The organism is Streptomyces sp. NPDC043738, from assembly GCF_056436545.1.
The window spans coordinates 112,596-217,518 of record NZ_JBWKCJ010000009.1; the positions used below are offsets into that span (position 1 = coordinate 112,596).

Here is a 104,923-nt window from a genome sequence, read left to right on the forward strand (position 1 = left end):
TCAGGGACGTGGTCCTGCCCGCCGAAAGGGTCGTCTCCGCGCGGATCGGAACCACCCCCGAGGAACTGGAGCAGCTGGCCGCCGACTCCGGGTTCTCGCGCTTCCCGGTCCTCGACGACACCCGTCGCATCCTGGGCTATCTGCACGTCAAGGACGCCCTGGACGCCTCCCCGCGGCGACTGCCGTTCCCGGTCGCCGCGCTGCGCCCGATCGCCCGCGTCAAGGCCGCGACGCCGCTGGACGACGTGCTGACGGCGATGCGCGGATCGCGTACGCATCTGGCCGCGGTGATCGGCGACGACGGGCGGCTGGCCGGGCTGGTGACGATGGAGGACGTGCTCAGGGAGCTGGTGCTGCAGCGGCCCACCGGCTGACGGAAGAGGGCGGGCCGGGGCCGGTTCACGACGCGCCTGACCGATCGGTTAGATTGCTGACCGATCGGTTGGGCACGCGTCGAGGGGGCATGCACATGGACCGCACCACCTGCTGCATCGTGGGCGGGGGACCCGCCGGAATGATGCTGGGACTGCTGCTGGCCAGGGCCGGCGTGGCGGTGACCGTCCTGGAGAAGCACGGGGACTTCCTGCGCGACTTCCGCGGGGACACCATCCATCCGTCCACCCTGCGGCTGCTGGACGAGCTCGGCCTCGGGGAGGCGTTCGCGCGGCTGCCGTTCGCCAAGCTGGCGGAGATGCGGGCGCGGATCGGCGGCACGACGGTCGTGATGGGCGATCTGCGGCGCATACCGGGCCGGCACAAGTACATCGCCATGGTGCCGCAGTGGGACTTCCTCGATCTGCTCGCGGGCGCGGGCGCCGAGGAGCCGGGGTTCACCCTGCGGATGCGCACCGAGGTCACCGGGCTGCGCACCGACGGCCGCCGGGTGACCGGGGTGCGGTTCGTCGACGAGCACGGGACGCCCGGCGAGCTGGCCGCGGATCTGACCGTCGCCTGCGACGGGCGGGACTCGGTGGTGCGGCGGGCGGCCGGGCTGCGACAGCAGCTGTTCGAGGTGCCGATGGACGTCTGGCAGGTGCGCGTGGACGCCCCCGCCGACGAGCTGAAGGACGGCCGGGTCTTCGCCCGTTTCGGGGGCGGCCAGGCGGCCGTCACCATGGACCGCGGCACGTACTACCAGACCTCCTACCTGATCGGGAAGGGCCGGGACGCCGAGCTGCGCGCCCACGACATCCAGTGGCTGCGGGACCGGCTGGGCGCGCTGTTCGACTGGGACGAGGAGGTGACCGGCGCGATCCGCTCCTGGGACGACGTCAAGCTGCTGGAGGTGACGTTCGGCCGGCTGCGGCGCTGGCACCGGCCGGGACTGCTGTGCATCGGGGACGCCGCGCACACCATGTCGCCGGTCGGTGGCGTGGGGGTCAATCTCGCGCTGCAGGACGCGGTCGCCGCGGCTAGGATCCTGGCCGAACCGCTGCTCCGGGGCCGGGTCGGGGCGGCGGAGCTGGCCCGGGTGCAGCGGCGGCGGGAGCTGCCGACGGCGGTGGTGCAGAGGTCCCAGCGGGCCGAGCACGCCATGATCCGCTCCGCACTGGCCGGCACGCTCGACGGCGACCGCCTGCCGGTGCCGATGCGGCTGCTGCGGTGGGTGCCGCCACTGCGGACCGTGACCGGCTATCTGGGCGGAGTCGGCGTCCGCCCCGAGCGCGCGCCCGCCTTCGCGCGGCGGATCAGTCCCGCGGCTCGATCGCGCGGAGCGTGAACTCCACCAGTTCCGCCGCCGCGGCGTCCAGGTCGAGTTCCGGGTGGGCCAGCCAGTGGGCGATCACTCCGTCGATCGCCCCACCGATCGCCAGCGCGATGGTCGGGGCATGGAACTCCCGCAGCGCGCCCGCCTGCTGCCCCTCCGTCAGCAGGGCGGCAAGGGTCTGCCAGCGGTCGTGGGTGTCGTGCGAGCCCGGCGTCTTGAGCCGCGTGCCCCCCTCGTCGTCGAGCAGCATCTCGGTGATCACGCGGACATGGCGGCGGTTGGCCTGCTGGTAGCCGACCATCGCCCGCACATAGGCGATGACCGCATCGCGGGGGCCGGGCGCCTGCGCCAGCCGCTCGGTGACATAGGCGCTGAACTGCCCCATCACCTGCTCCAGCGCCGCCCGGGTCAGGTTGTCCTTGGAGGAGAAGTGGTAGAGCACCGCGGCCTTGGACAGCCCGGCCCGCTCGGCGATCGCCGACAGCGAGGTCGCGGGGTAGCCGCGGGTGGCGACCAGGTCGATGGTGGCCTCGATCAGCTGTTGGCGACGGGCCCGCTCGGTGAACGTCAGCGCGTCGGGGCCGTCGCCCCGGCGGGGAGTCATCGCGCGCCCACCTGTCCCTTTCCTGGCTGTTCGGAGCACCTCAGACCGTACACCGCGGTGGGCCCGGTACGGCCGGGGGAGCTGGCCGTACCGACCGGTATGGCGGACGGTAGGATCTCTCCGCCATGGAGACGAATGCCCGTTACACCAGTTTCGTCGCGGTCGGCGACAGCTTCACCGAGGGAATGTCGGACGGCCTGCCGGACGGCTCGTACCGCGGCTGGGCCGATCTGCTCGCCGCCCGGCTGGCGGCCCGCACCCCCGACTTCCGCTACGCCAACCTCGCGGTGCGCGGCAAGCTCATCGGGCAGATCGCCGACGAGCAGTGCGGGCCGGCCGCCTCGATGGGCGCGGACCTGGTGACCCTGGTCGGCGGCCTCAACGACGTGCTGCGGCCGCGCTGCGATGTGGCGGAGGTGTGCGCCACGCTGGAGAACGCGGCCGGGCTGCTGGCCAGGGGTGGCGGACAGCTGGTGCTGATGCGCAGCCCGGGCCGGCGGGGCCCGGTGCTGGAGCGCTTCCGGCCGCGGATGGAGCAGTTGTTCGCGCGGATCGACGAGGTGGCCGCGCGGCACGGCGCGGTGGTCGTGGACCTGTACGGGTCGCGGGCGCTGGCCGATCCGCGGCTGTGGGCGGACGACCGGCTCCATCTCAACGCCGAGGGGCACCGCCGGGTGGCGGAGGCCGTCTGGCAGGCGCTCGGCCTGCCGCCCGCGGCGGACTGGGACACCCCGCTGCCGGCCGCCGCACCGCCGGGCTGGCGCGCACGGCGTACGGCGGATCTGCGGTTCGCCCGGGAACATCTCGTGCCCTGGATAGGCCGTCGGCTGACCGGCCGGTCCTCTGGGGACGGCCGCACCGGCGCCCAGTTCGACGACGAGCGGGGCGAGGCCTTCTGGGTCACCCCCGCGGACCGCGCGGACCCCGGCCCGGTGTCGCGATGGCGAGGGGTGGGGGCGTAACCCGGAGCCACGCCCTGGGGCCGGCCCGGATGCCGGCCGTGGCCGTACCTGCGCGTGCGGCCGCGCAGCAGGGGCGCCCCCGGCTCTCCGCTTGGAGGAAAACACAGCCGGGACCGGGGCGCTGGCCTGCGCGAACCGCCAGTAGACTCTCACCACGTGACTGCTGTGTCTGCGAAGCCTCGCATCCCCAATGTCCTGGCCGGCCGCTATGCCTCCACGGAGCTGGCCGTGCTGTGGTCCCCCGAGTACAAGGTCAAGCTGGAGCGGAAGCTGTGGCTTGCCGTGCTGCGTGCGCAGAAGGACCTGGGGGTGGAGGTCCCCGAGCAGGCGCTGGCCGACTACGAGCGGGTCCTGGAGACCGTCGACCTGGCCTCGATCGCCGAGCGCGAGAAGGTCACCCGGCACGACGTCAAGGCCCGCATCGAGGAGTTCAACGCCCTCGCCGGCCATGAGCAGGTCCACAAGGGCATGACCTCCCGCGATCTCACGGAGAACGTCGAGCAGCTGCAGGTGCGGCTGTCGCTGGAGCTCATGCGGGACCGTACGGTCGCCGTGCTGGCGCGCCTGGGCTCGCTGGCGGCCCAGCACGCCGAGCTGGTGATGGCGGGCCGCTCGCACAACGTCGCCGCGCAGGCCACGACGCTGGGCAAGCGCTTCGCGACCGCGGCGGACGAGCTGCTGGTGGCCTACGCCCGGCTGGAGGACCTGCTCGCCCGCTACCCGCTGCGCGGTATCAAGGGCCCCGTCGGCACCGCCCAGGACATGCTCGACCTGCTGGGCGGCGACAGCGCCAAGCTCGCCGAACTGGAGCAGCGGATCGCCGCGCACCTCGGCTTCGGCCGGGCCTTCACCTCCGTCGGCCAGGTCTACCCGCGCTCCCTGGACTACGACGTGGTCACCGCGCTGGTGCAGCTGGCCGCCGCCCCGTCGTCGATCGCCAAGACCATCCGGCTGATGGCCGGCCACGAGCTGGTGACCGAGGGCTTCAAGCCCGGCCAGGTCGGTTCCTCGGCGATGCCGCACAAGATGAACACCCGCTCCTGCGAGCGCGTCAACGGCCTGATGGTGATCCTGCGCGGCTACGCCTCGATGGCCGGTGAGCTCTCCGGAGACCAGTGGAACGAGGGCGATGTCTCCTGCTCCGTGGTGCGCCGCGTCGCGCTGCCGGACTCCTTCTTCGCGCTGGACGGCCTGCTGGAGACCTTCCTGACCGTCCTCGACGAGTTCGGCGCCTTCCCCGCCGTCGTCGCCCGCGAGCTGGACCGCTATCTGCCCTTCCTCGCCACGACGAAGGTGCTGATGGGCGCCGTGCGCGCCGGTGTGGGCCGCGAGGAGGCACACGAGGCGATCAAGGAGAACGCGGTCGCCTCGGCGCTGGCCATGCGCGAGCAGGGCGCCGAGCGCAACGAGCTGCTGGACAAGCTGGCCGCGGACGCCCGGATCCCGCTGGACAAGGCGCAGCTGGACGCGCTGATGGCGGACAAGCTCTCCTTCACGGGTGCGGCGGCCGACCAGGTGGCGTCCGTCGTCGCCCGGATCGAGGAGATCGCCAAGCAGCACCCGGAAGCCGCGGCGTACGCGCCGGGCGCGATCCTCTGACGCGAACCGCCGTGCGCTTCACCCCCGAAGAGCTGGCAGCCGCTCGCGACCGCCTCGTCCCGGACGTGGCCGCGAGCGGCCTGCGCGTGCTCTTCTGCGGGATCAACCCCGGTCTGATGACGGCGGCGACCGGCCACCATTTCGCCCGGCCCGGCAACCGCTTCTGGCCGGTGCTGCACGCCTCCGGCTTCACGCCCCGCCGGTTCGAGCCCGCCGAGCAGGGCGAGCTGCTCGCGCACGGCCTCGGCATCACCAACGTCGTGGCCCGGGCGACCGCCAAGGCCGACGAGCTGACCGCGGCGGAGTACCGCGAGGGCGGCCGGCTGCTGGCCGAGAAGGTCGCCCGGCTGCGGCCGCGCTGGCTCGCCGTCGCCGGCGTCACGGCCTACCGCGTCGCCTTCGACGACAAGCACGCCGTGATCGGACCGCAGGAGCGCACCCTGGGCGGCACCCGTATCTGGGCGCTGCCCAACCCCAGCGGCCTGAACGCCCACTGGACGCTGCAGACGATGGCGGAGGAGTACAGCCGGCTGCGGGCGGCGGCCTTCGCACCGGACGACGCGGACGGCGACGAGCCGCCGGCCGGACGCTAGAGCCCGCCCGCTGTCTCCTCCCCCACCCCGACCAGCAGCTGGAACGGCAGCTCACGGTCTCCCTGTCCCACCCCCACACCGATCCAGCGGCCGCGTACCCGCCAGCCGTGCATCAGGGGAACGTATCCGCACAGCGTGTCCAGCGGCGGCGGGACCGGGAGCCCGCTCGCCGTCCGCTCCAGATGAGGGGTGAGATCGAGGGTTTCCGGCTCGCCCCACCGTAACGACAGCGCCTGCACCAGCGCCGTCAGCTCGGCCTCGAACTCCTCCTCGGCCTCCGCGACCTCGGTCAGGTCCGCATCCCAGAAGTCCTCGCTGACCCGCAGATCGGCTATGTGGAAGCCCGGACCGCTCTCGACCTGGCCGGAGCGGATCCGCTGCGCCGGGAACTCCCGCAGGCGCAACGCGTCGATCGTGGTCAGCTGCTCGTCAAGCGTCATGTCGTCAGTAAACCGCCCGGGTCTGACAATTGACGTTCCCTCGAGAGCGCTCAGACGTCCCGGCGCAGCAGCGACCACAGTCCGGCCGCCGCCGCGAGCGCCGCCCAGCCGGCCAGCACCGCGATGCCCGGCCACGGCCCGAGCGCTCCTTCGGGAACCAGGTGCAGGATCTGCTGCCCCGCCCGGTCGGGCAGGAACTGGCCCACCTCTCTGGTCGCCTTCAGTGAGCCGAGCATCGGGCCGAGGGAGAGGAAGAGCGGGACGAGGAGGCTCAGCGCGCCGACGGGGCTGCGCAGCAGCGCGCCGATCCCGGCGGAGAACACCGCCAGCAGCCCGAAGTAGATCCCGCAGCCGACGGCCGACCGCAGCACGCCGGGTGAGCCGAGGGACACTCCCGCGTCGCCGAGGAGTGCCTGTCCCCCGGCGACCGACGCGAATCCGGCGACCAGCCCGACGGCGAGCGCGAGTGAGCCCACGGTGACGAGCTTGCCCGCGTACAGCAGCCCGCGTCGCGGGACCGCGGTCAGCGAGACCCGGACGGAGCCGCTGGACCACTCCCCCGCGACCGTGAGCACTCCGCAGACGATGGCCCCGAACTGCCCGATGTTCAGCCCGAAGTAGGCGTTGAACACCGGGTCGAAGTGTGCGTCCCGGCCGTCGTAGCCGGAGCAGACGACGAAGCCGATCGCGACGGTCGCCACCAGGAGCACGGCGAGGCTGTACGACAGGGAGCGCAGCGAGCGGATCTTCGTCCACTCGGAGCGGAGGACGGCGGTGAACGGCATGGCTCAGACCTCCTGAGTCAGCGGGGCGGCGGAGACGAATTCGGTGGCTTCGGCGGTCAGCCGCAGGTAGGCGTCCTCCAACGAGGCGCTCTCTTCGGCGAGTTCGAGGACCGGGATGCCGTGCCGGGCGGCCAGCGCGCCGATGTCGGAGGGGTCGGCGCCCTCGACGAGCCAGCCGCCCGAGCCGTCCGGCGCCGCCTCCCAGCCGACCCGGGCCAGTTCGGCACGGAGCCGGGTGCCGTCGGTCGTCCGCACCCGCACCCGGCGTCCGGCGTGCTCACGCAGGAAGTCGCCCATGGCGGTGTCGGCGAGCAGCCGGCCGCGTCCCAGCACGATCAGGTGGTCGGCGGTGAGCGCGGTCTCGGTCATCAGATGGCTGGAGACCAGCACCGTACGGCCGTCGGCGGCCAGGCGCTTGAGGAGCTTGCGGATCCAGACGATCCCCTCCGTGTCGAGTCCGTTGGCGGGCTCGTCCAGCATCAGCACGGCGGGGTCGCCGAGCAGCGCGGCCGCGATGCCGAGCCGCTGCCGCATCCCCAGGGAGAAGGTCCGCACCCGCCTGCGCGCCGCGGCCGACAGTCCGGTCTCGCCCAGTACCTGCGCCACCCGCCGCGCGGGGATGCGGTTGCTGTGGGCGAGGGCGAGCAGGTGGTCACGGGCACGGCGGCCCCCATGGGCGGCGCCGGCGTCGAGCATCGCCCCCACGTGCCGCAGCGGGTCCGTCAGCTCCCGGAACGCCCGGCCGCCCACGGTGGCGGTCCCCGAGGAGGGGTGGTCCAGCCCGACGACCATCCTCATCGTGGTGGACTTGCCGGCCCCGTTGGGGCCCAGGAAGCCGGTGACCCGGCCCGGCTCCACCCGGAAGGTGAGGTCGTCTACGGCCCGCACGGCGCCGTAGACCTTCGTCAGCTGCTGCACTTCGATTGCGGTCATGACTCAAGGCTGGCGCCGCCTCGGGCTCCTGACCTCCCCCTCAGCCGGGGAACGCCTCCCCCGCCCGGGGGAGGCGGGGTGTCAGTGGCCGCTGGCACGATGACGGGGTGTCCTTCTCCCTCTCGGCCGTGCGCCACCCCGTGCTCAAGCCGCTCTTCCGGGCCGTCACCTACAGCCGTTGGCTGCATCTGCTGACCGGCTCGGTGGCCGGGGTCCTGACGGGGTTTCTGCGCGGCGGGACGTTCCGGCCGGGCCATGGCGGGCCGTGGCTGGTGTTCGCGACGATGCCCGTGCCGTTGCTTCTGCTGGCGGCGCTGCTGCCCGCGGTCCGACGCATCGAGGGCCTGCAGGCCCAGCTGCTGCTGATGCCCGGCCGGTTCGGCGCCGCCGCGCGCGGCTCCGCCCAGATCGCCACCTCACCGTCGGCCACCTGGCGCGACCGCGGCCGTACGGCCGTGTGGCTGTTGCTCCGGCTCGAAGCCGGTGTGGCGATGACGGCCCTGTCCCTCCAATTGCCCGCGCTGACCGTGGTGTGGGCCCGGGCCGCCACGGGACGCACCAGCCACGTCACCGGCTGGCCCTCGATCGACACGCCCCACTGGTGGTACGGCCTGCTCGCGCCGCTCCCCCTCGTGGTGCTGCTGGCCGTGGCCGTCGGGGCGGGCGCGCTGATGGCCGGTGCCGCACGGCTGCTGCTGGGCCCCTCGGCGGCCGAGCGGCTCGCCGCGCTCGAAGCCCGTACGGAACGCATCCTGGAACACAACCGGCTGGCCCAGGAGTTGCACGATTCGGTCGGCCACGCGCTGACCGTCACCGTGATACAGGCAGGCGCGGCCCGCGCCGCCGGCTCGCCAGAGTTCACCGACCGGGCGCTGGCCGCCATCGAGGACACCGGCCGCCAGGCGCTCGCCGACCTGGAGCAGGCACTGCGGCTGCTGCGCGAGGACGCCCCCAGGTCCACCGACCGGCCGGCGCTCACCGATGCCGACCGCCTGCTGGAGTCGGCGCGGGCGGCGGGGGCGGCGGTCCGCGCCGAGGTGACCGGCCCGCTGGAGGCCCTGCCCGGACCGGTGTCACGGGAGGGCTACCGCATGGTGCAGGAGGCGCTGACCAATGTGCTGCGGCACGCGGGCCCGGTGCCGGTGTCGGTGCGGATGGCGGCCGACGCCGACGCGCTGGAGCTGGAGATACGCAACGCCCTGCCCGCCGCGCCGGAGCCCCGCGGCGGCGGCCGCGGTCTGCGCGGTATCCGCGAACGGGCCGCGCTCCTCGGCGGCGAGGCCGAAACCGGGCCGGAAGGCGACGAGTGGCGGGTCCGCGTCCGCCTGCCGCTGACCCTAGGGTGATCCCGTGCCGATATCCGTCCTCCTCGTCGACGACGAACCGCTGGTCCGGGCCGGTCTGCGCGCCATCCTGGAGGCCCAGCCCGACATCGAGGTGGCCGGCGAGGCGGCCGACGGCGCCTCCGTGGTCCCGATGGTGCGTCAGCTGCGACCGGACGTGATCGCCATGGACGTACGGATGCCGCTGCTGGACGGTATCGAGGCGACCCGTGCGGTGCTCCGGTCGGTGGCCGAGCCGCCCCGGATCCTCGTCGTCACCACGTTCGAGGACGACGACTACGTCTACGAGGCCCTGCGCGCCGGCGCGGACGGCTTCCTGCTCAAGCGCGCCCGGCCCGCCGAGATCGTGCATGCGGTGCGGCTCGTCGCCGAGGGCGACTCGCTGCTGCTGCCGGCGACGCTGCGCACCATGGCGGCCGGCCGCGGCAACGCACGGGCCCGGGCGGACTTCGAGCGGGCCGCGCTCACCGAACGGGAGCGGCAGGTGCTGCGGCTGATGTCCCGGGGCCTGTCGAACGCGGAGATCGCCGGGGAGCTCGTCGTGGGCGCGGAGACCATCAAGACGCACGTCAGCGCGGTGCTGGGGAAGCTGGGGGCCCGGGACCGCACACAGGCGGTCATCGCCGCGTACGAATCGGGGTTCGTCGCGCCCGGCTGACCGCGGCGGGTGCCCCGTCCGGGGCTCGCCGCACACCCCCTGACCGGCTACGATCCGCCACACACGAACAGAGCGAGGGAGACGGACGTTGGGGCGGCTCACCGGCGGGGACCCCTCCCTGCTGCGACGGATCAACTCCGCGGTGGTGCTGCATGCGCTGCGCGCCGCGGACTCCGCCACGCTCACCCACCTCGTTCAGGTGACGGGTCTGTCCCGGCCGACGGTCGAGGGCGTGGTCGAGGGGCTCATCGAGACCGGGCTGGTGGCCGAGGCGCCCGCCGAGGAGGGCGAGGCCCGCCGCCAGGGGCGCCCGGCTCGCCGGTTCCGGTTCCGTACCGAGGCCGGGCATCTGCTGGGCGTCGAGATCGGCCCGCACCGTGTGTCGGCCCTGCTGTCCGATCTGGGCGGGCGGGTGCTGGACACCGCGCAGCGCCCGGTCCCGGAGACGGCACCGGCCGACGAGCGGCTGGAGCGGGTCCGCGCCGTGGTGGCCGATCTGCTGCGCCGCACGGGCGTGGCGCGCGGTTCGCTGCGGGCCGTCGGTGTGGCCACCCCCGGCATCGTGGAGGCGGACGGCACCGTACGGCTGGGCACCGCGCTGCCGGGCTGGACGGGACTGCCGCTGGGCGAGCGGCTGCGGCGGTCGTTCCGCTGCCCGGTGCTGGTCGAGAACGACGCCAACGCCGCCGCGGTCGCCGAGCACTGGCAGGGTGCGGCGGCCGGGTCGGACGACATCGTGTTCGTCCTGGCCGGGCTCAGCCCGGGCGCCGGCTCGCTGATCGGCGGCCGGCTGCACCGTGGGTTCGGCGGGGCCGCCGGGGAGATCGGCGCGCTGCATCTGCTGGGGCGCGAGGCGACGCCGGAGAAGCTGCTGTCGACGACCGGTGAGCCGCTGCATCCTCTGGACGAGGCGCAGGTCGCCGCGGTCTTCGCGGCGGCGCGGGACGGCGACGCGGGGGCCCGGGACGCCGTCGACCGCTTCATCCGGCGGCTGGTGCACGATGTCGCGGCGCTGGTGCTGGCGCTCGATCCGGAGCTGGTCGTGATCGGCGGCTGGGCGGCGGGCCTGGACGGTGTACTGGAGCCGCTGCGCGGGGAGTTGGCGCGTTACTGTCTGCGCCCTCCGCAGGTGGTGCTCTCCCTGCTGGGCGAGGCGGCGGTCGCCACGGGCGCGCTGCGGCTGGCCCTCGACCATGTGGAGGGCGAGCTCTTCGCGGTGGAGGGCACGGCGACCGCCCGCCGTTGAGCCCCCCGGGGCTCCGAAACGCGGTGGCCCGCACCGGATCCGAGCATCCGGCGCGGGCGCCTTGTGACCATGGGGCCGGCGGCTCAGCCCGCCAGCAGCGACACCTCGTCGCTCGCGCCGAAGGTCAGCCGGCAGGTGTCGGCGCGGTACGTCGACACCGCGACGGCGGTGGTCCGTCCTGCGGAGAGATAGCGGGTCGTCACGACGAGAACGGGGGCGCCGGGCAGCCGGTCCAGCTGCCGGGCGTCCTCCGCGCGGGCCGAGCCGAGCTCCACCGTGCGGTCCTGGCCCTCCAGCTCCAGTTCCTGCAGCTCGTGCAGCACGGCGCGGGCGCGGGCCGGGGCGCTGCGCGCGGGCCCCTCGGTGTGGCCGGGGACCGCGGCCGACGGCACGTACAGCAGCTCGGCGGCGACGGGCTGGCCGTTGGTGACCCGGGTGCGGCGCACGATGTGCACCTGCTCTCCGGGAGCGGTCTGCAGCAGACGGGCCACGGCGGCCGGGACGGTGTCGCTCTGGGTGGCGTCGACCGGCTGCCAGTCGTCGCCGGGGGCACCGGGCCAGGTGTGGCGGGCGGGGTCGACGGCGACGCCGACCCGCGGCGGTGCGACGGTGGTGCCCACACCGCGGCGGCGCTGCAGCCTGCCCTCCAGCTCCAGCTGTTCGAGCGCCTGTCGCAGCGTGGCCCGGGCGACGCCGAACCGCGCCGCCAGCTCACGCTCGTTGGGCAGAATCTCGCCGACCGCGAACTCCGAGTCCAGCGCGTCGCTGAGCACGGTCTTGAGGTGCCAGTACTTCGGCTCCGGCACCGTTTCGAGCTGCGTGGTCCCCACCCTGTCCTCCGCATTGGCCATTGCCCTCGCAGGGCAGCGCCCCCATGGAACCCGGACCCGCGCACGATGCCCCGGGGAAGCGGGCCCGCACGCGCTCCCGTTTATGAGCGCTTCTTTATTAAAGGTTGTTGCAGTATCCCGACGATATGACCGCCCCCACCCTTGGTCAAGACCAATCCCGGATGCGTTTCGCGGCCCACGGACCCGGTGTGCGACGCGTCGCAGCGGGGAGGGCCGCCTCACCGGGCGCCGAGGAAGTCCCGGCCTGGCGCTCCGTCATCTCCTGCGCACCGGGCTCCTCGCACCACCGGGCCCGGCAGGGGGCAGGCCGGTGCCGTCCGGCCCGCCAACCGGGCTGCGGGCGGTGGCTCAGCCCGCCGCCAGCGCCCCGAGCTTGTCCGGGTTGCGCACGATGTAGACCGTCTGGACCCGGCCGTCCCGGATGCCGAGCTGGATGACGGAGTCCGGCACGTCACCCTGGCGTACCAACAGCGCGATGCCGCCGTTGAGTTCGGTGAAGGTGTACTCCAGGCCCGCCGGTGCGGAACTGACGACCGCGGCGAGGAAGCGGGCAACCTTGTCCGCGGACTCGATGACCCGCAGCGGCGCCTTGGCCTTCCCCCCGCTGTCCCCGACCAGCCGGGCGTCCGCCGCCAGCATGCTGAGCAGCCCCTCCAGGTCGTCGCCGGCCGCCGCGGCCATGAACCGCTCGGTCAGATCGCGCTGGCGCACCGGGTCGACCTCGAAGCGGGGTTTGCCCTCCTCCACGTGCCGCCGGGCCCGGCCCGCCAGCTGGCGCACCGCGGCCTCACTGCGGTCCAGGGCTTCGGCGATCTCCGCGTACGGATAGCCGAAGGCCTCGCGCAGCACGAACACCGCGCGCTCCAACGGGGAGAGCGATTCCATGGTGACGAGCACGGCGAGGGTGACGGACTCGGCGAACACCGTGCGTTCCGCGCTGTCCGGTGCGGTGCCGCCGAAGTCGGTGGCCAGGGGTTCCGGCAGCCAGGGCCCCACATACGACTCGCGCCGAGACTGGACCTGCCGGAGCCGGTCGATGGCCAGCCGGGTGGTGATCCGTACGAGGAAGGCGCGCGGCTCGCGCACCGCCGCCCGGTCCGCGCCCGACCAGCGCAGCCAGGCGTCCTGGACCACGTCCTCGGCGTCGGCCACCCGGCCGAGCATGCGGTAGGCCACCCCGAACAGGACGGGGCGGTGTTCCTCGAAGACGTCGGTCGCGGATTCCTTCAGCACCCGTCCATCCCACCGGGCCGTCCCCGCGTTGTCCAGCGGAAACGGCGGAGTGCGACGGGCGCCACGATGTCGGCGGGCCGGCCCCGGATCGTCCGCCCAGGGGACGGGTCGGCGCCCCGTGAGGGACTGGGGTGGCTGGGTGGGTCCAGGTGTCGTAAACGTTTTGGTGGTGTCCTGGCGATCGGCCGGTGCTGTTGCGACGATGGGCCGGGCCCGCACGGGCCGGTGAACACCATGCTGTTCACCGCCCGTTCCGCTGCGGGGCACACGGCAGCGATACCAACGGGTCATCAGCAACTCGGTGACGGTATGGAGGTTTGAGATGGCGCAGGGATCCGGCGGCGGCTTCGGACGGCGGTCGCTGCTGCAGGGCACCGCGGCGGGTTCCGCGGCGCTGGCACTGCCCGTGCTCTCCTGTGCCGCGCCGTCGCAGGCCCGCGGCGGGCGGCCGAGCGCCGACTGGGGTGTGCAGGTGGGGGATGTGACCACGTCCTCGGGGCTGGTGTGGGTGCGGTCGAACCGGCCGGCCCGGATGGTGGTGCAGACCGCGGCTACCGAGTCGTTCCACAACGCCAGGACCTGGCGCGGCCCGGTGATCGGAGCGGGCACGGACTTCACCGGCGTCACCGCGCTGCACGGCCTGCCGCCGGGCGAGCAGGTCCACTACCGGGTGCTGCTCGCCGACCCGGACGACCCCCGGCGCACCGGCGAACCGGTCTCCGGCACCTTCCGCACGGCGCCCGCGCACCGCCGCGAGGACGTCCGCTTCCACTGGTCGGGGGACCTCGCCGGCCAGGGCTGGGGCATCAATCCGGACCGCGGCGGCTACCGCATCTACGAGGAGATGCGACGCCGGAACCCGGACTTCTTCCTGTGCAGCGGCGACAACATCTACGCGGACAACCCGATCACCGAGAAGGTGACCCTGCCGGACGGCCGGATCTGGCGGAACGTGACCACCGAGGAGAAGGCGAAGGTCGCCGAGACGCTCGCCGAGTTCCGGGGCGCGTTCCGCTACAACCTGCTGGACGACAATCTGCGCCGGTTCAACGCGCAGGTGCCGACGATCACCCAGTGGGACGACCACGAGGTGCACAACAACTGGTACCCGGGGCAGCTGCTCGACGACGCCCGCTACACGGAGAAGGACGCGGATGTGCTCTCCGCGCGGTCGCTGCGCGCCTTCAGCGAGTACTTCCCCATCCGTACGCTGCGGCCCGACCGGGGTGGCCGGGTCTACCGCGTGGTGCACCACGGGCCGCTGCTCGATGTGTTCGTGCTCGACATGCGCCGCTACCGCAACGCCAACTCGCCGGGCCGGCAGACCGACGACTCGCAGGGCATCCTGGGGGCCGAGCAGCTGCGCTGGCTCAAGCGGGAGCTGTCCCGCTCGCAGGCGGTGTGGAAGGTGATCGCCTCCGACATGCCGCTGGGCCTGGTCGTCCCGGACGGCAAGACCGACTTCGAGGCGGTGGCGCAGGGCGATCCCGGCGCTCCCCTGGGGCGCGAGCTGCAGCTGGCCGAGCTGCTGCGGCACATCAAGCACGCCCGGATCACCGGCACCGTGTGGCTGACGACGGACGTGCACTACACGTCGGCGCAGCACTACGCGCCGGAGCGGGCGGCGTTCAAGGACTTCGAGCCGTTCTGGGAGTTCGTGTCGGGGCCGCTGAACGCGGGCGGGTTCCAGGCGCTGAAGCTCGATGGAACTTTCGGCCCGACGCAGCCGTTCATCAAGGCGCCGGACCGTGCCAACACCTCCCCTGCGGAGACTCCGCAGAACTTCGGCGAGATCGACATCGACGGGGGGAGCGGGGAGCTGACGGTGCGGCTGCGTCAGGAGGGCGGCGAAGTGTTGTTCAGCAAGGTGCTCCAACCGGGACGGGTAGGACAGTAGAGGCCAATGCGCCGATTGCGTCTTTTACTCGTCGGACACAAGGTGTTGGCGATCAGGCAACACCGGTCGGCAAGGCTTGTGTGCATGACTGGAACATCCTCTGCCAATTCCTCCCGCCGCCATCACTGGCGTCGGGAGGTCGTCGAGCTGGCGGCCCTGTTCACGGCCGTCGCGGTGGCCGACGCCGTCGCCAACACCGTCGCCCACGGCCCTTCGGGCCCGGTGCTGCTGTGCGCCGCGGCGGTGGCCCTGGTCGCCACGGCCGGCTTCCACGTCTGGTGGACACGACGCCACGAAAGCGCCTCGCCACCGACCGATACCGGCGCCACGGCGCCGTCCCCCGCCGATCCGGCCTCCCGGGCCGGCGGTGAGGAGACGACGCTGTGGCGGATGCGGACCACGGTCCGTGACGAGCCGGGCAGCCTGGCCGCGCTGTGCACGGCCCTGGCCGCACGGCGGGTGGACATCCTCAGCCTGCAGACCCACCCGCTGTCCGCGGGCACGGTCGACGAGTTCCTGCTGCGCGCGCCCGCCTCACTGGCTCCCGGCGACCTGACCCGTACGGTGGCCGGCGCGGGCGGCGCCCACAGCTGGCTGGAGCGGGCCGATGCGCACGACCTCGTCGACGCCCCGACCCGGATGCTGGGCCTGGCGACCCGTACGGCCCTCGACTCCGCCGAACTTCCCCTGGCGCTCCGGCAGTTGCTGGGGCGCTGCACGATCCACTCGGTCCCCGCGCGCTCGCTGACCGGTCAGCCGCTCGCCGAGCAGGTGCCCGCGGAAGGCGTTCTGGAGGAGCACGTGATGAAGTTCCGCGACCCCTCCGGGGGTTCGCTCACCATCGAAAGGCCGCAGTTGCCGTTCACCCCCACCGAGTTCGCGCGGGTCCGTGCGCTGGTCGAGCTGGACACCAGACTCGGCCAGCGGGTGCCGCGGCGGCGCGATGTGCTGACCCTGCCGGAGGGCAACGAGATAACGGTCCGCCGTGCCGACACCTCCGATCTGGTCGCGGCGCGCGAGATGCACGACCGCTGCTCGACGCGGACGCTCGCGCTGCGCTACCACGGTCCGGTCGGTGACGCGGACCGCTACCTCGGGCATCTGCTGAGCCCGCGGTTCGGCCGCACCCTGGCCGTCGAGACCGCGTCCGGCCGGCTGGTGGCGCTGGGCCATCTGCTGTGGGACGGCGACGAGACCGAGGTCGCGCTGCTGGTCGAGGACGACTGGCAGCAGCGCGGGGTGGGCAGCGAGCTGCTGCGGCGACTGGTGGCGATGGCGGCCGAGACCGGCTGCGAGAGCGTCTACGCGATCACCCAGGCGTCCAACACCGGGATGGTGGCGGCGATGCGCGGCCTCGGGCTGCCGCTGGACTACCAGATCGAGGAGGGCACGCTGGTGATCACCGCCCGTCCGGCGGGAGTCCCGGCCCGGCGGGAGTCCCACGAGAGCGTCCGTGTCCAGGACGGCAGCGGCCGCCGCTGAGCGGACGGGGCCGTGATCCAGCGGCCGGCCGGGCGTGGCGGCGCCCGGCCGGCCGCGCCGTACGGCAAGGGCGCCGCAGGCCGTATGGCAATGGCGCCGTAAAGCGACAGGAACGTCCGGCCTATTGATGGTGACGGGGCGGGGTGATCCGTACGAGGATGGCCAGCATGTCCAACACCACTACTTCCGAGGGCGGGCCGCTGCCCCGCCAGGTCGCCGACGCCTATGTCGACGCCCTCGTCGACCTGGACCCGATCACCGGCACCTTCCTCGGGATCCCCGAGAGCTCCGGCAAGCTCCCCGACTTCTCGCCGACGGGCCAGGAAGCGGTGGCCCAGCTCGCCCGTACGACGCTGGAGAGGCTCACCGAGGCCGAGGCCCGGCCGGGCGCGGACAGCCCCGACGAGCGGATCTGCGCACGCCTGCTGCGCGAGCGGCTGACCGCCGAGCTGGCGGTGCACGAGGCGGGCGAGGGCCTGCGCACGGTCAGCAACCTCAGCTCGCCGCTGCACCACGTGCGGGAGGTCTTCACCCTCACCCCCACCGAGACCGAGGAGCACTGGGCGGCGATCGCGCAACGGCTGCGCGCCGTGCCCGCCGCGCTGGAGGGCTACCGCGCCGCCCTCGACGCCGGCCGCAAGCGCGACCTGCCCGCAGGCCCGCTCCAAGTCACCACGGTCATCGGCCAGTTGGACGAGTGGATCGGCACCGACCGCAGCTGGTTCGCGGAGTTCACCGACCCGGGACCGGACGCACTGCGGACCGAGCTGACCGAGGCCGCCGAGGTGGCCACCGGCGCCCTGGTGGAGCTGCGCGACTGGTTCCGGGACAGCTACGCCCCGGCCATCGCGGGCGCCCCGGACGTGGTGGGCCGCGAGCGCTACGCCCGCCTCGCCCGCTACTACAACGGCGCCGACCTCGACGCGGACGAGGCGTACGCGTACGGCTGGTCCGAATTCCACCGGCTGCTGGCCGAGATGGAGGCCGAGGCGGAGAAGGTGCTGCCCGGCGCGAAGACGCCGTGGGAGGCGCTGGCCTGGTGCGATGAGCACGGCGAGGCGATCGAGGGGGTCGAGGAGACCCGGCAGTGGCTGCAGTCGCTGATGGACGAGGCCATCGAGTCGCTGGACGGCACCCACTTCGAACTGGCCGAGCGGGTGCGCCGGGTGGAGTCGCGGATCGCCCCGCCCGGCAGTGCCGCCGCCCCCTACTACACCCAGCCGTCGCTGGACTTCTCCCGCCCCGGCCGTACGTGGCTGCCGACCATGGGTGAGACCCGCTTCCCGGCGTACGACCTGGTCTCGACCTGGTACCACGAGGGGGTGCCGGGCCATCACCTCCAGCTGGCGCAGTGGGTCCACGTCGCCGAGCGGCTCTCGCGCTACCAGACGACGGTGGGCATCGTCAGCGCCAACGCCGAGGGCTGGGCGCTGTACGCCGAGCGCCTCATGGACGAGCTGGGCTTCCTGACGAACGCCGAGCGGCGTCTGGGCTATCTGGACGCACAGATGATGCGCGCCGTCCGCGTCATCATCGACATCGGCATGCACCTGGAGTTGGAGATCCCGGCGGACTCCCCCTTCCATCCGGGCGAGCGCTGGACGCCGCAGCTGGCGCACGAATTCTTCGCGCGCCACTCCAGCCGCCCGGCCGACTTCGTCGAGAGCGAGATCATCCGCTACCAGGGCATGGCCGGCCAGGCCATCGGCTACAAGCTCGGCGAGCGGGTCTGGCTGCAGGGCCGGGAGGCGGCCCGTGCCCGGCACGGCGCGGACTTCGACCTCAAGGCCTGGCACATGGCCGCGCTGTCGCAGGGCTCGCTCGGCCTGGACGATCTGCTGAGCGAGCTGTCGGCGCTCTGACCAGGGCTCCTGGGACCGGTGGCCGGCCGGCGCCGCACGGTGTTGTGGCCGGCCGCCACCGTCCGTAGGGTCCGCTGACATGACAGTGGACCTCGCGGCGGACCGGCCGCTCCTGGTGTTCTCCGGCGATCCGCTGCGCCCGCGGCGCACCGATCCGCACTTCGCGGCCGAGGCCGCCGCGGCCCGGTCGGCCGGCGCGGCGATCACGGTGCTCGATCACGAGGCGCTGCTCGCCGGGGACACCGAAGCGGCGGTGTCGCGGGTGCCACGCGATGCCGGTCCGGTCTGGTACCGCGGCTGGATGCTGCCGGCCGACCGCTACGCCGAGTTGGCGGCGGCGCTCGCCGCCCGCGGCTGCCCCCTGCTGACCTCGCCCGCCGCCTACCGCACCGCCCATGAACTCCCCGGCTGGTACGGCACGTTCCGCGCGCTCACCCCGCACAGCGCCTGGCTCCCCTGCGCGCCCGGCAGCCCGCCGGAGCGCACGGCGCTGGCCGGGCTCGCCGAACCGTTCGCCGCGCCGGGCCGGCGCCGTCCGCTCGTCGTCAAGGACTGGGTCAAGTCCCGTAAGCACGAGTGGGAGGAGGCGGCCTATGTCCCGGACGCGGCCGACACCGAGCGGCTGGCGGCGGTCGTCGGCCGCTTCGTCGCGCTCCAGGAGGAGTTCCTGACCGGCGGCGTGGTGCTGCGGGCCTTCGAGGACTACGAACGGGAGGTGGGCGAGGCACGGGTGTGGTGGGTGGACGGCGAGCCGGTGCTGACCGGCCCGCACCCCGACACACCGGAGCTGCGCCCCGTGCCCGACCTCTCCCAGGTGGCCCCGGCCGTACGGGAGTTGGGCGTCCGCTTCGTCACCACGGACCTGGCGCTGCGCTCGGACGGCGTCTGGCGGGTGGTGGAGGTCGGCGACGGCCAGGTCAGCGGGCTGCCGACGGGCGCGGACCACCGTCCGCTGTTCGAGGCGCTGGTCACGGCCGGCGCCGGTTGCCCCCTGCGGCTCACGGCGGGCCGGGTGACGCTGCGCGCGCTGCTGCCGGCCACGGCGGCCCGGGTGGCGGACGGCGAACCGGCGGGCTTCGACTGGATCGACGGCGTTCCGCCCGCGACCACCTCGGGCGGCGCGCAGATCGCCGTACGGGCCGCCGCCTCCGGTGACCACCGTCCCGGCTGGGGCGTCTTCGTCCTCACCGACACGGCGAGCGGCACGGCGCTGGGCAGCATCGGCTTCCACGGACCGCCGGACGACACCGGCTTCGTGGAGATCGGCTACGACCTCTCCCCGTCCGCACGCGGCGTCGGATGGGCCACCGAAGCGGCGCGACTGCTGGCCGGCTGGGCGGCCGCCCGGCCCGAGGTGCGGACGGTGTGCGCCCTGACCGAGCCGGAGAACACCCCCTCGCAACGTGTCCTGGAGCGGGCCGGCTTCCGGTTCGTCGGGGAGCGGGAGGGACTGCGCGCCTACGAGATCGACGCCTCCGCCGAGGCCCCCCAGGCCGCGGTCGACGCCTGAAGCCGCCCTCGGTGTCGCGGGCCTCCGCGGTGGTCCGGGCCGCCTTCGGGGGAGGCGGCAGGGGCGCCGTCAGAGGCGGGGTGAGCTCAGCAGCCGCAGTCCTCCGCCCCGACCGGTGCCGTCAGCGGGTCGGCCGGACGGCGTTCCGGGCCCTGCCAGGTCTCGACCTCGTACCCCTCGCGGATCCAGTACTCGATGCCGCCGAGCATCTCCTTGACCTGGTAGCCGAGCCGGGCCAGCGCCAGCGCGGCGCGGGTGGCGCCGTCGCATCCGGGGCCCCAGCAGTACACGACGACCGGGACCGCCGGGTCCAGCAGCCGGCCCGCGTCCTCGGCGATCCGGGCGGTGGGCAGGTGTACCGCGCCGGGGACGTGCCCCTGGTCCCAGGCCGCGGTGCTGCGGGAGTCGACGACGGCGAAATCGGCCGAGCCGGCCCCGAGCGCGGCATGGACGTCGGCGACGTCGGTGTGGAAGGCGAGGCGGGCGGCGAAGTACGCGGCGGCCTCGGCGGGCGCGGCCGGCGGGGTGGCGAGTACGGCACTGGCGGGCTGCGGCTTCTGTGTGATCATGACCGATAATCTATGGTCCGCCGCGCTGGCCGAGAAGCGATGATCACCGGCAAAACTATTGATCTGCCGGTGATTCCACTGCTAGACAGCCCGGATGACCGGTTATTCCCCTGACGCCACCGACTGGCGCATCCTCGACGTCCTGCAGCACAACGGCCGCGCGGGCTACGCCGAGCTGGCCCGCGCCGTGAGCATGTCCGCCAGCGCGGTCACCGAACGGGTCCGCCGCCTGGAGGAGGCCGGGGTGATCTCGGGTTACGCGGCGGTGATCGACCCGGAGCGGATCGGGCTGCCGGTCCTGGCCTTCGTCCGGCTGCGGTATCCGAACGGCAACTACAAGCCGTTCCACGATCTGCTGGAGACCACGCCCGAGATCCTGGAGGCGCACCACGTCACGGGCGACGACTGCTTCGTCCTCAAGGTCGCCGCCCGCTCCATGCGCCACCTGGAGGAGGTGTCCGGCCGGATCGGGGCGCTCGGCTCGGTGACGACCAGCGTCGTCTACTCCTCACCGCTCCCCCGCCGCCCGGTCAGCCAGTAGCGGGCGGCCCGCCGCGATCCGGTACGGGCCTGCTCAGCCGGGCACCCGGTGCCGGACCGTGGAGCCCGACCGGGCCTTGACGACCTCCAGCTGGGCCGGGATGCGCGTCTTGAGGTCCGCGACGTGGCTGACGATGCCGACGCTGCGGTCGCGTTCACGCAGCGAGTCCAGGACGTCCAGCACCTCGTCGAGGGTCTGCTCGTCCAGGCTGCCGAAGCCCTCGTCGATGAAGAGGGTGTCCAGCCGGGTGCCGCCGGCCTCGTCGGTGACGACGTCGGCGAGGCCGAGGGCCAGGGCGAGCGAGGCGAAGAAGGTCTCGCCGCCGGAGAGGCTGGCGGTGTCGCGCTCATGGCCGGTCCAGGCGTCGATGACGTGCAGGCCGAGGCCGGAGCGCCGCGCCCCGCCGGCTCGTTCGTCGGAGTGGACGAGGGTGTAGCGGCCGGCCGACATCCGGTGCAGCCGCGCGCTGGCGGCGGCCGCGACCTGTTCGAGCCGTGCGGCCAGGACGTACGACTCCAGGCGCATCCGCCGTTCGTTCTCGGCGGAGGTGCCCGAGGCGAGCGCCGCGAGCCGGGCGATGCGGTCGTGGTCGGCGCGCAGTGGGGCCAGCCGGCGGGCGTCGGACTCGGCGCGGGCGGAGAGCCGGTCGAGTTCGGCGCAGCGTTCCCGGGCCGTTGCCAGGGCCGTCGAGGCGGTGCGCAGCCGCGCGGCGGCGTCCTGGTGCGCGGCGTGGGCGGCGTCCGGGTCGGCGGGCGGCAGCTCGGCGGCGGCGCGTGCCTCTGGGTCCGCCAGCTCGGCCTCCACGGCGGCCGCTTCGCGCTGCCAGTCGTCGAGCCGCTGCTGCAGCGTGCGCCACTCCTCGTCCCGCAGCAGCGCTTCGGCGGCGGCCCGCGGGGTGTCGAATCCGGCCCGGAAGGCGGCGTCCGACGCGCCGGCATCGGCCTCCTTGAGCCGCTCGGCGCAGGAGCGCGCCGTGCTGGACGCCTCCGCCGCGGCGGCGAGCAGGGCCACCTGCCGCTCCAGCCGCCGGGCCCGCTCGGTGACGCTCGCGCACTCGCCCCGCGCCCGGGTCAGCTCCGCGTCGAGGGCGGCCCGCTCGCGCTCCAGCGCCTCGCGGTGGGAGGTACGGGCGGCCGCCCGGCGCTCGGCCTGCTGCTGCTCGGCCCGGCGCCGCTCGTACTCCCGCTCGGCGCGTCCGAGCGCCTCGCGGGCGGCGTGCAGGTCGGCGCCGCGCGCATGGTCACGGGCGTGCTCGGCTCGCAGCTCCTCGGCGTGTGCGGCCAGTTCGGTGGTGGGGGTGTCGCCCGCCGCGGCGGTCGCGGCGGCCAGGGCCTCGTTGACGGACCGGCCGTGCTCCTCCGCCCGCTGCCGGGCGTCCTCGGCCCGGCGGTGGGCCGCCAGCGCGGCCTCCTCGGCCGCCCGGTCGACATGGCCGGCGCCGGCCCGGGCCGGTCGCGGGTGCTCGGTCGCGCCGCAGACCGCGCACGCCCGGCCCTCGCTCAGCTGCTCCGCGAGCTCGGCGGCGATTCCGCGCAGCCTCCGGTCCTTGAGGTCGAGCCAGTGCTCATGGGCGGCCGCGGACCGCTCTCTGGCGGCGAGCAGCTCCTTGTCCGCGGTGTCCGCTTCGTCGCGGAGCCGGTCGCGTCGACGGGCCGCGGCGAGTCGTTCGGCGGCCGGTTCGATCCGGGCGCCGAGCTGTTCGGCCCGGGTCGCGGCCTCCTGCGCGGTCTCGATGCGCTGCTGGTGGGCGCGCCGGGCACCGTCCCACGCGGCGAGCCACTCGGCGGCGTCCAGCAGCGTCTGCTCGTCGGCGCGCGCCTCACGGTCGAGGGCGGCCCGCTCCTGGGCGATGACCTCGGCCCGCCGCTCGGCCCGCCGGGCCGCCGCGAGGGCCCCCAGCTCCTCCCGCGAGGTCCGTTCCAGCGCGGCGAGTTGGTCGAAGCCGGCGTCCGCGAGGTCGGGCGGCAGCGGGGCCCGGCGCTCGCGCTCGGCGCGCTGTGCCGCGTCCAGCTCGCGCCAGGCGGCGTCGCGCAGGGCGAGCGCGGGCGCGACCTCGGCGGCCGCGCGGGCCCGTGCCAGCCGGTCGCGGGTGTGCCGGCGCTCGTCGGCGTACGCATCGAGCCGGGCGGACCGGTGCCGGGCATCGGCGTACCGCTGCTGGAGCCGGTCGCGCTCGCGGGCCTGAACCAGCCGCCCGGCCGCCGACTGCTCCGCGGCCTCGGCGGCGCCCGCCGCGGCCTGGGCGACGGCCAGCCGCTCCCGTGCGCCGACCCGGGCGACGGCGGCCCTGACCAGCACCGCGTCCGCGAATCCCGGGTCCCCGGGGCCGGGTGCGGCCGGCTCCTGCGCGGCCGCGGCGGTACGGGTCGCGGCGGCCGGCCGGCTGCGCCCGCCGCGCCGGGCGGCACCGGCCTGCCCTGGTACGGCCGCGGTCGCCGCCGGCGCCCGGCCCTGCGCCGGCACCGGCAGTACGGCCAGGTCGGCGAGCGCGGTCAGCTCGGTGAGGTCGGCGCTCTCCCCGGCCGCCTGCGCCATCCGGTGCGCCAGCGCCAGCAGCCGCTCGTCGCCGGCCGCGACCTGGTCGGCGGCGCTCTTGCGGCGGGCGTTGAGCTGGTCCTCCAGCGCGGCGAAGCGCCGGGTGTCGAAGAGCCGCCCCAGCAGCCGGGCCCGGGCCTCGGCGTCGGCCCGCAGGAAGCGCGCGAAGTCCCCCTGCGGCAGCAGCACGACCTGGCAGAACTGCTCCTTGCTCATGCCGAGTAGCTGCCCGATCTCCTCACCGATCTCCTGGTGCGAGCGGCTCAGCGCCTTCCACTGCCCCTCGGCCCCGGTGCCGGCCGGCACGAACTCCCGCAGCCTGCTCTGCGCCTTCTCCTTGGTCGTGCCGCTGCCCCGCTTCTTGGGGCGGGGCTGCTCGGGCAGCCGGGTGATCTCCAACCGCCGTTCGCCCACGGTCAGTTCGAGGGTGACCTCGGTGAGGGTCGGCGGGTCCGCCAGATCGCTGCGCAGCGCCTGGCCGCCCTGCCGCGCCCCGGGCACCGAGCCGTACAGCGCGAAGCACACCGCGTCCAGGACCGAGGTCTTGCCCGCGCCCGTCGGCCCGTGCAGCAGGAACAGGCCGTCCCGGGTGAGGCGGTCGAAGTCGACGGTCTGGGTGCCGCCGAACGGCCCGAAGGCGGTGACGGTGAGCCGGTGCAGCCTCATCGGGCCACCTCGGCCGCCATGTCGTCGACGCGCACCTCGTCGATCGCCGAGCGCAGTTCGGCCCGCTCGTGCTCGTCGGCGCCGCGGCCGGACCGTACGTGCTCCACGAAGTCCTCGGCGATCTCCTGGTCGCTGCGGCCGCGCAGCCGCTGCGCGTAGGACGCCAGCGAGCGGGCGGGCCCCTCGTCGGGGTCGAAGACGAGGCTGACGAGGTGCCCGAAGCGCTTGGCGAGACGGGCCATCGGCTCGTGCGGGCGGGCGGAGTCGGTGAGCGTGGCCTCCACCCAGGAGTCCTCGTGCCGGGCCAGCGCAGGATCGTCCAGCAGCTGCTCCAGCGGTCCGCGGATACGGGCCAGCGGGCGTGGGACCGGGGCGTCCACCCGCTCCGCGCGCACGGTGCCGTCCGCGTCGAGGTCGACGAGCCAGGACGACTTGCGGTGGTCGGCCTCGGAGAAGGAGTAGGCGAGCGGCGATCCGGAGTAGCGGACCCGTTCGGTGAGGGTCTGGCAGCCGTGCAGATGGCCGAGCGCGGCGTAGTCGACGCCGTCGAACACCGCCGCGGGCACGGAGGCGACCCCGCCGACGGTGATGTCGCGCTCGCTGTCGCTGACCGTGCCGCCGGTGACGAAGGCGTGCGCGAGGACCACGGAGCGGGTGCCGGCGGGCCGGTCCGCCAGATCGGCCCGGACCCGGTCCATGGCCGCGCCGAGCACCGCCGCGTGGTCGGCCCGCGGCGCTCCGAGGGCGTCGCGCACCATGGCGGGTTCGAGGTAGGGCAGCCCGTAGAGCGCCACCGGGCCGTGCGCGTCGGTGAGGACCACGGGCGTGCCGCAGCCCGCCGGGTCTGTCCGCAGATGGATGCCGGCCCGCTCCATCAGTCCGGCGCCGACGCCCAGGCGGCGGGCGGAGTCGTGGTTGCCGGAGATCATGACCGTGGGGACGCCGAGCTCCGCGAGCCGGTGCAGCGCCTCGTCGAAGAGCTCGACGGCGGCGAGCGGCGGCACGGCCCGGTCGTAGACATCGCCCGCGACCAGTACCGCTTCGATCTCCCGGGCCCGCACCGTCTCGACGAGGTGGTCGAGGAAGGTGCGCTGGGCGCCGAGCAGGTTCACACGGTGGAAGGACCGCCCCAGGTGCCAGTCGGAGGTGTGCAGAAGTCTCACGACGTCGCTCCGACCTGCATGTCGTGTTGTCCCTCTCCGTAGGCTTCGCATCAGCGCTGAGTCAGCACCGATTCTACGAGTCATCGCGCGTCACGTTGGTCGTGGCCGGCACCCCGGCCATCACGGACCTCATCCTCGCACCCGCGTCCGGAGTCAAGTGACCGTATGCCCCACCCCGATCTTCCGTCCTCGCACCGGCTGTTTCGCCGATCACCCTTCGCCTGGCGTTTTTGAAAAACGGCTACCACTGCACTCCTTGCGACTTCTTTTACGGGCATGAGCCAGCAGTCGTTGCCCAGGCAGCCAAATACCCCACCCCCTCCATACCCTTCAGGGAATTCCCGACGAGGGACCCCCTTACTACCTAAGAAAAGGGCATGGCGTATGGCGCCTTTACACAGGAGACGACCATTCCTTGCAGGTATGCGCACGGGCCGGCAGTTCGCCGCAGTCGTGGGTGTAGAGCCAGGCCGTGGCTTTCTCGTAGAAAAGGCGGACCGCCACCGGCATCCCCAGGTCGCGTAGCCGCCGCGCGAGCGGGCCGGACGTCTTGGCGTCGCGGTTGTCGGAGGCCGCCTTGACCATCTTGGCGACGCGGTCCGAGCGGGCGGCCTCGTACGCCGAGAGGGCGGCCGCCGCCGAGGGCACTGCGGCCAGCGACTGCGCCAGGACCAGTGCGTCCTCCAAGGCCATGGATGCGCCCTGCCCCGCACTGACCGGGTGTCCAGCGTCACCGAGCAGCACGATGCGGTCGTTGTGGCGGACCGGAATCGCGTCGAGCCCGTGCATGAGGGTGGGGCGATGCAGTTCGACGGTGGCCGCGAGGATCGCGGACGGCAGCTGTTCGTGCCGATAGGGCCCGGCCAGGCGGCGCAGCCATTCCTCGTCGGTGAGGCTGAGTTCCGGCTGCACCGGGCAGGAGACCTGGGCCGACCACCAGACCTTGCCACCAGGGACCCCGAGGTGGATGAAGGCGCCGTTGCGGGCGAAGGTCAGGTTGAAGATGCCGGGTTCGATTTCGATGCCGTCGGCGATACCCGAGATGCTGTAGAGGCCGGCGCACTCGGGGGCAGGTGCGTGCGGGTCGAACAGCGACCGGGTGGCCGACCAGATGCCATCCGCGCCGATGAGCAGCGACGCCTCCGCCGTACGGCCGCTCGCGAATAGCCCACCTACGCCCACTTCGCGGACAAGAACGCCCTGCTGCAGGATCTGAACGCGCAGGCCGACACGGAGATCGGCGCGGACGGCCACCCGACCGATCACGATCTGACAGACCCCGACCAGCTGCGTGAGCATCTGGCCGTCACCTGGCGCGTGATCCGCGACCACCTGCCGGTGGTCGTGGCCCTGATGCAGACGAACTTCGCCGGCCCGCCCGGCGAGGGCCGTGCATGGGCGAACCTGACCGAGGAGACGAGCACCCTCCGCGAGCACCTGGACTGGCTCCGCCGGCGCGGCCACCGGCTCCCGGGCGACCCGGCGCTGGTCGCCGCCGCGATGGGTGCGATGGTTTCGGTGCTCGGGTTCGCTGTCATCACCGCAGGGGAAGGCGGCCCGCAGGCCACCGACGAGGAGGTCGTCGAGACCCCCACCGCCCTCCTCCGGCACGGCCTGGCGGAACCCGCGTCCAGCACGAGTTGACCAAAGGCAGGGGATTCGCCCGGACTCGCACGGAGGCCGAGAGACGGCGCAGGCATCCGGACACCACCATCGGCGATGGCGAAGCAGGCACACTGCCAGTCCCCGCGCTGCGTAAAGCAGTTGGCGGAACTGGAGAAACACCCGCCGTACTCGGGTGCTCCCATGCCTCGAAGACGCCGCCCTCTATTTCTGCCCCCGGGCGCCCCGAGCTGACCACTGGGCGTGTATGCCCACCGTGGGCCACATGAGAGGGCACACCTGGTCAGCCGACTAACGCAAGACCGCTTAGGGGTGACCAGTGGGAAGGCCACCTCCCCCAGGCGGCGGATGCAGTCGCGCCCCTCGAAGGATGCCTGGGCGCGAAGCTTTGGCGACGATCGACGCGTCTGTCATCACACACCTGGTGAGGTCCACGAATGAAACTCCCGAACACCGCACACACCTCCCTGCCCTGGCGGATCCACGAGATCACATCCGACTTCCGCCTCTATGACGTGTGGGCGCTGCCGACACCGGGAGGCCCTCACGACTTCGGGCATCTGGTGCGGCAGACCACCGGAGGCGACACGTCGGACAACCCGTCCCGGGTCGCCCGCACACTCTTCGCGATCCGCTGGAAACTCGGGAAGCTGCTGGACTGGGACAACCCCGACTCCGGCGTCGACTCCCGGGTGCCGACGCTGCGCAACCGACTGCCGGCCGATCTGCGCGACGGCTCGTTCGGACCCGAGTTCGAGCGTCTGCCCTTCCGCTCGATCTACCTGACGGACAACGAATGGGCGTCGGAGATGAGCAACCGGACCATGCACGGAGTGATGCACATGAGCTGGGTCCCGGACGAAGCCGCCGGTCACCGTGGCCAGCTGGCCGTCCTGGTGAAGCCGAACGGCCTGTTCGGGAAGGCTTACATGGCCGCGATCGCACCGTTCCGGCACCTGCTCGTGTACCCGCCCCTGATGCGAGGCATCGCAGCCGAGTGGCGAGCCGACCCGCCCCAAGCACCCTCGCCCGCAGGCCACTGGACGTAGAGGGTGGGGTGCATCATGCGGCGGGGCGGGGGGGCGCGACGGAACGGTGACCGGTGTGCGTCTGCCCCGACCACCTCCCGGGCGGTCGGGGCAGCTGCGCAGGCGGGGTTGGGCCGTAGTTCTCGCGTGCTCGATGCCCACCAAGGATCATCGCACCCGCCTGTGGCATAACGCCCACTCTCCCACCGGCGGGTTCGCCAGCTTTTCCGTCAGCCCGGCACCTGCAGCGCGGCGCGTTCCCCGCCCTCCGACCGCGGCCGGGGCTTGAATCATTCGCCCGACGGTGAACCGGTTGGCCACGGCAATGGCAGGCGGCGAGACTGCCTCGATGACTTTACTGCTGACCAGTAGTCAGATCACCCGGTACCTCGACCTCGATGCCGCCCTGGCCGCCCTGCGTGCAGGTTTCGCCGCCGCGCCCGCCGGCCCCCGCCCGCTGCGCACCCACACCGCACTGCCCGGTCCCGGTACCGCGACGGCGCTGATCCCCGGCCTGATCGACGGCATCCCGGCCTACACGGTGAAGGTCAACGCCAAGTTCCCCGGCGCCACACCCGCCCTGCGCGGCGTGGTCTGCCTGCACGATCTGACGGACGGCGCGCTGCTGGCCGTACTGGACTCGGCCGCCGTGACCTCCTGGCGAACAGGCCTGGCCGCAGCGCTCGCCACCCATGTCCTGGCCCCAGAAGGCGCCGACAGGGTGAGCATCATCGGCGCGGGGGCACAGGCGCGGATGGTGCTGCGGGGGCTCGGCCGGCTCCGTGCGGTGAAACGGCTGACGGTCCATGACATCGATCCGGAGCGGGCAGCGGCCTTCGCCTCGGAGCATGGACAGCTGCTGGGGATTGCCGTGGATGTGGCCGCCGACCCCCCGTCGGCCGCCGCCGGTGGCGGGATCGTAGTCCTGGCGACCTGGTCCCGAACTCCCCTGCTCGAACTCGCCGATCTGCGCCCGGGCACGCACCTCACGAGCCTGGGCGTGGACGAGCCCGGTAAGGCCGAGCTGGCGGACGACTTGCTGAAGGAGGCCCGTATGGTGGTCGACGACCTCGAACTGGCACAGGCCGTCGGCGCCTCGCAGGGCCACGGGCCAATCGCCGACGCGACCTTCGGGGAGATACTGCGGGGCGAACGCCCAGGCCGCGAGGACGACACGCAGCTCACCGCATACACCCCGGTCGGCCTGCCCTGGCAGGACCTGGCCCTGGCCTGGCCCACATACCAGACAGCGTGCGCGGCCGGTGACGCTCCGAGCGTGGACTTCCTGGCATGACGGACCACAGCCGGGCTTGCAGCTCGATGTCGATCCGCTGCACGTGACGGCCTTCCCGAGATGCGATTGAACTCGCTGATCCGATATCGGCACTAAACGCATTTCGGAAACCCGCACCTGGGCAATGCGGCCGAATGGAATAGGAATAGGCTGCTGCACGTCACCTTGGCGCCCGAGGCCATGACGGCCGCCCCATCCCCACTGTGCGGGGCCGTCGACCCGCACCCGCGCTATACGCGCCGGGCGGCCCCCCGAATGCCCCAATGCCCCGCCCACAGCGTTCTGCCACACCCTTTAAAGAGCGCAACCAGCCGGGCCAGCAACCACTGGATCAGTGCTCCGCTGCGGGGACAGGACGCCACCCTGGAACGGCTCCGCGTTGACCGGCAGCTCGAGGAGGCCCTGACCCACGAGCCGGACCCACTGCATCTCGCCGAGGTCTTCGGGCTCGACGAGAAGACCGCGATGCGCTGCGCGGACTCCGCACGAGCCCTGCTGGAACAGGCCGCTGGAAAGCACCTTCGATGAAATCTGCTCGACCCGGACGCACCATGAAGGGAATCATGAACGAATGACGTCGACCGAAGCAGCAGCGATCGCTCTACAGGACCATGCCGCCCTCTGGAGCATGGGGGAAATCCGCGCGAGCGAGGTCGTCAATGCCGCCTGTGATGCGCTCGTCGCCGGACTCGACACCCCCGGCCTTCGGATCCTCGCCGCCTGCACGCGCGCCGAGGCGGACTACGACGTTCACGACCTGCTTCCCGCAGCACTCGCCGAACTCGGCCTCACCTTCTATCCGGTCGCTAGCGAGGCCGGTCAGGAAGCCGTCGCCCGAGCACTCGCACGCCGCATGCTCGCCGGAGAGCTCACGCCTCGGGAGTTCACCTTCCGGATTCACCAGCGCCACGGACATGAGCTGTCCCTGACCGAGCGCCTCGCTGAACTCGACGACGAGTACGGCATCCTCGAATACGGCGACCGAACCTTGGACCAGGTCGATGCCGAGGTCACGGCCGAAGCCCACCGACTCGCGAACCACCCCACGGTTCCCGCCGAACCCACGGATTCGCCCAGCTGATGCACACGGACCGACCCGTAAGTTCACGCTGAACAGACTTCGGTTTCCCTCAACCCACGGGCCTCTCCGGGTGTGAGTAGTTGAGGTACGAGAAATCCCGGTGAGAACGGTCTTGCTGGGGCTCGCCTACCTCGTGTGGACTTCGACCTGACGGGGGGCGGCGCTGACGCGCAGTTCGCGCAGGTCGGGGGTGTGGTTGTAGAGGGTGCCCGGGGAGATGCCGAGGAGCTTGGCGACGAGGTGATGGAGCGGCCCTGGTCGGGCAGCAGGTCGCGGGCGGCCTTGATGACTTCCTCGGTGGCGACGGTGGGACGTCCGCCGACTCGGACGCTGGCGCGGGCGGCGGCCAAGCTCTCGTTGGTGCCGATGACGATGAGTTCGCGGATGAACTCGGCGAGGGCGGCGAAGGCGTGGAAGACGAGCCGGCCGCCGGGGGGTGTCGAGGTTCTCGTGCAGCGATGTGAAGCCGATCCCTCGGTCGCGGAGTTCGGCGACCATGTTGATGAGGTCCTGCAGGCTGCGGCCGTAGCGGGCGAGGGAGGGGACCACGAGGGTGTCGCCGGGGTCGAGGAAGGCGTGGCACGCCTTCAGCTCCGGGCGGAGCGCGTTCTTGCCGGACTTCTTGTCCGCGAAGATCTTCCGGCATCCGGCGGCCGTGAGCGCGTCGGAGACGGGAGGGCCAGCCGGCTGCGGTGCGCACTGGTGAGCGATCGAGCTGGTCACACGTGTTCCTTGGTCGGGGCGAGGAGAAAGCGCAAAGGGTTGCGGCGGGTGATCAGGTCGATCATGTCGTCGTCGATGCCTGCCGCGCGTGCCTGGGGCAGGAAGGACCGGAAGAGGTGCCCGTAGCCGTGGCCTCCCTCGGCCTGCAGGTATCGGTGCCGCGAGATGTCACAGCTGAGCAGCGCCCGGTCGGCGTGTCCTGCTTCGAGGAGGGCGAGCAGGAGGCGCAGGCGGGTGGCGTCGTCGGTGTAGTTCGCTTTGCCCACCGTGTCGAACGCGACGTAGGCGCCTGCCGCGGCCAGTTCGCGATGGACGATGGGGTCGTGGAGCAGGTCCTGATGGCCGATGCTCACGCGGTGGGCGGGCAGTCCGGCACTGGTGAGCAGTTCCAGTTGGGCCGGGCCGCCCTGGCCGAGGTGCGCGTGGGTGGCGACGGACAGGCCGGTGGCGGCTGCCGCGCGGGCGGCGGCGGTCAGAACGCGTCGTTCGGCCTTGCTGGGCCGGGCCCCGTGGCTGCCGACCTCGCCGATGACGCCGGGGCGGATACCGGTGTGGGCGATGCCGTGCTCGATCTCGTCCCGGAGGCGCTGCGTGAGCAGGTCGGTGCCGGCGGCGGCGACCTCGGGCGGGTGGAAGGACTGGTGGTACCAGCCGGTGGCGGCGACCACCGCCACCCCCGATGCCCGGGAGATGCGCGTCAGCGCGTGCGGGTCCCGGCCCATGCCCCGGCAGGTCAGCTCGATGACCAGGGCCAGGCCGTACTCCTGGCGAAGGCGTGCCAGCTCGGCGGCGACCGGGGCCGCATGTGCGCCCGGTAGCAGCACGGCGTTGCGGTCGGTCTTCCGTCTGAGGTCCAGGGCCAGGTGTTCGTGGGCCAGCACCGGCCCCTGGACGCACGAGGCCGGAAGCGGGCCGTGGACGGTCTGCACAGGGCGCATGACCGGATCGATTCCCTCCCCCCGGCCTGTGAAGACCACAGGAGCGGATGCTCCACGCCGCCGGTGTGAAGGACACGCCCGCCGGTCGGTCCTGACCACCCAAACAGCTCGCCGGCCAGGGTCGGGGTGGGTAGATCTCCCGCTATGGCACTGAAGCCTCAGCAGATCCACCGCATCACGGCCACCATCACCGCCCGCGCGGTACACGACACGGCCCTGGTGGCGCTCGACGGCCGGGCGGGGTCCGGGAAGACGACACTGGCCACCATCCTGGCCGAACACCTGGGCGGCCCGGACAGGGCCACCGTCATCCACGGTGACGACTACCTACTGCCCAGGCCCCTCCCCGAACGCCTGGCCATGGACACCGTGGCAGGCTACGCCGGCTACTTCGACTGGCCGCGCCTGCGCGACCACGTGCTGGTGCCGCTGTCCGGCCGACCGCCGGCCGGCCGCGCATCCCGTCCCGTCACTGCGGGCACCATCCCACGCGGCAAGATTGTCATCGTCGAAGGTGTCCTGACCGTCCGCCCGGAACTGGCCGCCTACTACGACCTGCGCGTCCTCGTCGACACCTCCGCCGACCTGTGCCTGCGCCGCCTGCACGACCGAGGCCGCACCCCCGAACGCGAAGCCTGGATCACGCGCTGGCGCGCCGTCGAGGAGTACTACCTCACCACCACCCGACTGCACACCCGCGTCGATCTCACCGTCCGCGACGGGTACCCGACAGGCCCCACACCACCCCTTCGCGCCACATGACCGCAGCGCGGCCCTGGAAGCGACCGCACTCACGGCTGTCCATACAGAGCGGTCCAGTGACCTCAATTCACATCAATATTGATCACGCATGTTGACGGCAGGCGACTCCCGAGCCGACGTCGAAACGACATCCACGAGAAGCGACACAGCCAGACGGCCCCCGCCCAGGACACACCCGTCCCTCTACTCCTCGCACTCGCCCAGCTCCCGCAGGGGCCGCAGGGGCCGCAGGGCCCCGTCGCTGTGGAAGCGGATGATGGGGTGGCGGCCCTGGAAGTTGATGTGCTCGTGGACCAGCGGGGACAGGCGTGAGCGGATCTCGGGGGAGATCCTCACGCCCCCGGCCTCCAGTTTCTTGACCGCCGCGTCGATGTACAGCGTGTTCCACACCGTAGCCGGGGCAAATGGCTGAACAGTGGGCGTTCGCGCAGGTAGAACGTTCGCGGTCGTGTCCGATCGCGTGCCCGTCCCCCGCGGAGACGCCCCTGAGGGCCTGGCCGTGGCGGAGCGGGCCCTCACGGCTATCTGGTCAAGGCTCTCAGCCAATGTCTCGTGATGATCCGAGGCTCGGCCGGTTCACGCCTGGAATTCAGTGAGGTCGATGGTGTGAACGCGCAGCGGAAAGCCGTACACCGGGTGTGTCGTCTCGCGTTCCGGCACCATGCCGAGCTTGCGGATGACGTTCTCGGAGGCGTCGTCACCCACCCGGTTGATGCTGATGACACGGTCGAGGCCACGGTCCTGGAGCGCGAACTCCAGCGTGGCTTGGGCGGCTTCGGAAGCGTAACCCTGGCCCCAGAACTGCGAGCCGAGCCGCCAGCTGATCGCCACAGCGGGCATCACCTCTGGCAGGAACTCGGGCACCGACAGACCTGTGAAGCCGGCCAGCTCGCCCGAAGCGAGCAGCTCGACGGCGAATAGGCCGAAGCCCTCTTCGTCCCACTCCTCCTCCCACCGCTCGATCGCCTCCGCGGTGTGGTCCAAGTCGCGCACCGGGCCGTCGTCGACCCAGCGCATGACCCGTGGGTTCGCGTGAATGTCCGCCATCGGCGCAAGGTCGTCGTCATGCCAGCGGCGGAGGAGGAGGCGAGGCGTGCGGATCTCGGTCATGGCGCACATCCTGCCGAAGGCAAGGGCCGCATCGGTAATTGGCATTCGATGTTGCCCGGCCCGCCGGCGCGTGAGGCTGAGCAGATACCGGGTGGGGCGATGTCGGCCCCACCCGCCCCTACCCGGTCGTGCCGCCGTGCCCTACCTCTTGGCCAACCTGGCCTCGATGATGCCGATGGTGTTCCGGGCGCGGGCGCCTACTTCGCCATCGGACCTGGCATGGTCGCGGAGTACGGGCAGCGCCGGGTGAGCGGCGACGCCCATGAAGCCCAGGTTGTCCAGCGCCCCCTGCGGATCGTGCGGGATCTGCTCGACCAATGCACGCCACGCGCCGTCCGCGTCACCGGTGATCCGCCACAGCGCATAGGCCGCGGCCACCCTCACCTCGGCCGGCTCCGCCGCGCCGTCACGCAGACTACGGAGGGCAGCGGCGGCGAGGTGGGCCCGCGGGCCCAGCTGACCCAGCTGGTTGCAGGCGTTGACGTCGAAACGCAGGCCACGGCGGCTCGCGGTACGAAGGGTGTGGCCTCGCCGCGCGAGGACGTCCAGCAGCAGGCGCACCACTTCGTCGTCCGCCGACACGCCGACTCCCCTCAGCGCCCCGATGCCGGACAGCCGGAGCTCCGGGTCCGTTCCGGCGGTGATCCGCCGCAGGGCCGACCTCGCCGACTCCTCGGGCAGCCCGTACCGGCGCAGGAACAGGCAGGACTGGTGCGCCGCCTCCAGATCGTCGTATTCGGGAGGGCCGGTGGCTTCGATGCGTCTGCACAGCCGCTCCAGCGTGCCGATGACCTGAGGGACGGCCTGACCGCCGCCGTGCCATCCATAGGTTTCGGTCAGCAGCGAGCAGACCTCGGCGGACGAGATGTCCTCGGCGAGCCGCTCCTGGAGGTGCGGCCATACCTGGTCGGCCAGGCCCTTGGCCGACCGCAACAGCCCAGTGGGGAGGGTGCCCTGACGGATCCGTTGCCGTATCAACGGCAGACACCGGGGGTCGCCCATCCCCGTGAGAATCGCCAGCGCCTTCTCGAACACGACGGGGTCGGGGACGGGGGCACGCACAATCGTGGCCAAGGCATCGCGATAGCCGTCGTGCAGGCGCAGGCGGGTCGTTTTGAGGGCAGCGCATCGCACGTCGGGATCGGGATGGCCCAGCAGACCCGCGACCGCCGATGCATGACCCCCACAACCCTCGCCGTCCTTGGCGAACAGCCGGTCAGCAGCCTTGACGAGTACGGGGGCCGCGGAGGCCTCGATGCGGCCGTCCCACAGCCCGGGAAGCATGCGGGTCAGCCAGCGGGAGCGCAGCGCGGGGGTGGGGCGGAGCCAGGTGTCGACTCCGTGCACGGGGCCGCGCGGCGCCGGCCCGCTCCATTCCGGGTCGCACCATGCCAGCTCCGCCAGCGCAGCCCCGGCCTCATCGGCGCACCGGGCGAGCGCCTCGACCGCTTCGTCGATCACCGCGTCATCGGTTTCCGGGCTCGGCGGCAGAAGCAGGCCCAGCGCCGCCCCAAGCGCCTCGGCCGGGTCCCCTGCCAGGCAGTGGCGCAGATAATCGCGCACCTGCGGGGTATCCGCGTACCGCCCGAGCGCCAGCAGCAGCCCGAGTCTGACCGGCGCGTCGGGGTCGTGCTCGCTGTGCGCGCGGAGCTCGGGGACGATGTCGTCGGGGAGGGCGTCGGTGTAGGCCAACACCACGGCAAGGATGCGACGCACCGCGGGGTCCGGGTGGGACAGCTGCCCGAGGAGTGCGGGCAGCCCCGCACTGACGGCCAGTGACAACTGCTCCGCCCAGTGGCCGACAAGGAAGAAGCCCTCGGCATCAGGGGCTGTTCCCAGCTCCGCGTTCAGCGCTTCCAGCGCCGCACGACTGCGGCTGCCCGGCTCGTCGAGTTCGACATCGAAGTCCCGGTAGACGACGGAGTGCCAGTCGAAGGCGACAGTGTCGGCACCCGATCCGTCACCTGCTCCCGGCTGGCCCGAGGCGTCAGTAGCCCCGGGGCCTGTCGTGTCAGGAGGCGCGGGGCCCGGCCCGTCGACTGATGAGTTCATGAGTTCATTACCGGACTCTAAGGAGGGAAGCCCCCCGTGAAGGCCTCCGAGGTCGCCGGTCGCAGCGACCCTGTGGAGCGAACGGTGCAGCCCGCTCCACAGGGCACGTCCCCTTCCCCGATGCGCCAGACACCGACGGCTTCGCCCAGCGCCACGTCGAGCAGCAGCGAGGTACAGCCGCCCCGAAAATGGCCCTGAGGCAGCTGTGTGATCATCTCGGGATGAGTGCGAGTGGCAGGACAGCAGTGCCCAGATACAGGCAGGAAGCAGCCAAGAGCCCCGCCTTCGTGGGGGACTTCGAGGTACATCTCACCGTCCGGGACGACGGGGACCACGGGGCGGCCGCAGCGCTGGCCGCATACGCGGCGGCCCACCACCTCAAGTGCACCCACATAGTCCTAGAACAGGGAGATGTACCCTCCCAGCCGATGCTGACGCTGCACCGGTCCGGGACGTATGAAGAGGTCCGGGCCGAAGCGGCCGCAAAAGCAGACGGGCTGCGCTCCGCGGGGTTCGACGTCGTGCGGACGAAGATCGAGGCGGCTCCGTGGACCACGGGCGTACCCAGCACGGACGAGGAAGCCGCAAGGCTCGGCCCCGGCTTCTACTTCGAGCATCACCTCAAGCTGCTGCTGGAGCACGCTGCTCCCCTCGACTCCCTGCGCGACCTCGTCGTCGGGCACGGTGCGCACCTCTCACGGAACGCGCGTCGGGTGCGGTCCGACGACAGGGTCGAGCGGTTCGTGACACAGCGGTGCCGGATGATGGGCCTGACCAGCGCCGGACAGCGGCTGGACGCCTTGTCGGGGCAACTGCGCGCCGCGGGCCAGCGCCTCACCGCCATCGAGCGGGAGTTCGTGGTGTACGACGGGAACCTGGCACTCGACGCCGGCTGGCTGGACGAGGAGTGCACAACGACGGGGGAAGGGATCGACTCGTGACGGGGACCGACGAAACGGGTGCAGCAGCACAGTGGCGGGCGTTCAGGTACGGACCTTGGGAGGACACAGCGGTCGTACCGCGGGTCAGGCCCGACGAGGTGACCCGGGCCGAGATGGATCTGCCCACTACCCTGCTTCCCGTACCGGATGACGGTGTCGTGCAGCGCCCGGTCTTCGACCCAGCGGCCACCCACCATGTCTTCGGGATGCGCCTGGGGGAGCCCGCATTCGCGGACACGGCGATCGGGGAGCGGTGGTACGAGGCGCGGCAGCAGGCCCTGCATCACGTACTGACCGCGCTCTCGCAGTCCCCATGGGCCGACCATCTCGTGCTCCGCGGCAGCATGCTACTCAAGGAGTGGTTCGGGGACGCGGCACGCGAGCCGGGAGACCTCGACTTCGTCGTGGTACCGGAGACCTGGCAGTTGTCGGACGACCGCACGGACCAGATGCTCGACGGCATTGCCACCGCGGCCGAGGCGCTGTCCCACCGCGGCGGGCCCGTACGCCTTGACGCACACGCTGCGATCAGCGACGAGATCTGGTCGTACGACCGAGTGCCGGGCCGGCGGCTGGTCATCCCGTGGACGGCCGAAGCCGACGGGGTCCCGGCGGGCAGCGTACAGCTCGACTTCGTGTTCAACGAGCACCTTCCAGCGCCCGCGGAGCCCACTGAGATCCTCGGGCCGCAGGGCGCCACCCCGGTGGTGGTTCACGCGGCGACCCGTGCGCTGTCGCTCGCCTGGAAGGTGCTCTGGCTGGTGAGCGACCGGCATCCCGAGGGAAAGGACCTCTACGACGCCGTCCTGCTCGCGGAGAGCACCGAGTTGCCGTTCGCCCTTCTGCGCGAGGTGTTCCGAGGCGTGGACGGCGGCTGCTACGACCGCTATCCGGTCCTGCTGCAGACCATCTCCGAAATCGAACGGGACTGGTCCGAGTTCCGCAAGGAGTACCCGCACCGTATCGAGACCATGACATCGGATCCGTACGTCGAGCACACCTACGTCCATCGCCTCGTGACGGCACTGGAGCCGACGTTTGCCTGCGATGACGGCAGTGGCGCCACCGCTGCGTACCAGCAGCGTGCCGCCTGGTTCGCATCGCTGACTTCGGAATGCGCGGCAGTTCTGGCTGAGCACGGCATGGACGCGGTGCAGGACCTGCTGCTGGAGCGGAACATCACGTTCGACAACGCGGTCGTCATCACACGGGAGCTGGCCGGTCGCGACGCATGTGACCTGCGGGATGCAGCCGCAATGGTGTCGGCCTTCCGCAGGGACCATCCGGCTGTCGGCCGGCGGACGTGGCTGCTCGCCGACCCGGATGAGGTGGTGCAGCAGCTGAGCGGCGGCGAGACCGGAACGCCGGCCTGAGCAGAGGGCTTCGCGCCGGCAAGGATTGCCTCACCGACACACCCACTCCGGCCGGCCCGACACCACGCGAACGTGACGTGCCGGTGACGGCCCGCCTTCTGCAGCTCGTCGACGTCCGACAGGGCAGGACGGGCTTCGCGCCGCGCTGATATCGGAGTGCGCAAAGGCCCGGGAGAGTGTCACAGTCACTGCCGTGACCTTGATGAACGTGCTCGTCGACTTCGCCCGAACCGGCCGGATCGGTCCGCTTCACTGCGGAATGCCCCTGGCTGAGGCTGCGGACCTCCTCGGCCCGGGGCGGCCGCACCCCGCCATCCTCATGAAGGGGCCCGACATTGACGGCTACCCGTACTCCTGGGACGGACTCAAGCTGGACGTCACCCAGGGGGCGGTCAGCGGCATCTGGCTCCACCTCTGGCCCGGTTCGACAGCGACACTCCCCGCTCTCGTCCTGCCCGAATCGGAGTCATTCGCGGCCGCCGTGCTCCGCGAGGAACTGGTCACGGCCCTGGACGCCGCAGACTGCGAGCATCACGTCAACGACACCCTCACCTTCGGCCAGCAGTCCAGCATCCTCACCCGGCCCGCTGACGTCTACGCGGTCTTCAGCCTCCCGGGCCGGGACAACCACGTGCCTCACCGAGATCGTCACTACCTCGACGTGATGCACAAGCACTCAGCTTGACATCGCTGATTCCAGCCCGTCACCCGTACACGGGCCGCCACGCCCCGCCCCGTCGCCCTACCAGCAGGCCAGCGCTCCCGGTGAAACCGCGGAGGAGGCCAACGCCGTCACCCTCGGCATCGGCCCCTACAGCGAGTTCGGCGACGACGGGGAAGTCGCGGCGCTGAAGCTGTTCACCCAGAAGCAAGATCCATCACGGAGACCTCCGAAGGCATACAAAAGGAGCCCCGGCGGCTGCCGGGGCTCCAGAAAACAGATACATGTGGGGTGAAGGGATAAAGGGCCCCCACCCGGGATGCTGACCACCCAGAAACCCGAGGGACGGCCGCGATATGACCACCGTGTGTGAAATTGCCCCGGCTGCCGGAGGAGGACCCTGCCGTGCCGGGGTTCCGCAGCACTGAGCGGGTGGGTCTCGGTCTTTGTGCCGCTGGGCGAGCGCCGAGGCGGTCTCGAAGGGGAACGGTGCCTCGATGCGGGTCACGGCGCCCGGAAGGCGTCATCGCCCCGAGGTACCGGCCGCCGTCCAGCTCGCTGCAGATCAGGCGCAGGGCCGGGTCGAACTCCAGGCGCCAGTAGTGCGGCGCGGTCTCCGCGTACAGCAGGGGCTTGAGCTTGCGGCTCATGGTGCTGTTGCCGGGCGAGACGAGCGCGACGACCAGTTGCGCCGCCTCGGCGTCGATGCTGACGCCGTCCTCGGCGGTCGCGCCCGCGTCGGCGACGACGATGTCCCGCACGACCAGCCCGGACGGCAGGATCACGTTGATGGCCTCCAGCACTTCGACCGGCGCGCTGGCGGCGCGGGCGGCCGAGTCCAGGGCGACGTGGAGTCGGAAGCCGGCGCGCTGACCGGCAGCAACGGCCTCAGCCGTTCCCACTCCTCATCCGTGAGATCACCCCGCCCCATGCCCGGACCAACCAACGAGACAGGCGATAGTCCTAGGTGTACTGATCACGAGCGTTGTTAACGGTCGCTGGGCTTGATCATGGCGAAGGCCTCCGGTGTGGTGGAGGTGTCCTCGTCCAGGCCTCGAGGAGCCCGGGACAGTGGCACTAGCAGGTGGTTGCTGACACGGGCACGAGTGACAACCGAGTGGGGGATGGCCGGTCTTCGCCCGTGAGGTGGCAGGGTCCAGCGGGCCGTTACGCCTCCAGCATGCCGGTGACCAGCAGCCGCAGGGACGCCGCAAGCCGTTGAGCCTCTCCCTGCCCCAGCAGGTGCACGATCGGTCCGTTCTGCAGAGCACCAAGCAGGATATGGGCCAGCAACTCGGCGTCCAGGTCGGGGCGTTCCTCGGTGATCAGCGCGCTGATGTGACCGTGCCAGAACCCGTAGACCGAGTGCTGTTCGCGTGAGTCCTCCTGTGTGTCGCGGGGGGCTGTCGCTGCCTGGCCGAGAGCGGCCAGCAGGCCCTTGTTGCGGCCGACTACGTCCACGACCGCGTCGAAGAAGGCCAGCAGCCGTTGCCTGGGCGGGGCTCCCGGGCCCAGCGGCGGGGGGCCGTCCCATGCGACGAATCCGCTACCACTCGTACGGGGGCCCCGAGGTCCTCACCCTGGAAGAAGTCCCCGTGCCCGTCCCAGAGGCAGGGCAGGTGTGCATACGGGCCGAGGCGATCGCCGCCAATTTCGTGGACACCCAGCTCCGGCGCGGAATGGCCCAGACCGAGCTCTATCCGAGGCCTTTACCCAGGCCCCTTACTGGCGACGTGGTGGGCACAGTCGAGGCGGTAGGGCCGGACGCGGATCCGGTCCTGATCGGGCAGCGGGTCGCCGTGGCCTCCGAAGACGCGTTCTGTGACCTCATCCTCGCGGACGCGCGATGGCTCGTCCCGGTACCTGACGGGCTCGACGCGGGCACGGCCAGCGCGCTGCCGATGGTGGCACCGGTGGCCCTGGGCGTGCTGCGCGCCGGGCGGCTGGCGCACGGCGAGACCGTACTGGTTCACTCCGCGGCGGGCGCCATCGGCCACCTCGCTGTGCAGCTCGCGAAGGTACTCGGTGCGGGTACGGTCATCGCCACGGCCAGTACGGCTGCCAAGCTGGACTTCGCTCGCGCCCACGGCGCCGACATCGGCGTCAACTACACCGATGATGACTGGCCGGAGCAGGTCCGCACGGCCGTACCGGGCGGCGTGGACGTCGTCCTCGACGCGGCCGGCGGCGACATCCTGAGCCGCAGCCTGGACGTACTGGCCCCGTACGGACGGCTGGTGACGTATGGAGCCGCAAGCGGCGAGCTCGGCAGCATCCCCGTCACCGGTCTGTTCGCCCTGAGATCCGTCATGGGGTACTCCCTCATAGCCGCGCATGCGGCTGACGCCGAGCGTGCCGGGACCTGGCTGAACTTACCGAGTACGCGGCCCAGGGGTTGCTACGTACAGCGGTCCACGCCCGGCTGCCGCTGACCGAGACGGCCGAGGTGCATCGGCTGCTGGAGAGCCGTGCACAGCTGGGCCGCATACTGGTCGTCCCGTAGGGCGGCCGGACCGGTACGAACGCTCATTGTCACGGCTGACAAACAGCGAGCACCAAGCGCAGCTACACGCCTGCATGCATCAGGGATGCATCCGCCACAGCAAGCGACAGAACAGGGGTTCAGACGCCGGCTCTGACACCTGCCGCTACTTACTACCGACGGCCCGCCCTGACGAGCGGCTGGCCGTCCCGCGTTTGTGGCCATGCCAGTGCCGTCATCTCTCATCGACATTCACGGGTCCATTGATCATCAGGTGACTCCGGAACCTGGCGACAAACGCTGTTCTTCGTCAGGCTCTGGTCCACTTCTTGTGGTGCGGTCACTCGCTGTCGGATCCGAAGCCGAGTTCCTGCGGCAGGTATTCCCAGGCGATCCCGGTGTGCAGCACGAACAGACGAGAAATACGCGGGTATCAGGATCAGCGACCGAGGAATGACCAGCGCCGTTTCCTACGCGGCGTAGGTTCCGGCTCGATCTCTCGCGGCGCGGGGCGATCCGGTCCGGCTTCAGCCCCACCTTGTCGGGGTGCACAGAAGCGGCCGGCGCGTTACTGCTGGTCGCCGCTAACCTGCTCGGTCTCGGCCTGGTCGGTGCCACCGTGGTCGAAGACGTCCAGGACCAGACCGTGACTGTGCCGGATACCGGGGCGGGCGACTGAACGAGCGGATACGGTTCCCCCATGACGAAAACTGCCCGGACCATGAAACGTACGGGAACCCTCGTCGCGGCAGCCGCCGTGACCGCGCTCGCCTTCCCCGCCCAGGCCCACGCCGCTGCCGTCGCCTGCGGCGGCGGGGTCTCGACGCAGAACATCGGCGCCCGGGGCTGTATTTCCGCCGAACGCTGGAAGGACGGGGGGATCTTCTGGCGCGACATCACCGCCCACGCCCTCATCACCAACTCCCGCTCCCACGCCTCATGGGTCGAGTACGAGGCGTACCTCCAGGCGGGCGGCGGCGACTGGGTGAAAATGGGCAGCGGCCGGACCATCGTGGAGCGGCGTTCCACGGTCGGCCCGATCGCCATCGCCTCCAAGTCCCGCATCTGTGACACGGTCAAAGCCACGATCCGCGTCCACGTGAGGCCGGCGGGGGGCGCCTGGTCGAACTGGTCCAGCGCGGCGACCTCGCAGTGCCAGACCTGACGCTGCCAGACCTCGCACACCGCAGCGCCCCCGCCTCCGCGACCAGGAGGACGGGGGCTCTCGTGTTTTCTGCGGGGGACTCATGCGGCCACGGGACGCCTGTGCAGTTCCTTCGCCGCCTTCGCGGTCTCCCGCTTCAGACGCGCCTCGAACTCCTCGCGTGTCTCTACCCGCAGCCGGTCCGGGTACCGCTTCATCGGAACCTCCTCCCCAACGCCGCGAACCGCGCAGCGATGGCGTCACGGTCCATGTCGACCTTCCCCGGCACCCGGGACAGGAACCAGTCGGCATACCAGCGGACCGGCGCCCGATGCAGCACCTCGTCCGCCCCCTTCTGATCGGTGGCAGCCGCGTTCGCCCGCGCCCGCGCATCCCTGCGCACTGCGCACACCTCGGCGACCGCCTCCGCGTCCTGCCCGATCCGCTGAGGCATCTGACGGTGGCGCCCCGCAGCGATGTCCCCCAGCCGCTGCTCCAGCCGTGCCGCATCAAAAAACCTTTGCCCCGCTGTAACGTGACGCGCGGTTCGGCTTCTGGTCCGGGGTTATGTGCGTGACCGCGGGCTCTGGCCCACTTCGTGCGGTCGTGTGACTCTCGGTCACGCCAGCAGGACTCGTTTGCGGAGGAGTTCAAATCCTGCGCGGCCGAACATCTGACGCTTAAGCATCTTGATCCGGCTGACGTGGCCTTCCACGACTCCGGAGTTCCAGGGAAGCGTGAGGCCGGCGATGACGGTGTCGAGGTCGCGTTCAAGGCGCTGGGCGAAGTGCCGGAGACTAGGCAGGTCGGCAGCAGAGGTGACCGCTTCGATCCAGGTCGGCAACTGGTCGCCCTGGAGGTGAGCGACCATATGGCCGAAGGAACGCACGTGCCCGGAGAGTGCGGTGAGTTCGTGGCAGTTGACCAGGACGGCTTTGAGCTGGATCCGGTCCTTCGGGCAGGGCGTCGGGGTGGGTGAGGAGCCGGCGTGTGACGGCGCGGGCCGAAGGCGGGCGAGGAACCACTGGTTGGGGCTTGCCGCGGAGATTCCTGCTGACGTAGTCGCGGACGCCTGCGTAGCCGCGGGGACAGCCCTGTTCCTTGATCTCCTCCCATAGTTTCCAGGCGTTGGTGCAGCCTTCCTGCCAGCGCTGACGTTCACATCCGCCGCGCCACAGGACGATCCGTTGAGGTGACATCCTTGCCGGATGCTCCTGCCCTCTACTTCCCCGCAGACCCAGCGACTTGAGTGCGTCCGCATCGAAGACCCCACGGGGTCCCACCAGTGGACCGGCGTTCCTGGAACGACCGCCGGAACGTGGCTAGGCAAGGAAGCTCTGGGGATCCTCGACCTCGTGGCCGATCTGCCGACGGGCGACGTCATGCGCTGCTTCATGCCCGGATACGGCATCCGAGCGCACAACGCCGATCAGGTCCTCTTCGAGATCGCCTTCTGCTTCCAGTGCCACAACGCACTCATCCTCCAGCCCGCCCCTTACAAGCGACGTGGCCTCGTCGGCTTCAACGCCGATAGCCGGCGTGCCCAAGACCTCCTGGCGCTGTTTAATGCCCTTTGATGCCCTTCGGCTGAGCAGCAGGACTCCCGTCGCCATCGCCAGGCCCAAGGGGAGGAGCCCGAGGTCCCGCTGGGACGCGCCCGGGAGCAGGGGGACAGGCACAGCACCACCGCGAAGATCCCGGAGAAGATCTTCACGAAGCCCATGGCGATCTGACGGCCGAACCAGGTCCGCAGCAGCACGGGGCAGGTTCCCCCTCAACTCGCCTGGGGTGAAGGCCGAGCCCCGCCCACGTTGTCGACGAGAGCAGCCACGTATTCGGGGTCTTCGTCAACCAGGAGATGACCGCTGCCAGCGGCCACGTGAAGGTCGATACCGAGTGTTCTGCGCACGGCGGGGCCGAGGCGTCGAGGTGGTAGGAAGGTGTCATGCTCACCCGCGACGGCGCAGCGGCGAGCAGTGGTTGGGGGCAGATCCGCGATCCCTGGGGATCCGCTTGAGCGGACGTGTCGGGCGATGAGCGTCATCCACTCAACCAACTCGGGACGTGGTTGGTGGCCGGGCGCATGCATGGCTCTCAGGAGCCGGGCACTGCGTTTCGGCGTCGGACGCAGGTACCACGCAGCAGAGGCGGCCATCACGCCGGCGGTGACCCGCAGCCTCGCCAGCCCGCCTGGGCACACCAGAACCTGTCGTTCGATGCACGGCGCAGCGCACGAGACGGTGACGGCGGCGCCGAAAGAATGGCCCAGGACTGTCACGGGACCGGCCGACAACTCCTTCAGCGTCTCGCCCAGCCAAGCGCCATACCAGGACAGTCCGCCACCAGAGGGCCCACGCTCTGCGGCACTGAGACCAGGCTGCCCCGGGACGTCCACGAGTAAGACCCGGTGGCCGGCAGTGACCAGGGCCGTCGCCAACGGCAAGGAAGAAGCAGCATTGAAATTGGTACCGGGGACGAACACCACCGTCGTCGAGCCGGAGCCCGCAGCCACTACGTGAGTGGGCGCCTCTTTGGCCGTCACCTTCATGCGCTCATGCGGAACCGTCCATCGATCAAGCTGATCGGCACACCAGCCCTGGATGGACTGCCGGCCCCTCTCACTGCGATAGATCGAGCCCATCCAGCGAGTATGCCCCTGCCCGGGGCAGCCCCTTGCACCAGGGCGCGCCGCACGGACCGCGCACACCGGACGAGCCGATGTGGCTGTCCGTCGATCAGCTCGAAGTCCTCACCAGCACCTCACTCCTGACGGACCCAGCCACCGTGGCTACGGCCGTCGTCGAGCGGTGCGGCCCCTATATCTGCATTCTCGACGCCGAGACCAGCCAGGTGCCGGTGTGGACCGAGGCCGGCACCTGGTGGACACCACTGCTGAGTCGAACGACCTGGGGGAACCGGTCGAAACCTTCGAGCAGCGCCAGGACGCCGGCGGCGTGGGCCGGCGGCGGCGCCGGCCCACCGGGCTCTTACTTCCCGAGGCTATGCCCGTGTGACTCCGAAGCGAGCCACACCTGCGGCGTCATCGGCTGGCGTGGTGTCGTACCGCTCGAAGCCGGCCTTCTCCAGAACGCGGACGGAGGCCGGGTTCGACGGTTCCACGCCGGCGGCCACGGTGTGGACGCCGGGTGCGGCGAGGGCGAAGGCGGTGAGCGCCCTCGTGGCCTCGGTGGCGTAGCCCCGGCCGCGTCGGGAGGCGACGATGCCGTACCCGAGTTCGAGGACCCCCTCGGCGGGCGGCCAGAACAGGCCGATCGACCCGATGACGAGACCGCTGTCCCGCTCGATGATCAGCCGGTGGCCGTACGCGCCGAGCCAGGCGGGGTGGTCGCCGAGGAGGCTCGCGATGACGCCGTCGCCTTCGGAGGGGAAGTCTTTGGCCCAGTCGGCCGGCCGGGTGCTGCTCTCGCATTCGAGGACGGCGAGGGCCTCGGCCGCAGTCCAGGTGCGGAGGACGAGCCGCTCGGTGGTCAGCTCGGTGAGGTCCTTGGAAAGGTGGGAAAGGGAGGAATGCACGTGTGACTCCTGGTCGTTGGAACGACCCGGACCGCGTCGCGTCGCTTCAGCGCGCGGACCGGAAAAGGGCATGCCGAGGAAGGCCGTTGACGGCCATATTCATCAACCTCCCTGGACCGGAGCCGTGTTCGCGTGCTTTCCGCGCCGAGGTGACCGTAACAGGTCGAGCGGAGAGCTTTGAGGTCAGGCTGGGTTGCGTCAGCCCTGGTCTTGGCACAAAGTCCATTGCCCTATCAGCGGGTGCCGAAGCGGTCCTGAGAGGCCAGGGCGACGTCCGCGTAGCGGGCGGCCCAGGTGCCCATCGCGCGGATGGGCACCAGCAGGGCCGTGCCGGCCTCGGTGAGGAGGTAGTCGACGCGCGGGGGCGCCTCGGCGTAACGGCGGCGCTCCACCAGGCCGTTGTACTCCAGCCGCCGCAGGGCGTCGTTGAGCACTTTGGGGCTGATCCCGCCGATCCGGTCCAGCAGGTCGCGCGGGCGCATCGGGCCGCCCTCGCCGAGGATGAAGACCACCACGCTGTCCCATCGGTTCGCCAGCACCTCGAAGGCGACCCGGGCCCGGCAGTCCGCCGCGAACCCGTCCCCCGCCAGCTCCTCATGCTCTCCCATACGCCCATCCTGCCCGGCCGATGCACACCGCGCGGTGTGCATCGGCCCGCCTAGCGTTCGGGTCATGACATCCCACGAGGCAAGAGCAAAGGGGAGCAGCACCATGCGCATCGGCATTCTCGGTACGGGCTCGATGGCCACCGCCCTGGGCGGTGCCTGGGTACGGGCCGGACACAAGGTCCTGGTGGGCGGGCGGAACGTAGCGGCCGCGGCCACGGCCGCGGCGAGGATCGAAGCCGCCGGGCACGGCGACCTGGCCGAGGCGGCTGCTTACGGCGAGGCCGTCCTGATGGCCGTACCAGCCGACCGCGCACCGCGGTTGGCCCGGGAGCTCGCCCCGGTTCTGGCCGGACGGACGGTGCTCGACTGCACGGTGCCGATGGAGCCCGGCCCGGACGGGCCCTCCCTGACCACCGCCGGCGGCACGGACTCCGTCGCCGCGCGCATCGCGGCCGCCGCGCCGGACGCCGGTGTCGCCAAGGTCTTCGGCATCTGCCACGAGAGCATCTGGACCCTGCCGCGACCCGTCTTCGAGGGCGCGCCCCTGGCGGTGCCGTTCTGTGCCGGCACGCCCACCGCGGCCGACCTCGCGGCAGAGTTGATCACGTCGATGGGCTGCTCCCCCCTGCCGTGCGGCGGCCTGTCCCGCGCGGGGCTGCTGGAGGCGGCCGCGGTCCTCGCCATCGGCGTGTGGTGGTCCGGCGGCGAGGCACGTCACGCCTTCCCCTCCCCCGCCCTGGCACCCGGCGCGGTCGACGACGAGCCCTAGCTCGGGCATCGGGCGTACGAGACTGGGGGCGTTCGACGAGGGGCAGGCCGCGGGCCGGCTGCCGGTGCCGCTGTCGGAGGCGAACTGCACGACAGCCGGCCACACCCGGGCCGACGTCCTCATCGGCGAAGCCCTCGCCCCGCCCTCGACCCACTGATGTTCCGTGGGGCAGGGAGCGTTCGGGAGTTCACGACGGTGACCCGGGTGCTGTAGGCGGCCCTGGCCCGCGATGGTCACGTTGCGACGGGTTCGGGCGTCTCGGCTCGGTGCTCGGCGGCCGCCAGTACCGGATAGTCGGTGTACCCGGTCTCACCGCCCGTGTACATCAGGCCCTGGTCTCGCACCGGGTTGAGCGGTGCGCCGATGCGCAGTCGTTCGACCAGGTCGGGGTTGGCAAGGAACGGCCGGCCGAGTGAGATCAGGTCGGCTCCCGCGGCGAGCAGCCGCTCGGCCTGGTGCTTTCCGCCGTCGGCCGGCAACGGCCTGCCCCACCCGAGGACCGGGTTGGCGATCAGGGTGCCCTGCCAGGTCTTCCGAATCTCCTGGAAGAGGGGCTGGTCCGGATCCGCGAAGACGACGTGCAGGTAGGCAAGACCGGCATCGGCCAGGGCAGCGATGAGCGCCGGGTAGATGTCCTCGGTGTCGCCCTCGTCGATGCCGTTGACGGTGAGTCCGGGCGCGATCCGCACACCTACCCGCTCCGGGCCGATCGCGTCGGCGACGGCCCGGACCACCTCGACCGTGAACCGAATGCGGCCGGCCACCGAGCCGCCGTAGGCGTCGGTACGGTGGTTGGTACCCCGCGCAAGGAACTGGTGCAGGAGGTAGCCGTTGGCGCTGTGCACCTCCACTCCGGCAAAGCCCGCGTCGATGGCGTTGCGGGCGGCGGCCACGAAGTCGGCCACGGTGGAGTGGATCTCGTCGATGGTCATCTCACGCGGCACGACGGAGGGCTGGTGCCCGCCGGGAGTGTAGATCGTCTCCGGAAGCGGGACCGGCGAGGGCGCGACCGGCGTCAGCCCGCTGTTGTCGGGGTGGCCGACCCGGCCACCGTGCTGCAACTGCAGGAACATCTGACCGCCCGCAGCGCGCACGGCGTCGGTGACGCGTCGCCATCCGGCCACGTGTGCCTCGTTGTAGATCGCGGTGATGTTGGGGTAGGTCTGTCCCACGGCGTTCGGCGTGGAGGCTTCGGCGATGATCAGTCCCGCGGAGGCGCGCTGGGCGTAGTAGGTGGCCATGATCGGTTGCGGGACACCGTCGGCCCCGGCGCGGTTGCGGGTCATCGGCGCCATCACCAGGCGGTTGGGCAGGCGCAGGGTGCCGAGGCGGGCGGGTTCGAAGAGGCGGGAGTCAACCGGTGTGTTCGTCATGCCGGTACGGTAGAACCTGACATCAGTGTCAGGTTCAAGTCCTGAGTCGGCATGCGGGGTGGGGAATGCGGATCGGTGAACTGGCTCGGCGCAGTGGGGTGAGCGAGCGTTCGCTGCGTTATTACGAGACGCAGGGGCTGCTGAGGGCCGAGCGTACTCCGGGCGGCCAACGGCACTATGGCGAGTGGGCGGTGGACCGGGTCATCCGCATCCAGGCACTCTACGCCGCGGGGCTGAACAGCAAGAAGATCGCGCAGCTGCTCCCTTGTATGCGTGACGCGGACGGTGCCCCGAGCGAGATCGCCACCCCACGGCTGGTCGACGAACTCACTGCGGAACGGGACCGCATCAATGGAATGATCACCGACCTGATCCGCTCCCGCGACGTCCTGAACGAAGTCATCGTGACGGCCTCGGCCGGAGTGCATACCCCCGCCGTCTCGCACGCCGACACGGCCGGGGCCGCCGGCGGATAGCGCGGGCACTGGGCCCGGCGCCGGCCTCGTTCTCGCACCCGTGGCTCAGGACGCCGCCGCGGTGAGGGCCTGCTCGGTCCACAGGACCTTTCCGCCGGTGGTGTAGCGGGTGCCCCAGCGCTCGGTGAACTGGGAGATCAGGAAGAGTCCGCGGCCGCCCTCGTCGGTCGTGCGGGGGTGGCGCAGGTACGGTGAGGTGCTGCTCCCGTCGGACACCTCGCAGATCAGCGACTGACTCAGGATCAGCCGCAGCTGGATCGGGCCGGTCGCGTAGCGGATCGCGTTGGTGACCAGCTCGCTGACCACCAGTTCCGTGGTGAAGGCCAACTCCTCCAGGCCCCACATTTCCAGCTGCCCGGCGGCGTCGGCACGGGCCTCGGCGACGATCGCGGGGTCGGCGGGCAGGTCCCAGGAGGCGCAGCGGTCCGCGTCCAGTGCGCGGGTTTCGGCCAGCAGCAGCGCCACGTCGTCCTGCGGCTGGGTGGAGACCAGCCCGTCGATGACGTGGGCGCAGAGCCGGTCGAGCGTCAGGCCCGGTGCGGCGAGGGCGCGTTGCAGGCGCTCCTTGCCGCTGTGCCCGCCGAGGCCGGAAGCGGAACCGGACAGCAGGCCGTCGGTGTACAGCGCGAGCACACTGCCCTCGGGCACCGCCAGCTCGAAGGATTCGAAGGGCAGGCCGCCGACGCCCAGTCGCGGGCCCACGGGCAGTTCGACGAAGGTGACGGTGCGGTCGGGGGCGACCACGGCGGGTGCGGGGTGCCCCGCGCTGGCCATGGTGCAGGTGCGGCCGACCGGGTCGTAGACGGCGTACAGGCAGCTGCTGCCGCGTGTCCCGGGGCCCGGCCGGCTGTCCTTCTCCTCCCGCACGACCCGGCCGACCACGTCGTCGAGGTGGGCCAGCAGCTCCTCGGGGCGCAGGTCGAGGGCGGCGAGCGTCTGGACGGCGGTGCGCAGCCGGCCCATGGTCGCGACGGCGTCGATGCCGTGGCCCGTCACATCGCCGACCACGAGAGCCACCCGGGCACCGGAGAGTGCGATGACATCGAACCAGTCGCCACCCACGTCGCCCAGCTCGTTCGCCGGACGGTAGGCGGAGGAAACGCGTACCGCGTCCTGCTCGGGGGAGCTCTGCGGCAGCAGGCTGCGCTGGAGGGCGAGCGCCGCCTCGCGCTCCCGGGTGTAGCGGCGGGCGTTGTCCATGCACACCGCGGCCCGCGCGACGAACTCCTCGGCCAGGCGCAGATCGTCCTCGGTGAAGGACTCGTCGCCCTGGCTGCGGAAGAAGGTGGCGACGCCCATGGTGATGCCGCGGGCGCGGATCGGGACCACCATCGAGGTGTGCAGCCCCAGCTCCGTACGGCCCGGATGACGTCCGCCCGGGGGCTCGGCCGCCCAGTGCGGAGCGAGCGGGTCCAGCCGCTCCGCCCGCCACGATCCGCCGCCGGCCAGACAGCGGACGGGCGGCGACCAGGCGTGGTAGCTGACCAGACCGCCGGTCTCGGGGGCGGCGCCGGGCGCGCCGTCGCGCAGCGACCGCAGCCCGCCCCGGCGCAGCGGCACCATGTCCGCGTCGCTGAGCGGTCCGGGCAGCGGTTCCTCACCCCTGACCACGGAGTCCAGCAGATCCACGGCGACGAGGTCGGCCAGCTCCGGCACCGCCACGTCCGCCAGGTCCTGCGCGGTCTGCAGGACGTCGAGAGTGCGCCCGATGTACTCGCCGGCCCGGTCCAGCAGGGCCATCTGCCGCCGTGAGCGGTAGCGCTCGGTGACGTCGATGACCGTGTAGCACACGCCCAGCGGCCGGCCCTCGGGGTCGTCCAGGCGGACGAAGGACATGGCCTGGGCGCGCTCGTGGTACGGGTCGGACACCACGCGGCCGCTGTGCTCGTAGCCGGTCACGGGGATGCCGCTGCGCAGCACGCGCCGCATCTGCGCCTCCAGCGCCTCCGCGTCCAGGCCCGGCTGGATCTCGCCCAGCCGCCGCCCGATGCGCTTGGGCGCGGGCCCGCCGCCGAACTGCTCCAGCGCCGTGTTGGACCAGACGTAGCGCAGATCGGTGTCCACGATGGCCATGCCCACCGGGGACTCCGCCACGATCCGCTCGAGCACCGGCCGGCTCCTCTCCCAGCCCGGCGCAGCAGGCGCGTCGGCCGCCAGGACCAGCCAGTGCCCGCGCCCGGCGCCGTCCGTCACCGGCACCACCTGCACCTGGACGGCGACGCGGTGGCCGCCGGTGCGCCGCGCCGACACCGGCCCGGACCAGCCGCCCCGTGTCCGGCAGTCCGCGGCGAGGGTGGGCAGCCGCGCCGCGTCGTCGGGGGCGAGCAGCTCGCCGACGGGGTGGCCGACGGTGTCGTCGGCACGGTGCCCGAGCAGTCGTTCGGCCGCCACGGGCCAGCTCTCGATCCTGCCGTGAGCGTCGAGCAGCAGCACGGCGGCGTCCGCAACGTCGAAGGCCGCCTGCCGTCCGGTAAGGCCGTCCGCCGGGCCGCCGGCCCTGTCCGCTGCCATGTCCGCTTCCGTCCCTGTCGGGTGTGATACGTAACGTATCGCTCGATTTCACGCGCTTCTGCCATTATTTGACCAATCAAGCGCAGTATGCGTCCGATAGCGCGCACTCGGTCGCACCCGGCCGTCCACCAGGTCGTCGAGGGGCGGCGCCCGGAAGCCCGCACGGGCCGAGGACGCTCTTCACGGGAAGGGGGACTGCTCCGCCCGGGCCGGGGAGCCGACTGCCGAACGGCCGGGCCACGAGGTGCCGTTGTCCGCCCGTGTCCGCCGATGTCCGCCGCCGCACCCGGGCGTGCGTGCGACGCGGCGGGGCCGGCGGTTCAGCCGGGCGTCCCGACCGTGCCCTCGGTGCCCGCGGCGGCTCCCCCGGCCCCCTCCCCGTGCGTCCGCTCGGCAGCCGGATGCGTGCCGTGCAGGTACTCCTCGGTGATCCGCTTCGGCCCGAACGGCCACTCCTTCTCGTGGCGGGCCCACAGCAGGAAGGCCACGACGCCCGCCGCGACCCATGCCAGGGACCATTCGATGGGGTGCCTGCCGGGCGAGTTCTCGTCCGCGTAGCCGTAGATCACCAGCCAGCCGACCAGCGCCACGACGCTCGGCAGCGGGTAGAGCCACATCCGGTACGGGCGGCGCAGCCCGGGCTGGCGGCGGCGCAGCACCGTGACCGCGGCGACCTGGGCCAGCGACTGCACGATCACCATGACGGTGGTCAGCAGCTGGATGACGGTGGCCAGGTCGGTGTGCCGCCCGATGAGGAACCCCGCCGCCATCAGGGCTCCCATGGTGAGCAGCCCCAGTACGGGGAAGCGGTGGCGCGGGTGGAGCCTGCCGTACGGGCGGAAGAAGACCCGGTCGCGGGCGGCGTCGCAGGGGACCCGGGAGCCGCCGAGGAGTCCGGTGACCACGGAGGCGACCGCGGTGATCAGGATGAGCACGGTGACCGTGTCGGCCGCTCCCCTGCCCCATGCCTTCTCCAGCACGGCCGAGGCCACGGACGACGACGCCGTGGAGTGCGGATCGAGCATGTCCCGCCAGTCGACGACACCCAGCGTGCCGATCTGCAGCAGCAGGTAGATCGTCATGATGCCGAGGATCGAGGTGATGACGGCGCGCGGGATGGTGCGGCCGGGCTGCCGGATCTCGGCGCCCATGTACGCGACGGTGTTGTAGCCGAGGTAGTCGTAGATGCCGATGGTCAACCCGGCCGCGAAGCCGACCCAGAAGTGACCGGCCGTCAGCTCGAAGGCGTGCGCGGGGTAGCCGAAGGCGCGCTCGGGGCTGAAGTGGGTGAAGGCCGCGACGACGACCAGGGTGACGGAGGCGATCATCACCGTCCACAGCACGACGGTGAGCCTGGCGACGTTCTCCACCCGCCGCCACAGCAGCGCGATGACGCCCGCCGTGACGACGAGGCCGACCAGGTCGCCCTGCCCCTGGCTCATGCCCGGCCACAGATAGCCGAGGTACTGCACGAAACCGATCACGCCCGTGGACATCCCGAGGGGGATGAACAGCATGGCCGTCCAGACGAACAGAAACGGCATCAGCTTGCCGGTGCGGTACTGGAACGCCTGCCGCAGGTAGACATAGCTGCCGCCCGCCCCGGGCAGCGAGGCGCCCAGCTCGGCCCAGACGAGCCCGTCCGCGAGCGCCAGCACCGCACCCGCGAGGAATCCGACGACGGCCTGCGGCCCCCCGAACGCGGCGACCATCAGCGGGATGGTCACGAAGGGGCCGATGCCGCACATCTGGCTCATGTTGATGGCGGTGGCCTGGAACAGGCCGATCCGACGGACGAATCCCACGCGCTCATCGAGGAGTTCAGGCACGGCCCGCCCCTTCTCGTGCCGGCCCGCACACCGGGCCGACGGCCCCTTGCCGCCGCGCCACAGGCTGGCACGAGCGCCGCGCCGGCGCACCGGTCCGGGCGGTACTTTCCGGGTCCGCCGGCGCACCGTCACTCCTGCGCGGCGTGCGGCAGGAGGGCGGACGGGCGGACCGGCCCGCAGCGAACCGGCTCGGCCCGGTCCGCCCGCGGGTCATACCTCCCCGTACGCCTCCCCGCCGAGCTCCAGCCGCGCCGTCCCGGCCGTCGTGTCCGCGAGCCAGGCGCGGAAGGCGTCCAGGTCGGACTCCGGGAGCCCGACCTCGATGCGCACCTCCGCTCCGTACGTCACCTCGCGCACCGCCCGGCCCGTCGTCCGCAGGTCGTTCTCGACCCGCCCCGCCCGTTGGTGGTCGACGGTGACGGTCACCAACCGGAAGCGCTGCCGGGTGACCGTGCCCAGCGCGTCCAGCGCCTCGCCGACGACGCCGCCGTAGGCACGGATCAGGCCGCCGGCGCCGAGCTTGACGCCGCCGAAGTAGCGGGTGACGACGGCGACGACGTAGCGCACCTCGCGGCGCACCAGCATCTGCAGCATCGGCACACCCGCGGTGCCGCCCGGCTCGCCGTCGTCACTGGCCTTCTGGACGCCGCCGTCGGCCCCGAGGACGTAGGCGAAGCAGTGGTGGCGGGCCGCCGGATGCTCCTTGCGGATGCGCGCGATGAAGTCCTGCGCCTCGGCCTCGGTCGCGACCGGCGCGAGCGCGCAGAGGAAGCGGGACTTGCTGATCTCGATCTCGTGGACGCCCTCGCGCGCGAGCGTGCGGTACTGCTCCTGCATCCGACCAGCCTATGCGGCCGCACCGACAGGCCGACGGCGGCCCGCGCCGCGCTGGGCTGTCCGCCGAACGGGCGCGGGTGCCCGCCGTACGGGCGCGGTCCGCACGGCCAGGCGGCGTACCCGCACCGTCCGCACGGTGCGTCGGGGCGACGTCGGCGCCGCCCGTGGGCACTGTGAGGCCAGTGCGAGAGCCTCGTGTTTCCGGGGCCCCGCTCGTAGACCAGGCAACGGCGGGTTGGCGGAGGGCTGCATGGAAGAGAGCACAGAGACGGAGACGACGGCGGGCGTTCCCGTGACGGGCGAGGAGATGCCCGAGCCCCCGCCGGAGGTCGTCGAGGCGGCACGCAACGCGCCCGACCACTGGCTGGCCATGGTGGATCTGACCTGGCAGGGCGAGGGGCAGCCGCCCCTGTGGGCCTTGATCGGACAGTGGCGGTCCGGCCCGACGGGCGAGATCGAGGAGTGGCGGGACAATCCGGACTACCGCCCGTCGCCGCAGATGCTGGACTGGCCGGAGCCGACCGACCCGGTCGACCACGCGCTGCAGCTGGCCGCGACCGGCTACGGTCCGGGGCACGAGGTCTCCGAGGCGCTGGCGCACGCGGAGGTCGCGGTCCTGGTCACCGCGACCGGCACCCCACTGGCCGCCGCCTCCCCCGAAGGAACCCCGGTCATCCCCGTCTACACCTCGGAGAGCTACGTCGAGTCCGTGGGCCGGCTGCTGTACGACCGGCGCCCGGTGAGCGAGCTGGTCGAGCAGCTGCCGCCGGGGCATGCGCTGTACCTCAACCCGACCGGGCCGGTGAGCATGCTGGTGGACACCGAGGAGCTGCGCGCGACGCTGGCCGGGGCGCAGGAGACAGCGGACGAGGCCCAGGACGCGGCCGGAGCCGGGGCGCTGCGCCCGGGTACCGGAGCCGGCGGGGCCGAGCCGGTGGGCGGCGGCCGCGCGATCGGCAAGCCGGCCCGCGCCGCCAACGGCAGCACCGTCGTCGGGGCCGGTCTGGCCGGCAGCGGAGTGGCCCACGGGACGAACTGACCCACCGGCCCATCGAGCCCGCCCCGCCCGCCTTCCCCTTCGGGCGGGGCGCCTGCCGTACGGGAATCTTCCGGCGACACCCGCCGTTGATGCGCACAGGACCCTTCCCAGCGCAGGAGGCAGTGCGTGTACGGCGATCCCCGAACCATCCGCAGGATCCTCAACGAGCTCGGTGACACCTGGGCGGTGGTGGGCCTGTCCGGCAACGAGCGGCGTGCGGCCCACGGCGTGGCGGCGGCGCTGCAGCGCTTCGGCAAGCGGATCGTGCCGGTGCATCCCAAGGCCGAGACGGTGCACGGCGAGCCGGGCTACCCCTCGCTCGACGCGATCCCCTTCCCGGTCGACGTGGTCGATGTCTTCGTCAACAGCGAGCTGGCGGGCGGCGTCGCCGACCAGGCCGTCGCGGTGGGAGCGAAGGCGGTGTGGTTCCAGCTCGGGGTGGTCGACGAGGCGGCCTGGGACCGGGTGCGCGACGCCGGTCTCGACATGGTGATGGACCGTTGTCCGGCGATCGAGATACCGCGTTTGGGCTGAGCGGCGGGTGCGTTAGCGTCCGTGCATGATCACGATACGGACCGCCGTTCCCCAGGATGCCGCCGAGCTCGTCCGGCTGCGCCGGCTGATGTTCCGCGCGATGAACGGGCGGGACGAACCGGGGAGTTGGGAGCGGGACGCGGAGGCGGCGGCGCGTCGGATGCTGGCCGGGCCGGATCCGCGGCTGGGCGCGTTCGTGGTGGCGGGTGACGAGCCCGGCGCACCGCATCTGGCCGCCTGCGCGGTCGGGACGGTCGAGGAGCGGCTGCCGGCGCCGGGCCACCCGTCGGGCCGCTTCGGCTTCGTCTTCAACGTCTGCACCGACCCCCGCTACCGAGGCCGCGGCTATGCGCGCGCCACGACCGAGGCGCTGCTCGACTGGTTCGCCGCACAGGGCGTGAGCCGGGTCGATCTGCACGCCACCGACGGCGCCGAACCGCTCTACCGCAGCCTGGGCTTCACCGAGCACTCCACGCCGCTCTCGCTGGACCTGCGCTCCCGTTCGTCCGCCCACTAGCGGGCCGGGCGGACGAACGGGCCGGGCCTAGGCGACCCCGAGCCCCTCCAGGACGACGGCGCCGGGGAGTTCGGCCAGCGCCTTGCCGGGGACGATGAGCTTGCCGCGGCGGCTGCCGCTGCCGATCAGCGCGTACGGGATATCGGCGACGGCGGCGTCCACGAGCAGCGGCCAGCCGGCCGGCAGCCCGATCGGGGTGATACCGCCGTACTCCATCCCGCTGTCGCCGACCGCCTGCTCCATCGACGCGAACGACGCCTTGCGGGCTCCGAGCTGACGGCGCACCACCCCGTTGACGTCGACGCGGGTGTGCGAGAGGACGACACAGGCGGCCAGGGTGCTCTCGCCGCCGCGCTTGCCGGCCACCACCACGCAGTTCGCCGACTGCTCCAGCAGCCAGGGGCCGTGGTGCGCGACGAGGGTGGCGGTGTCCGCGATGGCCGGGTCGGTGTCGACATAGCGCAGTTCCTGGACCGGTACGGATCCGCTCCAGGTGCGGATCGCGGCGGCCACGGGCCCGGTCAGCAGTTCCAGGCACTCGGCGGCGGGCCGGACATCGTCGAAAGCATCCATCGGCGCAGGCATATCCGCCAAGTTAACAGCCCCGCCCGGCCGTCGGCGGACCGTCTCAGCGGGCGAGCGGAATGATCACGGACATGGTCATCTCGACCGGTTCGCCGCCGTCGTTCCGGTAGCCGTGCGCGACCTTGGCCTCGAAGGTCGCCGAGGCGCCCGCCGGCACCTCGTGCGCCACATCGTCCACGACCAGCGTCAGCGTCCCGGCCCGGACGTGGATCAGCTCGACGGTGCCGGGCGGATGGGGGTCGGAGGCGCTGCTGTCGCCGGGCATCAGCCGCCAGTCCCACAGCTCGAACGGCCCCGGTGCCTCGGCGCCCACCAGGAGCACGGTGTGGCTGCCGGCCTCGGTGGACCACAGGCGGACCGCCTCGTCCGAGGGCACGATGCGTACCTGCGGTCCCTGCTCGTAGTCGAGAAGCGTGGTGATGCTGACGCCCAGCGCGTCGGCGATCTTGACGGTGGTCCCCACGCTCGGGTTCGTCCGGGCCTGCTCGATCTGGATGATCATGCCGCGGCTGACCCCGGCGCGGGCGGCCAGCGCATCGAGGGTGAAGCCGCGCTCGGCGCGCCAGTGCTTGAGGTTGCGGGCGAGCGACTGCGTGAGCTGGTCGAGATCCGTCACGGTCCGTCCACGTCGTAGGCCAATATATTCAATACCGCAGTTCATTCTGTTGCACTACGGTGTGGTGTACTCGATCGTCCGGTTCACTGTACTGCGAGGTTTCACCATGACTGCGGTCTTCGCCCTGGCCACCAGCCTCCTGTGGGGGCTCGCCGACTTCGGCGGCGGACTGCTCACCCGACGATTCCAGGCGCTGACCGTGGTGGTGGTCTCGCAGACCCTCGCCGCCCTGGTGCTGGGCGCCATCGTGGTGGCCACCGGCGGCTGGCGGGAGGCCGGACCGCAGCTGTGGTTCGCGGTCGGCGCGGGCGTCGTCGGGCCGGCGGCGATGCTCTGCTTCTACCGCGCCCTGGCGCTCGGCCCGATGGGCGTGGTCTCCCCGCTCGCCGCGCTCGGCACGGTCCTGGTACCGCTCGGCGTCGGCATCGTGGCGGGCGAACGGCCGGGCCTGCTGCAGGCCACCGGCATGGTGGTCGCCGTGGTCGGCGTGCTGCTGGCGGGCGGTCCCCGGATCAGCGGCGCGTCGGTGGCCCGCCAGACGGTCGTGCTGACGCTGGTCTCGGCACTCGGATTCGGCGCGGTGATGGCGCTGATCGCGGAGGCGTCCACCACCGTCACCGGTCTGTTCCTGGCGCTGTTCGTCCAGCGGCTGTGCAACATCGCCGTCGGCGGCGCCGCGCTGTACGCGTCGGTGCGGCGCGGCACCCCGGCGCTGCCCGAGGGCGGATTCCCGGCCCTGCGCGGCTCGTTGCCGATGCTCGCCTTCGTCGGTATAGCCGATGTCGCCGCCAACGGCACCTACGCCATCGCCGCCCAGCACGGCCCGGTGACCATGGCCGCGGTCCTCGCCTCGCTCTACCCCGTCGTCACCGCGCTCGCCGCGCTCGGCGTCCTCAAGGAGCGGATGCGGGCGATCCAGACCGCGGGCGCCTCCCTGGCGGTGGTCGGCTCGCTCCTGCTCGCCTCCGGCGGCTGACGGCCGGCGCGAGCGGTTCCGGGGCCGCGCGGCGGCCGGCCCCGGCTGACGGCGGCTCAGGAGGCCCCGAGGGCCCGTCCGCCCCTGACCCCGTCGAACGAGCGCCCCTACGCCTCCCCCGCCGCCGCCTCCTGCCACGCTTCGAGCGCGAGCAGGTCCTGCGGCGTGACCCCCTCGGGGATCGGCACCGGCGTGGGCGTACGCAGCGGCGGCTGCCAGCCCTGCCGCGGATCCCAGCGGCGCACGATCCTGGCGGGCGCACCGGCGACCACCGCGTGGTCGGGGACCTCGCCGCGTACCACGGCCCCGGCCGCGACCACCACGTTCCGGCCCAGTCGCGCGCCGGGAAGGATCACCGCCCCGGTGCCGATCCAGCCGCCGGGGCCGATGGTGACCGGCTCGCTGCGCGGCCACTGCTTGCCGACCGGCACTTCGGGGTCGTCATAACTGTGGTTGGTGGTGGTGACGTAGACACCGGGGCCGAAGAAGCAGTCGTCGCCGATCGTCAGCCGGACATCCGCGATCACATGGCTGCCGCGGCCCAGCACCACCCCGTTCCCCAGCGTGAGGATCGGCTCCGGGCCGAGGTCGAGGTCCGGCATCATGCCCGCCGTCAGCGTCACGTCCTGGGCGATGATGCAGTAGTCGCCGATCTCGATCCACGGATCGCCGAAGACCGTGCCCTGCGGAAAGGCGAGCCGGGTACCGGGGCCGATCCGGCGGAATCGGTAGGGGCCCGGACGCTCGGCCGTGACGGCCGCGGCCTCCCTCACCCAGCGCGCACCGCGATGGACCGCACGCGACACGGCCCGGCGCCGCCAGGCCGCGACGGATGAGAACACGTTCTGGTTTATCGGCACCCGCACACCGTAATCGGCTCCTCGGGCGACCACCCGCACGCCGGGCTGTGATCTTCGCCCCACCGGCTGCCGCACCCGCCCGGCGGTGCGGCCGTCGTCTACCGTGCTGGTGGCGCGGCCCAGAAGCGGCAAAGGAGATCCAGTGATGGCGGAACGGGCGTTGATTTCTCAGGTGGGCGGCAAGGAGCCGAGCATCGATCAGGCGGCGTTCACCGCCCCCACGTCCGTGGTGCTCGGCGAGGTCACGCTGGCCGCGGGCGCCAGCGTCTGGTACCACGCGGTGCTGCGAGCCGACTGCGGCCCGATCGTGCTCGGCGCCGACAGCAACATCCAGGACAACTGCACCGTGCATGTCGACCCCGGCTTCCCGGTGACCGTCGGCGAGCGGGTCTCCGTCGGGCACAACGCGGTGCTGCACGGCTGCACCGTCGAGGACGACGTGCTGATCGGCATGGGCGCCACGGTGCTCAACGGCGCCCACATCGGCGCCGGCTCGCTGATCGCCGCGCAGGCACTGGTCCCCCAGGGCATGCGGGTACCGCCCGGATCCCTGGTCGCCGGGGTGCCCGCGAAGGTCAAGCGGGAGCTGACCGACGAGGAGCGCGAGCTGATCAAGGTCAACGCCGCGATGTATCTGGAGCTGGCGGCCCAGCACCGGGAGGCGACCGGGAGCGGCCGGGACGGCGACTGAGCCGCGGCGCCTCGGCGTCGACGAGGCTGCGCACCGACGGCGGAGGCGCCGTCACACCGACGGCACGGGTCCCTGCATCTGCTCGCTGATCCAGTGCAGGGACTCGGCCATGCGCTGCATGTAGGTCTGCGCGCTGTGCACGCCGTCCGGTATTTCGAAGAGCGTGGCGTGGACCGGCCCACCGGTGTAGTCCCTGACGAAGGCCTTCACATCGGGTACCGCGGCCTCCAGGCTGCCCAGCTCGAACGCCAGGTACACCGGCGGGCCCTGGCGCTCGGCCAGCCGCCGGGCCAGGTGCCGCGGGTCGTTGGCGCGCATCTCGGCCGGGTGGTCCCGCCACAGCGGCGAATCCGGCGCCGTGTCCGGGCCGTTGACGATGGCCGCCTTGAATTTCTCCGGCTGCTTGAGCACGGCCTTCAGCGCGGCGAAGCCACCGGACGAGGACCCCATGAAGGCCCAGCCGTCGCGGCCTTCGTACGTACGGAAGTTGGCCCGCGCGAAGTCCGGTACGTCCTCGGTCAGCCAGGTGCCCATCTTCGGCTGCCCCGGGATGTCGCTGCCGTCGTAGTACTTCTTGGCGGGGTTGAGCACCGGCATCACCACGATGAACGGCAGCGTCTTGCCCTGCCGCGACCACTGCGCGATCCGCTCCTGCAGCGCGAACGACGCCCCGGCCCAGTAATTGGACGGATAGCCGTAGGCACCGGGCAGCGCGATCAGCACCGGGAAGCCGCTCTTGGCGTACCGCGCCTGGTGGTACTGCGGTGGCACCCAGGCCCATATGTCGCCGGTGAAACCGGACTTGCGGCCGTGCCACCGGGTCCGCACCACCTGGGTGCCGTCGTCCCCGGTCGTACGGAACGGGGCGAACGAGGAGCGCGGGCCACGGGGCTGGACCACTCGTGGCTTGCCGTTGACCGCGTCCGCGGGCTGCGCCCTGAGCCGCGGCACGCCCGACGCGTCGACGGTGTCCATGCCGGTGCCGCACCCGGCCAGCAGCCCCAGAGCCACCGCACTCACCGCGGCACCCCACCGCAGGCACTTCATCGGGACGTTCTCCTCGGATCCTTGGGCCGGTACCGCGGACGGCCACGGTGCCACCGCCATACCGGTCGAAAGACACCACTCTAAGTACGGCCGGAGCGCCCTCGACGCCGACCCCGGCCTTGTGACCTGCGGGTCCGTTCTCCGGCCGACGCGAAGACGGCCGTCGCGTCAAGCACACCGGCCGGGTTTTCCCTCGTTCGATGCGGCCTCCGCCTGTTTACCGGTAGGTCGGTTCTGGCATGGTTGGTTCCCCAATCGGAAGGGCGCGGCGCTGTGCCGCGGTTGGGGATGACCGATGACCGCGTGGGCCGATCGTGGGCCGCTGCCCGGCGTAGTGGGGCGGGCCGTTGAGCACGAGCAGGTGTCCGGCCTGCTGCGCAGCGCTCCGCTGGTGACAGTCACCGGAGCCGCCGGGGTGGGCAAGAGCGTCCTGGCCCGTGCCGTCCTGGAGGAGCACACCGCCCGGCAGGGCGGCACGGTGATCCGGGTCGCCTGCTGGGACGGCCTGACCGAGGGCGGTCTGACCGACGCGCTGCTGCGGGCGGCCGGGCTGCCGGACGCCGCCCGCCGGCACACCGCGCGGGCACTGGCCCGGCGGAGCGCGCATCCGTGCGTCGGCGGGCCGGCGCGCGGACCGGCGGGCGGCGGGGACTCCCCCGAGGACGATCCCTCAGCGGCCGGGGAGGGCCTCGCGGCGCTCACCGCGCACTGCCGGCGGCATCGCGCGACCGTGCTGCTGGACGACTGCGACCCGATGCTCGGCGAGTGCGCGCAGCTCGTACGGCGGTTGCTGCGGGCCGAACCGGGCTTGCGCATCGTGGCGACCGCGCGGCGCGCGCTGGGGCTCGCCGAGGAGCGGGTGGTCGGGCTCACGACGCTGCCGGTGACGCTGGGCGAGGGGATCGCCGGACCGGCCGTCGAGCTGCTGGCCGCGCGGACCGGACCCGCCGCCCCGGAGCTGCTGGTCGCGGTCTGCCAGGCGCTGGAGGGCTCGCCGCTGGCGATCGCGCTGGCCGCGCACCAGCTGGACCGGCTGTCGTTGCCCCAGCTCGCAGCCCAGGTGGGCGCGGAAGGCGCGCTGTTCTACTCGGGGCCGGCGGTGAGCGTGCGGCACACCTCGCTCTACGCCGCGCACGCCGCGGGCTACGCCCTCTGCTCGCCCGTCGACCGCCGGGTCTGGGCGAGGCTCTCGGTGCTGCCCGGCGATTTCGATCCATGGCTCGCCGGCTGCGTCTGCACCAGCAGTGACGTTCCTGCAGGCGCGGTCGACGGCGCGCTGGAGCGGCTCCGTACCGCCTCGGTCATCGAACGCGTAGGGGATGCCGGAGGCCCCCGGCACGGCACCGAGGTCACCCTGCCACCCCGCTACCGGCTCCCGCGCGCCGCCCGCGACTTCGGGCGGACGCAGCTGCGCGAGGCGGGCGAGGAGGCCGCGGCGCTGCGCCGGTTCCGGCAGGCCTGTGCGGCGCTCGCGGCCGAGGCGCAGATCGCCTGGCAGGGCCCGAACCAGCAGGTCGCGGTGCGGTTGGTGGAGGACGAACAGCACAACCTCGACGCCGCGCTGACCCACCCGCCGCAGGACGCCGACGATGCGCTCGGCGCGCTGGAGATCGCGGTCTCGCTGTGGTTCCACTGGGCGGCCTGCGGCTTCCGTCAGGAGGGGCGGGCGCATCTGGACCGGCTGCTGCTGCTCTCCCGGGAGGACACCGCGCTGCGGGCCCGGGCACTGTGGCTGGCCGGCTATCTGGCGGCGCAGGAGAACGCGCTCGGCACCGCGGAGCGGCTGCTCGACCAGGCGTGGACGGCGGCGGTGATGCATGCGGACGACGACGGACTGGCCCGGATCGCGCATGCGCACGGCGTGGTGGCGCTGTACCGCGAGGACACCGGGGCGGCCGTGGCCGCTCTGGAGGAGGCCACCGGGCACCGCTCCCGGGACCCGTGGTTCGGACCGGGTCCGGCGCACAGCTGGGCGCTGCTGGCCATCGCCCTCGCACCGATCGACGCGGACGGGGCGAGGGCGGCGGCCCGCAGCGCCTGGGCGGGCCGGCACTCCGACGGGGACTACTGGCTGTACTCGACGGTCCTGTACGCCGAGGCCATGACCGAGCGGGCCCACGGCGAGCCGGCGGCGGCCCTGCGGGCCTGCCGCAAGGCACTCGCGGCCAAGAAGGTCGTCGGCGACCCGCTGTTCATCGAGGGGGCCCGCAACCTGCTCGCCGGTCTGCGGCGCGCGGTACGCGGCGGCGCCCCGGTGCCGGACCTCGACGAGGACGCTCCCTGGTGGCAGCGCGGCCGCAGCGGCGCCACCAGGGGAGCGCCGTTCTTCTCCCGGCTCCGGGCGGGGTCCTGATCACGGGCGGCGGACGTACCCGGGGGCGGGCGGACGGCGCGAGGACGGGCTTCCTGCGCGGCCCCGGGCCGTGAACACGCCGGGTGACGCACCGACCGCGCTCGGGATGCGGGAGCAAGGGGGCGGTCCCATCCTGGGGCCATGAAGCGTGCCCCCGTGGTCGTGCATCCGCCGTGCACCGGCGGCCGCCGTGTCACGCTCCACGGACAGGATCTGGGCCGGGCGCTGCGCCCCGGTGACGTGGCCGCGATCCTGCGCCGGGCCGGTTTCTGCACCACGAAGTTCGTCTGGGACGACACCGGCGTCTTCGAGTGGCGGGACGGCGGACCGGACGTCTGGCAGATGCCGTGATCCGCCGACGGCGCGGCTCCGGGCCCGGTCAGTCGACCGTCGCGGCGACCGGAGCCTCGGCCGCCTCACGTGCGGCGGCGGCCGCCTTCTTCGCCCGGTGCTTCATGAGGAGGAACGAGCCGATGCCGAACAGCACGGCGGCGACCAGACCCCACGTCGAGAAGCGCTTGAGCCACGGCTCGGCGACGATGCCCACGCTGTAGATCAGCGCGGTCGTACCGCCGGCCCAGACGATGCCGCCGAGGACGTTGGCGATCAGGAACTTCCAGTACGGCATCTTCAGCACGCCGGCGAGCGGACCGGCGAAGATCCGCAGCAGCGCGATGAAGCGGCCGAAGAACACGGCCCACATGCCCCACTTGTCGAACTTCGACTCGGCCATGGCCACATGGTCGGGGCCGAAGTGCTTGGGGAACTTCCGCCCGGCCCACTGCAGCAGGGGCTGTCCGCCCTTGCGGCCGATCAGATAGCCGATGGAGTCACCGACGATCGCGCCGACGGACGCGCAGGCCCCCAGGACGAACGGATCGATGTGGTCCTGGGTCGCGGCCAGGATCGCCGCACTGACCAGGACGATCTCGCCGGGCAGCGGAATGCCCAGGCTCTCCAGGCCGATGACCACCCCCACCAGGAGGTAGACGCTCACGGCCGGTACGGTCTCGAGCCACTCCTGGATGTGCAACGCCGATTCCTCCGCTGGTCTAGGGCCCCCGTGGGCCGTCGCCCCGGCCGTCCGTGACGCCGGCGCCGGTCGTTCCCCTGACACGCCGCAGCGCGCCCGGGAAGCGTACTCGATCGCGCCGACCGAGAGCCGAATTCACGTGCGGTACGCGACATCCGGCCTCTCGGCGGAACGGTTCAGACCCCGACGGCCCCAGGGTGGCCCGCTCAGCGGCTCACTTGTTGGGGCGCAGGGTCCACACGATGCTCATCTCGCCGGTGACCGCGCCGTCCTCACGCGTGATGGCGATGTTCACCGGGAATTCGGGGCGCTCACCGGCGTCCAGCTCGGCGACCACGTCGGCCACCGGCCGGCCCAGCTCCGCGGTGGCGGTGACCGGTCCCATGGCGAGCTTCTTGTAGCCGATCTCGGCGCGCACGGCCAGCGGCACCGCGCGACCGAGCTGGTCGCCGAAGGCCGTCATCACGATCGCGCCGCTCGCGGACTCGGCGAGGGTGAACATCGCGCCGGCGTGCGGACCGCCGACGTGGTTGTGGAAGTCGGACTGGTCGGGCATGCGGACCACGGCGCGCTCGGCGGTGGTCTCGGTGAACTCCAGGTTCAGGGTGCGGACCATCGGCACGGATGCCGCCATCATTTCGCCGATCGACGGCAGGGTCTCAGAGGACATGGGGTGATGTTACCTAGCGGTAGCTTAGCTGTGAAGGGCCGGGCACTACGGCGGCAGCGGACGCCCGCGGCCGCCGGGCCACGGCGCCGTACCGGCCGTCCCGCCCCGCCGCTTATCGTTGACGCCCATGCGGTCAGGACAACAGCACACCGGCGACGACAGGGCAGCGGGCAACGGGCGAAGGCGGCTCGGCCCGGCTCGTCCGAGCTGGGCGGGGCGCAACTTCCTGCTGCTCACGGGCGCCACAGTGCTCTCCGGCCTCGGCAGCTCCGGCGCGCTGATCGCGACCGCTTTCGCCGTCCTCGCCACCGGCGGCTCCGCCACCGACGTCGGTCTGGTCGCCGCCGCCCGCACGATCCCGCTGGTCCTGTTCCTGCTCATCGGCGGCGCGGTCGCCGACCGGCTCCCCCGGCACCGCGTCATGGTCACCGCGAACGCCCTGAGCTGCGTCTCCCAGGCCCTGTTCGCCGTGCTCGTCCTGGCCGGGGAGCCGCGACTGTGGCAGATGGCGGTGCTGGCGGCGCTCGGCGGCACGGGGCAGGCGTTCTTCGCTCCGGCCTCCGAGGGGATGGTGCTCGCCAGCGTCTCCGGACCGCAGGCGGGGCGCGCCTTCGCCGTGTTCCGGATGGGCATGAACGGCGCGAACATCGGCGGCGCGGCGCTGGGCGGCGCGCTGGTCGCCGCGGTCGGCCCCGGCTGGGTGCTGGCCGTGGACGCGGTCGCCTTCGCCCTCGCGGGGACGCTGCGGGCGTTCCTCGACGTCAGCGCGGTCCCCGAGCGCGCGCCTGGCGGCGGCATGCTGCGCGATCTGCGGGACGGCTGGCGCGAGGTCGCCTCCCGGCCCTGGCTGTGGGCGGTGGTGGTGCAGTTCTCCATCGTCAACGCGGTGGTGTCGGCGGCCGAGGCGGTCTATGGACCACTGGTCGCCGAGCAGCAGCTGGGCGGCCCCGGCCCGTGGGGGCTGGCGCTGGCCGCCTTCGGCGCCGGCACGGCGGGCGGCGCTCTGTTGATGACCCGCCTCAAACCGCGCCGCATCCTGCTGACCGGGACCCTGTGCGTCTTCCCGCTGGCCCTGCCGTCCGCCGCGCTCGCCGTACCGCTGCCGGCCGCCGGACTCACCGTGCTGATGTTCGGCACCGGCATCGCCATCGAGGTCTTCGCGGTGACGTGGATGATGGCCCTGCACCAGGAGATACCGGAGGAGAAGTTCTCCCGGGTCTCCTCCTACGACTGGCTCGGGTCCCTGGCCATGGTGCCGGTGGCCACCGCCCTGGCCGGTCCCGTACAGGACCTCATCGGCCGGTCGGCCGCCCTGTGGGGCTGTTCGGCCCTGATCGCCCTGCTGACCGCGGCGGTCCTGTGCGTCCCTGACGTACGCCGCCTGACCCGGCGGGAGCCCGCCGCCAGGACCGGAGCGTCCACCCCGCCCCTCGGCGACCGCCCGGGCGACGCGCCTTCCAGCGGCTCGCTCTCCCCTTCGGCCGGCCCGCCCGCGCCTTGAGCCGGCCGGCTCCCGCCGGCCGCCACCTCGCCGTCGAGCGACTCGCCCCCGGGTTCGGATGTCCCACCCGTCAGCCCGTGCCGACTCGGCCCTCGGCTTCGTGCGGCCCTCCCGTCAGCCCACGCTGAACGCGCCGTCGGGCGGCACCGGAGAAGCCACCGCCTCGGTGTCCCGTACGGGTGCCGCGTCCGCGATCAGCCGCCGCAGCGCCGCACCGTGCTCGACCCGCGCCGGGAACGCGTCGGCGGCCGCCCGCCGGGTCAGCGCGGCGATCGGGAGTTCGGCGTGCGAGGCCAGCAGCACGGCGTTGCCGAAGCGTCGGCCGCGCAGCACCGAGGGCTCGGCGATCAGCGCGAGGTGCTCGAAGAGCGTGGCGAAATTGGCGAGTTGGCCGCGCAGAAAGGCGAAGGGCGCGCTGTCCGCGAGGTTCGCCGCGTAGCAGCCGTCCGGGCGCAGCACCCGGGCGACGGCCTGCGCGTACTCGACCGAGGTGAGCTGGGCCGGCACCCGTGAGCCGCCGAAGACATCGGCCACGATGACATCGGCGCCGCCCGTCGGCGCCGCCTCCAGTGCGGTACGGGCGTCCTGCGGATGCACCGTGATGCCGCAGGCGTCGGGCAACGGCAGTTGCTCGGCCACCAGGGCGAGCAGCCCACGGTCGGCCTCGACGACGTCCTGCCGGGACCGCGGGCGGGTGGCGGCGAGATAGCGCGGCAGCGTCAGCGCCCCGCCTCCCAGGTGCAGCGCGTCGAGCGGCTCTCCCGGGGCCGCCACCTCGTCCAGGACGTGGGCCAGGCGGCGCACATACTCGAATTCCAGATGCATGGGCTCGTCGAGGTCCACGTACGACTGAGGTGCGCCGTCCACCGTGAGCAGCCAGGCGCGGGGGCGGTCGACATCGGGCAGCAGCTTGGCGGTGCCGCAGTCGACGGGCCGGGTGACCGGTATGGGCTCCGGTGCCTCGGGTACGGGCTCGGGCGCCGCGGCTGTCGGTTCGGGCGCATCGGGCGCCGGCCCCGCCACGGCGGGTGTCGGCTCGGGGGGTTGTTCCACCGTCCCATTGTGCCGGTGGCGCCGTTGGGCGTGGACAGGTGAGTGGGCGGGGCGACGGGTGGGGATCAGTCCGTGCCCGACCAGACCCGGTGGATCTCCGCGACATGGGCGGCCGACTGCCGGTGCCCGGCGCGCGCCGCGGCCGCTCGCTTGGCGGGATCGAGCACATTGCGCCCGAACGCCGACCGGGAAGCGCGGTCGGGGGTGATCACACACACCCGGGCGCCCTGTCGCGCCAGCCGCTCGCCCTGTGCCCGGGGCCCCGCGATCGGCCCGCCGCTGACCGCCATCGGCGCGACGACCACCACGCGGGAGTACCCGGCGGCCAGATCCGCGTTGGCGCTGGAGTGCACCCCGCCGTCGATCCACCGCGTGCCGTCGATCGTCACCGGCGGGTAGACGCCGGGCACCGCGCAGCTCGCGCCCACCGCGTCGAGCAACGACACACCGCTGGTGTCGTCGAAGGCGGTCCGCCGCCCCGTCGCCGCGTCCACCGCCGTGATCATCAGCCGGCGGGCCGGCCAGTCGACCAGGCCGCCCAGGGTCCGGGCGATCGCCGCGCGCTGCTCCGCCTCCGGGGCGGTGCGGGCCGCGAGCGCCAGCTTGCCCATCCGGGCGCCGAACGAGACCGTGTCCCGGGAGCGCACCGCGATGGCCGCGAACCGGGCCAGCGCGGCGGGCCCCATGCGGGCGGCGGACCCGCCCCGGGGCAGGGCGAGCTGGTGCTCGTACAGCTCCTCCAGGGTGCGCTGCTCCGCGGTGAGATGGGCGGCGACGATCGATCCGGCGGAGGTGCCGATGACGACATCGGCGTCGGTGAGGTCGATACCCGCGGCCGCGAGACCGGCGAGCACGCCGACCTCCCAGCCGATCCCGGTGAGCCCGCCACCGCCCAGGACCAGCGCCGTACCCGCCATCAGAGGTCCTTCCCTCGTCGCGCCATGGCCGCTCCGACCGATCCGACCGCCGCGCGTCCTGCCTCCGACTCGCCCGCCGGTCGTTCGTCCGTCCGCGGCCCTTCGTCCACCGGCCCGTGCCGGGCGAGCAGTGTCGCACTCCTGGCGTCCGTACGACAGCACACGACCGCGCCCCGCACCTGCGAAAGGTACGGGGCGCGGCCGCATGTCCTGCGGTGCTCACTCCTCCACGGTGCGCACCGTGCCGGCGCCGACCGTGCGGCCGCCCTCGCGGATGGCGAAACCGAGGCCGGCCTCCAGCGGCACGTCCCGGCCCAGTTCGACCGACACCGTCACCGTCTCGCCGGGGCGGGCGACGCCTCGCTCGCCGAGGTCGAGGACGCCGACCACGTCCGCGGTGCGGATGTAGAACTGCGGGCGGTAGCCGGTGGACACCGGTGTCCGGCGGCCGCCCTCCTCGGTGGAGAGCACATACACCTCGGCGGTGAAACGGCGCCGCGGGGTGACGCTGCCGGGTGCGGCGACCACATGTCCGCGGCGCACCTGGTCCCGGTGCAGACCACGCAGCAGCAGCGCGACGTTGTCCCCGGCCTGCGCGGACTCCATGGGCTTGCCGAACGTCTCGAGCCCGGTGACGGTCGTCTCGGCCTCCGCGCCGAGCACCGCCACCCGGTCACCGATCCGCACGGTGCCGCGCTCGACGGCCCCGGTGACCACGGTGCCGCGCCCGGTGATGGTCAGCACGTTCTCCACCGGCAGCAGGAACGGCGCGTCCACATGGCGCCCGGGCATCGGGACGTAGGTGTCCACCGCGTCGAGCAGCGCCTCGATCGCCTCCGTCCAGCGCGGGTCGCCCTCCAGGGCGCGCAGCCCCGAGACCCGTACGACGGGTACGTGCTCCCCGTCGTAGCCGTGCGCGCTCAGCAACTCGCGCGCCTCCAGCTCGACCAGGTCGGTGAGCTCGGGGTCGCCGGCGTCGGCCTTGTTGAGGGCGACGACGATGTGCCGTACGCCCACTTGCTTGGCGAGCAGCACATGCTCGGCGGTCTGCGGCATGATCCCGTCGAGCGCGGAGACCACGAGGATCGCGCCGTCGAGCTGGGCCGCGCCGGTGACCATGTTCTTGATGAAGTCAGCGTGGCCGGGCATGTCGACATGGGCGTAGTGCCGGGTGCCGGTCTCGTACTCGACGTGCGAGATGTTGATGGTGATACCGCGGGCGGCCTCCTCCGGGGCCCGGTCGATCCGGTCGAACGGCACGAAGGTGCCGCTGCCCCGGTCGCTGAGGACCTTGGTGATGGCCGCGGTGAGGGTGGTCTTGCCGTGGTCGACGTGGCCCATGGTGCCGATGTTCAGATGCGGCTTGGTGCGTACGTATGCCGTCTTGGGCATGGTGTTCTTCCTCGCAACGATGCGGTGAGAACGGCGCGTTGGCGCCGTGGGGACCCCTGGGCCGGGCCGACCCTCCCCCTGCGGGGTCCGCCGGACGATCCGGAGAGGGTCAGCTTCGTGCGCCGTCGGTGGCTGCGGCGAGGGCCGCGAGGAAGTCGGCGGCAGCCTTCGGCGCGTCCGCGACTGCGGACGACAGCGAGAGGAAGGCGTACCGGAACATGCGTCATAGAGTGCCGCGCGGCGGTCCCCACGTCGAACGATTTATGCGACGGGCTCCCGCTTGCCGGCGCCGGGCAAGGGCAGGACGCCGTCCGCCCAGGCCCCTCGACCGAGGAGCCCCATTTCGTGACCATACGGGCGGAATGACGATTCTCGGCGATTCCCCGGCAGCCGGGTCGGTTACGCTCCCGGGATGCTCGACCCCGCCGCAACGCCCGACGGCCTCGCCGCGCGCTGCACGCGTGTGCTGTTCTCCCCCTGGGCCCGACTGGGCCTGCTGCTCACCCTGCTGGCCTGCGCCGCGGCGGCCATGCTGATGTGGCATCCGCAGCGGCTGCTGATCGGCGGCTGGCCCGCGCAGCTGTCCGGCCCGACGGCCTTGGCGGTCTTCGTGCTGGCCTACGGCGTGTGCGCCACCGCCTTCGTCCCGCGCTCGGTCCTCAGCTTCGGCGCGGGCGCGCTCTTCGGCAGCGTGGCGGGGCCGGTGGCCGCGCTCGCCGGCACGGTGCTGGGCGCGGCGCTCACCTTCGGACTGGGCCGACTGCTCGGCCAGGACGCGCTGCGCCCGTTGCTGCGGACCCGCTGGCTGACCGCCGCCGACCGGCAGTTGAGCGAGTACGGGTTCCGCTCGACGCTGATGCTCCGGCTCTTCCCCGGCCTGCCGTTCTGCGCCACGAACTACTGCGCGGCGGTCTCCCGTGTCGGATGGCTCCCCTATCTGCTCGCGACGGCGCTCGGGAGCATCCCCAACACCACGGCGTATGTGATCGCGGGCGCCCGGGCCTCGACGCCCACTTCGCCGGCCTTCCTCCTCTCCATGGCCTTCATCGTCCTCAGCGGGCTGGCCGCACTGGTGGTCGCCTGGTGCAAACGCAAGTCGCTGCGCGGAGACCGACCGGGCGCGGAAGAGGGCCGGGAGCGGACCGGTAACTGAGGGGGACGGGGGACGGGCCCGGGTGGGTCCGGATGGCGCGGGGCGGGGTCGGGCCGGGCCGGCCAGGAGAGGGCCGCCTGTCAGGGGCGGGACCGGGCGTCACTTTCACCGCTCCCCCGCCGGCCCGAGCCGGGCGGCCGGGCACTGTGACTCCTACCACAGCGGGCGAGCACGGTTCGTACAGGACCCCTTGGTCACCCGGACATCTTCGGACGTTACGCTGCCCCGGTCGGCAAAGACCCATGTCCCCCGCCGGCGTCCGCTGTCCCCGCTCGCGCAGGCAAGCGCTCGATCACCCTTGGATCGCTTAATTCCATGACTTGGTTTGAATCTTTCGTCCTCGGACTCGTCCAAGGGTTGACCGAGTTCCTGCCCATCTCCTCCAGCGCGCACCTCCGCCTGACCGCGGCGTTCGCCGGCTGGCAGGACCCCGGTGCGGCCTTCACCGCGATCACGCAGATCGGCACCGAGGCGGCCGTCATCATCTACTTCCGCAAGGACATCGGGCGGATCATCTCGACCTGGTGCCGCTCCCTGTTCAACCGGGAGCTGCGCCACGATCACGACGCCCAGATGGGCTGGCTGGTCATCGTCGGCTCGATCCCCATCGGTGTGCTGGGCATCACACTCAAGGACGCCATCGAGGGTCCGTTCCGTGATCTGCGGCTGATCGCGACCACCCTGATCGTGATGGGTGTGGTACTCGGCATCGCCGACCGACTGGCCGCCCGCGACGAGACCGGAGGCCGGCACCGCGCCATCAAACAGCGCAAGACCCTCACCGACCTCAGCGTCAAGGACGGTCTGCTGTACGGCGTTTGCCAGGCCATGGCACTGATCCCCGGCGTCTCCCGCTCCGGCGCCACCATCAGCGGCGGCCTGCTGATGGGATACACCCGCGAATCCGCGGCCCGCTACTCCTTCCTGCTCGCCATTCCCGCCGTACTGGCTTCCGGCGTCTTCGAGCTCAAGGACGCGGGCGAGGGCCATGTCTCCTGGGGCCCCACCATCTTCGCCACGATCATCGCCTTCGTCGTCGGCTACGCGGTGATCGCCTGGTTCATGAAGTTCATCTCCAACAAGTCCTTCATGCCCTTCGTGATCTACCGCATCCTCCTGGGCATAGCCCTGTTCGCCCTGGTCGCGGCAGGAGTCCTGGCGCCGAACGCGGGCGAGACGGCCGGCTGAGGGCGGCTCTCCACCGCGATTTCGAACTGCTCCGATGTAGCAATTCCGCGCGGATCCCGGCGGGTTTCGGGAGGCGATCTCCATGATCGTCTCCCATTCGTCTCCCACCGCGGCAGCAAATGCCGCCCCGTGGCGGAGTTACGCGTCGTGGCCGGCTTCCCGAGCCGAACGCTCCAGCCGGCTGCGATGGCTCTCCCACCAAGCCGAGTCGCCCGGCGCCATGCTGTCGTTGCCCTCGTTCATCCCGACGGCACCGTCTATCAGCTCCCGGACGATATCGGCGTGCCCGGCGTGGCGGTGCGTATCGGCGATCACGCGCACCACGGCATGGTGCAACGTCACCTCGTCCCTGTCATCGGGCCACCAGGGCACCCTGCCGATCGTGTCCAGCGCCAGCGCGTCGATCGTCGCGTCCGCGTGCGCCCACGCGCGGCGGTAGAGCTCCACGATGGACTCGCGTGACTCGTCGGCGGTGGCCCACATGTCCGCGTTCGGCTCGGCACCTTCTTCGTGCCAGGGCAACGGCTCGCCGGACGGCCGCCCGAAAGTATCGCCGAGGTAGCCCAGCTCCACGCCGGCCACGTGTTTCACCAGGCCCAGGAGGTTGGTGCCGGTCGGCGTCAGCGGGCGACGGACGTCGTACTCCGAGAGCCCTTCGAGCTTCCACAGCAGGGCATCGCGGGCGGACTGCAGGTAGAAGTGAAGGTCGGCCTTGGGATCCGGTGTGGTCATGCGGCCAGTCTGCCGATCCGGCGATCTTTGTCCACCGCCTTGTCGACGCTCGCGGCCGCCGCCCAGAGCTGCTGCCCGCATGAAGGCCCATCAGGGGCTCGTGGAGCGACCGACGGTTGCGTGACAGCCCTTGTGCGAAGGCCGTCACGCGGAGGCCACGACCTCCCCGGTCGTGATCTGGGGCGGGTTGGGAAGCAGTGTCGCGAGGTGGTCCCGCACGAAGTCCGCCGCTGTGGAGACCGAGTCCTCGGCGCCGGCCCGGTCGCGGAAGACGCTGGTCGAGACCATGACTCCGTTCCCGGCGTCGATCCAGTAGTACGCCACGAAGCCGGGGACCTGGCGCATGAGGGGTACGAATCCTTCGCTGACGCGGCGTCCTGCCTCGGCCGGATCGGTCACCCCTTCGTACCGTCGGACTGCTGCGTACATGGCCGATCTCCTCGTGCGGGTTCCGGGTCGTGATTGCGGGAACGCCGTACCCCCGTGGCGGCCGCCCGGCTCGTGAGGGGTCCGGAAATCACCTGAAGGGCCGTCTTCGGTGATCCGAACGGCGTGCCGGAAAGACGGCCGGGTCCCCGTCTGCGATCAGCGGCCGGCTGTCACCGGTCAGCGGTCAGCGCGCCGGCAGCGTCTCCTGGAGCCAGTCGAAGACGACGTCGCAGTGCTGCTGCGGAGCCATCGGCGAGCAGTGCAGCTGCGCGCCGGTGGCCGCGGTGAGTTTCACATAGTCCTTGGGGGACGTCAGCCTGTCGAACATCTGGCGCGGCTGTCCCGGATAGAACTGCTCGTCCTCGTAGTCGAGGACCAGGGTGGGCATCGTGATCCGGCCCACGACGTCCGTGATGGTCAGTGCCTCGACGCGCTTGGCGGGGGTGTAGAAGTCGGTGAAGAGCTTGCCCTGGCGGGCGGCGAGCATCGCCGGGACGGAGAAGGGTTCGAAACGCTTCTTCAGCGTCGCGGCGTCGGCAGCGGGCAGTTCGGGGGCGACCTCCTTGTTCCAGATGTCGTTGGTCTCGGCCTTGCTCGGGGTGAGGATCTTCCGGATCTCCGGCGGGAAGCCCAGCCAGGGCTCCAGGCATCCCGGCATCGCCACGAGGGCGGCGATCCGCTTGTCGAAGGCCGCGGCCCGTGGGGCCAGGTCGCCGGCCATGCTCAGCCCGGTCAGGGCGATCCGGTCGTCGTCCACGTCGGAACGGGCGAGCAGCCAGTCGACGAGCGGCGTGACCACCGTCTCCCAGCGCGGCGTGAAGACCACCCGGTTCACGAAGAGCAGCTGCCCCTGGCCCGGCCCGTCGTACACCAGGGCGTTCCAGCCGCGCTCCAGTGCGGCCGAGACGCCATAGGCCCACATGTCGACGTTCTGTCCGTCGCTGCCGTTCGTGAGGATCACGGTGGGGCGCCGGGTGCCGGAGTCGTCCGGGCGGAAGAACCACACCGGCAGCGGCGTCGCGCCGTACGGAACGTTCGCCGTCACCGGCGCCGGGTCGCACAGCCTGCAGAACGTGTCCCAGGCGCCGCGCCCGGCCCTGTAGAGCTGCTCCTCGCTGCCGGGGTCCTCGGAGCCGAGAACGAAGAACAGCGCCTGGGCGTAGTACTGGGCGGCCCGCAGCGCACGGAAGCGCCGGGTCTGCCGGTCGGGCGGGCTGCCCTGGGGGGCCTCCAAGAGCCGGTCGCCGAGCCTGTTGAAGGTCTCGACGTACGTCTGCGCGGACAGGCCGGCCTTGTTGATCGCGTTGACGGCGGTGAGCACCTCGCCCACCTCGCTTCCGCTGAACCCGGCCCCGCCGAGGGCCCAAAGGGCGCTGAAGTTGTACGCCGGGTTCTGAAAGAGCGTCATCACCCCGGGCGTGGCGCCGGCGGCCGACGCCGTGGGTCCGGCGGCGGGGCCCTGTGCGGAGCTGCTGTTCATGGGCATGCACCCGGCGGTCAGCGCGACCCCGGCTCCGCCGACGAGCCCGGTGAGCGCGGTGCGCCGGCTCAGGCCGGATGCGTCCTGCGATACCTGCGTCATACCGGCCGACGGTAGGAGCTGCGCCACCCGCGCCTTCCGGCACGACACAGCCGGTTCCCCCGAACGGGCAAGCCGGGGCGCGAACGGCCAGGTCGGTGAAAGTCCGGTCGGCGACCACGGCCGCGATCCGGTCAGCGACCACGTGCCGCGATCCGGTCGGCCAGCACGGCAAGGGGCACCGTGGCGGCCCAGCTGTAGATCGCGGCCAGGGGCGAGATTCGGGCGATCCCCACCGAGAGCAGGAACACGACGGCCTGGGCGGGGAGCGGGACACCGCGCCACGACACACCGGCCGAGCGGCTGGTACGCAGGTCGATCGCGTACACCACCAGCGCGGCCGTACCGATGACGGCCCCGTACAAGCCGGGCCCCAGGAACCGGTCTCCGTAGTTCTCCAGGACCTGGGTGGGGAACGGAATCAACGACACCAGCACCAGGAATGCCACATTGAGCCAGAAGAGGGCCGGGTCGAGCTCCCCCGCGTTCCGCAGCGCCGCGTGGTGGGCCCGCCAGAACAGCGCGATCACCACCGCGCTCAGCAGGAACGCGCCCGCCTGGGACTGCACCTCGTCCAGTGCCCGGCTCAGCTCGGCACCGCTCAGTCCCTCGGGCAGTTTGATGTCCAGTACGAGCAGGGTCATGGCGATGGCCATCACTCCGTCGGAGAGGGCAAGCATCCTGCCCTTCGGCACATGGTCCGCCTCGGGCGGGATGAAGCGTCGCCGCTCGCCTTCGTTCATGGCCCCGTCGTAGCACCCGCCCCACCCGGGGGCGGCAATCCGACACGTGTCGTCCGCGCCCTGGAGCCGGCGCCCTGACGTGCCCGGGCGGCTGGCCCAGGCGCTTGCCCAGGGCGGCGACCGCGGCCGATCATTCCCCCATGAGAACCGAAGTGCAGACGTTCATAGCCGACGGGCCGCTCCCCGACGGGGACGCGAGCGAAGAAGAGATCGACCGACGCGTCGACCAACTCGGTGCGATCTCCGAGCCGGTCACGGCGGAGGAGGCCAAGGCCCTGACGGCGTGCTTCGGTCCCGACGACTGCTACGGCGTCGCCTGGACGCTACTGCACCTCATCGAGACCGGTCCGAACCCCGTGCTGACCACCAAGCCGGCCGCGGACGCCAACGAGTGGCACCACCGGCTCTGGCAGCGGGAGGTGAACGCCGGCCTCGTGCAGGAGGGCTGAAGCTCGTGCACGAGGCCCGTCGTCATGCGGACGGCCTGTCGAGTCGGCGCGCCCGCGAGGTGTGTCAGTGACCGGAGGGCGGTTCGAAACAGCCGGTTTCCATGTACGGCCCGTTGACCTGGACCTGATAGTTGGTCTTCTGCACGAACGCGGTCACGCAGGCGTCCTTGTGGACGTGAAGGCCGATCTGGGCGCCTTCCGGTGTGACGTAGTGGTCGCCCTCGTAGCGGGCGTCCATGCTCCGCACTTCGAGCTTCCCGCCGAGCTGCTCCCCCTTGGGGCCGGTGCGCAGTTCCTCGTACCCGAGGGCCAGCAGAGCGGTGCGGACGCTCTTGGGGTCCCACTTCCGCTGCTTCCAGAGTCGTTTGAGTACGGGCTCGATGCGATCGGCTTCCCTCTGGGCGTCCTTCCCGCTGGCGGGCGACATGTCGCGAGGGCGGCGGTAGGCGTTGTTGTCGCCGTAGTGCGGGGCTCCGTCGTGGGCTCCGGGTTCCACGTAGGGGGACGCACCGGCACCGGAGGGGCTGGGAGGGGAACTGGCGGTGGAACTGGCGGTGGAACTGGGGGTGGAACTGGGTGTGGCACCGGGGGCAGTACTGGGGGACGTTCCCGGGGCGCCGGTCGCGACGCGCTGCTGGCCGCAGGCGGTCAGGGGCAGGGCGACGCTCACCAGCAGTAAGGCGGCAGCGAGGTGTCTTCGCCGTCGAGGCGTTGATATGAGCATGCGGGTTACTCTGCCACGGGCGGGCACCCCGGCATCGGCGGACGGTGCCTTCCGGGTGCGGGGAAGGGAGGCGCCCGTGGTGCCGTACATCATGCGCAGCGACGGTCCGGGAACGCTCAGAGCCCTGCAGGAGAGGGCGGCTCGGGCCCTTCCCGCCGAGTACGTCGAGGATGTCGAAGGGTGGCGGCTGCGCCATGCGCCCCGGTGTTCGTGGTGGGTGGGCACGGTGCTGCCACACGGCGACGCCGAGCGGGGCGAGTTGGCGCGCAGGATCGCCACGGCGGAGGAGTTCTATGCCGCCCGTGACGCGGACACGCGGTTCCAGATCAGCCCGGGGGCGTGTCCGCAAGCGCTCGACACGGTCCTGGCCGAGCGCGGCTACCGCCGTCAGAGCGTGATGTCGTTGCGGGCGGCGTCGACGGCGCGGGTCCTGGAGCAGGCGTCGGCCGGATCACCGAGGGTGCGACGGGACGAAGGCCCGACAGCCGCCTGGTTCGAGGTCTGGCACGCCGTGCACGGCCGGCATGGCGGGGACTCGCGGGCCGAGTGGGACCTGCTCGCCCGTGTGGAGGGGCCGAGTGTCTACGCCAGTGCGGTGGTCGGGGGCGATGTCGTCGCGGTCGGCCGTGCGGTCGCCGACACCGGGTGGGCGGGAGTGTTCGGTATGGCCACGCTGCCCGCGGCCCGCGGAAAGGGCGCGGCCCGCCAGGTGCTCGCCGCGCTGGCCGACTGGGCCGGCGCGCACGCGGCCGACCGCATGTATCTGCAGGTGGAGCGCGACAACGCCCCGGCACTGCGGCTGTACGGGCGGACGGGCTTCAGCGAGGTGTGCGGGTACCACTACCGCACCTCGGGATGAGCCGCGGCCGCGGCCTCCGTGGGGCCGGCCGCAGCGCCCTTGGCCGGAGTCCGGTCAGCGGTAGCCGGTGTCGTCGGCGGGCAGGCCGCGGGACTGGACCTCGGCGAGGTAGCGCCAGCAGTCCGGCCGCGTGCCGTCGGTGTCGGTGAAGCCGTAGAGGGGGGCGAGTTGGCCGCTGGAGACGACCTTGCCGTTCCAGCGGGCGACGTCCGGATCGGCGGCGAGTGCGGTCACCGCCCGCGCCACGTAGGCCGGGGACTCGGAGATGCAGAAGTGCGGCACGTCAGCGGTCGCGTCGCGCCAGTTGTCCTCGGTGACACCGAAGGCCTCCAGCATGTGCTCCGAGCGGAGCCAGCCGGGGGTCACCGCGACGGCGGTGGCCCGGTGCGGGGCGAGTTCATGGCTCTGGGCGAGGGGCATGCGCTGCACCGCGGCCTTGACCAGGTCGTAGTAGAAGCCCTCGTGGTGGCGGTAGGCGGCGTTGTACTCCGCGGTCCCGTCGGTCATTTCGACGACCAGACCACCGGGGCGGCGGATGAGCAGCGGCAGCGCGTGGTGACTGGTGATCGCGTGGGTGTCGATGCCCATGCGCAGTATGCGCAGCCCGCCGGCGAGGTCGTGCTCCCAGAGAGTGGTGCCGAACTGGGCGTATCTGTCGCCCCCGAAGATGTCGTTGACGAGGAGGTCGAGACGGCCGTGGTCGCGGTCGATGCGCCGGACGAGGTCGCCGACCTGGTCGCTGTCGAGGTGGTCCACCCGCAGGGCCGTACCGGTACCGCCGGCCGCGACGATCAGGTCACCGGTCTCCTCGATGGTCTCGGGCCGGTTGATCTCCGACCGTCCCGCGGTCCGGCTGCTGCGCCCGGTGGCGTAGACGAAGGCACCCGCGCGGGCGAGTTCCACCGCGATGGCGCGTCCGGCTCCCCGGGTGGCGCCGGCCACCAGCGCCACTCTCCCGTCCAGCGTGCCCGCCGGAGCTTCGTCGTTCGTCATGGGTCAAGAACTGAGGTGGTATTGGGTCCAGGGCTGATGCGCGGGTGCGGCCTCCTCGTGCGGGGGTGTGATGGAGCCCCAGGGGGCGAGGGCGTTGTCCCATTCGGAGGCAAGGGCGGTCACGTCGGGGACGCACTCGGTCGAGGGCATCGTGCCGGTGTGCCAGGCGGACGCCATCTGGTGTGCCGAGGGCGCGGCGTTCCAGGCGGCCGTCTGCTGTGCGGGAATGGTGTACTCGGCTTCATGAACATCTCCGGGACCGCGCCGGTGGCGTCCCGCATGGGATTCCGCCGGGCCTGGATAGAACCGCCCCTGGGCGGACAGCTGCTGGGCACGGGTAACCAGGCGCGTGAGGTCGATCCCGAATTCGGAGGCGAGTTCCCGCAGATCCACACCGGTCTGCCAACTGCCGATGAGGACCGCGTCCATCGCCGGGGACCAGTTCTGGTCGGACGTGCCCGTCATGCCGCTGCCGGTGGTGTCGCGGGACGAACCGGTGGATCGGGCTCCGGTGGACGGGTTCTGCAGGGGCGGTTCGGCCGAGGCATCGGGCGCGGGGGGCGCGTCGTCCGGCTCACTGGGCGGTGTGGCGGTCGGCGAGGCGGTGGCCAGCAGCTTCTCGGCGACGGCACGGGCATCGTCCTTGCCCACCGTGCGCCGGGCGATCCGCACTTCCCGCTCGTTCAAACCGAACAGACCGGCCACCGCGCCGGTACTGCCCACCGTCACCGCGAACGCCGCCAAAACCCGTGACCGGTCCGCCTGGGCCTCGTCGAGCCTGGCCTGCGCCTCCCGCACGCGCTCGTCACCCAAACAAAACGCTTCCGCCAGAACGGCATTGCGGTCCCACAAGTCTCTAGGATCCATACCCATTCAACGCCTCTTGCGCGGAGGTGTCCCGATCTTGCATAGCAAAGCACACCAAAGCACCCATCGAACCACCAGATGAAAATCACTCCGTGTGCCCGGACGAGGGGTGCCGCCGAGGCGGACGCATGATGAATCCGCAGGCCAGCGAGGTGGCGTGGATATTCGGCGGGGATTGTCAGTGCGGTGGGTTACCGTCTTGATCAGTCATATCTTCACAGTTTCAGGTGTCCGTGGGGGGACCGTGTCCGATCTTTCGCGTAACTCTTCTTCCGCCGGCCCGCGTTCAGGCGTGCCGCACTCCGGCGCCGCTCGGTCCGGTGCCTCTCGTTCCGGTGTCGCGGGCTCTTCGTCCGGCGTCTCGCGTCGCGGTGCCGGGCGCTCCCGCACGTCGGTCCGGACACTGGGGGCGCTGCTCGCGGGTGTGATGGTGTGCGGCGGTACGGCGGCGTGTACGGCATCGGGCGGCAAGTCCGCGGCCGGGCCCGGCGGGTCGCAGAGCATCAACGCGACGCCGGTCGCCGCGGTGCAGAAGGCGGTCAACAAGGGCGCCAAACTCAATTCGGTGTCCTATCGCCTCTCGGGCAAGGTCCCGGGCCAGGGGACCGTCGAGGGCAAGGTGTCGTTCAGTCTCCGCCCGCGGGCCATGGACATGCGGATGAAGGCGTCCGGGGGCCAGGAGGAGGGCGAGTTCTCGGTGCGGCTCGTCGACGGCTCGCTGTATCTGGGCTGTGGCAAGGACGCGGCGGCCGCGATGGGCGGCAAGCGCTGGATCAAGTTCCCCATGAAGCACAAGGACGCCGGCGGCAGCGCGGGCGGCTTCGGGGGAATGCGGCGGCAGGCCGACCAGGACCCGGCGGCGCAGGCGTCGTTGCTTCCCCAGTCCGACGACGTCAAGAAGGTCGGCGAGGAGACCGTCGACGGGGTACGCACCACGCACTACTCCGGCACGGTCGATGTGGCGGATCTGCTGACGAAGCGGCCCGCCAAGAGCGCGCTGGCCGTCGAGCGCCGCAAGAAGGTGGTCGAGCAGTACCGGCAGCTCGGGGTGAGCGAGCTGAAGCTCGACATGTGGGTCGGCCCCGATGACCGGATGGTGAAGTTCCGGGAGCGTGCGCGGGCAACGCAGGGCCCGCTCGACGTGACCATACGGTTCTTCGACATCAACAAGCCGGTCCGGGTCCAGGCCCCGCCCGCCTCCGAAACGATGGATCTGGAGCAGAAGTTGAAGGAGGCGGGCAGGCAGCGCGCCTAGGCTTTCCGGCCCCGGCCCACCGGACGGCCCTCGCCTTCCGGCCCCGGTTCATCGGACAGGGCTCAGGGAGCGGCGCCGGCGGTGGGCGGGGGCAGGGGGTCGTCGAGGTGCGGGAGCCCGATGGGGTTGGGGAAGGGCAGCACATCCGCGGCGAGGATGCGTCGGACGACGGGTTCCAGCGCGTGCAGCAGCGCCTGGATCTCCGCTTCCGGCAGGGAGTTCAGCAGCCGGGCGGCCAGCCGGTCGGTGGCCTGCTCGATGCGCTCGCGCTCCCGCAGGCCGTGTTCGGTGGCGCCGCCCCGTGCGTCGACGAGGCCGCGGGAGCGCAGCCGGTCCGCGGCGGCCGCCCACTCCTCCTCGCTCCAGCCCCGGTCCTGGCGGATGGTGTCCTCGGGTACGCGACCGGACGCGGCGGCCAGGACGAGGGCTTCGCAGCCGTCGAGGCCTTCGTCGGCGAGTACGGCGAGGTGCGCATCGCCCCTGAACTCGCGCAAGGTGGTGACCAGTTGCCACAGCCGCTCGACGGGGTCGGCCTGGTCGCACAGTGCCCGGTTGGCGGCGAAGAGGGGCCGCGCGAGGGCGGAGGCCTCGTCGACCATCTTCTGGAGCGGCGGCAGGAGTTCGGCGGCGCCGCGCTCCAGTTCGGGGCCGATCCTGCGCAGGGCGCGGGCGGCCCGGCCGCCGCGCTCGTCGAGGACGTGCGCCGGGCCGGCGATGCTCCAGGCTGCGGGCAGGGCACGGGCCACCATGTGCGGGGCGAACACCCCGAGTACGGCCGTGGCGGCCGCGGGTTCCACGGCTCCCAACGGAGCGGTGCGGGAGGCGAAATACCCCATCCAGAAGCCCTTGAGGCCGAGCGCCTTGCCCAGGCCGCGGCACTCCTCGTCGAAGTAGCAGACCGCGTGCAGCGGTTCGGTCACCAGCCAAAGCGATCGCGCATGCAGCTCCATGAAGATCACGCTACCGCCGCCGCACGTCCGGCGCAGCACACCCGGGCACACCCGACGACGCGAACCACCCGTACCGCCCCACCCACCGACCGGACCGGTTCGAGGCCCCGTAGGGATCGGCTGCCTCGACGTCCGGCGGATCAGGGCCGGTGGCCCGGCCGGGCGTCAGCCGTCGGTGCGGCCGCCGGCGCCGAAGCCCGACTGCCAGGCCCACAGGTGGGTGCAGTTGGGGCACTGCAGATGGAGCACGCTGCCTTTGTTCGACAGCAGGTAGCGCCAGTGTTCGTGGCAGGTACGGCCGTCGAGGCAGGTTCCGCAGCCCTCGTGGTCCTGACAGCGGGGGCACGGCACCCAGGCCCGGCGGCCGATGTCGGCGGTGGGGTCGAGGGGCAGCATGCTCAGCCCTGCCCGGAGGGCGGCAGCACGCCCGCGGCGACCAGCATGTCGTAGGTGGCCTGCTGGTCGGCGTCCAGGCCCGAGTAGAGCAGGCGGTTCGCCTCCGCCTCGCCCTCCATGACCGCGACGGGGTCCCAGGTGTCGCCCAGCGCCGCGAGGACCTCGGTCCGCCTGCGGGCCTCGTGATCGGCGAGGTCGAGCTCGAATATGTGGTGGTCCGAGGTGTTGCGGTCGTTCATGGTGCGCGTCCCATACCACGTGCGGATGATGCGGACGTGTCTATCAAGCGGGGCGGCACTGAGGAAGCGTCAGACGGGGAGCGCGGCTCCCCGGGACCGGGAGACGGGAGGAAGCAGTGGCGTGGAGTGATGAGACGTGGCGCAGAGTGAGGCACTTTATGTCGGGCGAAAGTGGATGATGTGGGGCATTTCGGTGTGCCGCTTGGGCGCCTAGGTGCACTTCGCCGAGGGGCGCATCCCCCCGGCGCCCGATATGCGAGGCATTTTCCGAGGTGACGTAATTCATCCTCCGTATTCGTCCTCCGCCACCCCGCACCGCACCGCGGCCGGGGCCTCACCTCACCCCGCGCACCACGGTCAGCCCCCTCTCACCCCGGCCGTTGCGCCGCCTCGCCGCGGAACGCCGCGATGAGCAGATCGAGCGCGGGCTCGACGGCCGAGCCCGCCATGACGGGGAGGTGCTCGCGTACGCGGTGCAGGCTGGGGAAGTCGTCCGCCGGCAGGCTGCCGTACGCGTCCTGCCACGCCTGCTCGTCCGCCGCGCGCTGGGCGGGTGCCAGCCGCAGCACGCCGGCGTCCAGAGCCGCATGGCCGAGGGCGGTGTCGACGAAGGCGTGGTAGTGGCGGACGGCGGTGGCGTCGTCGAAACCGGCCTGGAGCAGCAGCCCGACGCCGGTGTCGACGGCGCGCTGCTCGTGGGGGCGGCCCGTGACGCGAACGGTGCTGAACACCGCGATCTGTGGGTGGCGCAGCGCGGAACGGTAGGCGCGCATACCGAATTCGCGCAGGTCGGCTGCCCAGTCGCCGCTGGGCGCGAAGCCCGCCATGGACTCCCCGATCAGCCGGTCGGCGAGCGCCAGCAGCAGGTCCTCGGTGTTGCGGAAGTAGCGATAGACGGCGGACGGATCGGCGCCGAGGGCCGCGCCCAGCTTGCGCACGGTGAAGGCCTGCGCCCCTTGGGCGTCGATCAGCTCGCGCGCGGTGTCGACGATGAGGTCGGCCGACAGGACCACACCCGAACCGGTCGGCCGGCGCCGTTTGCGCTCGGCCGGGACGCGCTCGCTCGCCGCCACACCGCACCCCTCGCTTCGCCTTGGCGCCCGGGCCTGCCCGGTGCGCTCCCGCGCCGTGCCCGGGACGCGTCACGGCCCGGTCGGGCCAGTTAATCATCAGGTTACGTCAACACCGTTGACACAAGAATGCGCGGACTGTTTCATCGGCGGACACCCGGCCCATCGGGACCGGTCCGGCCCCCGTCCAAGGAGTCAGTGCCATGCCCTCCGCAGTGCAGCAGCAGGACCCCGGCCCGGCGAGAATGCGCCGCTCACTGGGGGTGAAGGACGGGGTGGCGATCGCCGCGTCGAGCACCGCAGCGACCACCAGCATCGGCATCGGGATGGGGTCGCTGGCCGCGTACGCCGGCCGGCAGACCCCCGCCCTGCTGTTGCTGGCCTTCCTGCCCATCCTCGGCATCGCGCTGTCGTACGCCCGGCTCAACCGCAGCGAGCCCAACTGCGGCAGCGGCTACACCTGGGTGGGCCGGTCCATCGGCCCCTGGCCCGGCTTTCTGACCGGCTGGGTGGTGCTGGTCGGCAATGTGATCTTCATGGCCTACACGGGCGCCGTCACCGGATCCGTCGTGCTCCAGTTCCTCAACAAGCTGGGCCTGTACAGCCTGTTGGGACTGCGCCTGGACCCGTCCGCCACCGGCATCAGCACGGCCGTCGGCCTGATCGCGCTGGTCGCCGTCACCCTCACCGCCATCACGGGCGTACGGGCCGCGACCCGGCTGCAACTGTGGCTGCTGCTCTTCGAGTACGCGGTCCTGCTGGTCTTCTGCGGCTACGCCCTGGTCATCGGCGACCAGCCGTTCTCGCTGTCCTGGCTGAACCCCTTCGACATCGCCTCACCCCAGGCGCTGGCCCAGGGCATGGTCATCGCGGTGTTCATCTACTGGGGCTGGGACGCGGCGTTCAGCGTCAACGAGGAGACCCGCAACGCCTCCGACGCGGCGCGCGGCGGACTGATCGCGCTGGTGGCGATGCTCGGTCTGTTCCTGGTCGGCGCGCTCGCCTTCCAGCGGGTGATGAACACCGACGAACTCATCCGCAACGGCCCGCAGGCGCTCACCTTCCTCGGCGGGAGACTGGCGCCCGAACCCTGGGCCTCCCTGCCGTTGGCCGCGCTGATGTGCTCGGCCTTCGCCTCCCTCCAGTCGAGCGTCATCCCCACCGCCCGCGGCGCGCTGGCGATGGCCCGTGACCGGACGCTGGGCCCCGTATGGCAGCGGGTGCACCCACGCTACGGCTCCCCCGCCGTGGGCACCCTCCTGATCATGGCCCTCGCCGCGCTGCTCGCCGTACTCGCCGTCGGCATCCCCCAGCTCAACGACATGATCCTCACTGCGGTCAACTCGATCGGCCTGACCGTGGCCCTCTATTACGGACTGACCGCCCTGGCCTGCGCGGTGCGCTTCCGCGGCAGCCTGCGCCAGGGGCCGGTCCGCGCGCTGCGGGATGTGGTCGTCCCCGCGGCGAGCGCGCTGGCGCTGTTCGGGCTCGGCGGCTACCTCGTCCGGTACTACGCGACGCTGAGCGACCTCTTCGAGCCGAGTCCGGACAACGGCTGGTTCATGCTGCTGCTCCCCTCGCTCTTCGTCCTGGTGGGCCTGGCGACCGCGGCATGGGCCAAGTGGGTACGCCGCGCGCCGTACTTCACGACCGGCCGGGGCACCGACGCCGACGCGATCACCTTGCCGATGGACGGCGAAGCGGCCCCGCTGGCCCGCCCTTCTCAGAGCTGACCGGCGCGGCGCGCCGGGTGCCGGACCGTGGCCCACCACGTCCCGCGCCACACCCCACAAGCCCTCCCGGACCGCGGCCGGTCGTCGCCTGCCGCACCCGCACCACCACACCCACACCCACACCACACACGACTGGAGCAACTGCCAGATGGACCTCAGCACCACCGTCGAGCCCGAGCCGACCCCGCACGCCACCGTCGACTCCGGCTCCCCGGCCGACCTCGTCTTCCTCTCCGGCCCCGTGCACACCGTCGACGCCGCGCGCAGCCGGGCGGGCGCGGTGGCGGTGCGCGGGGACCGTATCGTCGCCGTCGGACACGAGCCGGAGGTGCGTGACCTGATCGGGCCGGGTACCGAGGTGGTCGACCTGCGCGGTCGGCTGCTGATCCCCGGCTTCCAGGACGCGCATGTCCATCCGGTCGGCGGCGGCATGGAGTTGGCCCTGTGCGATCTGAGCGCGGCGGAGACGGCGGACGCCTACCGCGAGCTGATCGGCCGCTATGCCGCCACGCATCCGGACGCGCCGTGGATCACCGGCGGCGGCTGGTCGCTGGAGGCCTTCCCCGGCGGGATGCCGACCCGGGAGTTCCTGGACGCCCTGGTGCCCGACCGCCCGGTGTTCCTCGTCAACCGCGATCACCACGGCGGCTGGGCCAACTCCCGTGCGCTGGAGCTGGCCGGGCTCACGGTCCGTACGCCGGACCCGGCCGACGGGCGGATCGAGCGGGCCGCCGACGGCCGGCCCACCGGCATGCTGCAGGAGGGCGCCATGCGGCTGGTGGCCGACCTGATTCCGCAGCCGGGCCTCGACGAGCAGACCGCCGGCCTGCTCAGGGCGCAGCGGCTGCTCCACTCCTACGGAGTGACCGCCTGGCAGGACGCGATGCTGGGCGACGGGCCCGGCACGGTCGACGCCGTCCCCGCGTACCTTGCCGCCCGGCAGGACGGGAAGCTGACCGCGCGGGTGACGGGGGCGCTGTGGTGGGACCGGGCCCGGGGCGCCGAGCAGATTCCCGAACTCATCGCGAAGCGGGCCGAGTTGACCGGCGGGCGGCTGCGCGCGACCAGCGTGAAGATCATGCAGGACGGGATCGCCGAGAACCACACGGCCGCCATGCTCACCCCCTACCTCACCGCCTGCGGCTGCACGTCCGACAACAGCGGCATCTCCTTCATCGACCCCGAGGAGCTGCGGACCTACGTCACCCTGCTGGACGCGGAGGACTTCCAGGTGCATTTCCATGCGCTGGGCGACCGGGCCGTACGCGAGGCACTGGACGCGGTGGAGGCGGCCCGGCGGACGAACGGCCCCCGCGACACCCGGCCGCACCTGGCCCATCTCCAGGTCGTGCACCCCGATGACGTCCCGCGATTCCGCCGGCTGGGTGCGACGGCGAACATCCAGGCGCTGTGGGCGGCCCATGAACCGCAGATGGACGAGCTGACGATTCCCTTCCTGGGCGCCCAACGGGCGGCCCGGCAGTACCCGTTCGGCGATCTGCTGCGCTCGGGCGCCACCCTCGCGGCCGGCAGCGACTGGCCGGTCAGCTCCCCCGACCCGATCGCCGCGCTGCATGTCGCGGTCAACCGCCGTACGCCGGACGCCCCGTCCTCGGCGCCGGTCTTCCTGCCCGAGCAGCGCATCGATCTGGGCTCGGCGCTCGCCGCGTACACGGCCGGCAGCGCCTACGCCAACCACCTCGACGACGCCGGCACCATCCGGCCCGGAATGCTGGCCGATCTGGTCGTCCTGGACCGCGATCCCTTCGACGGCCCCGACGAGGAGATCGCCGAGACCCGTGTCCTGCAGACGTTCGTCGGGGGGCGGCGGGTCCACGCGGCCGACGACGCCTGAGGCCGGGCGCGGCCCGGACGTTCTTGGGCGTTCCTCCAGATGCGGTGGGCTTTCCGCGGCGTCGTTTCGGATGACGTGCGGATGGTCCGGAGGCCGGGGTCGCGGTTGTACTGGGGCGAGTTGCTCGTTCGGGGGGATGCGGTGTCTGCGGTGAGTGCTTTTCGTGCGGTGTTCTCCGTCGCGGGGGCCTGGCTGCCGGTGCTCTCGTTCCTGGCCCGGCTGCCCGCGGCGCTCTGCCCGATCGGCACGCTGATGATGCTGACGGAGCTGGACGGTGTCGGGCGGGCCGGGGTGGTCGCGGGGATGCTGTGGCTGGGTCAGGCGGTGGGCGGTCCGCCGATCGGGCGGCTGGCCGACCGGCGCGGGCACCGGCCGGTGATCCTGGCGGCCGCGCCGGCGAACGCGGTGGCCGTCGTGGCGCTGGTGGGGTCGGTGCTCGGCGGGCTGCCGGTGGCGGCGCAGGCGCTACTGGCGGGGTTGGCCGGGTTGACGATGCCGCAGGTGGGGCCGCTGTCACGGACGCGGTGGATCGCGCTGACCGCGTCCCGCCCCGAGGGGAAGGAACTGACCGCGCGTGCGCTGTCGTTGGACACCACGATCGACGAGATCAGCTTCATGGCGGGGCCGGCGCTGGCGGCCACGGTCGTGGTGGTGTGCCACCCCTCGGCGGCGCTGCTGCTCGCGGCCCTGCTCAGCGCCGTATGCGGGGTGCTGTTCGCGCTGCATCCGACGGCTCCGGGGCCGGTGCGGTCCGGGCCGGTGGCGGCGGCCGGGGTGCCGCTGGCGTCGCCCGCCCTGATCGTGCTGTGTGTGATGGCGCTGGCGCAGGGGATCATCTGGGGCGGCGCCAACGCCGGTGTCAGCGCGCTGTCCGAGCACCTGGGCGATGCGGGCACGGCCGGCTTCGTCTGGGGCTCGATGGCGGTGACCAGCGCGCTGGCGGGGCTGGTGGCGACGGCGCGGCCGGGGAAGCGGGATCTGACGGTCCGGCTCCGGCTCGCGATCGTGGCGCAGACGCTGCTGGTGCTGCCGCTGCTCGCGGTGTCCGGGTTCGCCGGAACGACGCTGGTCATCGCCGGGATCGGCGCGGCGGTGGCACCGCATCTGATCGCGGTGTTCGGGCTCGCCGAGCGGGTCGCGCCGGCCGCGCGGATGGGCGAGGCGATGACGCTGCTGGGGTCCGGGCTGATCGTCGGGCAGGGGGTGGCGGCGCTCGCGGCCGGCCCGCTGGCCCAGGCGTACGGGTTCCGGGCCGCGTTCGGGGTGAGCTGCGCGGCGGGCCTGGCCGCCTGTGCGGTGGCGCTGGCGCTGGTCCGGGGGCGGCGGTTCACCCCGGTGTCCGCCGGGTCCGGGCGTCCAGCACCGTCCGCCACCCAGGTGGCGCCGCCCGCTCCGGCGCCCGCGCCGGCCGCCGACCGCCGCGCTTGAGGAAGTCCGCCAGCGGCAGTGTCGCCGCGCCGACCGTGACGGCGTCCGGGCCGAGCAGGCCCAGGCCGATGGTGACGCGGCCGGCGGGGTGGGCGAGGGCGTAGGCGGTGGCGTGGGTGCGGACGGCGGGCAGGAGGTGCGGTCCGAGCCGGAGGCCGACCCAGCCGCCGATGAGCACCCGTTCCGGGCTGAAGAGGTTGATCAGGTCGGAGATCCCGGCCCCGAGGTATTCGGCGGTCTCGTCCAGGACGGCGCGGGCGATCGGGTCTGGGGTGCTGCCGTACGGGGGGAAGGCGGCGTCGGCCAGGGCGGTGATCGCCGTCTCCTCGTCGGCGTCCGCGGGCGGCCGGCCGCCGGCCTCCCGCCAGCGTCGCAGCAGCGCCCCGGATCCGGTGTACGCCTCCAGGCAGCCGCGGGCCCCGCAGCGGCACCGCCGGCCGCGGACCTGGACCGTCAGATGCCCCCATTCGCCGGCGCTGTCGCGGGCGCCGCCGTGGACGGCACCGCCGGTGACGATGCAGGCGCCGACGCCGGAGCCGAGGAGCACGATGACCGCGTCCCCGGCGCCACGTCCGCCACCGAACCACATCTCCGCCTGGCCGAGCGCCTTGGCGCCGTTGTTGATGAAGAGCGGTACGCCGGCGGGGAGTTCGACGGCATCGCGCAGCAGGCCCTCCAGTGGGACGGCGTCCCATCCGACGGTCTGGCCGTGGACGACCGCGCCGCCGGGGCCGGACCGGTCGACGATGCCGGGGACGCCGACACCGACACCGAGCAGGCGGGCCGGGTCCGTACCACTCTCCCCCAGCACGGTGGCGATCCCGTCGGCGATATGCCGGGTGACCGCTGCCACGTCGTAGTGGTGGTCGCTCAACGGAAGTTCCGCGCGGGCGAGTTCGCGCATCGAGAGATCGAAGAGCTCGACGCCGACCCTGGTCTCGCCGACGTCCACGCCGATGAGCCGGCCGGCCGCCGGGGCGATGCGCAGCAGGGTGCGCGGCCGGCCGCCGTCGGAGCCGACCACGCCGGCCTCCTCCAGCAGCCCGTCGTCGACGAGTTCGGCGACCACATTGCTGACGGAGCCTGAACTGAGGCCCGTTGCGGGGCCGAGTTCCTGCCGGCTCAAGGGGCCGTCGAAATGCAACCGTTGCAGAACCACGGAGCGATTGGCGCGGCGCAGGTCACGCACGGTCCGTTGGGTGTGCTCGGCCATCTGGTCCCCCTCCCGCCCGCAATCTACCGGGGTGCGGTCCCTTGACGCGCCCTTCTCTCGGGCTTTAACTCACACCCTAAGTTAAGCCATGAGGCCGTTCAGGAACTGAACATGGCCGACCTCGGACTCCTCAGAGAGAGGCGTATCCGTCATGCGCAGACTCCGAGCCGCGACCGTCACCGCCACCGTCACCGCGCTCGCCGCGGTGGCCTCCGGATGCGGCGGCGGAACGAGCCCCGGTGGCGGGAGCGGCAGCAACGACTCCCCCAGGACACTGACCTACTGGGCGTCCAACCAGGGTCCGAACGTCGAGGCGGACAAGCGGATCCTCGGCCCCGAGCTCAAGAAGTTCGAACGGCGCACCGGAATCAAGGTCGAGCTGGAGGTCATACCGTGGCCCGACCTGCTCAACCGGATCCTGGCCGCCACGACTTCGGGGCAGGGTCCCGACGTCCTGAACATCGGCAACACCTGGTCCGCCTCGCTCCAGGCCACCGGGGCGCTGCTCCCCTGGGACAAGCGGAACTTCGACGAGATCGGCGGGCGCGACCGGTTCGTGGCACCGGCGCTGGGCGCCACGGGGGCCGCGCACCAGGCCCCGGCCGCGGTACCGCTGTACTCGCTGACGTACGCGCTCTACTACAACAAGCGGATGTTCAAGGACGCCGGGATCGACCAACCCCCCGCCACCTGGGACGAGTTGGTCACGGCCGGCAGGCGGATCTCCAAGGACGGCAAGTGGGGACTGGGCGCCGAGGGCGGCCAGCTGGCCAACAACATCCACCAGGCCTTCGTCCTCGGCAAGCAGCACGGCGCCGACTTCTTCGACGCCGCCGGCAGGCCCACCTTCACCTCCGACGGCGCGGTCGCGGCGGTCAAGCAGTACGTCGACTTCATGGCCAAGGACAAGATCATCGCTCCGGGCAACGCCGAGTACGGGCAGAACCAGTCGCTCAGGGACTTCGCCAAGGGAAGGACCGCCATGGTGCTGTGGCAAGCCGCGGCCACCACCTTCGCGGCCGACGGGATGAAGCCCGAGGACTGGGGCGTGGTTCCGGTGCCCGTCGCGTCCGGCACCCCGGGCGGCGGCCGGCGGACCAACTCGATGCTCGCCGGCATCAACCTCGCCGTCTTCCGCAACACCGACAACCTCGACGGCGCCCGGAAGTTCGTGAAGTTCCTGACCAGCGACGCCGAGCAGCGGCTGCTCAACAAGGCCTACGGCTCCGTACCGCCGGTCAAGGCCGCCCAGCGGGACCCGGCGTTCAACCGGCCGGACACCAAGGTGCTGCGCGAGACGCTCACCAGGAGCGCGGCGCCGCTGCCCCAGGTCACCGACGAGGCGCAGTTCGAGACGTCCGTGGGGACGGCGATCAAGGATCTGTTCGCCGACGCGGCGGCCGGCCACCCCGTCACCACCGAATCGGTCAGGGCGCGGCTGACCAAGGCAGAACAGCAGATGGCGAAGTGAGGCGGCTGCCCGTCCGGCTGCGCCGCGCCGGACTGCCCTATCTGCTCCTGCTGCCCGCGCTGGTGCTGGAGCTGCTGGTGCACCTCGTGCCGATGGTCATCGGCATCGTGATGAGCTTCAAGGAGCTGACGCAGTTCCACATCGGCAACTGGGGCCTGGCTCCCTGGAAGGCGCTGGGCAACTACCGGGTCACCGTCGACCTCGACGCCCCGGTCGGCGCCGCTCTGCTGCACTCGTTCTGGATCACCGTCGCGTTCAGCGTGCTGTCGGTCGGGCTGTGCTGGCTCATCGGCACCACGGCGGCGATCATGCTGCAGGAGAACTTCCGGGGCCGCGGCCTGCTGCGCGCCGTCTTCCTCACTCCGTACGCACTGCCCGTCTACGCCGCGGTGATCACCTGGGCGTTCATGTTCCAAAGGGACAACGGCCTGGTCAATCACGTCCTGCACGACCAACTGCGGCTCACCGACGGGCGGCCCTTCTGGCTGCTGGGCGGCAACAGCTTCCTGGCGCTGCTGGTCGTCGCGGTCTGGAAGACCTGGCCGTTCGCGTTCCTGGTCGTGATGGCCGGGCTGCAGAACATCCCCAAGGACCTCTACGAGGCGGCGGCGCTCGACGGCGCGGGCGTGATCCGGCAGATCCGGCGGATCACCCTGCCCTCGCTGCGTCCGGTCAACCAGGTGCTGGTGCTGGTGCTGTTCCTGTGGACCTTCAACGACTTCAACACACCGTATGTGCTGTTCGGCAAGGCCGCTCCGGAGGCCGCGGACCTGCTGTCCATCCACATCTACCAGTCCTCCTTCGTCACCTGGAACTTCGGCACCGGAGCGGCGATGTCCGTCCTGCTGCTGCTCTTCCTGCTGGTGGTGACCGCCGGCTACCTGCTGGTCACCTCGCGCGGAAGGAGAACCGCCGATGGCTGACCGCTCCCCCGCGGCCCGCGAGCGCACCCGGACCCGGACCCGCCGCAGGCCAACCCCGACGGCACCGCCGCGCTGGTTCCGCTGTGCCCGAGGGATCTTCCTCACCGCGCTGACCGGCTTCGTCCTGCTCCCCGTCTACGTCATGCTCAGCAGCTCCCTCAAGCCGCTGGAGGATGTCTCGGGCACCTTCCACTGGCTGCCGAGCGAGCTGACGATCCGCCCGTATCTCGACATCTGGCGCACCGTCCCGCTGGCCCGCTACTTCACCAATTCGCTGATCGTGGCGGGCTCGGCCACCGTCTGCTCGGTGCTGATCGCGGTCTTCGCGGCGTATGCGGTCAGCCGCCACCGCTTCCGCGGCAAGCGGGTGTTCACCGTGACGGTGCTGTCGACGCAGATGTTCCCGGGCATCCTCTTCCTGCTGCCGCTGTTCCTGATCTACGTCAACATCGGCAACGCCACCGGCGTCGCCCTCTACGGCTCCCGCGGCGGGCTGGTCCTGACCTATCTGACGTTCTCGCTCCCGTTCTCCATCTGGATGCTGACCGGATACTTCGCCTCCGTGCCGCGGGAGCTGGACGAGGCCGCCTACGTGGACGGCTGCGGGCCGCTCGGCGCGCTCTTCCGGGTCGTCGTCCCGGCCGCGCTGCCCGGGATCGTCGCCGTCGCCGTGTACGCGTTCATGACCGCCTGGGGCGAGGTGCTGTTCGCCTCCGTCATGACCAACGACACCACCCGCACCCTGTCGGTCGGTCTGCAGGGCTACGCCACCCAGAACGACGTCTACTGGAATCAGGTCATGGCCGCGTCGCTGGTCGTCAGCGTCCCCGTGGTCGCCGGGTTCCTGCTGCTCCAGCGCTATCTGGTCGCCGGGCTCACCGCCGGGGCCGTCAAATGAACCGTGCCGAAAGGATCTTCGTGAGCGACCGGATCGACTTCGCCGCCCTGCCGGACGACTTCGCCTGGGGCGTGGCCACGTCGGCGTACCAGATCGAGGGGGCGGTCGCCGAGGGCGGCCGTGGGCCCTCCATCTGGGACACGTTCTCGCACACCCCGGGCCGGACCCACAACGGCGACACCGGCGACCGGGCCTGCGACCACTACCACCGCTGGCGCGAGGACATCGGCCTGCTGCGGCAACTGGGCGTCGGTGCCTACCGGTTCTCGATCGCCTGGCCGCGGATCGTGCCGGACGGCGACGGCCGGGTCAACGCCGAGGGCCTGGCCTTCTACGACCGGCTGGTCGACGGTCTGCTGGAGGCGGGCATCACCCCGTCCGTCACCCTCTACCACTGGGATCTGCCGCAGGCGCTCCAGGACCGCGGCGGCTGGAGCGCACGGGAGACCGCCGAGCACCTGGCGGCGTACGCCTCGGTCGTGGCCGGGAAGCTCGGCGACCGGGTCCGCCACTGGGCCACACTGAACGAACCGCTGTGCTCGGCCTGGATCGGTCATCTCGAAGGCCGGATGGCGCCGGGCCTGCGGGACCTCACCGCGGCGGTGCGCGCCTCGTACCATCTGCTGCTCGGGCACGGCCTGGCGACGGCGGCGATCCGCTCCGGGGCCACCGACCCCGAGGTCGGCATCGTCAACAACCTCAGCACGGTCGAGCCGGCCACCGGATCACCGGCCGATGCCGCCGCGGCACGGCGGATGGACGGGCACACCAACCGCTGGTGGCTCGACCCCGTCCACGGCCGCGGCTTCCCGGCGGACATGCGCGAGGTGTACGGGGTGGAGCTGCCGGAGCGCCCCGGTGACGCGGAGACCATCGCGCAGCCGCTGGACTGGCTGGGGCTGAACTACTACTTCCCGGCCGTGGTCGCCGCCGAGCCGGCCGGCCCGCCGCCGTTCGCCCGCCCGGTACGCCGGCCGCACGTGCCGCGTACGGGCATGGACTGGGAGGTCGACGCCGGCGGCATCGAGACCCTGCTGCTGCGGCTGACCCGGGAGTACGCGCCGCGCGAGATCTACGTCACCGAGAACGGCTCCGCCTACCCGGACGTGGTCACTCCCGACGGAACCGTCGAGGACCCCGAGCGCACCGATTATCTGCATCAGCACATCGCCGCGTGCGCCCGCGCGGCCCGCCAGGGCGCGCCGCTGGCCGGGTACTTCGCCTGGTCCCTGATGGACAACTTCGAGTGGGCCTACGGGTACGACAAGCGCTTCGGCCTGTTCCACGTCGACTACGCGACCCAGGCCCGCACCCTCAAGGACAGCGGCCGGCACTATGCCGGGCTGATCGGGAGCCGTCCGCGCCGCGGCACTCCGCGCGCGGCCTGACGGCCACCGCGCCGGCACGGCCTTCGGCCGGCCTCCGTGACGGGGCCGGCCGGAGGGCCGGCGGGCTACTCGATGACGAGCTCGACATCGATGTTGCCGCGGGTGGCCTTGGAGTACGGGCAGTACTCGTGGGTCGCCTCGACCAGGCGGCGCCCGGTCTCGCCCGCGAGGGCGTCCGGCAGCTCCACCCGCATGACGACGGCCAGGCCGAAGCCGGTGGCGTCCTTGCCGATCGAGACCTCGGCGGTGACCGAGACGTCCTTGGTGTCGAGCTTCATCTGGCGGCCGACATTGCCCATCGCGCTGGCGAAGCAGGCCGCGTATCCGGCGGCGAAGAGCTGCTCCGGGTTGGTGCCGGCGCCGTTGCCGCCGAGCTCCGGCGGCATGGCCAGCGCCAGGTCGATCTTGCCGTCGGAGCTGACGGCGCGGCCTTCCCGGCCGTTGGCGGTGGCGACAGCGGTGTACAGCGCGTCCATGAGGGTTCCCCTTCGATAGCGCGGCGGCCTTCCCGGCCGCCCGACGTCATCGACGATCGCACACTTTTAAATTGTCCGCAACTAAGTTGTGCACAACTAAGTCGTCCGCATGGCGCTACCCTGGATGCCATGACCACGACTCCCGTGCCCGACGCCGAACTGCTCCGCCTGGACCACCAGGTCTGCTTCTCCCTGCACGCCGCGTCGCGCGCGTTCGGCGGCGTCTACCGGGACGCCCTGAAGGACCTGGGTCTGACCTACCCCCAGTACCTGGCCATGCTGGTCCTGTGGGAGCACGGCCCCCAGCCGGTCAAGGCCATCGGCGAACGGCTCCGACTGGACTCCGGCACGCTCTCGCCGCTGCTCAAGCGACTGGAGGCGGCAGGCCTGGTCCGCCGCGAACGCAGCGCCGAAGACGAGCGCTCGGTCACCATCCATCTCACCCCCGACGGCGATGACCTGCGCGAACAGGCCCTGCCGGTCCCCCGCAGGATGCTCGCCGCCACCGGGTTGACCATCGAGGAACTCCGGACTCTGCGAACCCTGTTGGGGCGCGTGACCAGCGCACTCGACGAGGCCTGACCTCCGCGTCCGGCACGACTTCGACGCGGTTCCCGGCCGCGCCTCTCACCGGTTCACCGGATCAGGCCCGTAGGCTTCTCGCCGTCACCGCAACGCGGGGCGCGCCCCTCTGTCGCGCCCAGCCACGCCATCACCCCATTGAGCGACCAATGTTGGGGCGAAATAGGGACAAAGGCGTATAAAGGGTGGCTAAACCAGCCGGGGTCGTCGGCACACACCCGCCAGGACGCGGTTGGCAGCATCGCTTACGAACAACCGAGGAGCGCCACGTGAATGCGGCAGAAGTTGTCAACAGCCTGCTGGTCCAGCGATTCGGGATCCCCGCGGCCCGCCTCAACGCCGAGACCCCGCTGCGCAATCTGCGGATGGACTCGCTGGCCCTGGAAGAGCTCCGGGTCATGATCGAGGAACAGTTGGACATCGACCTCGACGACGTGGCGCTGACCCCGCGCAACACCGTGGGCCAGCTGGTGGCGGCCGTCGGCGGTGTCGCCGCGTGACGGCCCACCGGACGCCGTTCCACGCGGCGGTGACGGGGCTGGGGCTGGTGACCGCCGCGGGCGTGGGCGCGAAGGCCACCTGGCACACCGTCACCGAGGAGGTCGTGCCGAGCGAGGTACGACACCTTGCGGAACTCATCGATCTCCCCTGCGACTTCGCCTACACCGTCGCCGATCTGGACACCGCCGCGGTGCTGGGCGTCGCCACCCAGCGGCTGATGGACCGCTTCTCGCAGCTCGCGGTGATCGCCGCGCGCGAGGCCGTCGCCGACGCCGGGCTGGACACCGCCACCTGGGACGCCGCCCGCGTCGCCGTCGTCATCGGCTCCGCACACGGTGGACTGCCCTTCTACGACGAGCAGCACGAGGCCCTGGCAACACGCGGCCCGCGCCGCGTCTCCCCCAAATTCGCCCCGCTGACCACGGTCAACGGCGCCGCCAGCAGCGTCTGCCGGGACCTCGGCGCGCAGGGACCCAGCCTGGCGGTGACCACCGCCTGCTCCTCCGGCAGCGTCGCCGTGGGCACCGCGCACCAGCTGCTGCGCACCGGGGCGTGCGACATCGCCATCGCCGGCGGCGCCGAATCCGCCCTCACCCGTCTGCTGATCGCCAGCGTCTGCCAGTTGAAGATGGTCTCCACCCGCCGGGAGAACCCGTCCGCGGCGTGCCGCCCGTTCGACGCGGAGCGGGACGGCTTCGTCATGGGTGAGGGCTCCGGGCTCCTCGTCATGGAACGGCCGGAGCACGCCAGGGCCCGCGGGGCCACCGTCCGCGCCCATGTCTCCGGATACGGCGCGTCCAACGACGCCTACTCGGCCGTGGCACCGGACCCCGACGGCAACGGCATCGAGCAGGCGCTGCGCACCGCCATGGCGGACGCCGACGTGGCAGCCCGCGACGTCGGCCATGTCAACGCCCACGGCACCTCGACCGTGCTCAACGACGTCATCGAGGCCAGCATGCTGCACCGGGTGCTCGGCGACCATCCCCTGGTCACCTCCACCAAGGCGATGACCGGGCACACGCTGGGCGCGGCCGGTGGTATCGAGACCGCGCTCACCGTGCTCGCCCTCGAGCATCAGCTGGTGCCGCCGACCGCCAATCTCGACGTACCCGACCCTCGGCTCCCGATCGAGATCGTGCGCAACGAGGCCCGGCCGGGGAGGTTCGACTGCGCGGTCAAGATGGCGCTCGGCGTCGGCGGGCACAACGCCGCGCTCGTACTGACTCGCGGTTGAGCCGTCCCTCATGGATCAGCCCGGAATGACCCCCCGTTCACCCGCACACGCAGCCCGTTCCGCAGGTCTCCGCGAAAAGGAAACAGCCATGTCAGACGAATCGATCCGTTTGTTGTCGGTGAGCGCGGTGCCTTATTCCTATCGGGTGCTGCGGCAGCCGGACCGGGTCACCGAACCCGTCATGATCCTGGGCGGCGCTCTTCAGGGCATGCACGGCTGGCCGGCGATGGAGGATCATCTCGGGCCGGTGGCAGATGTGGTGACGGCCGACCTGCCCGGCATGGGGAGCGCGGGACCGCTGCCCCCGGGGCCGGTGGTCGCCCTCATGTGCAAGGCGGTCGAGGGCATCATCGACGACCTGGGCGTGCCGCAGATCAATCTCTTCGGCTACTCGTTCGGAGCCACCCTCGCCTTCGCCTGCGCCCAGCGCTTCCCCCAGCGCATCGCCCGGATCGCCCTCGGCGGCGTACCGGCCGAGCTCAGTGCCGAGCTGCTGACCGAATGCCATCAGGCCATCCGCTGCCTGGAGAACGGCGACTTCGAATCCTTCGCCACCATGGCCGCCAAGGCTCTGATGTGTCTTGACGAGGAACGGCATGTCGCCCGGCGGCGGCTCGCCTACCGTTACGTCCGGCGCTCGCTGCTGCACTCCGCGCAGCGCTCGCCGCACGCCGCCGCCGACTCCCTGCGCCGCGCGCTGTCGGAACACCCGGACTTCACCGGCGGCCTGACCGGCGTCCCGACGCTGATCTTCAGCGGTGAGCACGACACCGTCACCTCCGCCGCCCGGCATCGCGATTTCGCCGCCACCGTCCCGGGCAGCCGGGTCGTGACCATCCCCGACTCCGACCACTGGGTGATCCTCGAACGCGCCGAGGACGTCGCCGACTTGGTCGCCCGCTTCTTCACCGACGCGCCGCTGAAATCGGCTCCCTGCCTGGTGCCGGTCGCGCGCGAGGAGCTGTCGGTGGCGGGCCCGGCGTACGTATGACACTTGCACGCCTCGAAGCGTAGATCCCCTTGCGGTTATATAACCGGGGAGGCATGCTAAGGCCATGCCCATACCGTTCGACGTACTCGCAGAGCCGAGCCGGCGCAGGATCCTCGACCTGCTCCTGGAGCGCCCCCGGCTGGTCGGTGAGCTCACCGACCAGCTCGGGCTGAGCCAGCCCGGCACGTCCAAGCACCTGCGGGTGCTGCGCGAGGCCGGGCTGGTCCGGGTCCGGCAGGACGCCCAGCGCCGCTGGTACGAGCTGCGGCCCGAGCCGCTCGCCGAGCTGGATGCCTGGCTCGCGCACTACCGGCATCTGTGGGCCGGGAGCCTCGACGCTCTGGAACGGCATCTCGACGCCACAAAGGACGACCCGCGATGAACCCGCACTCCGACACCCTCACCTCGTCCGGCGGTCGCCATGCGCTGCGCATGGAGCGCAGGCTCGCCCATCCGCCCGCGAAGGTCTGGTCGGCGATCACCGACCCGGCGCAGCTCGGGCGGTGGTTCCCCTCCGAGGTCACGGTGGAGCTCCGGCCCGGCGGGGCGATGACCTTCACCATGCCCGGTGTGAGCGACGTCGCCATGACCGGTACGGTCACCGACGCCGAGGAGCCCCGCCTGTTCGCCTTCACCTGGGGCGAGGACCATCTGCGCTGGGAGATCACTCCGGACGGCGACGGCTCGCTGCTGACCTTGGTGCACACCTTCGGCGACCGGTTCGGCGGGGCCAGCTTCGCCTCCGGCTGGCATCTGTGCGTCACCGCGCTGTCACAGCTGCTCGACGGCGAGTCGACGGCCGTCGAGCCCGACACGGGCGAGCTGCACGAGGCGTATCTGGAGCAGTTCGACCTCGGGCACGGCACGGTCGAGGACACCGCCGACGGCCCGCGCATCCGCTTCGAGCGCCAGCTCGTGCGGCCGGCCGAGACCGTCTGGGCGGTGCTTGCCTCGGGGGACGAGCCCGTGGCGTGCGCACCCGCGCCGGCCGGCTTCACCACACAGAAGGTGCCGGGCGGGCCGGTCACCGAGGTACGGGCCCCGTCGGTGCTGGCCTACCGCTGGCATCCGGACGGCCAGGTCCGCTGGGAGCTGGGCAGCGGCACCGGCCATGGCGCCCGCCTCGTCCTCACCCAGACCGGCCCGCGGGGCTTCGACACGGACACCGCGCTGGACGCCTGGCACGACCGGATCGAGCATCTCGCGGCACGGCTGCTGGAGGACTGACTCCCGCACCGCATCGCCGTACACCGTGCCCCCCGCGGATTCCGTGGGGGGCACGGGCGCGTCCGGTGCCGCGCGGAAGCGCTCGCCGGCGGTGGTGCCGCGGCGTCCGCGACGCCGTTTCGCCGCTTCCGGGGTGTGAGCCAGGCAACTTCAGCGGGGCCGGAGAGGGGGCCCGGAAGCCCTCGCCAGGTGATGCGGGGCACGCGACCTACGTCACGTACGAACTCCGCTAGTCGACGCCCTTCCCGGCGCACACCGCGAAACAAGGCGTTTATAACGGGCATATCGCTCCAACTCACGAAGATGGGTAGTACAAGGCACCTTTGCCACCATCCAGGGCGCTCGCTAAACATGTTCCGGGTAGCACCGAGAACGAGCCGGAGACCTCAGCCAGAGCGGCGAGCGCGGCAATGACCCTCGGTTCTCACGCGCCGACCGAAGGCCGCTCCCCCCGCCACCAAAGCCCTGGAAGAGGTCACCTCGCATGCCCAGCTTCACCCTGCCCCGCCCTGCCCGCATCACCCGCACGCACAAGATCTCCGCGGCGCTGGTGGCATCCGCGAGCTGCGCCGCCGCCCTGGCGTTCACCGCCGCACCGAGCGATGCCGCGACCACGTCCAGCGCGTCGGCCGCCGTCAAGCCCGTGAGCGCCAACGGCCTGCCGCTGACCGCGAAGGACCGGGCCGACGACGGCGAGAAGAGCAAGCTGGTCGCCTCGTCCGTGACCGACCGCCTCAAGGTCACCGCGGTCGAGAAGCAGGGCCACACCGCCAAGGAGGCCGCCAGCCGTTCCATAGAGCGCAAGGCGATAGCCGCGCCGAAGGCCGCCCCCAAGAAGGCGCCGAAGGTCGCGCCCAAGCGCTACGCGAACAACCTGGACGGCTGGATCCGTGAGTCGCTCGACATCATGAAGGCCAAGGGCATCCCCGGCTCCTACGACGGCCTGCACCGCAACATCATGCGCGAGTCCAGCGGCAACCCCAACGCCGTCAACGACTGGGACATCAACGCCATCAACGGCATCCCCTCCAAGGGCCTGCTCCAGGTGATCCAGCCCACCTTCGACCGCTACCACGTCTCCGGCACCCCCCACAACCTCGTCGACCCCGTAGCCAACATCACCGCCGCCGCCAACTACGCGGCCGACCGCTACGGCTCCATCGACAACGTCAACTCGGCCTACTGAGCCGGGTACGACGACCTCCGGCACGGCCGGAGCGGACCCACGGAGTGCTGCGGCGCAACACTCCGACATGGCAACGGCACTGGCCCTGCCCGCACTTCGCGGGTGGGGCCAGTGCCGTTGCCGTTGCCCTTGCCGTATCGGCGTGGGCGTCAGAAGCCGGCGTTCCGCGCCGCGCTGCTGCCCAGCAGACGGTCGAGCACCGCGCCGGCGAGGCCGAATCCCTCCTGGTCCTGGGCGGTGAGGTTGCGGCTGTCATCGACGGACTTCGCCGGGGCGCGACGCTCCTCCTCGGCGGTGGTGGGCGCCGGGGCGCGACGCTCCTCCTCGGCGGTGGTGGGCGCGGGCGCGCGGCGGTCCTCCTCAGCGGTGGTGGGCGCCGGGGCGCGGCGGTCCTCCTCGGCAGCCGTCGGCGCCGGAGCGCGGTGCTCCTGCTCAGCGGCGGCAGGCGCCGGAGCGGGGTGGCGGTCGCGGTCCTCGCTGGCAGGCGCGGGGGCAGGGTGACGGTCCGCATCGACAGACGCCGCGGTGGCAGCGCCCGTCGCGAGGAAACCCGAGACGAGAAGACCGCTGAGAACAACGGCAGTACGACGGAACATGAGCACTTCCTTACGATGAGTGACTACTGCGTGCGATGTCACTTTCAGGGAGCCGGGGCCCGTAGTCATGCAACAGCCCCGGGCGCTGCTGCGAACGGACCAGCGACTACCGCCGTATCGACGTATCGGGGCGCTCCCAACGGCCCAGCCGGTGCCTCGCGCCGTACTGCGCGACGCCGCGCACCGACGGTTTCCCGCCCGTCGCCGCACAAGTGAATTGGGGCACAAATGCCGCCCTTATGGCCTCGTCAGAAGTGCCCTGCACCACATTCCGGGCAATCACCCGGGGCGCCCTCGGACAGCCGGGTGGATGAATCCCCTTCGATGCGCGTATGAAGTGGCTCTGCGGAGCGGTAATTCCGGTGTGAGCCAGACAACTTACGGGCCCCGGCAGCGGGGGCTTTACGGCCGCTATCAAGTGATGCGGGGCACGCGATGTACGTCACTTACGAAGGTGCTTAGTCGAATGTCCCGCAGTCATTACCAGCCCTCACGGAGAGAACCGCCCATTACCTCGGCGTCCAGGGTTTATCTCACGAAGACGAGTAGTACAGAGCCCCATTGCCTCGATTCCGGGCCGTCGCTAAACATGGATTCCGACGCACCGAGAGCGAGCTTGCGACTCACGCCCCCCACGGCGAACGCGGCAATGACCTCCGGTGAATCACGCGCCGCCCAAAAAGGCCGCCTCCCCGTCCCCGTACCTGGAAGAGGTCCCTCTGCATGCCCAGCTTCAACCTGTCCCGCGCTGTCCGTGTCACCCGCATTACCCGCACCCACAAGGTCGCCGTGGCCGTCCTGGCCGCCGCGGGTGCCACCTCGGGCCTGGCCATGGCCTCGGCCCCGGACACCGCACAGGCTGCTTCTGAGCACGCCCCGGCAGCGGTCAAGCCCGTCAACGCCAAGGGCATGCCGGCCAAGGCCGACGAGGCCGAGACCGCCCGCCCGGTGACCGCCTCGGTCGCCGACCACGTCAAGGTCACCGCGGTGGCCAAGCAGCACACCGCCCACCAGGCCGCCAACCGCTCCGCCGAGCGCAAGGCCGTCAAGGAGTACCCGAACAACCTGGACGGCTGGATCCGTGAGTCGCTGGACATCATGAAGGCCAAGGGCATCCCCGGCTCCTACGACGGCCTGCACCGCAACATCATGCGCGAGTCCAGCGGCAACCCCAACGCCGTCAACGACTGGGACATCAACGCCATCAACGGCATCCCCTCCAAGGGCCTGCTCCAGGTGATCCAGCCCACCTTCGACCGCTACCACGTCTCCGGCACCCCCCACAACCTCGTCGACCCCGTAGCCAACATCACCGCCGCCGCCAACTACGCGGCCGACCGCTACGGCTCCATCGACAACGTCAACTCGGCCTACTGAGCCGACGGCGTCCACGAGCCGTCGCGCCGGCGCACACGGGCCGGCCCCGGGTGAAGCCAGGGACATGACGGACACCACACACGAGCCGACGGGCTCGGCATGAGGCAGCTCGCGAAGCGGCGGAATGGCGCGTTCGCCGCTGCGCAGCGATGACGGAGCGGGTCCCGGCACTGCCGGGGCCCGCTCCGCTTTCGGTTCGGCGGGCACCGAGGGCCGGGCCGGGGCCGTGGTCACCCCGCCCGCGACCCCGAACCGGACCCGGGCCCGGGGTGACCACTTCTGACGGCCGGACGGGTGAGATGCGCAGCCGGTCGGCGGACTGACGGCCTGTTGGGTCATAGAGTCAGGCAGTTCTGCGTATAAGTCTTTTATCGGCAGAACTCTGCTCAAAAGCTGCCGAACGTGACTCAACCGAAGGCCTCGGAGGCATGCGATGCCCTTGCGCAGATCCGGTCCGGCCCGCCGCACAGTCTCCCTCGCGGCCGGAACGCTCTTTTCTCTTCTCTCCGTGCTCGCTCTGCCCCTCGCGCTGCCCGGCTTCGCCACGGCGTCGGATGCCGGAAAGAGACCCGCCCACCCCGAGCAGGACTGGATGGGTTCCACCATCGCCGCCCGCGAGGGCGTCGACCGGGCCGGCGGCGGCCTCGAACCACAGGCCACGCACAGCAAGGCGGTGGCCGGCGTCGACGTCTCCAGCCACAACCACCACGTCAGCTGGTCGGGGCTGCGCAAGTCCGGGGTGCGCTTCGCGTACGTCAAGGCCACCGAGGGGAACAGCTACACCAACCCGTACTTCGCCCACCAGTACCGGGGCTCCTACTCCGCCGGCATGATCCACGGCGCGTACCACTTCGCGCTGCCCGACCACTCCAGCGGCAGCACGCAGGCGCGCTACTTCGCCGACCACGGCGGCGACTGGTCCAGGGACGGCAGGACGCTGCCCGGGGCGCTCGACATGGAGTACAACCCCTACGGCGCGACCTGTTACGGCAAGAGCGCCAAGGCGATGGTCCACTGGATCCAGGACTTCGTGGAGACCTACCGGGAGGAGACCGGCCGCGACGCGGTCATCTACACCTCCACCAACTGGTGGAAGCGGTGCACGGGCAACTCCGGCAGGTTCGGCCGGAGCAACCCGCTGTGGATCCCGCGCTACGGCTCCTCGGTCGGTGCGCTGCCGGGCGGCTGGCGGTACCACAGCATCTGGCAGCACACCTCCTCCGGCCACCCGGTCGGCGACCACAACCGCTTCAACGGCAACTACGGCCGCCTGAAGGTCCTCGCCAACGGCCACTGAGCCCGCCCGAACCGACCCGCACACCCCACCCGGTCCCCGGCGCCGCAGCAGGCGCCGGGGACCGGGTGCATGCCGGCGCCCCCGCGCCGACGCCGTCTTCGACAACACGATTCGAACAATGGGGAATTCACGTCCGGGTACAACCATCCACCGTCGAGCGCGGTCCAACACTGCGATACGACCACGCGACGCACACCACCCGACGGGGGTATTCCCATGAAGCGTCCACGTGCCATCGCAGGAGCCGCCGCACTCGCCGTGGCCGGCCTCGCCACAATGGCGACGGCCACCACCGCCTCCGCCGCTCCGACCGCCGCCGCGTACAACGGAGCCTGCGGCAGCGGCTACAGCGTAGTGAATTCCGTACCGGTCACCGGAAAGGGGACCGTGTACCTGACGTACAGCGCAAGGACCGGAAAGAACTGCGTCGTGACGGTGCGGAACAGCCCCGGTAGCCCGGTGTACATGTACACCTATCTCACGGCCACCGACGGCAGTTCCGACTGGGTTTACGACAGCGGTGAATACACCTCCTACGCCGGCCCGGTCTACCTGCCCGCAAAGGGCCTTTGCGTGGACTGGGGCGGCACGATCGAATCGGTCAGCGTCAGCGTTTCCGGCTCCAACTGCGGCCGTATGGCAGCCGGGGTCGTCACGCACCACTGACCTCGCACCGACGGACCGCTGACCGACCGTCGCCCGCTGTACGGGGGGGGGGGGGGGGGGGGGGGGGGGGGGGGGGGGGGGGGGGGGGGGGGAGGGGGGTGGGGGGGGGGGGGGAGGGGAGGGGGGGGGGTAAGGTGGG

At 71.9% G+C, this 104,923-nt stretch carries 106 protein-coding genes (1 of these 106 running past the window's edge); 56 read left to right on the forward strand and 50 right to left on the reverse strand.

The features are described 5' to 3' along the window. Both AC0680_RS14980 and AC0680_RS14985 read left to right on the forward strand, forming a co-directional pair. Nucleotides 1-374, forward strand: partial view of a hemolysin family protein gene (locus AC0680_RS14980; RefSeq protein WP_478628321.1) — the final stretch only. It extends 646 nt beyond the left edge of the window; 374 of the gene's 1,020 nt are visible here — the last part of the coding sequence; its start codon lies beyond the left edge, outside the window; it ends in the stop codon at nt 372-374. Nucleotides 375-469: 95 nt separating this feature from the next. Next, nucleotides 470-1,720, forward strand: a complete 1,251-nt coding sequence (locus tag AC0680_RS14985) for an FAD-dependent oxidoreductase (protein ID WP_478628323.1) — start codon at nt 470-472, stop codon at nt 1,718-1,720. Here the strand turns inward: AC0680_RS14985 and AC0680_RS14990 are convergent. Continuing rightward, entirely contained in the window at nt 1,689-2,312 is a 624-nt protein-coding gene (locus tag AC0680_RS14990) for a TetR/AcrR family transcriptional regulator (RefSeq protein ID WP_478628326.1), read from the reverse strand. The two genes, AC0680_RS14985 and AC0680_RS14990, sit on opposite strands and share 32 nt — an antisense overlap. A gap of 125 nt (nt 2,313-2,437) precedes the next feature. Here AC0680_RS14990 and AC0680_RS14995 point away from each other — a divergent pair, with 125 nt between their 5' ends. From AC0680_RS14995 to mug, 3 genes are all read left to right on the forward strand, one after another. Next, the gene (locus AC0680_RS14995; protein ID WP_478628328.1) at nt 2,438-3,274 is read left to right on the forward strand and encodes an SGNH/GDSL hydrolase family protein; all 837 of its coding nucleotides are present in this window, start codon (nt 2,438-2,440) and stop codon (nt 3,272-3,274) included. A 165-nt stretch (nt 3,275-3,439) separates the two neighbouring features. Continuing rightward, the gene (gene purB, locus AC0680_RS15000) at nt 3,440-4,873 is read left to right on the forward strand and encodes an adenylosuccinate lyase (RefSeq protein ID WP_478628559.1); all 1,434 of its coding nucleotides are present in this window, start codon (nt 3,440-3,442) and stop codon (nt 4,871-4,873) included. Between the two features lie 11 nt (nt 4,874-4,884). After that, entirely contained in the window at nt 4,885-5,466 is a 582-nt protein-coding gene (gene mug / locus AC0680_RS15005; protein ID WP_478628330.1) for a G/U mismatch-specific DNA glycosylase, read from the forward strand. On the opposite strand, the gene AC0680_RS15010 is transcribed toward mug, so the two are convergent. From AC0680_RS15010 to AC0680_RS15020, 3 genes are read right to left on the reverse strand one after another with little or no spacing between them, the layout of a single operon-like run. After that, nucleotides 5,463-5,906 (reverse strand): hypothetical protein, encoded by a 444-nt coding sequence (locus tag AC0680_RS15010; protein WP_478628331.1) that lies wholly within the window; start codon nt 5,904-5,906, stop codon nt 5,463-5,465. The two genes, mug and AC0680_RS15010, sit on opposite strands and share 4 nt — an antisense overlap. A 50-nt stretch (nt 5,907-5,956) precedes the next feature. Next, complete coding sequence (locus tag AC0680_RS15015; protein ID WP_478628334.1) at nt 5,957-6,691, reverse strand: ABC-2 transporter permease; 735 nt, start codon at nt 6,689-6,691, stop codon at nt 5,957-5,959. A 3-nt stretch (nt 6,692-6,694) separates the two neighbouring features. Beyond that, entirely contained in the window at nt 6,695-7,624 is a 930-nt protein-coding gene (locus tag AC0680_RS15020) for an ATP-binding cassette domain-containing protein (RefSeq protein ID WP_478628337.1), read from the reverse strand. Between the two features lie 107 nt (nt 7,625-7,731). Here AC0680_RS15020 and AC0680_RS15025 point away from each other — a divergent pair, with 107 nt between their 5' ends. The 3 genes from AC0680_RS15025 to AC0680_RS15035 all read left to right on the forward strand — a co-directional run bounded on the left by AC0680_RS15025 (nt 7,732) and on the right by AC0680_RS15035 (nt 10,871). After that, nucleotides 7,732-8,970, forward strand: coding sequence for a sensor histidine kinase (locus AC0680_RS15025; protein ID WP_478628338.1), 1,239 nt, complete (start codon nt 7,732-7,734; stop codon nt 8,968-8,970). Between the two features lie 4 nt (nt 8,971-8,974). After that, nucleotides 8,975-9,625, forward strand: a complete 651-nt coding sequence (locus tag AC0680_RS15030) for a response regulator (protein WP_478628340.1) — start codon at nt 8,975-8,977, stop codon at nt 9,623-9,625. Between the two features lie 88 nt (nt 9,626-9,713). Then, nucleotides 9,714-10,871 carry an ROK family transcriptional regulator gene (locus AC0680_RS15035; RefSeq protein WP_478628342.1) on the forward strand — a complete coding sequence of 386 codons (1,158 nt, stop codon included), beginning with the start codon at nt 9,714-9,716 and terminating at the stop codon, nt 10,869-10,871. Nucleotides 10,872-10,954: 83 nt separating this feature from the next. Here AC0680_RS15035 and AC0680_RS15040 read toward each other — a convergent pair whose 3' ends face one another. After that, nucleotides 10,955-11,701, reverse strand: coding sequence for a GntR family transcriptional regulator (locus AC0680_RS15040; protein WP_478628344.1), 747 nt, complete (start codon nt 11,699-11,701; stop codon nt 10,955-10,957). Between the two features lie 369 nt (nt 11,702-12,070). Continuing rightward, entirely contained in the window at nt 12,071-12,955 is an 885-nt protein-coding gene (locus AC0680_RS15045; RefSeq protein ID WP_478628347.1) for an RNA polymerase sigma-70 factor, read from the reverse strand. 322 nt (nt 12,956-13,277) lie between these two features. Between AC0680_RS15045 and AC0680_RS15050 the strand changes: the two genes are divergently transcribed. The 4 genes from AC0680_RS15050 (at nt 13,278) to AC0680_RS15065 (ending at nt 19,706) form a co-directional block, all read left to right on the forward strand. Further along, nucleotides 13,278-14,852, forward strand: coding sequence for an alkaline phosphatase D family protein (locus AC0680_RS15050; protein ID WP_478628350.1), 1,575 nt, complete (start codon nt 13,278-13,280; stop codon nt 14,850-14,852). An 84-nt stretch (nt 14,853-14,936) separates the two neighbouring features. Further along, complete coding sequence (locus tag AC0680_RS15055) at nt 14,937-16,334, forward strand: N-acetyltransferase family protein (RefSeq protein WP_478628352.1); 1,398 nt, start codon at nt 14,937-14,939, stop codon at nt 16,332-16,334. A 167-nt stretch (nt 16,335-16,501) separates the two neighbouring features. Further along, nucleotides 16,502-18,196 carry a DUF885 domain-containing protein gene (locus tag AC0680_RS15060; RefSeq protein ID WP_478628353.1) on the forward strand — a complete coding sequence of 565 codons (1,695 nt, stop codon included), beginning with the start codon at nt 16,502-16,504 and terminating at the stop codon, nt 18,194-18,196. A 79-nt stretch (nt 18,197-18,275) separates the two neighbouring features. Continuing rightward, entirely contained in the window at nt 18,276-19,706 is a 1,431-nt protein-coding gene (locus AC0680_RS15065; RefSeq protein WP_478628355.1) for a GNAT family N-acetyltransferase, read from the forward strand. A gap of 86 nt (nt 19,707-19,792) precedes the next feature. Here the strand turns inward: AC0680_RS15065 and AC0680_RS15070 are convergent, their stop codons facing one another. Next, nucleotides 19,793-20,275, reverse strand: a complete 483-nt coding sequence (locus AC0680_RS15070; RefSeq protein ID WP_478628358.1) for a rhodanese-like domain-containing protein — start codon at nt 20,273-20,275, stop codon at nt 19,793-19,795. Between the two features lie 94 nt (nt 20,276-20,369). Here AC0680_RS15070 and AC0680_RS15075 point away from each other — a divergent pair, with 94 nt between their 5' ends. Beyond that, nucleotides 20,370-20,816 (forward strand): Lrp/AsnC family transcriptional regulator, encoded by a 447-nt coding sequence (locus AC0680_RS15075; RefSeq protein ID WP_384435717.1) that lies wholly within the window; start codon nt 20,370-20,372, stop codon nt 20,814-20,816. A gap of 33 nt (nt 20,817-20,849) precedes the next feature. Here AC0680_RS15075 and AC0680_RS15080 read toward each other — a convergent pair whose 3' ends face one another. The 3 genes from AC0680_RS15080 to AC0680_RS15090 all read right to left on the reverse strand — a co-directional run bounded on the left by AC0680_RS15080 (nt 20,850) and on the right by AC0680_RS15090 (nt 26,479). Continuing rightward, nucleotides 20,850-24,017, reverse strand: a complete 3,168-nt coding sequence (locus AC0680_RS15080) for an AAA family ATPase (RefSeq protein ID WP_478628361.1) — start codon at nt 24,015-24,017, stop codon at nt 20,850-20,852. Continuing rightward, nucleotides 24,014-25,180: an exonuclease SbcCD subunit D gene (locus tag AC0680_RS15085; RefSeq protein WP_478628363.1), complete on the reverse strand. Its 1,167-nt coding sequence runs from the start codon at nt 25,178-25,180 to the stop codon at nt 24,014-24,016. The genes AC0680_RS15080 and AC0680_RS15085 overlap by 4 nt, the downstream gene beginning before the upstream one ends. Before the next feature lie 393 nt (nt 25,181-25,573). Further along, a complete protein-coding gene (locus AC0680_RS15090; protein WP_478628364.1) occupies nt 25,574-26,479 on the reverse strand; it encodes an FAD-dependent monooxygenase in 906 nt (301 codons plus the stop codon). A gap of 18 nt (nt 26,480-26,497) precedes the next feature. On the opposite strand from AC0680_RS15090, the gene AC0680_RS15095 reads away from it, so the two are divergent. From AC0680_RS15095 to AC0680_RS15110, 4 genes are all read left to right on the forward strand, one after another. Continuing rightward, nucleotides 26,498-26,824 (forward strand): hypothetical protein, encoded by a 327-nt coding sequence (locus tag AC0680_RS15095; RefSeq protein WP_478628367.1) that lies wholly within the window; start codon nt 26,498-26,500, stop codon nt 26,822-26,824. A 416-nt stretch (nt 26,825-27,240) separates the two neighbouring features. Beyond that, entirely contained in the window at nt 27,241-27,852 is a 612-nt protein-coding gene (locus AC0680_RS15100) for a DUF2867 domain-containing protein (RefSeq protein ID WP_478628369.1), read from the forward strand. Nucleotides 27,853-28,180: 328 nt separating this feature from the next. Beyond that, nucleotides 28,181-29,125 carry an ornithine cyclodeaminase family protein gene (locus AC0680_RS15105; RefSeq protein WP_478628370.1) on the forward strand — a complete coding sequence of 315 codons (945 nt, stop codon included), beginning with the start codon at nt 28,181-28,183 and terminating at the stop codon, nt 29,123-29,125. 571 nt (nt 29,126-29,696) lie between these two features. Next, nucleotides 29,697-30,206 (forward strand): hypothetical protein, encoded by a 510-nt coding sequence (locus AC0680_RS15110; RefSeq protein ID WP_478628371.1) that lies wholly within the window; start codon nt 29,697-29,699, stop codon nt 30,204-30,206. A gap of 126 nt (nt 30,207-30,332) precedes the next feature. On the opposite strand, the gene AC0680_RS15115 is transcribed toward AC0680_RS15110, so the two are convergent. Then, nucleotides 30,333-30,929 carry a recombinase family protein gene (locus AC0680_RS15115; protein WP_478628373.1) on the reverse strand — a complete coding sequence of 199 codons (597 nt, stop codon included), beginning with the start codon at nt 30,927-30,929 and terminating at the stop codon, nt 30,333-30,335. After that, nucleotides 30,926-31,867, reverse strand: coding sequence for a phosphotriesterase family protein (locus AC0680_RS15120; protein WP_478628376.1), 942 nt, complete (start codon nt 31,865-31,867; stop codon nt 30,926-30,928). Before AC0680_RS15120 ends, AC0680_RS15115 begins: the two co-directional genes overlap by 4 nt. 144 nt (nt 31,868-32,011) lie before the next feature. Here AC0680_RS15120 and AC0680_RS15125 point away from each other — a divergent pair, with 144 nt between their 5' ends. Beyond that, nucleotides 32,012-32,629, forward strand: a complete 618-nt coding sequence (locus AC0680_RS15125) for a uridine kinase family protein (protein ID WP_478628378.1) — start codon at nt 32,012-32,014, stop codon at nt 32,627-32,629. Nucleotides 32,630-32,812: 183 nt separating this feature from the next. Here the strand turns inward: AC0680_RS15125 and AC0680_RS15130 are convergent, their stop codons facing one another. The 3 genes from AC0680_RS15130 to AC0680_RS15140 form a co-directional block, all read right to left on the reverse strand. Beyond that, on the reverse strand, nt 32,813-33,019 hold the full coding sequence (locus AC0680_RS15130; RefSeq protein ID WP_478628381.1) for a Tn3 family transposase: 207 nt from the start codon (nt 33,017-33,019) through the stop codon (nt 32,813-32,815). Between the two features lie 186 nt (nt 33,020-33,205). Then, nucleotides 33,206-33,739, reverse strand: coding sequence for a GNAT family N-acetyltransferase (locus AC0680_RS15135; protein WP_478628382.1), 534 nt, complete (start codon nt 33,737-33,739; stop codon nt 33,206-33,208). A 141-nt stretch (nt 33,740-33,880) separates the two neighbouring features. Beyond that, nucleotides 33,881-35,791: a HEAT repeat domain-containing protein gene (locus AC0680_RS15140; protein WP_478628384.1), complete on the reverse strand. Its 1,911-nt coding sequence runs from the start codon at nt 35,789-35,791 to the stop codon at nt 33,881-33,883. A 245-nt stretch (nt 35,792-36,036) separates the two neighbouring features. Here AC0680_RS15140 and AC0680_RS15145 point away from each other — a divergent pair, with 245 nt between their 5' ends. The 3 genes from AC0680_RS15145 (at nt 36,037) to AC0680_RS15155 (ending at nt 38,790) form a co-directional block, all read left to right on the forward strand. Then, entirely contained in the window at nt 36,037-36,732 is a 696-nt protein-coding gene (locus AC0680_RS15145) for a hypothetical protein (protein ID WP_478628386.1), read from the forward strand. 113 nt (nt 36,733-36,845) lie between these two features. Beyond that, complete coding sequence (locus AC0680_RS15150) at nt 36,846-38,105, forward strand: nucleotidyl transferase AbiEii/AbiGii toxin family protein (RefSeq protein WP_478628387.1); 1,260 nt, start codon at nt 36,846-36,848, stop codon at nt 38,103-38,105. Between the two features lie 193 nt (nt 38,106-38,298). Next, nucleotides 38,299-38,790 carry a hypothetical protein gene (locus AC0680_RS15155; protein ID WP_478628389.1) on the forward strand — a complete coding sequence of 164 codons (492 nt, stop codon included), beginning with the start codon at nt 38,299-38,301 and terminating at the stop codon, nt 38,788-38,790. Nucleotides 38,791-38,963: 173 nt separating this feature from the next. Here the strand turns inward: AC0680_RS15155 and AC0680_RS15160 are convergent, their stop codons facing one another. Then, nucleotides 38,964-39,668, reverse strand: coding sequence for a hypothetical protein (locus AC0680_RS15160; protein WP_478628391.1), 705 nt, complete (start codon nt 39,666-39,668; stop codon nt 38,964-38,966). Nucleotides 39,669-39,933: 265 nt separating this feature from the next. Beyond that, nucleotides 39,934-40,227, reverse strand: a complete 294-nt coding sequence (locus AC0680_RS15165; RefSeq protein WP_478628394.1) for a hypothetical protein — start codon at nt 40,225-40,227, stop codon at nt 39,934-39,936. Nucleotides 40,228-40,298: 71 nt separating this feature from the next. Here AC0680_RS15165 and AC0680_RS15170 point away from each other — a divergent pair, with 71 nt between their 5' ends. The 3 genes from AC0680_RS15170 to AC0680_RS15180 all read left to right on the forward strand — a co-directional run bounded on the left by AC0680_RS15170 (nt 40,299) and on the right by AC0680_RS15180 (nt 42,413). Beyond that, entirely contained in the window at nt 40,299-41,198 is a 900-nt protein-coding gene (locus AC0680_RS15170; RefSeq protein ID WP_478628396.1) for a quinone oxidoreductase family protein, read from the forward strand. Continuing rightward, the gene (locus AC0680_RS15175; RefSeq protein ID WP_478628398.1) at nt 41,162-41,269 is read left to right on the forward strand and encodes a hypothetical protein; all 108 of its coding nucleotides are present in this window, start codon (nt 41,162-41,164) and stop codon (nt 41,267-41,269) included. Before AC0680_RS15170 ends, AC0680_RS15175 begins: the two co-directional genes overlap by 37 nt. 679 nt (nt 41,270-41,948) lie before the next feature. Next, complete coding sequence (locus AC0680_RS15180; protein WP_478628400.1) at nt 41,949-42,413, forward strand: hypothetical protein; 465 nt, start codon at nt 41,949-41,951, stop codon at nt 42,411-42,413. Between the two features lie 193 nt (nt 42,414-42,606). Here AC0680_RS15180 and AC0680_RS15185 read toward each other — a convergent pair whose 3' ends face one another. The 6 genes from AC0680_RS15185 to AC0680_RS15210 all read right to left on the reverse strand — a co-directional run bounded on the left by AC0680_RS15185 (nt 42,607) and on the right by AC0680_RS15210 (nt 46,534). Further along, nucleotides 42,607-42,846: a hypothetical protein gene (locus AC0680_RS15185; RefSeq protein ID WP_478628402.1), complete on the reverse strand. Its 240-nt coding sequence runs from the start codon at nt 42,844-42,846 to the stop codon at nt 42,607-42,609. Between the two features lie 165 nt (nt 42,847-43,011). Next, on the reverse strand, nt 43,012-43,803 hold the full coding sequence (locus AC0680_RS15190) for a transposase (RefSeq protein ID WP_478628404.1): 792 nt from the start codon (nt 43,801-43,803) through the stop codon (nt 43,012-43,014). After that, on the reverse strand, nt 43,715-44,017 hold the full coding sequence (locus tag AC0680_RS15195) for a hypothetical protein (RefSeq protein ID WP_478628406.1): 303 nt from the start codon (nt 44,015-44,017) through the stop codon (nt 43,715-43,717). Before AC0680_RS15195 ends, AC0680_RS15190 begins: the two co-directional genes overlap by 89 nt. 149 nt (nt 44,018-44,166) lie before the next feature. After that, nucleotides 44,167-45,033, reverse strand: a complete 867-nt coding sequence (locus tag AC0680_RS15200) for an alpha/beta fold hydrolase (protein WP_478628407.1) — start codon at nt 45,031-45,033, stop codon at nt 44,167-44,169. A gap of 359 nt (nt 45,034-45,392) precedes the next feature. Continuing rightward, the gene (locus AC0680_RS15205) at nt 45,393-45,926 is read right to left on the reverse strand and encodes a GNAT family N-acetyltransferase (protein ID WP_478628409.1); all 534 of its coding nucleotides are present in this window, start codon (nt 45,924-45,926) and stop codon (nt 45,393-45,395) included. 233 nt (nt 45,927-46,159) lie between these two features. After that, the gene (locus AC0680_RS15210; protein ID WP_478628411.1) at nt 46,160-46,534 is read right to left on the reverse strand and encodes a winged helix-turn-helix transcriptional regulator; all 375 of its coding nucleotides are present in this window, start codon (nt 46,532-46,534) and stop codon (nt 46,160-46,162) included. 103 nt (nt 46,535-46,637) lie between these two features. Between AC0680_RS15210 and AC0680_RS15215 the strand changes: the two genes are divergently transcribed. Further along, nucleotides 46,638-47,303, forward strand: a complete 666-nt coding sequence (locus AC0680_RS15215; protein ID WP_478628412.1) for an NADPH-dependent F420 reductase — start codon at nt 46,638-46,640, stop codon at nt 47,301-47,303. A gap of 233 nt (nt 47,304-47,536) precedes the next feature. Here the strand turns inward: AC0680_RS15215 and AC0680_RS15220 are convergent, their stop codons facing one another. Further along, nucleotides 47,537-48,676, reverse strand: coding sequence for an alkene reductase (locus AC0680_RS15220; RefSeq protein ID WP_478628414.1), 1,140 nt, complete (start codon nt 48,674-48,676; stop codon nt 47,537-47,539). Nucleotides 48,677-48,741: 65 nt separating this feature from the next. Between AC0680_RS15220 and AC0680_RS15225 the strand changes: the two genes are divergently transcribed. Beyond that, complete coding sequence (locus tag AC0680_RS15225; RefSeq protein WP_478628416.1) at nt 48,742-49,152, forward strand: MerR family transcriptional regulator; 411 nt, start codon at nt 48,742-48,744, stop codon at nt 49,150-49,152. A 45-nt stretch (nt 49,153-49,197) separates the two neighbouring features. Here AC0680_RS15225 and AC0680_RS15230 read toward each other — a convergent pair whose 3' ends face one another. The 3 genes from AC0680_RS15230 to AC0680_RS15240 all read right to left on the reverse strand — a co-directional run bounded on the left by AC0680_RS15230 (nt 49,198) and on the right by AC0680_RS15240 (nt 54,329). Continuing rightward, nucleotides 49,198-51,663, reverse strand: a complete 2,466-nt coding sequence (locus tag AC0680_RS15230; RefSeq protein ID WP_478628417.1) for a SpoIIE family protein phosphatase — start codon at nt 51,661-51,663, stop codon at nt 49,198-49,200. Between the two features lie 320 nt (nt 51,664-51,983). Then, nucleotides 51,984-53,492 (reverse strand): APC family permease, encoded by a 1,509-nt coding sequence (locus tag AC0680_RS15235; protein ID WP_478628419.1) that lies wholly within the window; start codon nt 53,490-53,492, stop codon nt 51,984-51,986. 210 nt (nt 53,493-53,702) lie between these two features. Then, nucleotides 53,703-54,329 carry a YigZ family protein gene (locus AC0680_RS15240; protein WP_478628420.1) on the reverse strand — a complete coding sequence of 209 codons (627 nt, stop codon included), beginning with the start codon at nt 54,327-54,329 and terminating at the stop codon, nt 53,703-53,705. 250 nt (nt 54,330-54,579) lie between these two features. Here AC0680_RS15240 and AC0680_RS15245 point away from each other — a divergent pair, with 250 nt between their 5' ends. The 3 genes from AC0680_RS15245 to AC0680_RS15255 all read left to right on the forward strand — a co-directional run bounded on the left by AC0680_RS15245 (nt 54,580) and on the right by AC0680_RS15255 (nt 56,419). Next, entirely contained in the window at nt 54,580-55,368 is a 789-nt protein-coding gene (locus AC0680_RS15245) for a type VII secretion system-associated protein (RefSeq protein WP_478628422.1), read from the forward strand. Nucleotides 55,369-55,494: 126 nt separating this feature from the next. Continuing rightward, on the forward strand, nt 55,495-55,902 hold the full coding sequence (locus AC0680_RS15250) for a CoA-binding protein (RefSeq protein WP_384435696.1): 408 nt from the start codon (nt 55,495-55,497) through the stop codon (nt 55,900-55,902). Nucleotides 55,903-55,927: 25 nt separating this feature from the next. After that, nucleotides 55,928-56,419, forward strand: a complete 492-nt coding sequence (locus AC0680_RS15255) for a GNAT family N-acetyltransferase (RefSeq protein ID WP_478628426.1) — start codon at nt 55,928-55,930, stop codon at nt 56,417-56,419. A gap of 27 nt (nt 56,420-56,446) precedes the next feature. Here the strand turns inward: AC0680_RS15255 and AC0680_RS15260 are convergent, their stop codons facing one another. Both AC0680_RS15260 and AC0680_RS15265 read right to left on the reverse strand, forming a co-directional pair. Further along, nucleotides 56,447-57,004, reverse strand: a complete 558-nt coding sequence (locus AC0680_RS15260) for a YbaK/EbsC family protein (RefSeq protein ID WP_478628427.1) — start codon at nt 57,002-57,004, stop codon at nt 56,447-56,449. Nucleotides 57,005-57,047: 43 nt separating this feature from the next. Continuing rightward, on the reverse strand, nt 57,048-57,620 hold the full coding sequence (locus AC0680_RS15265; protein ID WP_478628429.1) for a helix-turn-helix domain-containing protein: 573 nt from the start codon (nt 57,618-57,620) through the stop codon (nt 57,048-57,050). A gap of 106 nt (nt 57,621-57,726) precedes the next feature. Between AC0680_RS15265 and AC0680_RS15270 the strand changes: the two genes are divergently transcribed. After that, entirely contained in the window at nt 57,727-58,596 is an 870-nt protein-coding gene (locus AC0680_RS15270) for an EamA family transporter (RefSeq protein WP_478628431.1), read from the forward strand. Between the two features lie 107 nt (nt 58,597-58,703). Here the strand turns inward: AC0680_RS15270 and AC0680_RS15275 are convergent, their stop codons facing one another. Further along, complete coding sequence (locus AC0680_RS15275) at nt 58,704-59,456, reverse strand: acyltransferase (RefSeq protein ID WP_478628433.1); 753 nt, start codon at nt 59,454-59,456, stop codon at nt 58,704-58,706. A 145-nt stretch (nt 59,457-59,601) separates the two neighbouring features. On the opposite strand from AC0680_RS15275, the gene AC0680_RS15280 reads away from it, so the two are divergent. Further along, nucleotides 59,602-60,147 (forward strand): gamma carbonic anhydrase family protein, encoded by a 546-nt coding sequence (locus tag AC0680_RS15280; RefSeq protein ID WP_478628434.1) that lies wholly within the window; start codon nt 59,602-59,604, stop codon nt 60,145-60,147. Between the two features lie 51 nt (nt 60,148-60,198). Here the strand turns inward: AC0680_RS15280 and AC0680_RS15285 are convergent, their stop codons facing one another. Then, nucleotides 60,199-61,194 carry an alpha/beta hydrolase gene (locus AC0680_RS15285; RefSeq protein ID WP_478628437.1) on the reverse strand — a complete coding sequence of 332 codons (996 nt, stop codon included), beginning with the start codon at nt 61,192-61,194 and terminating at the stop codon, nt 60,199-60,201. 295 nt (nt 61,195-61,489) lie between these two features. Between AC0680_RS15285 and AC0680_RS15290 the strand changes: the two genes are divergently transcribed. Further along, on the forward strand, nt 61,490-63,547 hold the full coding sequence (locus AC0680_RS15290; RefSeq protein WP_478628440.1) for an ATP-binding protein: 2,058 nt from the start codon (nt 61,490-61,492) through the stop codon (nt 63,545-63,547). A gap of 141 nt (nt 63,548-63,688) precedes the next feature. Continuing rightward, a complete protein-coding gene (locus AC0680_RS15295; protein ID WP_384435671.1) occupies nt 63,689-63,898 on the forward strand; it encodes a hypothetical protein in 210 nt (69 codons plus the stop codon). 28 nt (nt 63,899-63,926) lie between these two features. Here the strand turns inward: AC0680_RS15295 and AC0680_RS15300 are convergent, their stop codons facing one another. Then, nucleotides 63,927-64,580 carry a DedA family protein gene (locus AC0680_RS15300; RefSeq protein ID WP_478628443.1) on the reverse strand — a complete coding sequence of 218 codons (654 nt, stop codon included), beginning with the start codon at nt 64,578-64,580 and terminating at the stop codon, nt 63,927-63,929. 214 nt (nt 64,581-64,794) lie between these two features. Beyond that, nucleotides 64,795-65,250, reverse strand: coding sequence for a DUF4442 domain-containing protein (locus AC0680_RS15305; protein ID WP_478628446.1), 456 nt, complete (start codon nt 65,248-65,250; stop codon nt 64,795-64,797). 127 nt (nt 65,251-65,377) lie between these two features. On the opposite strand from AC0680_RS15305, the gene AC0680_RS15310 reads away from it, so the two are divergent. Beyond that, a complete protein-coding gene (locus AC0680_RS15310; RefSeq protein WP_478628449.1) occupies nt 65,378-66,751 on the forward strand; it encodes an MFS transporter in 1,374 nt (457 codons plus the stop codon). A 114-nt stretch (nt 66,752-66,865) separates the two neighbouring features. Here AC0680_RS15310 and AC0680_RS15315 read toward each other — a convergent pair whose 3' ends face one another. From AC0680_RS15315 to tuf, 3 genes are all read right to left on the reverse strand, one after another. Beyond that, complete coding sequence (locus tag AC0680_RS15315) at nt 66,866-67,699, reverse strand: spermidine synthase (protein ID WP_478628562.1); 834 nt, start codon at nt 67,697-67,699, stop codon at nt 66,866-66,868. Between the two features lie 170 nt (nt 67,700-67,869). Then, nucleotides 67,870-68,721, reverse strand: coding sequence for a patatin-like phospholipase family protein (locus AC0680_RS15320; protein ID WP_478628450.1), 852 nt, complete (start codon nt 68,719-68,721; stop codon nt 67,870-67,872). 219 nt (nt 68,722-68,940) lie between these two features. Continuing rightward, nucleotides 68,941-70,113, reverse strand: a complete 1,173-nt coding sequence (tuf, locus tag AC0680_RS15325) for an elongation factor Tu (protein ID WP_478628452.1) — start codon at nt 70,111-70,113, stop codon at nt 68,941-68,943. Nucleotides 70,114-70,525: 412 nt separating this feature from the next. Here tuf and AC0680_RS15330 point away from each other — a divergent pair, with 412 nt between their 5' ends. Next, on the forward strand, nt 70,526-71,266 hold the full coding sequence (locus AC0680_RS15330) for a TVP38/TMEM64 family protein (protein ID WP_478628453.1): 741 nt from the start codon (nt 70,526-70,528) through the stop codon (nt 71,264-71,266). Between the two features lie 315 nt (nt 71,267-71,581). Continuing rightward, entirely contained in the window at nt 71,582-72,454 is an 873-nt protein-coding gene (locus AC0680_RS15335; protein ID WP_478628454.1) for an undecaprenyl-diphosphate phosphatase, read from the forward strand. 138 nt (nt 72,455-72,592) lie between these two features. Here AC0680_RS15335 and AC0680_RS15340 read toward each other — a convergent pair whose 3' ends face one another. The 4 genes from AC0680_RS15340 to AC0680_RS15355 all read right to left on the reverse strand — a co-directional run bounded on the left by AC0680_RS15340 (nt 72,593) and on the right by AC0680_RS15355 (nt 75,937). Then, nucleotides 72,593-73,186, reverse strand: a complete 594-nt coding sequence (locus AC0680_RS15340; RefSeq protein WP_478628456.1) for a DinB family protein — start codon at nt 73,184-73,186, stop codon at nt 72,593-72,595. A 144-nt stretch (nt 73,187-73,330) separates the two neighbouring features. Beyond that, nucleotides 73,331-73,531 carry a hypothetical protein gene (locus AC0680_RS15345; RefSeq protein WP_478628458.1) on the reverse strand — a complete coding sequence of 67 codons (201 nt, stop codon included), beginning with the start codon at nt 73,529-73,531 and terminating at the stop codon, nt 73,331-73,333. 268 nt (nt 73,532-73,799) lie between these two features. Beyond that, nucleotides 73,800-75,197, reverse strand: a complete 1,398-nt coding sequence (locus AC0680_RS15350; protein ID WP_478628459.1) for an alpha/beta hydrolase family protein — start codon at nt 75,195-75,197, stop codon at nt 73,800-73,802. Nucleotides 75,198-75,328: 131 nt separating this feature from the next. Further along, nucleotides 75,329-75,937 (reverse strand): TMEM175 family protein, encoded by a 609-nt coding sequence (locus AC0680_RS15355; protein ID WP_478628461.1) that lies wholly within the window; start codon nt 75,935-75,937, stop codon nt 75,329-75,331. Nucleotides 75,938-76,077: 140 nt separating this feature from the next. Between AC0680_RS15355 and AC0680_RS15360 the strand changes: the two genes are divergently transcribed. Next, the gene (locus tag AC0680_RS15360; RefSeq protein WP_478628462.1) at nt 76,078-76,386 is read left to right on the forward strand and encodes a hypothetical protein; all 309 of its coding nucleotides are present in this window, start codon (nt 76,078-76,080) and stop codon (nt 76,384-76,386) included. A 64-nt stretch (nt 76,387-76,450) separates the two neighbouring features. Here the strand turns inward: AC0680_RS15360 and AC0680_RS15365 are convergent, their stop codons facing one another. Next, the gene (locus tag AC0680_RS15365; RefSeq protein WP_478628464.1) at nt 76,451-76,882 is read right to left on the reverse strand and encodes a hypothetical protein; all 432 of its coding nucleotides are present in this window, start codon (nt 76,880-76,882) and stop codon (nt 76,451-76,453) included. A gap of 304 nt (nt 76,883-77,186) precedes the next feature. Here AC0680_RS15365 and AC0680_RS15370 point away from each other — a divergent pair, with 304 nt between their 5' ends. After that, on the forward strand, nt 77,187-77,969 hold the full coding sequence (locus tag AC0680_RS15370) for a GNAT family N-acetyltransferase (protein ID WP_478628465.1): 783 nt from the start codon (nt 77,187-77,189) through the stop codon (nt 77,967-77,969). Between the two features lie 54 nt (nt 77,970-78,023). Here the strand turns inward: AC0680_RS15370 and AC0680_RS15375 are convergent, their stop codons facing one another. Continuing rightward, on the reverse strand, nt 78,024-78,962 hold the full coding sequence (locus AC0680_RS15375) for an SDR family oxidoreductase (protein ID WP_478628467.1): 939 nt from the start codon (nt 78,960-78,962) through the stop codon (nt 78,024-78,026). A gap of 3 nt (nt 78,963-78,965) precedes the next feature. Then, complete coding sequence (locus tag AC0680_RS15380; RefSeq protein WP_478628469.1) at nt 78,966-79,775, reverse strand: hypothetical protein; 810 nt, start codon at nt 79,773-79,775, stop codon at nt 78,966-78,968. Between the two features lie 457 nt (nt 79,776-80,232). Here AC0680_RS15380 and AC0680_RS15385 point away from each other — a divergent pair, with 457 nt between their 5' ends. Further along, entirely contained in the window at nt 80,233-81,084 is an 852-nt protein-coding gene (locus tag AC0680_RS15385; protein WP_478628565.1) for an SCO4651 family lipoprotein, read from the forward strand. Between the two features lie 62 nt (nt 81,085-81,146). On the opposite strand, the gene AC0680_RS15390 is transcribed toward AC0680_RS15385, so the two are convergent. The 4 genes from AC0680_RS15390 to AC0680_RS15405 form a co-directional block, all read right to left on the reverse strand. Next, nucleotides 81,147-82,034: an SCO6745 family protein gene (locus AC0680_RS15390; RefSeq protein ID WP_478628471.1), complete on the reverse strand. Its 888-nt coding sequence runs from the start codon at nt 82,032-82,034 to the stop codon at nt 81,147-81,149. Nucleotides 82,035-82,199: 165 nt separating this feature from the next. Further along, nucleotides 82,200-82,430 carry a hypothetical protein gene (locus AC0680_RS15395; RefSeq protein WP_478628473.1) on the reverse strand — a complete coding sequence of 77 codons (231 nt, stop codon included), beginning with the start codon at nt 82,428-82,430 and terminating at the stop codon, nt 82,200-82,202. Nucleotides 82,431-82,432: 2 nt separating this feature from the next. After that, on the reverse strand, nt 82,433-82,669 hold the full coding sequence (locus tag AC0680_RS15400) for a DUF6400 family protein (protein WP_478628475.1): 237 nt from the start codon (nt 82,667-82,669) through the stop codon (nt 82,433-82,435). 368 nt (nt 82,670-83,037) lie between these two features. Next, nucleotides 83,038-83,742, reverse strand: coding sequence for a TetR/AcrR family transcriptional regulator (locus tag AC0680_RS15405; protein ID WP_478628478.1), 705 nt, complete (start codon nt 83,740-83,742; stop codon nt 83,038-83,040). 200 nt (nt 83,743-83,942) lie between these two features. On the opposite strand from AC0680_RS15405, the gene AC0680_RS15410 reads away from it, so the two are divergent. From AC0680_RS15410 to AC0680_RS15420, 3 genes are all read left to right on the forward strand, one after another. Continuing rightward, nucleotides 83,943-85,472: an APC family permease gene (locus AC0680_RS15410; RefSeq protein WP_478628480.1), complete on the forward strand. Its 1,530-nt coding sequence runs from the start codon at nt 83,943-83,945 to the stop codon at nt 85,470-85,472. 148 nt (nt 85,473-85,620) lie between these two features. After that, entirely contained in the window at nt 85,621-87,327 is a 1,707-nt protein-coding gene (locus tag AC0680_RS15415; RefSeq protein WP_478628481.1) for an amidohydrolase, read from the forward strand. A 150-nt stretch (nt 87,328-87,477) separates the two neighbouring features. Then, nucleotides 87,478-88,755, forward strand: a complete 1,278-nt coding sequence (locus AC0680_RS15420) for an MFS transporter (RefSeq protein ID WP_478628483.1) — start codon at nt 87,478-87,480, stop codon at nt 88,753-88,755. On the opposite strand, the gene AC0680_RS15425 is transcribed toward AC0680_RS15420, so the two are convergent. Beyond that, on the reverse strand, nt 88,655-89,968 hold the full coding sequence (locus AC0680_RS15425) for an ROK family transcriptional regulator (RefSeq protein ID WP_478628484.1): 1,314 nt from the start codon (nt 89,966-89,968) through the stop codon (nt 88,655-88,657). The two genes, AC0680_RS15420 and AC0680_RS15425, sit on opposite strands and share 101 nt — an antisense overlap. Nucleotides 89,969-90,119: 151 nt before the next feature. Between AC0680_RS15425 and AC0680_RS15430 the strand changes: the two genes are divergently transcribed. From AC0680_RS15430 to AC0680_RS15445, 4 genes are read left to right on the forward strand one after another with little or no spacing between them, the layout of a single operon-like run. Continuing rightward, nucleotides 90,120-91,439, forward strand: coding sequence for an ABC transporter substrate-binding protein (locus tag AC0680_RS15430; protein WP_478628485.1), 1,320 nt, complete (start codon nt 90,120-90,122; stop codon nt 91,437-91,439). Beyond that, nucleotides 91,436-92,362, forward strand: coding sequence for a carbohydrate ABC transporter permease (locus AC0680_RS15435; RefSeq protein ID WP_478628487.1), 927 nt, complete (start codon nt 91,436-91,438; stop codon nt 92,360-92,362). Before AC0680_RS15430 ends, AC0680_RS15435 begins: the two co-directional genes overlap by 4 nt. Then, nucleotides 92,355-93,260, forward strand: coding sequence for a carbohydrate ABC transporter permease (locus AC0680_RS15440; RefSeq protein ID WP_478628490.1), 906 nt, complete (start codon nt 92,355-92,357; stop codon nt 93,258-93,260). The genes AC0680_RS15435 and AC0680_RS15440 overlap by 8 nt, the downstream gene beginning before the upstream one ends. Then, on the forward strand, nt 93,257-94,648 hold the full coding sequence (locus tag AC0680_RS15445) for a GH1 family beta-glucosidase (protein ID WP_478628492.1): 1,392 nt from the start codon (nt 93,257-93,259) through the stop codon (nt 94,646-94,648). Before AC0680_RS15440 ends, AC0680_RS15445 begins: the two co-directional genes overlap by 4 nt. A gap of 65 nt (nt 94,649-94,713) precedes the next feature. Here the strand turns inward: AC0680_RS15445 and AC0680_RS15450 are convergent, their stop codons facing one another. Beyond that, entirely contained in the window at nt 94,714-95,124 is a 411-nt protein-coding gene (locus tag AC0680_RS15450; RefSeq protein WP_384435588.1) for an organic hydroperoxide resistance protein, read from the reverse strand. Nucleotides 95,125-95,253: 129 nt separating this feature from the next. Between AC0680_RS15450 and AC0680_RS15455 the strand changes: the two genes are divergently transcribed. The 7 genes from AC0680_RS15455 to AC0680_RS15485 all read left to right on the forward strand — a co-directional run bounded on the left by AC0680_RS15455 (nt 95,254) and on the right by AC0680_RS15485 (nt 100,848). Continuing rightward, entirely contained in the window at nt 95,254-95,706 is a 453-nt protein-coding gene (locus AC0680_RS15455) for a MarR family winged helix-turn-helix transcriptional regulator (protein WP_478628494.1), read from the forward strand. A gap of 269 nt (nt 95,707-95,975) precedes the next feature. After that, nucleotides 95,976-96,206, forward strand: a complete 231-nt coding sequence (locus tag AC0680_RS15460; protein WP_384435582.1) for an acyl carrier protein — start codon at nt 95,976-95,978, stop codon at nt 96,204-96,206. After that, entirely contained in the window at nt 96,203-97,444 is a 1,242-nt protein-coding gene (locus AC0680_RS15465) for a beta-ketoacyl-[acyl-carrier-protein] synthase family protein (protein ID WP_478628497.1), read from the forward strand. The genes AC0680_RS15460 and AC0680_RS15465 overlap by 4 nt, the downstream gene beginning before the upstream one ends. A gap of 88 nt (nt 97,445-97,532) precedes the next feature. Further along, the gene (locus tag AC0680_RS15470; RefSeq protein ID WP_478628499.1) at nt 97,533-98,435 is read left to right on the forward strand and encodes an alpha/beta fold hydrolase; all 903 of its coding nucleotides are present in this window, start codon (nt 97,533-97,535) and stop codon (nt 98,433-98,435) included. Nucleotides 98,436-98,499: 64 nt separating this feature from the next. Further along, nucleotides 98,500-98,817 (forward strand): ArsR/SmtB family transcription factor, encoded by a 318-nt coding sequence (locus tag AC0680_RS15475; RefSeq protein ID WP_468984542.1) that lies wholly within the window; start codon nt 98,500-98,502, stop codon nt 98,815-98,817. Next, complete coding sequence (locus AC0680_RS15480) at nt 98,814-99,662, forward strand: SRPBCC family protein (protein ID WP_478628502.1); 849 nt, start codon at nt 98,814-98,816, stop codon at nt 99,660-99,662. Before AC0680_RS15475 ends, AC0680_RS15480 begins: the two co-directional genes overlap by 4 nt. Before the next feature lie 484 nt (nt 99,663-100,146). Continuing rightward, nucleotides 100,147-100,848, forward strand: coding sequence for a transglycosylase SLT domain-containing protein (locus AC0680_RS15485; RefSeq protein WP_478628504.1), 702 nt, complete (start codon nt 100,147-100,149; stop codon nt 100,846-100,848). A gap of 149 nt (nt 100,849-100,997) precedes the next feature. Here the strand turns inward: AC0680_RS15485 and AC0680_RS15490 are convergent, their stop codons facing one another. Beyond that, nucleotides 100,998-101,444: a hypothetical protein gene (locus AC0680_RS15490; RefSeq protein WP_478628506.1), complete on the reverse strand. Its 447-nt coding sequence runs from the start codon at nt 101,442-101,444 to the stop codon at nt 100,998-101,000. 723 nt (nt 101,445-102,167) lie between these two features. Between AC0680_RS15490 and AC0680_RS15495 the strand changes: the two genes are divergently transcribed. The 3 genes from AC0680_RS15495 to AC0680_RS15505 all read left to right on the forward strand — a co-directional run bounded on the left by AC0680_RS15495 (nt 102,168) and on the right by AC0680_RS15505 (nt 104,784). Continuing rightward, nucleotides 102,168-102,821, forward strand: coding sequence for a transglycosylase SLT domain-containing protein (locus AC0680_RS15495; protein WP_478628509.1), 654 nt, complete (start codon nt 102,168-102,170; stop codon nt 102,819-102,821). A 433-nt stretch (nt 102,822-103,254) separates the two neighbouring features. After that, the gene (locus tag AC0680_RS15500) at nt 103,255-104,118 is read left to right on the forward strand and encodes a lysozyme (RefSeq protein WP_478628510.1); all 864 of its coding nucleotides are present in this window, start codon (nt 103,255-103,257) and stop codon (nt 104,116-104,118) included. Between the two features lie 216 nt (nt 104,119-104,334). After that, the gene (locus AC0680_RS15505; protein ID WP_478628512.1) at nt 104,335-104,784 is read left to right on the forward strand and encodes a spore-associated protein A; all 450 of its coding nucleotides are present in this window, start codon (nt 104,335-104,337) and stop codon (nt 104,782-104,784) included. Nucleotides 104,785-104,923: the final 139 nt, after the last annotated feature.

Excerpts from the sequence above, each read along its gene's own strand:
- AC0680_RS15490 (WP_478628506.1), bottom strand. The coding sequence starts at position 101,444 with ATGTTCCGTCGTACTGCCGTTGTTCTCAGCGGTCTTCTCGTCTCGGGT.
- AC0680_RS15455 (WP_478628494.1), top strand. The coding sequence starts at position 95,254 with ATGACCACGACTCCCGTGCCCGACGCCGAACTGCTCCGCCTGGACCAC.
- AC0680_RS15225 (WP_478628416.1), top strand. The coding sequence starts at position 48,742 with ATGCGGATCGGTGAACTGGCTCGGCGCAGTGGGGTGAGCGAGCGTTCG.
- AC0680_RS15125 (WP_478628378.1), top strand. The coding sequence starts at position 32,012 with ATGGCACTGAAGCCTCAGCAGATCCACCGCATCACGGCCACCATCACC.
- AC0680_RS15090 (WP_478628364.1), bottom strand. The coding sequence starts at position 26,479 with ATGCTCACGCAGCTGGTCGGGGTCTGTCAGATCGTGATCGGTCGGGTG.
- AC0680_RS15360 (WP_478628462.1), top strand. The coding sequence starts at position 76,078 with ATGAGAACCGAAGTGCAGACGTTCATAGCCGACGGGCCGCTCCCCGAC.
- AC0680_RS15410 (WP_478628480.1), top strand. The coding sequence starts at position 83,943 with ATGCCCTCCGCAGTGCAGCAGCAGGACCCCGGCCCGGCGAGAATGCGC.
- AC0680_RS15350 (WP_478628459.1), bottom strand. The coding sequence starts at position 75,197 with ATGACGCAGGTATCGCAGGACGCATCCGGCCTGAGCCGGCGCACCGCG.
- AC0680_RS15210 (WP_478628411.1), bottom strand. The coding sequence starts at position 46,534 with ATGGGAGAGCATGAGGAGCTGGCGGGGGACGGGTTCGCGGCGGACTGC.
- AC0680_RS15150 (WP_478628387.1), top strand. The coding sequence starts at position 36,846 with ATGGATCTGCCCACTACCCTGCTTCCCGTACCGGATGACGGTGTCGTG.
- AC0680_RS15355 (WP_478628461.1), bottom strand. The coding sequence starts at position 75,937 with ATGAACGAAGGCGAGCGGCGACGCTTCATCCCGCCCGAGGCGGACCAT.
- AC0680_RS15110 (WP_478628371.1), top strand. The coding sequence starts at position 29,697 with ATGACGTCGACCGAAGCAGCAGCGATCGCTCTACAGGACCATGCCGCC.
- AC0680_RS15220 (WP_478628414.1), bottom strand. The coding sequence starts at position 48,676 with ATGACGAACACACCGGTTGACTCCCGCCTCTTCGAACCCGCCCGCCTC.
- AC0680_RS15260 (WP_478628427.1), bottom strand. The coding sequence starts at position 57,004 with ATGCCTGCGCCGATGGATGCTTTCGACGATGTCCGGCCCGCCGCCGAG.
- AC0680_RS15055 (WP_478628352.1), top strand. The coding sequence starts at position 14,937 with ATGACTGGAACATCCTCTGCCAATTCCTCCCGCCGCCATCACTGGCGT.
- AC0680_RS15395 (WP_478628473.1), bottom strand. The coding sequence starts at position 82,430 with ATGCTGCCCCTCGACCCCACCGCCGACATCGGCCGCCGGGCCTGGGTG.
- AC0680_RS15495 (WP_478628509.1), top strand. The coding sequence starts at position 102,168 with ATGCCCAGCTTCAACCTGTCCCGCGCTGTCCGTGTCACCCGCATTACC.
- AC0680_RS15440 (WP_478628490.1), top strand. The coding sequence starts at position 92,355 with ATGGCTGACCGCTCCCCCGCGGCCCGCGAGCGCACCCGGACCCGGACC.
- AC0680_RS15140 (WP_478628384.1), bottom strand. The coding sequence starts at position 35,791 with ATGAACTCATCAGTCGACGGGCCGGGCCCCGCGCCTCCTGACACGACA.
- AC0680_RS15485 (WP_478628504.1), top strand. The coding sequence starts at position 100,147 with ATGCCCAGCTTCACCCTGCCCCGCCCTGCCCGCATCACCCGCACGCAC.
- AC0680_RS15390 (WP_478628471.1), bottom strand. The coding sequence starts at position 82,034 with ATGGAGCTGCATGCGCGATCGCTTTGGCTGGTGACCGAACCGCTGCAC.
- AC0680_RS15415 (WP_478628481.1), top strand. The coding sequence starts at position 85,621 with ATGGACCTCAGCACCACCGTCGAGCCCGAGCCGACCCCGCACGCCACC.
- AC0680_RS15100 (WP_478628369.1), top strand. The coding sequence starts at position 27,241 with ATGAAACTCCCGAACACCGCACACACCTCCCTGCCCTGGCGGATCCAC.
- AC0680_RS15335 (WP_478628454.1), top strand. The coding sequence starts at position 71,582 with ATGACTTGGTTTGAATCTTTCGTCCTCGGACTCGTCCAAGGGTTGACC.
- AC0680_RS15255 (WP_478628426.1), top strand. The coding sequence starts at position 55,928 with ATGATCACGATACGGACCGCCGTTCCCCAGGATGCCGCCGAGCTCGTC.
- AC0680_RS15120 (WP_478628376.1), bottom strand. The coding sequence starts at position 31,867 with ATGCGCCCTGTGCAGACCGTCCACGGCCCGCTTCCGGCCTCGTGCGTC.
- AC0680_RS15330 (WP_478628453.1), top strand. The coding sequence starts at position 70,526 with ATGCTCGACCCCGCCGCAACGCCCGACGGCCTCGCCGCGCGCTGCACG.
- AC0680_RS15400 (WP_478628475.1), bottom strand. The coding sequence starts at position 82,669 with ATGAACGACCGCAACACCTCGGACCACCACATATTCGAGCTCGACCTC.
- AC0680_RS15480 (WP_478628502.1), top strand. The coding sequence starts at position 98,814 with ATGAACCCGCACTCCGACACCCTCACCTCGTCCGGCGGTCGCCATGCG.
- AC0680_RS15305 (WP_478628446.1), bottom strand. The coding sequence starts at position 65,250 with ATGTCCTCTGAGACCCTGCCGTCGATCGGCGAAATGATGGCGGCATCC.
- AC0680_RS14990 (WP_478628326.1), bottom strand. The coding sequence starts at position 2,312 with ATGACTCCCCGCCGGGGCGACGGCCCCGACGCGCTGACGTTCACCGAG.
- AC0680_RS15075 (WP_384435717.1), top strand. The coding sequence starts at position 20,370 with ATGACCGGTTATTCCCCTGACGCCACCGACTGGCGCATCCTCGACGTC.
- AC0680_RS15310 (WP_478628449.1), top strand. The coding sequence starts at position 65,378 with ATGCGGTCAGGACAACAGCACACCGGCGACGACAGGGCAGCGGGCAAC.
- AC0680_RS15375 (WP_478628467.1), bottom strand. The coding sequence starts at position 78,962 with ATGACGAACGACGAAGCTCCGGCGGGCACGCTGGACGGGAGAGTGGCG.
- AC0680_RS15345 (WP_478628458.1), bottom strand. The coding sequence starts at position 73,531 with ATGCGCCAGGTCCCCGGCTTCGTGGCGTACTACTGGATCGACGCCGGG.
- AC0680_RS15010 (WP_478628331.1), bottom strand. The coding sequence starts at position 5,906 with ATGACGCTTGACGAGCAGCTGACCACGATCGACGCGTTGCGCCTGCGG.
- AC0680_RS15215 (WP_478628412.1), top strand. The coding sequence starts at position 46,638 with ATGCGCATCGGCATTCTCGGTACGGGCTCGATGGCCACCGCCCTGGGC.
- AC0680_RS15285 (WP_478628437.1), bottom strand. The coding sequence starts at position 61,194 with ATGAAGTGCCTGCGGTGGGGTGCCGCGGTGAGTGCGGTGGCTCTGGGG.
- AC0680_RS15445 (WP_478628492.1), top strand. The coding sequence starts at position 93,257 with ATGAACCGTGCCGAAAGGATCTTCGTGAGCGACCGGATCGACTTCGCC.
- AC0680_RS15475 (WP_468984542.1), top strand. The coding sequence starts at position 98,500 with ATGCCCATACCGTTCGACGTACTCGCAGAGCCGAGCCGGCGCAGGATC.
- AC0680_RS15070 (WP_478628358.1), bottom strand. The coding sequence starts at position 20,275 with ATGATCACACAGAAGCCGCAGCCCGCCAGTGCCGTACTCGCCACCCCG.
- tuf (WP_478628452.1), bottom strand. The coding sequence starts at position 70,113 with ATGCCCAAGACGGCATACGTACGCACCAAGCCGCATCTGAACATCGGC.
- AC0680_RS15020 (WP_478628337.1), bottom strand. The coding sequence starts at position 7,624 with ATGACCGCAATCGAAGTGCAGCAGCTGACGAAGGTCTACGGCGCCGTG.
- AC0680_RS15270 (WP_478628431.1), top strand. The coding sequence starts at position 57,727 with ATGACTGCGGTCTTCGCCCTGGCCACCAGCCTCCTGTGGGGGCTCGCC.
- AC0680_RS15340 (WP_478628456.1), bottom strand. The coding sequence starts at position 73,186 with ATGACCACACCGGATCCCAAGGCCGACCTTCACTTCTACCTGCAGTCC.
- AC0680_RS15180 (WP_478628400.1), top strand. The coding sequence starts at position 41,949 with ATGACGAAAACTGCCCGGACCATGAAACGTACGGGAACCCTCGTCGCG.
- AC0680_RS15425 (WP_478628484.1), bottom strand. The coding sequence starts at position 89,968 with ATGGCCGAGCACACCCAACGGACCGTGCGTGACCTGCGCCGCGCCAAT.
- AC0680_RS15105 (WP_478628370.1), top strand. The coding sequence starts at position 28,181 with ATGACTTTACTGCTGACCAGTAGTCAGATCACCCGGTACCTCGACCTC.
- AC0680_RS15230 (WP_478628417.1), bottom strand. The coding sequence starts at position 51,663 with ATGGCAGCGGACAGGGCCGGCGGCCCGGCGGACGGCCTTACCGGACGG.
- AC0680_RS15290 (WP_478628440.1), top strand. The coding sequence starts at position 61,490 with ATGACCGCGTGGGCCGATCGTGGGCCGCTGCCCGGCGTAGTGGGGCGG.
- AC0680_RS15200 (WP_478628407.1), bottom strand. The coding sequence starts at position 45,033 with ATGGGCTCGATCTATCGCAGTGAGAGGGGCCGGCAGTCCATCCAGGGC.
- AC0680_RS15170 (WP_478628396.1), top strand. The coding sequence starts at position 40,299 with ATGCGACGAATCCGCTACCACTCGTACGGGGGCCCCGAGGTCCTCACC.
- AC0680_RS15280 (WP_478628434.1), top strand. The coding sequence starts at position 59,602 with ATGGCGGAACGGGCGTTGATTTCTCAGGTGGGCGGCAAGGAGCCGAGC.
- AC0680_RS15320 (WP_478628450.1), bottom strand. The coding sequence starts at position 68,721 with ATGGCGGGTACGGCGCTGGTCCTGGGCGGTGGCGGGCTCACCGGGATC.
- AC0680_RS15470 (WP_478628499.1), top strand. The coding sequence starts at position 97,533 with ATGTCAGACGAATCGATCCGTTTGTTGTCGGTGAGCGCGGTGCCTTAT.
- AC0680_RS15190 (WP_478628404.1), bottom strand. The coding sequence starts at position 43,803 with ATGCCGTATCCGGGCATGAAGCAGCGCATGACGTCGCCCGTCGGCAGA.
- AC0680_RS14995 (WP_478628328.1), top strand. The coding sequence starts at position 2,438 with ATGGAGACGAATGCCCGTTACACCAGTTTCGTCGCGGTCGGCGACAGC.
- AC0680_RS15240 (WP_478628420.1), bottom strand. The coding sequence starts at position 54,329 with ATGCAGGAGCAGTACCGCACGCTCGCGCGCGAGGGCGTCCACGAGATC.
- AC0680_RS15060 (WP_478628353.1), top strand. The coding sequence starts at position 16,502 with ATGTCCAACACCACTACTTCCGAGGGCGGGCCGCTGCCCCGCCAGGTC.
- AC0680_RS15430 (WP_478628485.1), top strand. The coding sequence starts at position 90,120 with ATGCGCAGACTCCGAGCCGCGACCGTCACCGCCACCGTCACCGCGCTC.
- AC0680_RS15080 (WP_478628361.1), bottom strand. The coding sequence starts at position 24,017 with ATGAGGCTGCACCGGCTCACCGTCACCGCCTTCGGGCCGTTCGGCGGC.
- AC0680_RS15295 (WP_384435671.1), top strand. The coding sequence starts at position 63,689 with ATGAAGCGTGCCCCCGTGGTCGTGCATCCGCCGTGCACCGGCGGCCGC.
- AC0680_RS15135 (WP_478628382.1), bottom strand. The coding sequence starts at position 33,739 with ATGACCGAGATCCGCACGCCTCGCCTCCTCCTCCGCCGCTGGCATGAC.
- AC0680_RS15065 (WP_478628355.1), top strand. The coding sequence starts at position 18,276 with ATGACAGTGGACCTCGCGGCGGACCGGCCGCTCCTGGTGTTCTCCGGC.
- AC0680_RS15505 (WP_478628512.1), top strand. The coding sequence starts at position 104,335 with ATGAAGCGTCCACGTGCCATCGCAGGAGCCGCCGCACTCGCCGTGGCC.
- AC0680_RS15245 (WP_478628422.1), top strand. The coding sequence starts at position 54,580 with ATGGAAGAGAGCACAGAGACGGAGACGACGGCGGGCGTTCCCGTGACG.
- AC0680_RS15015 (WP_478628334.1), bottom strand. The coding sequence starts at position 6,691 with ATGCCGTTCACCGCCGTCCTCCGCTCCGAGTGGACGAAGATCCGCTCG.
- AC0680_RS15500 (WP_478628510.1), top strand. The coding sequence starts at position 103,255 with ATGCCCTTGCGCAGATCCGGTCCGGCCCGCCGCACAGTCTCCCTCGCG.
- AC0680_RS14985 (WP_478628323.1), top strand. The coding sequence starts at position 470 with ATGGACCGCACCACCTGCTGCATCGTGGGCGGGGGACCCGCCGGAATG.
- AC0680_RS15450 (WP_384435588.1), bottom strand. The coding sequence starts at position 95,124 with ATGGACGCGCTGTACACCGCTGTCGCCACCGCCAACGGCCGGGAAGGC.
- AC0680_RS15050 (WP_478628350.1), top strand. The coding sequence starts at position 13,278 with ATGGCGCAGGGATCCGGCGGCGGCTTCGGACGGCGGTCGCTGCTGCAG.
- AC0680_RS15185 (WP_478628402.1), bottom strand. The coding sequence starts at position 42,846 with ATGCCTCAGCGGATCGGGCAGGACGCGGAGGCGGTCGCCGAGGTGTGC.